Source organism: Streptomyces sp. CNZ301, assembly GCF_004217425.1.
On record NZ_SHLG01000001.1, the window covers coordinates 971,284 to 1,084,711 of the forward strand.

The following is a 113,428-nucleotide window of genomic DNA, read 5'->3' on the forward strand; positions in this document are numbered from 1 at the left end:
CTCCTCGATCTCCTTGTAGGCCCTCTCCACCTGTTCGGGATCGGTGATGTCGCACCTGACCGCGAGGCAGCCGAGGTCCGTGAGCTCCTTCGGGGGCTCGCCCGTACGGTAGGTGACGGCGACGTCGTCCCCCGCGTCGGCGAAGGCGCGCGCGATGGCGAGGCCGATGCCGCGGTTGCCTCCCGTGACCAGTACCGAGCGGCTCAAGGTGGGACCACCCTTTCTGCGATCTCCGCGCTGCCGCGTGCGTGACGAGGAAGGCGGCCGGTGTCTGTCACTGTGAAAGCTATATGCGCGCGGCCCGATTCAGGGAATGGGGCAGCGACAGGGGGGCGAGCGGCCTCCTGTGGGATCTCCACAGATACCCGCGGTCATCCGGGAGGCTCGCGGGGCCCCGGCTCGGGAAGGGGCGCGGGCCCGGACGGCGGCCGCCGGGAGCCCGCCTGGCACGAATAGACTCTGCGGCGACCCTGATCCGCTTCTATCCCCAGGACAGAACGTGACACGCCTCGGCGACTCCGTACAGCGCGCCAGCCGGCTGCTGGCCCAGGACCTCTCCTCCGACACCACGGTCGAGCAGCTGCTCGCCGAGACGGGGTCGCGCCGCTATCTGGATCTGAGCGATCTCCCGGCGAAGGAGCAGGCCGCGCTGATCGGTGCACGCGCCGTCGAGGTGCTTCCGTCGGTGGAGAAGCTCGCCGAGGCGATCGAGACGAAGCGGGCGCAGGGCAAGGGCCTGCACGTGAAACTCGGCATCGACCCGACCGCCGCCGATGTGCACCTGGGCCACGCGGTACAGATGATCGTGCTCAGCCGGTTCCAGCGGATGGGACACGACGTCACGCTGATCATCGGTGACTTCACCGCGAAGATCGGCGATCCGTCGGGCCGTACGGCGGAGCGTCCGGCGCTGACCGACGAGGACATCGCGAAGAACCTCTCGGGCTACCAGGACCAGGTCAGGCCGTTCTTCGACTTCGAGAACGTCAGCTTCCGCAACAACAGCAACTGGCTGGGCGGGATCGGGTTCGCGCAGCTCATCGCCCTGCTCGCCCAGGTGCCCGCCTCGGCGCTGCTCCAGCGCGAGGACTTCCGCAACCGCCTTGCTCAGGGCTCCGGGCTGACCATGTCGGAACTGATCTACCCCGTGGCGATGGCCCTGGACTCCGTCGAGCTGGACTGCGACATCGAACTGGGCGGCGTGGACCAGCTGTTGAACATGCAGATGGGCCGGCGCCTGATGGAACTGCACGGGCAGAGTCCCCAGATGATCGCGGCCATGCCGCTCATCGAGGGCACGGACGGCTCGGGCGCGAAGATGTCGAAGTCCAAGGACAACTACGTCAGCCTGACCGCCGACGCGGACGATGTGTACGGCAAGATCATGTCGATCCCGGACCGGCTGATGGTGCCGTACCTGCGTGCCTGGACGGAGTGGACGGACGCCGAGATCGACCAGGTGGCCGCCCGTACCGAGGACAGGACGCTGCACCCGATGGACCTGAAGAAGGTGCTGGCGGGCGACGTCGTCATGGCGCTGTACGGACCGGAGGCGGCGAAGGCCGCCCGGGCGCACTTCACGGCGCAGTTCTCGAAGAAGTCCTTCGGGGACGTGGAGACACTGCCGAGCGTTGACGCCGCCGAGCACGGCGGCGAAGGCATCGCGGCGATCCTCACCCGGGTACTGGAGTTCACCCCGAGCGCCTCGGCCGCGCGGCGCATGGCCAAGCAGAAGGGGCTGCGGCTCGTCGTCGAGGCGGAGACGGGCGGCGGTCAGCACGCGATCGTGCTGCTCGAGACGGACGCCCTTCGGCCGCTGGCCGAGGTGGTGCCCGAGAAGCTGGCCGAGGCGGGCCTGAGCGGGACGGTCTACCTCAAGGCGGGCCGGAGGATCGCGCAGATCGAAGGTCTCTGAGGAGGCCTCCGAGGAGCGGGCGGGGCCTCCGGGGCCCGCCCGCCCTGCAGCCCCTCCGGCCCCGCGCAGCCCGCCCGTCCCGCACGCTGTCCGCCCGCAACCCGTGCGGGCACCGGGGCCGGGTGCGGGCACCGGGGCCGGGTGCGGGCAGGCCACGCGGGTCTGCGCCTCACATGCGTGCCCGCTGCCCCCTGCCTCTGATCCGCTGCCACAGCGGCGAGCCGAGCGCCACCACCAGCACGGCGCAGCCGAGTTGGAGGCCGTGCCGGATCCAGTCGAAGCCGCTGGTCACGCCCACACCCGCCCACGTGGCGATCGCGTTGCCGAGGACGGCTCCCAGCATCCCGAAGAGCACGGTCAGCCAGAGGGGCATGCGCTGCCGGCCCGGGATGATCGCCCGTGCGAGCACGCCCAGCACCAGCCCGACGATGATCGCCCACAACCAGTTCATCGCACCTCCGTAGAGCGCCTGAGCCTGCCCCCGGCTCGTGCCCGCGCCGGGCCGGACGGTGCCGGGCCTTGCCGGACCGTGCGCCGTCAGCTTGGCGCCGCACGCACTACGCCGCACTGCGGAGTGGTCCGTACGGGCTGTGCCGGAGTACGACCGGTCCACACGGCCGGTCCGCCCGGTCTCGAAGCCGTCCGAGCTCAGGCGTACCGTGAGGGAGACTGTGTGCCCGGCGGCAGGCCGGGCGACCGGCACGGGTGAGGTGGTGAGAGTGATGCGGAAGCAGCGCGGAGCCGAGGTCTTCCAGATCACCGGAGCCCGTCAGTCGCTCGCCGACGATGTGCGGGGCAGACAGCGGCGCTACGTGATCTCGATGCTGATCAGGACGGCGTCGGTGCTGCTGACCGTCGTCCTGTGGAACGTTCAGCGGCCGTTGGCCGTTGTGACACTGGTGATTGGTGCGTTGCTGCCGTACGTGGCGGTGGTGATCGCCAACGCAGGCCGGGAGAACCCTTCTTCGATGCCGTCGGCCTACGTGCACACCCACACGCGGCCCGCTCTCACGGCCTCCGACGCCGTACCGGAATCCCGCGGCGAACCGGCCGAGGGGCCCTCCGGCGACCGCAGTTGAACCGGCGGCCGGCCATCCTTGCGTAAAAGCTCAAGAAAAGCTCAGATCAATCATGCTGTTCCGCTGCACCTCGCAGGGGTCCCCGTGCCATACTTCAGAAGCGCTCCGCATCCCCCGTCGGAGCGACAGACCGACGCCGGGCGGCTCCCCCCGTGGCTGCCCGGCGTCGCTTGTCTTCCTGCCCAGGGTGTTGGATAGAGGCCGTGTCCTCAAAGCCTTCCTCACCCTTCCCGTTCCAGCCGTCCGGCCCGTCCCACGACGGTGAGGCCCCCGAGAGCCCGATCTGCTCGGCAAAGGGCTGCCGCGCTCCCGCCGTGTGGGTGCTGGCCTGGAACAACCCCAAGCTGCACACCCCGGAGCGCCGCAAGACATGGCTGGCGTGCGACGAACACCGCGAACACCTCTCGTCCTTCCTGGGAATGAGAGGGTTCCTCAAGGACGTCGTCCGCCTCACCGAGTGGGAGGGGGGCGGCAGCTCCGGGCGCTCAGCCGCCGATGGCTGACATGGGGCGGTCGGGCTGCACGAATGACGGGTCGTCGATGCCGGCGCCCGCCTTCTTGCCCCACATCGCCTGCCGCCAGCGCGACGCGACCTCGCTGTCGTCCGCGCCCGAGCGCAGCGCACCGCGCAGATCGGACTCCTCCGTCGCGAACAGGCAGGTGCGCACCTGGCCGTCGGCCGTCAGGCGCGTGCGGTCGCAGGCGCGGCAGAAAGGCCGGGTCACCGAGGCGATGACGCCGACGCGGTGCGGGCCGCCGTCGACGATCCAGCGCTCCGCGGGAGCGGATCCGCGCTCTTCCTCGTCTTCGGGGGTGAGGGTGAAGCGGCTGCTCAGCGACTCCAGGATGTCGCCGGCAGTGATCATGCCGTCCCGCTGCCAGCCGTGCTGGGCGTCGAGCGGCATCTGCTCGATGAAGCGGAGTTCGTAGCCGTGTTCCACGGCCCAGGCGAGCAAGTCGGGCGCCTCGCCGTCGTTGAGCCCCGGCATCAGAACGGAGTTGACCTTCACCGGAGTCAGGCCCGCCTCGTGCGCCGCGGCCAGACCGCGCAGCACGTCCGCGTGCCGCTTGCGGCGGGTCATCCTCTGGAAGACCTCCGGATCGAGCGTGTCCAGCGAGACGTTGACCCGGTCCAGGCCGGCGTCACGCAGCGCGCCCGCCGTACGTTCGAGGCCGATCCCGTTCGTGGTGAGGGAGAGCTTCGGGCGGCGCGTCAGCGCGGCGCAGCGCTCGACGATGCCGGTCAGGCCGGGCCGCAGCAGCGGCTCGCCGCCGGTGAACCGGACCTCCTCGACGCCGAGTTCGTCCACGGCGATGCGCACGAGGCGGACGATCTCGTCGTCCGTGAGCAACTCCGGCTTGGCCAGCCACTGCAGACCTTCCTCGGGCATGCAGTAGGTGCAGCGCAGATTGCAGCGGTCGGTGAGCGAAACGCGCAAGTCGGTGGCGACCCGGCCGTATGTGTCGAGCAGCATTGCTGGCAGCCCTCCCACGGTTGTGCCGATTCTTCGCAGCGTACGGGACGCCACCGACATTCAACAGATCGTTGAAGTCGGTGGCGTCCCGTACGGGTTGCGCTCAGTGCGCGCCGTGACCCGTAAGGGAACGCACCTCCAGTTCCGCGTGCTTCTCCACCGCGCTGTCCTCCTTGGAGGTGATCGAGCCGAGCCAGCCCATCAGGAAGCCCAGCGGAATCGAGATCAACCCCGGGTTGGACAGCGGGAAGACAGCGATGTCCGCACTCGGGAACATCGAGGTCGGCGTGCTGGTGACGACGGGCGAGAAGAGCACCAGCACCACGGACGAGATCAGTCCACCGTAGATCGACCACAGCGCACCCCTGGTGGTGAAGCGCTTCCAGAACAGGCTGTAGAGGATCGTCGGCAGGTTGGCCGACGCGGCGACCGCGAAGGCGAGCGCGACGAGTCCGGCGACGTTCAGCCCGCCGGCGAAGATGCCGAGGACGATCGCGACGGCACCGATGATCACCGAGGAGATGCGCGCGGCGCTGACCTCCTCCTTGTCGGTCGCCTTGCCCTTGCGGATCACGTTCGCGTACAGGTCGTGCGCGAACGACGAGGACGAGGCGAGCGTGAGCCCCGCGACCACGGCCAGGATCGTGGCGAAGGCGACCGCCGAGATCATCGCGAGAAGGATCGCCCCTCCGGTCGAGTCCGCGCCGCCGCCGATCTCCTGGGCCAGAAGCGGGGCCGCGGTGTTGCCCGCCGGGTCGGAGCCGGTGATCGTCTTCTGGGAGAGCAGGGCCGCCGCGCCGAAGCCAAGCGCGATGGTCATCAGGTAGAAGACGCCGATGATCCCGATCGCCCAGTTCACTGACTTGCGGGCCGCGTTGGCCGTCGGAACGGTGTAGAAGCGGATCAGGATGTGCGGCAGGCCCGCGGTGCCCAGAACGAGCGCGAGGCCGAGCGAGATGAAGTCGATCTTCGACGTGGCGCTGACGCCGTACTTCAGGCCGGGCTCCAGGAACGCCGCTCCCTTGCCGCTGTTCTCGGCGGCGGCACCGAGCAGGCTGGAGAGGTTGTAGTTGAACTTGTGGAAGACCAGCACGGTGATGATGAGCGTGCCGCCGATGAGCAGGACGGCCTTGATCATCTGCACCCAGGTGGTGCCCTTCATGCCGCCGATCGTCACGTACAGCACCATGACGACGCCCACGAGGACCACGATCAGGTTCTTCCCCGCCTCACCCGTGATGCCCAGCAGCAGGGCGACGAGCGCGCCCGCACCGACCATCTGCGCCAGCAGGTAGAAGATCGAGACGATGATCGTGGAAATGCCCGCCGCGGTACGGACGGGGCGCTGCCGCATCCGGAAGGCGAGGACGTCACCCATCGTGTAGCGGCCGGAGTTGCGCAGCGGCTCCGCGACGAGTACCAGCGCCACCAGCCATGCCACGAGGAAGCCGATGGAGTAGAGGAAGCCGTCGTACCCCGACAGCGCGATGGCGCCGGCGATGCCGAGGAACGAGGCGGCCGACATGTAGTCGCCGGAGATCGCCAGCCCGTTCTGGAAACCGGTGAACTCACGGCCGCCCGCGTAGAAGTCCGTGGCGTCCTTCGTCCTGCGGCCGGCCCACACAGTGATGCCGAGCGTGAGCAGGACAAAGACCGTGAAGAGTGTGACGATCAGAGTGCGGTGCTGGCTGGCGCCTTCGGCCGCGAGCTGCAGCTGTCCCGGGGACGAGGCCAGCGAATGGGTGAGGCTCATGCTTCACCGTCCAGACGGTTCTTGATGGCCGCGCCCTTCGGGTCGAGCTTGGCCGCGGCGTGACGGGAGTACCACCAGGCGATGAGAAAGGTGGTCAGGAACTGGGCGAGCCCCAGGACGAAGGCGACGTTGATCGTGCCGACGACCTTGGTAGCCATGAACCCGCCGGCGTAGTTCGACAGCAGCACGTACAGCAGGTACCAGGCGATGAAGCCGACGGTGAGGGGGAACGCGAATGACCGGAAAGTGCTGCGCAGCTCTCCGAACTCCGCGCTCTGCTGCACCTGCGCGTAGTCCGTGCCATCCGGTGGCGCGGACCTCTCGTTCTCTTGTGCTGAGTCCACGGGAACTCCAGTCGATGTGAGTAACGGGTGAGAAGAATGAGCAGGTCGGGGTGTGGACACCGGGAGTGCGGTGCGGCGCATCGTAGATCTTCACAAGGGGCTGGCAACAGGGGGAGGTCGTTGAGACGCGGAAGAGTTATCGAAGACAAACCCGGGTCATCTTCGGGATTCCATTGCTGGGCAGTACCGATCGGCGCTAAGTTCCCATCTCTGTGGTCAACTTCGGACAACATGGAGATCCCATGGATTCGCAACATTCCAGGCGGTGGCGAAGACTCGCCATGCCGCTGGGACTGGTTCTGACTGCCTCCATCGGTCTGGCCGGTGCAGCCGTGGCCAGCGGTCAGGACACGCCCGCATCCTCGACGGACGGCGAGAAGCTGAGCTACGTCGTCAACACCGAGGCGGACGCCGGCACGGTGAAGCGTGTCAAGAAGGAGATAGCCAAGGCGGACGGCAAGGTCGTCACCGCTTACGGGAAGATCGGCGTGATCGTCGCGCACTCGTCGAACGCCGGGTTCGCGGAGACGATGCGCTCGGTGAAGGGCGTGGAGACGGCAGGCGCGACCCGCACCGCACCTCTCCGTAGCGCCGCAACCACGGATGTGGGGAAGCCGAAGTACCTCGAGGTGCCGAAGTCGGCGAAGGGGGCCGAGGCCAAGGCCAAGGCCCTGGCCGACGGCACGGAGCCCCTTGAGTCCCTCCAGTGGGACAAGCGGGCCATCAGGGCCGACGAGGCCAGCAAGATCAACCAGGGCAGCAGGGACGTCACCGTCGGTGTGATCGACACCGGTGTGGACGACACTCACCCCGACCTCGCGGCCAACTTCTCGGCCAAGCAGTCCGCGAGCTGCGTGGGCGGCAAGGCCGACACGAAGAAGGGCGCCTGGCGTCCCTTCGACCCGTCGGGCGACTACCACGGCACGCACGTGGCGGGCATCGTCGCCGCTCCGCGCAACGGAGTCGGCGTGGCCGGCGCCGCGCCGGGCGTGCAGGTCGCCTCGCTGAAGGTCTCCGAGCCGGAGACCTCGCTGTTCTACAGCGAAGCGGTGGTCTGCGCGATGGTCTTCGCGGCCGACCACGGCATCGAGGTCACCAACAACAGCTACTACGTGGACCCGTGGCTCTACAACTGCTCCGACGACCCGGACCAGAAGGCGATCGCCGACGCCGTGGGCAGGGCCGTGAAGTACGCGACGGGCAAGGGCGTCGCGCACGTCTCGTCCGCGGGCAACTCCTCGCACGACCTGGCCGCGACCGAGATCAAGGACGACACCAGCCCCAACGACACCGAGCCTGTCGAGCGGACCGTCAACCCGGCGGACTGCCCCGACATCCCGACCATGCTGCCCGGGGTGATCTCGATCTCGTCCACCGGCGCCGAGGACGGGAAGTCGTACTTCTCCAACTACGGCCTCAACCAGATCGATCTCTCGGCTCCCGGCGGCGACCGGCGCTACCAGACTCCTGAGGAGCCGGCGAAGGACGGCGGCGTGCTCTCGACGATGCCCGACGGCGACTACGCCTACCTGCAAGGCACTTCGATGGCCGGTCCGCAGGTCGCCGGTGTCGCGGCGCTCATCAAGAGCAAGCACCCCGACGCCAGCGCGAAGGACGTCGCCTGGATGCTGAAGGCGCAGGCGAGGAGCGTGGCCTGCCCCGATTCCTACGACCCCGACGGCAAGGGCACGTACGAGGCCGAGTGCACCGGTCTCAAGGGCAACAACAGCTTCTACGGCCACGGCATCGTGGACGCGCTCGCGGCCGTCAAGAAGTAGGAACCACCCCCGGCGGACTCGACGCCGGTGCCCGCGCCGCCTCCTGACCCGCCAGGTCAGGAGGTGACGCGCGGCGCCGGTGAATCCGCCGGCGAGAGGCCGGGCTGCTCGGGCGGCCCGGCCTCTCGCGTGCCGTCCGCCTCGCCCTTGCCGTCCTCGCCGTTCCCGCCGTTCCCGCCGTCCGCTTGCGGGGCCCAGCCGGGCCCGCGGAAGACCCTTCCGGCACGCTCGCCCCACGTGCTCGCCGCACGCAGGTCGCGTCCGATGGAGACGTACTCGTGCGTGGCCACGCGCAGCGGGTTGTAGGTCGAGATGTTCTTGGTGAGCCCGAAGACGCACCGCTCGGTCTCCGGCGTGAAGGAGCCGAACAGCCGGTCCCACACGATCAGGATTCCGCCGAAGTTCCGGTCCAGGTAGCCGCCTTGGGAGGCGTGGTGGACACGGTGGTGCGAGGGCGTGTTGAAGACGAACTCGACCGGACGGGGCAGCTTGCCGATCCGCTCCGTGTGGATCCAGAACTGGTAGACGAGGTTCACCGAGGAGCAGAAGGCGAGCGCGGCGGGGTGCACGCCCAGCGCGATCATCGGCACGTAGAAGGGCCAGACGGTCCACGTGGTCCATGGCTGGCGCAGCGCGGTGCTCAGGTTGAACTTCCTGCTGGAGTGGTGCACCACGTGGCAGGCCCACAGGATGCGGATGACGTGGTGCCCGCGGTGGGACCAGTAGTAGAAGAAGTCCTGCGCGAGCAGCATCAGCGGCAGCGTCCACCACTCCACGGGTACGCGCAGCGGCGTCAGTTCGTAGATGCCCACGTAGAGGGCCACGATGGGGATCTTCCACAGGGCGTCGAAGGCGAGACTGCCCAGCCCCATGCCGATGCTCGTGGCGGCGTCCTTTGCCTCGTATCCGGCGGCGTCGTCGTCCGGATGAAGGCGATAGCTCACGATTTCGATCACCGTGAGCAGAATGAAGGCAGGTATCGACCAGAGTACGACGTCAGGCAGCTGAGACGGCATGTCAGCAAGGTAGACCCGGAGGGCGCCCCCCGCCAGGGGTTGTTACCGACAAGTATAAAATGAGTGGCCGTCACCCGGACCGCGAACGGGCACCTCTCGGCTCTCCTCTCCGGGCTCTCCCCTCCCGCAGCGCTCCCCCGCACGTCTGCGGGCGCGCTCCCGGCGGAAGGCGGCCGCGTGCCTCAACCCCCCGCACGGGCCGGGTCGTTGACACACCGTCGGGCCGCTCCCGCCGGTCCGGTTCGGCACGGGGCACACGGCAGGCCCCGCGGGAACTGTCAGTGCCGCCCCGTATTCTCTGTGACCATGCTCGAAGACCAGACGGCATCCCCGGGCGAGCCCGCGGACGGGACGGCGGCAGCCGGCCGGGTCCCCGCCCAGTCACCAGCCGTCGGCTCCGCAGCAGGGGCCGCCGCCTGGCCCGACGGATATCCGCAGGGCTACGCGGTGGTGGACGTCGAGACCACCGGCCTCGCCCGTGACGACCGCATCGTCTCCGCCGCCGTCTACCGGCTGGATGCGCGCGGCGAGGTCGAGGACCACTGGTACTCGACCGTCAACCCGCAGCGCGATCCGGGCCCCACCTGGATCCACGGCCTGACCACCGAAGTCCTCGCCGACGCACCGCTGTTCACGGAGATCGCCGACGACCTGGCCACCCGCCTCGACGGCCGCGTGCTGGTCGCGCACAACGCGGTCTTCGACTGGTCGATGATCGCGCGGGAGTACGCGCGTGCGCAGCGCACGCCGCCCGTCCGCCAGCGGCTGTGCACGATCGCCCTCGCCAAGCAGCTCTCGCTTCCGCTGCCCAACCACAAGCTGGAGTCGCTCGCGGCGCACTACGGCGTCTCCCAGCAGCGCGCACACCACGCCCTCGACGACGCGCGCGTGCTGGCCGAGGCGTTCCGGCCGAGCCTCCATCTCGCCGTCCAGCAGGAGGTGCGGCTGCCGCTGCACGCCTGCCGGCCCCTCTCGGAGTGGCCGGAAGGGCAAAGCACCGACGGCGGCGGCTTCTTCGGCGGCCAGCGAGGCCGGGGGTCACGTCCGTACGGGCACGGCTGGCGCCGCTCACGAAAGCGGCCCGCCTGCCCGTACCCGAATCCGGGCCGGTACGAGCCGGGCGGGAGGCTCGTGCAGGGGATGCGGATCGCCATCTCGGGCGACACCTCGGTCGACCGTGAGCTGCTCGAGGACAGGGCGACCGAGGCCGGGCTGCACATCTCCTCCCACGTCTCGCGGCTCACCAGCCTGCTGGTCACCAACGATCCCGATTCCCTGACCTCGAAGATCGTCAAGGCGCAGGCGTACGGCACTCCCGTCGTCGACGAGGCCGCCTTCGGCCATCTCCTGCGGGACGTGGCCCCAGCACCGGGTCCGTGAGCTCCGGGGAGTACCGTCGTCAGGCGTGTACCGCTTCCTGTTGTCCAGGCAGTGGGTGATCCTCACCCTCCTCGGCCTCGCCCTCATCCCCGCGATGATCAAGCTGGGCTTCTGGCAGCTGCACAGGCACGAGTCGAGGGTGGCGCACAACGAGCTGATCTCCTCCAGCCTCCGGGCCGAGCCCGTGTCCTTCGACCGGCTCAGCAGCCCCGCGCACGGCCCCGCGGAGGACGAGCAGTTCCGCACGGCGAAGGCGACGGGGCGCTACGACGCCCGCCACGAGGTCGTGGTGCGGCAGCGTACGGGCGCGGACGGGAAGTCCATCGGGTACTTCGTCGTCACACCGCTGGTCCGCGACGACGGCAGCGCCGTCCTGGTCAACCGCGGCTGGATCGAGGCGGGCGGCGACCTCACCCGCTTCCCTGACGTGCCGGCACCGCCACTCGGCAAGGTCACGGTCACCGGCCGCGTCATGGCGGACGAGACGAGCGAGGCCAGCGGCATCAAGGACAAGCGGGGACTGCCGCCCCGTCAGGTGATGCTGATCAACAGCGACCGGCTGGCCGGAACGCTCGGCAGGCCCGTGCTGCGTGGTTACCTCCAGCTGACGTCGACGTCCCCGAAGCCGGCGGCCGGCCAGCCGCAGCGCATTCCTGAGCCCGACCACAGCAGCATCGGCGCGCACATGGCCTACGCCGTCCAGTGGTGGCTCTTCGCCGCGGGCGTTCCGGTCGGCTGGGTGATCCTGGTACGGCGCGAACGCAGGGACCGTGCGGCGGCGCCCGGCACCGCCCCGTCCGAAGGGTCGGAGGCGGCGGAGGCCGGGGGCGCCCGGGTATCCGGCACTCCGCGCGACGGCTCGGGCCGCGACGGCGAAGGCGACGGCTCGGGCGACGCCCCGAACCACGCCTCGAACGACGACGAAAGCGGCGCTGAAGGCGACGGTGAGCAGGAGAAGACGCCGCCCTCCACCGCCCCGGCCGGAATCCCATCTTCCGCCGACTGACCCTGCCTGCACGCGCCGGTGAACGGTGGCGCACACTGTGAGCCATGGATCTCGGGCTGAAGGACCGCGTCTACGTCATCACAGGTGCCACCCGCGGACTCGGGTTCGCGACAGCGGAAGCGCTCGTCGCCGACGGAGCCAAGGTGGTCGTCTCCGGCCGCAGCGATGAGGCCGCCACCGAGGCCGCCGCGCAACTCGGCGCGGGATCGGCCGTCGGGATCGGTGCCGACAACGCCGACCCGGACACCGCCGGGCGCCTCATCGAGACGGCGAAGCGCAGTTTCGGGCGCTTCGACGGCGTACTGATCAGCGTCGGCGGTCCGCCCGCGGGCGTCCCGGCGGACTCGCTCTCCGACGAGCAGTGGCGGTCGGCGTTCGAGACGGTCTTCCTCGGGGCGGTACGCCTGGCACGCACGGCGGCCGGCGAGCTGGGCGAGGGCGGCGTCATCGCCTTCGTTCTCTCCGGATCCGTGCACGAGCCGATTCCGGCGCTCACCCTCTCCAACGGGCTGCGCCCCGGGCTGGCCGGCTTCGCCAAGACGCTGGCGAACGAGGCGGGACCGCTGGGGATCCGGGTGCTCGGTCTGCTTCCGGGCCGGATCGCCACCGAGCGGCTCCACTACCTCGACTCGCTGAGCGGCGACGGCGACGCCGCACGCGAGCGCAACGAGGCAGCGATCCCGCTGCGCCGCTACGGGACGCCGGAGGAGTTCGGGCGTACGGCGGCCTTCGTGCTCTCACCGGCGGCCTCGTACCTCACGGGCGTCATGCTCCCGGTCGACGGCGGTGCCCGCCGGGGCTTCTGAGGCTCCCCCGCCCGCGAGGTCGTGGCTCCGGTCACGACCCGCGGCTGCGACTCGCGACCGCGACCCATGACGAGGTCCGTGCCCCCGGACTCCCACAGGGACGCGGCGGGGTCTCAGAGCACTTTCTCGGCGCGGTGTTTGACGGTGCGCAGCCGGACCTCCGCCGGCAGGCCGTCCAGCGACGCCGACGTACGCGCGTGTTCGAGCGCCTCTCCTGTGACGCGCTCCAGCACGGGCCCCGGCTCGGCGTGAGCCGCCAGCAGCAGCTCTACCGAGGCGCGCGGGGCGGTGCGCCGTCCGCTCAGCCGTACCGCCGCCTTGTCGACGCCCGGGAGCGCGGCGGCCTCCGCCTCCAGCACGCTGGACAGCGCCCTTCCGCGCAGCAACGCGGCCTCGCCCCCGCCGCTTTCGACCAGGACCTCGCCGAGCCTGCGCCTGCGCAGCTGCGCGAGCAGCCACCACAGCAGCAGGAGCACCAGCAGCGCCAGGCCCCCGAGGACCGCCGGCCACCACCAGCTCTCCCCGCGCCACTGGGTGCGGTCGGCGCTGGAGAGCAGCACGTCGTCGGGCCGTGCCCACGGCCATCCGGAGGGCAGGCTGAAATGCCAGTGGCGAGGCAGGTCGAACCCCCCGACGAGTACGGCGAGTCCGAGGGCGAGCAGCAGCAGTCCGGCCAGGCCCAGCAGCACCCGGTTGACGCTCCGCAGGACTCCGTCCATTCCGCTCACCGCTTCTTCGCGCGCTGTACGTGTACCGAAAGCCCCGGCTGACGTGCGAGGCCGAGCCGAGTGATGCCGTCCCCGAGGACGGAGTCGAGGTCGCCGCGCACCTCGTCCAGGTCCCTGAAGTGCGCCTGGGCACGCGCCCGTACCTTGCGCCGTCCCACCGCGACCCGCACCGACTGCACGCCGGAGACCTTCATGGCGCGGTCCCGCAGCACCAGCGCCGCGGCCGTCCGCTCCAACCCCCCACGCACACCGGCGACTTCACGGCGCATCGGAAGCAGACCGCGTCGGCCCGGTGTGACGGCGAGCGCGATCAGCCACACACCGAGCAACGTGACCACGCATGCGGACGCGAGGACCTTGGGGTCGTCGACAGGGGTGACCGCCATCTCGTGGGCGAGGGTGCGGCGCCAGCCCATCGCGGAACCGCCCGCCCGTACGGACACCACGTCGTAGAGCATCAGGCCCGCGGCGGCGAGCGCCAGCAGGGAGACGACGCCCGCGGGCAGCCGCCGCACCGACCAGAACCGTTTCGCGCGGCCCGGCTGCCCGGGGCCGCTGCCGGGGTCGTAGCCGGCCGCGGAGGTCGACTGTTCCAGGTCTCCCCCGCCCGCTCCCGGGCCCGCCTGCGGCTCCTTCTCCAGCGTCGGCAACCGCTGGGTGCGCTCGTCGCTCACCGGGCCCTCCCGGACCTCTCGCCGTCCAGCTGCTGGGAGTGCAGCCGTTCCACGCCCACGGCCACGTCCGGCACGTCCATGCCGGCCAATTCCTTTACCCGCGAAACGACTTGCCGGCGCACCGCAGCACACTGCGCGCCGATGTCGGAAGGGTAGCCCAGCTCCACGAGGACGCGGACCCTAGCGGTCCCGTCCCGCACCCTGGCGGAGGCGCGGGGCCAGTGACGGGGGCCCGGCGGGACCCAGGGAGCGGACGCGGCGCGCAGAGCCTCCCGTGCCGCCTGAACGGCGATCTTGGCCACGACACGCTCGACGACAGTGGTCGCGCCCCGTTCCGCTCCGTCCGGTACCTCGGTTTCAGCTGTCACCGTCCGGTTCCCGTCACCTGCGCCGGCTCTCGCCACGCAGGCGGAAGAACTCCTCCGCCCGCAGGTCACTCTCGAAGAAGCGGCCCACGACGAAGCCGAATCCGCCCAGCGCCGCCACCAGGAGGAAAGCACTGAACCCGCCGAAGAATCCGGCGAAGCCCAGGCCCATCCCTGCGATCAAGCCGATCACGGCCATGCTCATCGTGCGCCCCTTTGCTCAGTACGGATGTGCGCCGTAGCTACTGAAGCCGCGTACGGCCCTGCTCCTCTTCTTCGTCCGGTTCGTCGGGCAACTTGACGTCGTCCACGGCGATGTTGACCTCAACGACCTCCAGGCCCGTCATCCGCTCGACCGCCGAGATGACGTTCTCGCGCACGGAGCGGGAGAGATCAGCGATGGGGTAGCCGTACTCGACCACGAGCTCCAGGTCGAGCGCCGTCTGGATGTCACCGACCTCGGCGCTGACGCCCCGTGCGGCGGACCTGCTCGTCCCCGGTACGCGGTCCCGCATGGCCCCGAAGGTGCGGGCCATGCCGCCGCCCAGGGCGTGGACGCCGGGCACGTCACGCGCGGCCATGCCCGCGATCTTCTGGACGACATCGTCGGAGATGGTGGTGCGCCCCCGGTTGGCCGCCTCGACACGGGCGCCACGGGTCTCCCCCGCTCCGTCGCGTGAGGCCGTGCGCGATCCCTGTCCGGAAGCCTCGAACCGGTTGCCGGTCTTGGTGTCGGCCATGACCTTCACCCCTTTCCGTGAAGGAGAGCAATCCTGAATTGCGTCTCTTGTGCCACATTAGGTGCGCTTCGACAGATTCGCCTCGTACGTCCGCACTTGGCAGGTCGAGGGCCGTTCCGGCAGGTCCCCTCGGACGGGCCGACCGGTCACGCAGTGGGTCCGGAAAAAGACGGAGGGCAGCTGAGATGGAATCCGAAGGGCTCTCCCGGGCGGTACGGCGCCGGCTCGGGCTCGGGCGGCTGCTGCCCCTGGGGGACGCGCAGGACGGAGCGTGGCTGGCGGAGAGCGCAGCGGTGACGTCGCTCCGGGCGGCGGCCTCGTCGGCGCTGCCGCATGTACGGATCGGTGACCTGCGGATCTCCTCCGCCGGACCGGGGACGGCCGGCGTACCGGCGGTCCCCCCGCCTCCGACCGCGCTGCCTCCCGGTCCGCTGCGCGTCGACGCCGCCTTCGCGTCGACACCGCACGTGCCGCTGACGACGACGGCGGAGCTGCTGCGGGCGACGCTGCTGACGGCCGCGGACCGGACGCTGGGGCTGCGCGTGCGCACCGTGGATCTGCGGGTCACGGACCTGCTGGAGAGCCCGAACGGGCACGACGGCCGGTCCTCCGACGACGGCTACCGGGCCGGGGTGAGCGGCGCCGCCGGGCTCACGGCCGGTCCGGCCGGGCACCGGGCGCCGACCCCCGAGACGCATCCGCCCGCCCCCGCGGACGACCCGAACGGCGCCGCCACCGCGCAGGCGGTCATCTCCGTGCCGGGAGTGACACGCCTCGACCCGGTTCTGGGTCCGGCGTTCGGCGGCCGCGCCGCCGGCGCGGTGAGCGTCACGGACACGACCGACGCCGGCGGGCGCCCCACGGGGAGGCATCTGCAGATCCAGATCGCGGTCGCCGAGGCCTCACGCGCCCTCGACGTGGCACGGGACGTGCGGCACGCCGCCGGCAAGGCGGCCGCCTGGGACGCCGAGGAGCCGTCCCTTCCGGTGACAGTGGCCGTGCTGATCGGCGCCATCGACCCGGAGCGGCACCGATGACCCCACGGCCCGGTGCCCACTGGCGCACCGCAGCCCGGAGGTCACCGGCCGGGCCGGCCGCGGGAGTTCACTCGCCGAGGCCCGCGAGGTCGCGGAGCCGGCGCGTCTGAGCCGCACGCTCGGCGGCGCACTGCTCCTCGTAGGTGCGCCGGCCGGCGCCCTGCAGCAGGGCCTTGGTCTCGACGACGGCGTCCCGCGGCCCTCCCAGCAGGGCGGCCGACAGATCGGCGACGGCACTGTCGAGTTCCGGAGCGGGCACGACGAGATTGGCCAGCCCGGTGCGCTCCGCCTCGGCCGCGTGCACGAAGCGGCCCGTCACGCAGATCTCCAGCGCGCGCGAGTACCCGAGGACGCCGACGAGCGGGTGCGTGCCCGTCAGGTCGGGGACCAGTCCGAGGCTGGTCTCCTTCATGGCGAACTGGACGTCGTCGGCGCACACCCGGATGTCCGCGGCCAGCGCGAGCTGGAAACCCGCCCCGATGGCATGACCCTGCACGGCGGCGACGCTGATCAAGTCGGGACGGCGCCACCAGGCGAACGCCTCCTGGAAGGTCGCGATGGTCTCGTCGACCTTGTCGTCGGAAGCGCCCGCGAGTTCCAGGAACGACAGCTCGCCGTCGATTCCTTCGGGGGTGAACGCCTGCTTGTCCAGGCCCGCGGAGAATGACTTGCCCTCGGCACGCAGCACCACGACGCGGACGTCGCCGGGCAGGGTCCGTCCGGCCTCCGTCAGGGCCCGCCACAGGGCGGGCGACTGTGCGTTGCGTTTGGCCGGGTTGGAGAGCGTGACCGTGGCCACGGCGCCGTCCACGGCGAGACGCACGCCGTCCTTGTCCAGCAGGGTCATCGACATCCTCCGGTGGTTACTCATTGGTCAAGTAACCGAAGAGTAACCACCGGGAGAGATGCCCGGAAGCCCTGTCAGGCCGAGGCGGACTTCTTGCCTCGTGTCGCTCCGCCACGACCCCGCAGGGCCACGCCGGACTCACTGAGCATTCGATGCACGAAGCCGTAGGAACGGCCCGTCTCTTCGGCCAGCGCCCGGATGCTCGCGCCGCCGTCGTACTTCTTCTTGAGGTCTGCCGCGAGCTTTTCGCGCGCGGTGCCGGTCACCCGGCTGCCCTTCTTCAGAGTCTCGGCCACCCGTGCCTCCTCATGGGAAGTGCGCTTTGTGACTCTCATGATCACCCCTCCCCCTGCTTCTGGCCACCCATTCGGCAAGGTCCGTGGAACCGCCGTGAGCGCCGGACTACCGCCCGTTTCCGGTGGAACTCTCAATTCCGGTGGCCGGATCTGGGCGGTCCCCGGCAGGACTCCGGCGAACCTCCTGGTCAGCGAGGGAGATCTTCGTCACGGAGCGGAGTCCGGAAACGGCTGCCACAGGTGCGCGAACCCGCCCGGCGGCCACGCCGGGATACGAGCCGCCCTCACTCATATGAAGGATCAAGCGTCGGCCGAATGATCCAGCGGAGATTGATCAAGACGGCCGGACGTCAGGCCAGGGCGACAAGATCGGCGTACTCGTCGTTCCACAGGTCCTCGACGCCGTCCGGGAGCATGATGATCCGCTCCGGCTCCAGCGCCTCGACGGCCCCCTCGTCGTGGGTGACCAGGACGACGGCACCCGTGAAGGTGTGCAGCGCGCCGAGGATCTCCTCGCGGCTGGCCGGGTCGAGGTTGTTGGTCGGCTCGTCCAGAAGCAGCACGTTGGCGGACGAGACGACGAGCGTCGCCAGCGCGAGACGTGTCTTCTCTCCGCCGGAGAGCACCGCGGCCGGCTTGTCCACGTCGTCGCCGGAGAAGAGGAACGAGCCCAGCGTCTTGCGGATCTCGACGAGGTCCATGTCCGGGGCGGCGGAGCGCATGTTCTCCAGGACCGTCCGCGCGGGGTCGAGCGTCTCGTGCTCCTGCGCGTAGTAGCCCAGCTTCAGACCGTGCCCGGGCACGACCTTGCCCGTGTCCGGGTCCTCGATCCCTGCGAGGAGACGCAGCAGCGTCGTCTTGCCCGCGCCGTTGAGGCCGAGGATGACGACGCGTGAGCCCTTGTCCACCGCGAGGTCGACGCCGGTGAAGATCTCCAGCGAGCCGTAGGACTTGGAGAGGTCCTCCGCCATCAGCGGTGTCCTGCCGCAGGGCGCCGGATCGGGGAAGCGCAGCTTGGCGACCTTGTCGGACTGCCGCTCCTCCTCCAGGCCGGACAGCAGCTTCTCGGCACGGCGGGCCATGTTCTTGGCGGCGACGGCCTTGGTGGCCTTGGCGCGCATCTTGTCGGCCTGGGAGTTGAGCGCAGCGGCCTTCTTCTCGGCGTTGGCGCGCTCGCGCTTGCGGCGCTTCTCGTCGTCCTCGCGCTGGACGACGTACTGCTTCCAGCTCATGTTGTAGATGTCGATCGCCGCGCGGTTGGCGTCCAGGTAGAAGACCTTGTTGACGACGGTCTCGATGAGCGCGAGGTCGTGGGAGATGACCACCAGGCCGCCGCGGTAGGTCTTGAGGAAGTCCCGCAGCCACACGACGGAGTCGGCGTCGAGGTGGTTGGTCGGCTCGTCGAGGAGGAGGGTGTCGGCGTCCGAGAAGAGGATGCGGGCCAGCTCGACGCGTCGGCGCTGACCGCCGGAGAGGGTGTGCAGAGGCTGGCCCATCACGCGGTCGGGCAGGCCGAGGCTGGCGGCGATGGTCGCGGCCTCGGCCTCCGCGGCGTATCCGCCCTTGGTGAGGAACTCGGTCTCCAGCCGCTCGTACTTCTTCAGGGCACGCTCGCGGGTGGCTCCCTGGCCGTGTGCGATGCGGTCCTCGTTCTCCCGCATCTTGCGCATCACCACGTCGAGGCCGCGGGCGGAGAGGATGCGGTCGCGGGCGACGACGTCGAGGTCGCCCGTGCGCGGGTCCTGCGGCAGATAGCCCACCTCGCCGCCGCGGCTGATGGTGCCCGCGGCGGGGGAACCCTCGCCCGCGAGGCACTTGGTGAGCGTCGTCTTGCCGGCGCCGTTGCGGCCGACGAGGCCGATGCGGTCGCCCTTGGCGATGCGGAAGGTCGCGGACTCGATCAGGATGCGGGCGCCGGCGCGCAGCTCGAGGCCGGTGGCGGTGATCACGGACTACTCCAGGCAGGGTCAGGCGTACGTACGGACGAGGACTGGGGCGTACGTACGGCGCTAATGCATCGGGTGAGTAGCCATGCCGCCAGTCTAGCGGCGCACCGCAACTGCTTTCCCCCGCAGATCCCCGGGCGCGACCCCCAGTGGGCTTCGCCGCGCCGTTGTCAGTGACGGGTGCCACACTTCGGCTCAGCCGGAGGTGTTCCGGCCTCCGCGGGCCAGGAGAAGGGCGAATGCCATGTCCGACGCACCCACGCTGTACCCCACGCTGCTCTACAAGGATGCCAAGGCCGCCGTCGCGCAGTTGGAGAAGGCGTTCGGCTTCAGACGCCTGGCGATGTACGAGGCGGACGACGGCACCGTGATGCACGCCGAACTGGCCTACGGCAACGGCGCCGTGATGCTCGGCAGCAAGGGCAGGGAGGGCGTCTTCTCCGAGGCGATGCGCGGAGCGGGCACAGTGGGGATCTACGTGGTGGTCCAGGACGTGGACGCACACTGCGCGCGGGCGCGCGAGGCGGGCGCGGAGATCCTCATGGAGCCCACCGACCAGGACTACGGCGCGCGGGACTACATGGCGCGGGACATCGAGGGCAACGTGTGGAGCTTCGGCACGTACACGCCCGCGCTGGGCAGTTGAACGGCTGACGGGCCGGCGGCGGCACGGCCCCGTGTCGTCAGCCGTCAGACGCCACCGCCGGTGTGCACCTGGAAGGCCGCGCGGCGCACCGCCTTGGCGAGGGCCGGGTCGGGGTGCGCCGCCGCGAGGGCGACCAGCACCTGCACGGTGCGCGGGTGCCCGACCGCACGTACCTCCTCCAGCAGCTTCGGCACGGTGCCCTGGACCGCCGTCTCCAAGTGGTCGACGAGCAGCCGCTGTTCGCCGTGGTCGGTGACTGCTGCGGCCGTGTCGACCCACAGCCACGTCGCCTCCTGACGGCTGAGCACGCCGGGGGCGCCTCCGGCGAGGTCCTCGGGATCGGCCCCGTCCAGCTCGGCGAGCCAGAGCAGTGCGTAGGGGCGCAGGGTCGGTTCCTGCGCCCCTTCCCGTACGGCCTCCTCCGCGGGGGCGCCGATGACGCGCAGGGCCTCGAAGGCCAGCCCGCGGATGAGGGCGTCGTCGCCCCGGGCCGCCGCGAGGAGTTCGGTGACCGCGGCGCCGTTGGAGCGGGCTGCGATCCAGGCGCGGTACTCGTCGCGAGCCGGGCCGGGCGTGAGCCGCGCGCAGCCGCGCAGCATGTCCTGGGCGGACTGCTCGATGTTCCCCGCGGGGCTCTGGGCGGCGACACAGATCTGCTCGAGCTTGGTCCACACGGCCCAGTTGCCGAGCGGGGTGAGCACCGCCGAGCCCTGCCGGACGCCCGTCTCCCCTTCGCTGCCCTGCGGTTGGGAGGACGCCCGGGCATCGGTGCAGCGGGTCAGCGCTCCCACTGCCGCGAACCCGTCGAGCGCCCAGTCGAGCAGGGCGGGCAGGAGCACCTGCTCCGAGTGGTCCGCGGCGGCGCCGCTGCCGCCCTCCTGGGAGGCCGGCTCGTCGAGGGCGTCACGCTCGGCACGCAGCTCGGCCACGCGCTGGGCCAGCAGGTCGTGCAGTGCGGGGAAGGCGACGGGCCCGGCCGTCAGATGCATGACGGACAGCAACTGGGGTGCGGCCTCCACGACTTCGGCGACGAGCGCGGGGTCCGCGGGAGTCGGTGCCGGATAGGCCAGGGACCAGGCGTCGAAGAGCGCCATCCAGCCGCGCAGCACCGCGCTGTCGTCACGCTCCCAGGCGCGCAGCCGCCAACCGGGGCGGGCGGTGCCGCCGTGGAGCTCGATGAGCCCTGCCAGGCGTGCCCGGTCCCAGTGGGTGCGTACGTCCTCGACGGGCATCCGCAGTGCGGCGGCGGCCCGTTCGCGCTCCGGGCCGCTGCCGGGGAGAGCCTCGTTCCGCTCGGCCCACCGGGCGAGGACGACGGCGTCCGCGAGTGCGGCCCTGGCCTGCCGGGCCAGCTGCTCGCGCGGCGGCAGCCCTTCGGGCGGCGGCGGGGACGGGCGCCGGCGGCGGGCCGTCACGGTGCGCCGGGCGGCGGCGATCGGCCGCGTGGGGACGAGGCGGAGCGGGTTGTCTCGCGGGGTACGGGACGGCGTCACAGGAGCAGTCTTCATGGTCCCCGGCACAAATCCCAAACGGGGCCCCGGAATGGCCGAATCCGCTTGCTGGGGCGGGGCGGATTTCCGCGCAGCGATGCCCATTTGACGGGTGAAAGCGGACGCCTTCGCCTCGCCGGTCGCGGCGGTCCGCGGCCAGCGTTCCCACGCCTCACCGGCGTTGCCTCGCCGGCGTCGCCTCACCCGGGTGCCGCCCGGCCGGGGCCGACTTCCCGGGCTCCGCCGCCGCGTGTTTCGCGTGCCGTCGCGGCCGCGGCCTGTGCCGGACTACATCAACGGCGTCAGGAACTGCCGCAGCCGCTTCTCGTACTCCTCGGGGTCGGCGTTCCACATCGCCGCGTGCGGGGCGGTGGGCACCGTCTGCAGGCGGACCAACTCGCTGCGGCTGTCGGCGAGTTCCTTCGAGCGCTGCCAGGAGGCGACGGTGTCGTCAGGTCCGTGCAGCAGCAGGGCCGGGACGTCCAGTGCGGCCGGATCCACGATCTGCCGCATCCTCTCCGGCTCGACGTGCGCACGCCCCTGAGCGGCGCGTTGTGCGAGCGGCAGCAGCGCGCGCGGGGTGTGCCGGGAGACCGCCAGCGCCCGCACGGCCGCCCACCAGTCCAGTACGGGCGAATCGAGCACGAGGCCCGCGATCCTGCCGACGGCTTCGGGGGCCACGCCGCCGTCCGGCGCGGGGCCGCTCTCGTCCCCTTCTTCGGCGGACGGTCCGGAACGGCGCCGGCTCAGCTCACCGGCCGTGCGCAGCGCCATGGAGGCACCTGCGGACCAGCCGTGCAGAACGACGCGGGCAGCGCCGTTGCGCACCGCATAGGCGACCGCAGCCTCGGCATCACGCCATTCGGTGCCGCCGAGATGACGTACGCCGTCGGGCGGGGGCGGGGCTCCGGCGTCGCCCCGGTAGGAAAGGCCCAGCACGGGGATCCTGAGCCCGGCGTAGAAGGGAAGCAGCGGCAGCGCCTGGGCGGGGGTCGCGCCGAGTCCGTGCAGGGCGACGACCCAGGTGTCGCGCTCGCCGGGCATGAACCAGGCGGGCAGCGGGCCGAGTTCACCGGGCACCTCGACCGAGGTGCGGGAGACGGCACCGTCCATGATCTCCGTGCCGTCCGCCCCCACGGCGGACTCGTCCGTGTACAGCTGCGGGGTGAACCACACCTTGGTGCCGGGCCTGAGTTCGCCGCGGCCCACCCACTGCAGGCGGCGCACCACCGTGTCGGCGGGCGCCTTCGAGGGCTCGCCGTCCAGTACGGGGCCGACGACGGCGTGGCAGTTCCGGCCGACCAGCCCGTACACGCCCGGGAGCTGAGCGGTCAGGGAACGGGTGAGGGAGACGTGGCCGTCGCCGACGTCGTGGACCGTCAGCGGAGGTCCGCCGAATCCCGCGGGAAGCTGCAGGCCCGCCGCCGCTCTTCCGGTGCGCGCGGGCCGCAGGGCCGCGTCGGCGGCGTACCGTCCGGCGGCCAGTGCCGCGGCAGCGGCGGCCGTCACTGAGGTGGCGGCGAGGGCCGCGTTGCGCAGACGCATTGAGCCAGTGTCGTTCACGGAGCGGCCGCGGGGCCAGTACCGCCGTACCGTGCGGGCCAACTCCCGGCCGTGACCCGCGCGTCCGCGCCCCGGCCGGATGCTGCGGCGCGCCGTTCACCGCCCGGTGGGCCGCTGCCCGTGTCCCCTGAACTTCTCTTCCACACGGGCGAGTTCGCCGTCGGGGATCAGGGAGGGCGTGCGCCCGGGCAGCGAGGACGCCGCCAGCCAGACCCGGCACATCCACTCCAGCTGCGCGGTGCGGTCGTACGCCTGGGCGAGGTTCTCGCCGTACGCCACGGTGCCGTGGTTCTGCAGCAGACAGGCGCGACGGCCGTCGAGGGCGGCGCGTACGTGCGCGGCGAGTTCGTCGCTGCCGAACATGGCGTAGGGCGCGACGCGTACGGGGCCTCCCAGTTCGGCCGTGATGTAGTGAACGGCGGGGACTTCGCGCACAAGCGTGGAGACGGCGGTGGCGTGCACCGCGTGCGTGTGCACCACCGCACGCGCTTCGGTGTGCCGGTAGACGGCAAGATGCATGGGGAGTTCGCTGGTCGGCGACAGGTTCCCGGCTGCGCGCCGCCCTTCGAGGTCCACGGCGCACAACTCGGCGTCACCGAGGCGATCACAGGCGAGACCGCTCGGGGTCACCAGTACCGTCTCCCCCACCCGCACGGAGAGATTGCCGGAGGTGCCCACGACGAGCCCCTCGGCCGCCGCACGTCGAGCGGTGTCCACCAGTTCCCGCCAGGCGCCGAGCAGTTCAGCCGACTCCACGGCCTGTTCCTCCTCTGCTGCCGTTCTCCGCCGGCCCCGCCGCGGAGCCGCCAGGGGGCGGTGGCGGAGGGCCGAGGTACCGGTGGGACGGGTGTGTGACGCCGCTCACAACAGACCCCGTGGGGTGACACCCGGAAGCCCGCCGCAGTTCATCTTCCGTTCACCCTTGCTTCCTACGTTCATCTGGACATCAACCATCGAGCTGATTGTGCCTGGGTGAATGGAACACATCACGCTTCTCATCGGGATCGTGATCGTCACGGCCCTGGTGTTCGACTTCACGAACGGGTTCCACGACACGGCCAACGCCATGGCCACCACCATCTCCACCGGGGCACTCAAGCCCAAGACAGCGGTGGCGATGTCAGCGGTCCTCAACCTCGTAGGGGCGTTCCTGTCCGTCGAGGTCGCCAAGACCATCTCATCGGGAATCATCGATGAAGGCTCCGGCATCCGGCCCGAAGTGATCTTCGCGGGGCTGGTCGGAGCGATCATCTGGAATCTGCTGACCTGGCTCGCCGGGCTTCCCTCAAGTTCCTCCCACGCGCTGATGGGCGGCCTCCTCGGTGCCACCGTGGCCTCCGCCGGCATCGGCGCCGTCAACGGCGGCACCGTGGTGATGAAGGTGCTCATCCCTGCCATCGCCGCTCCGCTCGTCGCCGGCCTCGCCGCTCTCTTCGCCACGCGGCTGACCTACCGGGCGGCACGCAACGCCGACGAGCAGCACACCGCCAAGGGCTACCGCGCGGGGCAGATCACCTCCGCCGGGCTGGTCTCCCTGGCGCACGGCACCAACGACGCGCAGAAGACCATGGGTGTCATCACCCTCGCCCTGATCACCGGCGGAGTGATCGCCCCGCAGTCGGACCCGCCGACCTGGGTGATCGTCTCGGCCGGCCTGGCCATCGCCCTCGGTACCTACCTGGGCGGCTGGCGGATCATCCGCACCATGGGCAACGGCATCACCGACATCAAGCCTCCGCAGGGATTCGCCGCGCAGACCTCCGCCGCGGTCACGATCCTCGCCTCCTCCCACATCGGCTTCTCCCTCTCCACGACGCACGTGTGCTCCGGCGCCATCATGGGCTCGGGAGTCGGCCGCAAGGGCGGCGTCGTGCGCTGGTCGACGGCGGCCCGCATGGTGGCGGGCTGGGGGCTGACCCTGCCGGCCGCCGCACTCGTCGCCGCCGGGGCGGCGGTACTGGCACAGCAGGGCGACTGGGGCGTCACGACGGTGGCGGTCCTCGCGCTCGCCATCAGCGGCGGCATCTGGCTGCTCTCGCGCCGTCAGCCCGTCGACCACACGAACGTCAACGACGTGTCCCTGCCGGGGACTTCCGGACCCAAGCCGGCCGGTGCCGTCACGGCCGCGCTGGATGCCGTCGCGCCGCCGCCCGCGGCCGCCACGGTCCACGCCACGGCCGACAGCAACGGGGACCCGGCGAGGACCCCCGAGGGCGCCGGCACGGCGAGTCCGGCTCCGCAAGCCGAGACGGAGTCCAGGAAAGCGGCCTCCACGCTCGGCTAGACCGGCCGCCGGTGTGTTCCGCGGACTCGGCAACGCACCGGCGCCGGACCCGGCGAGCCATCACGACGACAAGCAGTCACAACCGGAACCAGACAACCGGACCAGACGCCCGGACCGCGGATCGAACGGTCCGGCACGGAGAGCAGACAGGGAAACGCTATGGACATCGACTGGGCAGCGCTCGGCGAGGTATTCGGCGTGAGCCTCGTGGCCACGGTCGGCCTGGTGGGCGTGTTCACACTCGGCATCGTGGGTGCGTCCGCCGGCAAGGCGGGTGGCTCGCAGGGCGGTGACACGTCCGTACTCGGGCGCACCGGAGCGTACGCGTGCTTCGCACTGTGCGCGGCGGCCGTCGCGTACGGCATCTACATCATCACCGCCGCGTCCTGAACCACTCGGCGCCGGAAGGTCGTTGACAGCAGCCGCCGGCACCGGAACGGCACCGGAAGGGGTACGGAGCACCGCTCCGTACCCCTTCTCCGCTTCTCCGTACAGCTGCTTCCCCATGCCACGGCGCGGGTCCCGTGTGCCTGCTCACACTCTCCCGTCGCAGGTCAAGGGCGAGTTGACGCCCCTCCTGGTACGTGGTGGACTGCCGAGTGCCCAACGGCGGCAGGAGAGGAAGCCGGTGCGAATCCGGCGCGGTCCCGCCACTGTCACCGGGGAGTGCACCCCCAACCGACGGCCACGGCCCCTTCGTTCGAGGGCTGGAAGGCCGGGGGACGCAGCGATCCGGGAGCCAGGAGACTCTCGTCGCCGGCACGTCGAACCAGGGCGAGGACCCTGAGTGAGGACTCCGTCATGCGTGGCTTGCCAGCCTCTCCCGCGTCCATGCGCCCGTTCGTCTCCGTGCCCGCGTTCGTCTCCGCGTCCGGCTCCTCGACGGCTGCCGCTGCCGCGCACGTCCCCGCCCGGCTCCGCGGCGGCGTGAACGTCCGCGTCCGGCGCGGGCCGGCTCAACGCCGCGGCCGCACCGGGTCCGGCATGCTCCTCCGAGGCACGACGACGGCACGCTGACGGTGCGGGCTCATCGCGCCCACATCTGCAGCGCGGCCCTCGGTCAGCTGGGCGACGCGCTGCTGGGCGACCCCCGTCGCGGGCACCCGGTCGCCGCCTTCGGCCGGGCCGCCGCCGCTGCCGAGCGCGCCCTGTGGCGGGACCACAGAGGGGCCGGCGCCCTGCACACCGCGCTGAGCGTCGCCGGCGCCGTCTCCGCCGTCGCCGCGCTCTCGCGCACCGCACGCATCCTCGGCGGCACGGGTGGCTCAACCCTCGTCGACGCCGCGGTGACCTGGACCGTGCTGGGCGGTACCGGGCTGCGCCGGGAGGCCCTCGCCGTCGCCGATGCCCTGGAGAAGGGTGATGTGGCGGGCGCGAGGCGGCTGTTGCCGCATCTGTGCGGCCGCGACCCGCAGGCGCTGGACCGGGACGCCATCGCGCGGGCCGTCGTGGAGTCGGTGGCGGAGAACACCTCGGACGCCGTCGTGGGCGCCCTGGTGTGGGGGGCGGTCGCCGGGGCCCCCGGCATGGCCGCCTTCCGCGCGGTCAACACGCTCGACGCGATGTTCGGTCACCGGTCGCCGCGTCACCTGCGCTTCGGCTGGGCGGCAGCCCGCATGGACGACGCCGCCGGATGGCCGGGCGCACGGCTGACGGCCGCTCTGGCCGCGCTCGCCGGCCCGTCGCCGCGTGGGGCGCTGCGTGCCTGGCGCGCCGACGCGCACAGGCATCCCAGCCCCAACGCGGGCCCTGTCGAAGCCGCGTTCGCGGGCGCGCTGGGCGTACGTCTGGGCGGCACCCTCACCTACGGGGGACGCATCGAGCACCGGCCGGTTCTCAACTCCCCCGGCCGCGCCGTGCGTTCGGATGACATCGCGGCAGCGGTCCGTCTCTCGCGGCGGGTCGGCGCGCTGGCGCTGCTGGTGACCTCGGTGGCCGGTGCGCTCGGCAGGAAGTGCCGGGCGGACGGGAAACGCCGGGCCGAGAGGCGGACTCGATGACGGCGGCCGGTGAGTACGGCGGACACGTGCCGGGCGGGACGGCCGGCGGACACGTGCGAGGCCGGGACACGCGCGGGAGCGGCGGCGGACTGCTCGTCGCGGGCACGACCTCAGACGCGGGCAAGAGCGTGGTGACGGCGGGCATCTGCCGCTGGCTGGCGCGCAAGGGCCTGAAGGTCGCACCGTTCAAGGCGCAGAACATGTCGCTCAATTCGTACGTGACGCTGGACGGCGCCGAGATCGGCCGTGCGCAGGCCATGCAGGCTGCCGCCGCCCGCACCGAGCCGACGGCTCTGATGAATCCCGTGCTGCTCAAGCCCGGGAGCGACAGCAGCAGCCAGGTCGTGCTGCTCGGCAGGGCTGTCGGCGAGATGAGCGCGGGCGGCTACCACTCCGGCAGGCAGGAGCGGCTGCTGGACACGGTCACGGACTGCCTAGCCGAGCTGCGGCGCACGCACGACGCGGTGATCTGCGAGGGCGCCGGCAGCCCCGCCGAGATCAACCTTCGCCGCACCGACATCGTCAACATGGGCCTGGCCAGGGCCGCCGGCCTGCCCGTCGTGGTCGTCGGGGACATAGACCGCGGCGGCGTCTTCGCCTCCTTCTTCGGCACGACGGCGCTGCTGGCGGGCCAGGACCAGGAACTGCTCGCGGGCTACGTCGTCAACAAGTTCCGCGGCGACGTGAGGCTGCTGGAGCCCGGCCTGGAGATGCTCCACGGGCTGACTGGGCGGCCCGTACTGGGCGTGCTGCCCTTCCGGCACGGGCTGGGCATCGACGAGGAGGACGGGCTGAGGGTGTCCCTCCGCGGCACCGTCCGCGAGTCCGCGCCGGCCCCGGCGCACGGCAGCGACGTGCTGCGTATCGCGGTCGTGCCGGTGCCGTTGATGTCGAACTTCACCGATGTCGACGCACTTGCCGCCGAACCCGGCGTCGTCGTGCGGTTCACGGACCGCCCCGAGGAACTCACCGACGCCGACCTGGTCGTACTCCCGGGCACCCGCGGCACGGTGCGGGCGCTGACGTGGCTGCGCGAGCGCGGACTCGCGGACGCGGTGCGCAGCCGCGCGGCCGAAGGCCTGCCCGTCCTCGGCATCTGCGGCGGCTTCCAGATGCTGGGCGAGCTGATCGAGGACGAGATCGAGTCGCGGGCCGGCACCGTGGAGGGGCTGGGCCTGCTGCCGGTGCGCGTGCGCTTCGCGCGCGAGAAAACGCTCGCCCGTCCCTCCGGCCGGGCCCTGGGCGAGTACGCCGAGGGCTACGAGATCCACCACGGCGTCGCCGAAGTGCTCGGCGGCGACGCCGTGTTCACCGGCGTGGACGGCGGAAACCAGGACGGCTGCCGGTCCGGAGCCGTGTGGGGCACCCACTGGCACGGGTCGCTGGAGAGCGACGGCTTCCGGCGGGCCTTCCTGCGCCGGGTGGCCTCCGACGCGGGACGTTCCGGGTTCGTACCGGCGCCGGACACGGACTTCGCGGCGCTGCGCGAGGAGCAACTGGACAACCTGGGCGACCTCATCGAGGAACACGCCGACACGGACGCGCTGCTGCGGCTGATCGAGGACGGGCCGCCGCCGGGCCTGCCCTTCGTCGTACCGGGCGCGCCCGAAGCGGCGCCACGCGCGGGAGGGACCGCATGAGAGCTGACCCGAACGGCCGCCCGAACAGCCCGGGGAGCGCCGCGCGGCGGCCCGGAGAACGGCGAACGGCCGCCGTGCGCACGGCGGTTGCCGGCGGCCGAGCCGCACACGGCCGGCCCCGCGGCACGCACCTTCACGCTCCCGCACACGGTTCCCCGCACCGCGGGCACCGCACGCACGAAGACCGGCCCCGAGGAGAGAAGAGGGCATGAGCATCCCCTACCCGTTCACCGCGCTCGTCGGAATGCGGGACATGCAGCTCGGACTGCTGCTGAACTCGGTGAACCCCGCCATCGGCGGCGTCCTCATACGCGGCGAGAAGGGCACGGCGAAGAGCACCGCCGTCCGGGCCCTGGCCTCGCTGCTGCCGCAGCAGCGAGTCGTTCCCGGATGCCGCTTCTCCTGCGACCCGGCGGCGCCGGATCCCGGATGTCCCGACGGGCCGCACGAGTTCGGAGACGAGGTGGGGGTACCTCCCGCGCCGCACGGCGCAGGGGTGGGGGTACCTCCCGCGCCGCACGGCGCAGGGGTGGGGGTACCTCCCGCGCCGCACGGCGCAGGGGTGGGGGTACCTCCCGCGCCGCACGGCGCAGGGGGAGAGATGCGTGCGGCGAACCTCGTCGAGCTGCCCGTCGGCGCGTCCGAGGACCGTCTTGTGGGGGCGCTCGACATCGAACGGGCCCTCTCGGAGGGTGTGAAGGCGTTCGAGCCTGGTCTGCTGGCGGACGCACACCGCGGCGTGCTCTACGTCGACGAGGTCAATCTGCTGCACGACCACCTTGTCGACCTGCTGCTGGACGCGGCGGCCATGGGCTCCTCGTACGTGGAACGCGAGGGCGTGTCCGTACGTCACGCGTCGCGGTTCCTGCTCGTCGGCACGATGAATCCCGAAGAGGGCGAACTGCGCCCGCAGTTGCTGGACCGGTTCGGGCTGACGGTGGAGGTGACGGCCTCCCGGGAGACGGACGAACGCGTGGACGTCGTGCGCCGCCGTCTCGCCTACGACGCCGATCCCGCGGCGTTCGCGGCGGAGTGGGCGGCGGAGGAGGACGCGCTGCGCGAACGCATCGCCGCGGCACGCGAGTTGCTCCCCCAGGTGCGGCTCGGCGACGGGGTGCTGCGGCAGATCGCGGCGACGTGCGCAGCGTTCGAGGTGGACGGCATGCGTGCGGACCTGGTGATGGCCCGCACCGCCACGGCGCTGGCCGCCTGGTCGGGCCGCACCGATGTGCGGGAGGAGGACGTACGGCAGGCGGCCCTGCTGGCGCTTCCGCACCGGCGCAGGCGCAACCCGTTCGACGCGCCGGGGCTGGACGAGGACATGCTGGACGAGACCCTTCAGCAGCACTCCGGTCCCGACGACGGCGACGACCCCGACCCCGGCCCTGACAACCCGGACGGGCCCGACGGGCCCGACGGCGGAGGCACCCCGCCCCCGCAGCAGCCCGACGGGAGCCCGGACGAGGAGACGTCCCCGCCCGGTGAGCAGCCGCAGCCGCAGAACGAGCGGCAGGAAGCACCGCAGGAACAGCCGTCGCCGCCGGCCGCCTCCGCCGAGGACGGCCCGAACACGCAGGACGACGAGGACGACCCGGGCCCAGCCCCGGGCGCCTCCGGCGGCGCGGCGCCGCAGCAGCCCGCCGCGCCCTTCCGCGCCCGTACCCTCTACGTCCCCGGCCTGGGCGAGGGCGCGGCCGGCAACCGCTCCCGGGCCCGTACCGCGCACGGCCGCACCACGGGCGCCCGGAAGCCGCGGGGCACGCTGGGGCGGCTGCATCTCGCGGCCACCGTGCAGGCCGCGGCACCGCACCAGCGCGCACGCGGACGTGACGGCCGGGGGCTGCTGCTGCGCCGGGACGATCTGCGCGAGGCCGTGCGGGAGGGCCGCGAGGGCAACCTCGTCCTCTTCCTCGTGGACGCCTCCGGTTCGATGGCCGCACGGCAGCGGATGGGCGCCGTCAAGGGTGCCGTGCTGTCACTGCTGCTGGACGCCTACCAACGGCGGGACAAGGTCGGCATGGTCACCTTCCGCCGGGCCGGTGCGGAGGTCGCCCTGCCGCCGACCTCGTCCGTCGAAGCGGCCGCCGCGCGGCTGGAGTCGCTGCCGACCGGAGGCCGCACGCCCCTGGCGGAGGGGCTGCTGAAGGCCCGCGAGGTGCTGCGCGTGGAGCGCCTGCGCGATCCGTCCCGCCGTCCGCTCGTGGTCGCCGTCACCGACGGGCGGGCCACCGGCGGTGCCGAGCCCGTGGAGCGCGCGCGGCGCGCGGCGCGCCTGCTGGCGGCCGACGGCACGGCGTCGGTGGTCCTCGACTGCGAAGCCGGGCCGGTGCGGCTCGGGCTCGCCGGCGCGCTCGCCGCCGATCTGGGGGGCAGCGCCGTGACGTTGGAGGAGCTGCGCGCGGACGCGGTCACGGACCTCGTACGGCACGCGACGGACCCGCGCGCCGGCGCCACGGCGCCCGCCGCCGCATCCGCCGCTTCGGATTCCCCGCACACACAGCCACAGACTCGGAGGGCCGCATAGTGCCGAAGGGACAGCCCAGCTCCGTACCCGACGACGGACTCACCACACGCCAGCGCCGCAACCGGCCGCTCCTGGCCGTGCACACCGGTCCGGGGAAGGGCAAGTCGACGGCCGCGTTCGGTCTGGCCCTGCGCGCGTGGAACCAGGGGTGGCCGATCGGGGTGTTCCAGTTCGTGAAGTCGGCCAAGTGGAAGGTCGGCGAGGAGCGTGCCCTGCGGGTGCTCGGTGCGAGCGGTGAGGGGGGCACGGTCGACTGGCACAAGATGGGCGAGGGCTGGTCCTGGATCCAGCGCGACGGCGAGATGAGCAACGAGGAGGCGGCGCGCGAGGGTTGGGAGCAGGTCAAGCGCGACCTGGCCGCCGAGACCTACCGCCTGTACGTGCTCGACGAGTTCGCCTACCCGCTGCACTGGGGCTGGATCGACACGGACGAGGTGGTGTCGGTGCTGGGCGAGCGTCCGGGCGCGCAGCACGTGGTGATCACGGGCCGCAACGCGTCCGCGAAACTGATCGACGCGGCCGATCTGGTCACGGAGATGTCCAAGGTGAAGCACCCCATGGACGCCGGCCAGAAGGGCCAGCGGGGCATCGAGTGGTGAGCGCATGAGCGAGCGCTGCGTGAACCCTCCGCGTCTCGTCGTCGCGGCGCCGTCCTCCGGGAGCGGCAAGACGACGGTGGCGACGGGGATGATGGCCGCCTTCACGGAGGCGGGTCTGACCGTCTCCGCGCACAAGGCCGGGCCGGATTACATCGATCCGGGGTACCACGCCCTGGCCACCGGCCGCCCGGGGCGCAATCTCGACGCGTACCTGTGCGGCCCCGAGCGGATCGCACCTCTCTTCGCGCACGCGGCCGCCGGGACCCAACTGGCCGTCGTGGAAGGTGTGATGGGCCTGTTCGACGGTGCCGCTGGCGGGGGTGACCTGGCCTCGACCGCGCAGGTGGCGAAGCTGCTCAAGGCGCCGGTGGTGCTCGTGGTGGACGCCTCGTCGCAGTCTCGTTCCGTCGCCGCGCTGGTGCATGGATTCGCGTCGTGGGACCCGGAGTTGCGGGTGGCGGGCGTCGTGCTGAACAAGGTGGCCTCCGGCCTGCACGAGGCTCTGCTGCGGGACGCGCTGGAGGGCTCCGGTGTGCCGGTGCTGGGCGCGCTTCGCCGGGACGCCGGCGCGGACACGCCGTCCAGGCATCTCGGGCTGGTGCCGGCCGCCGAACGGCAGGCCGAGGCGGTGGAGTCCGTGGCCGCGCTGGCCGCCCGTGTGCGTGAGGGCTGCGACATGGAGGCGCTGCTCGCGCTGGCGCGCAGCGCTCCCCCGCTGCCCGTCACACCGTGGGAGGCGGCGGCCGAAGTGGGCGGCGGCACTCCTTCGGTGCCCCGCGGCGAGCGGCCCCTTGTGGCCGTCGCCGGAGGCGCCGCCTTCACCTTCTCCTACGCGGAGCATGCCGAACTGCTCCAGGCCGCCGGCGCGGAGACCGTCGTCTTCGATCCGCTGCGCGACGAGAGCCTGCCCGAGGGCACGCGCGGGCTCGTCGTCGGGGGAGGCTTCCCCGAGGTGTACGGGCCGCAGTTGTCGGCGAACAAGCCACTGCGCCTGGCGGTGCGCGAATTCGTGGCCGCCGGGGGCCCCGTGGCGGCCGAGTGCGCGGGAATGCTGTACCTGGCCGCCGAATTGGACGGGGAAGAGATGTGCGGGGTGTTGGACGGCGCGGCCCGCATGACCGGGCGGCTCACGCTCGGCTACCGAGAGGCCGTCGCCATCGACGACAGCGTTCTGGCGCCGGCCGGACTGCGGGTGCGAGGGCACGAGTTCCACCGCACCACGCTCGAACCCCACGCCGGTTCCACACCCGCATGGGGTCTGGTGCGCCCGGAGCGGCGCAAGGAGGGCTTCGTGGGCGGTCCCTCCGGCAACGTCCACGCGTCGTATCTGCATGTGCACTGGGCCGCCGCGCCCGTGATGGCCCGCCGGTTCGTGGAGAAGTGCGTACCGTGCCGGGGCTGACCGGCACGGGAACCGGCCCGGGCGAGGGCACGGACGACGGCGTGCCGCGTGAGCCGTCGCTCGTGGTCGGAGTGGGTGCCGGGCGGGGCGTGGGCAGCGGCGAAGTGATCGGCCTGATCCGGCGGGTGCTCGACGGTGCGGGGCTTTCCCTGTCCTGCGTAACGGAGTTGGCGACCGCCGAGGCGAAAGCGGGTGAACCGGGGCTGCTCGCGGCCGCGGACCGGCTGCGACTGCCGCTGCGCGCCTACCCCGCCGACGTCCTCGCCGCCGTCGAGGTGCCGACTCCCTCCGACGCGCCGCGGGCCGCCGTCGGCACGCCCTCCGTCGCGGAGGCCGCCGCCCTCGCCGCCGCCGGTGAGGGCGGCCTGCTGATCGTGCCCAAGGCCAAGTCCGCGCCCCTGAACGGTTCTCCGGCCAGGGCTACCGTAGCCGTGGCACGCCGCGGCCGGGCGTGCAGCCCTGCGGCCGGCGGCGAGGTCTCCGCGAAGCGCGCTTCGGCGAGGGCCGCCGCTCCCACGTCCTCGTCCCGCACGGGGAGTTCACCGAACGCCGGTGACGAGAGCGGCACGCCGGGCACTACCGTCCCCACCAGGGACACCCAGCACAGCAAGGAGAACCCGTGACGCACCCTCCCGCCCTCCTCCTCGTCGGTCACGGCGTCCATGCCGGCGAAGACGCCGAGGACCTGCGGTCGTTCGCCGGCGACCTCGCCGAGCGCAACCCGGACATAGCCGTGGCCGTCGGCTTCGGCGAACTGTCCCCGCCGGCGGCCGACTCCGTCGCCGGGCTCGTCGAGCGTGGCGTGAGCAGCTTCGCGGCGGTGCCCCTGATGCTCACCCCCGACCGCCGCGCGAAGGACGACATCCTCGCAGCGCTGGCCCGCGAGGAGGAACGGCACCCCGGCATCTCCTGCACCTACGGGCGGCCACCGGGCCCGCACCCGGCACTCCTGCCGGTGCTGGAGCGCCGCATCGAGGAGGCACTGGACGGGGGCACCGGAACCGGCGGCCGCGCGGCCCGCTCCCCCGGCGACCGCGCCGGCACGACGGTGCTGCTCGTCGGGCGCGGCTCGACCGAGCCCGACGCCAACGCCGAGGTGCACAAGGCCGCGCGGCTGCTGTGGGAGGGACGCGGATACGCGGGCGTGGAGGTCGCGTTCGTCTCTCTCGCCGCGCCTGACGTGGCGTCGGGCCTGGACCGGTGCCGCAAGCTGGGCGCGAAGAGGGTCGTGCTGCTCCCGTACTTCATCTTCGAGGAGGGCCTCCCGGAGCGCGCCCGCATGCAGGCGCAGGGCTGGTCCGCCGCGAACCCCGACGTGGACGTCGTGTACGCCGGCGTCATCGGCGCGACCGGCGAACTGGCGGACGTCGTTCTGGAGCGCTACCGGGAGGCGGCCGGGGGCGGGTCGCGGGCGTGCTGCGAGGCCTCCGTCCACCCCGTCACGCCGCCCGGTTCCGGGGAGGGAAGCGGGCAGCCGGCCGGGCAGCCGTCCTTCCCTCCGCACGAGGACGGCCTCCGGGCCGGGCAAGGACCGTCGCAGGACCACGGCCACGGCAAGTCGAACGGTGCCGAGCACGATGCCGATGGCGATGCGCACTCCCACTGAGAGCGGGACGGCAAGGGAGGCGGCGCTCCTCCGGCACCACGGCGACGCCGAAGTACGAGACGGCGGGCGGGAGTTGACCGACCTCGCCGTCAACGTCCGCACGGGCACTCCCCCGCGCTGGCTCAAGGACCGCATCGCAGCCTCGCTCGACTCGCTGGCCGCCTACCCCGACGGCCGTGCCGCCCGCCGGGCCGTGGCGGCCCGGCACGGTCTCGCGGACGAACAGGTGCTGCTCACCGCCGGGGCGGCCGAGGCGTTCGTACTGCTGGCCCGCGCCCTCACCGCGCGTCAACCGGTCGTGATACACCCGCAGTTCACCGAGCCGGAGGCAGCCCTGCGGGACGCCGGGCACGACGTGGAACGCGTGCTGCTGAACGCCGGCGACGCGTTCCGGCTCGATGCCGCGGCCGTGCCCGCGAGCGCGGACCTCGTCGTCGTCGGCAATCCGACCAACCCGACGTCCGTGCTGCATCCTGCGGAGACTCTCCTGCGACTGGCGCGGGAGGGGCGGACGCTGGTCGTCGACGAGGCGTTCATCGACGCGGTGCCCGGCGAACGGGAGTCCCTGGCGCCGCTGCTGGCCCCCCGCCCGGGGCGCACGCCGCTTCCCGGCCGCGTCGTGGTGCTCCGCAGCCTCACCAAGACCTGGGGCCTGGCGGGTCTGCGCATCGGGTACGTCCTCTCCGATCCCGCGACGGTCGACCGGCTGGCGCGGCACCAGCCGCTGTGGCCGGTGTCGGCTCCGGCCCTGACCGCGGCGGAGGCGTGCTGCGAACCGCACGCGCTTGCGGAGGCCGAGGAGGCGGCGCGGCAGGTCGCCCGTGACCGCGGCCATCTGCTCGCGCGGCTCGGCGAGTTCGCGCCCGCGGGCCTGGACGTGCAGGGCTCGCCGGAGGCCCCTTTCGTCCTGGTGCGGCATCCGCGTGCCGCGGCACTCCGCGAGGACCTGCGGTCGCTGGGTCTCGCGGTGCGGCGCGGCGACACCTTCCCCGGGCTGGGGACGCAGTGGCTCCGCATCGCCGTGCGGGACGAGGAGTGCACGGACCGGCTGGCAGCGGCGCTCCGCGAACTGCTGGGCGGCGACGCGCAGGCACCCGGCACGCCCGTACCCGGCGGGGGCGGCTGAGGAACACGCAGCGGCCAGGAGCACCCCGAAGTCCCGCGCGAACGGCAGGGGCGAAGCCCGGCCGACAACCCGGGTGATCCGGGGCAGTCCGCCATGAAAGGGCGCCCGGTGGCGTCCCCGGCGGGAACGTCCGGGTGTGAAACCGCGCCGGTTCAGGCGTGCCGGTTCAGGCGGCGTCGCTCTGCGACGCTCCGTCCCGTGGCACGACGACCGCCCGTGCGACACCCAGCCGCACGACGTCCTGGGGGCGCAGCATGAGCTCGTCCGCGGTCGCGGCCGCCTCCTGCTCCGCGCGCTTGAGGATCGCGGCCGCGAGTTCGGGCGCGATCACGGAGAAATAGCTGTCGGGCGTGACCCAGAGCCTGCCCGGCGCGGCGAGCGCCAGCGCGCCGCCCGAGCCGCCCTCCCCGATCAGCAGGGAGGTCACGGGCACCGCTGCCTCCGCGACGGCGGCGAAGACCTCGGCGATCGCCGGTCCGGCGCCGGCGCGCTCGGCCTCGGCGTCGTTGGCGGCCCCGGGGGTGTCGATGAGGGTCAGGACGGGGATTCCCAGCCGGTCGGCGGTACGGATGAGCCGGGCCGCGGTGCGGAAACCGGCGGGGCGGGTGGCGGTGCCCGTCTGTGCCGCGTAGGCGATCGTCCGGCCGCCGCGGCGCCCGAAGCCGCACACCATTCCCGCGTCGACGCCGCCGCACCGGTCTCCGCGCACCTCCTCGTGCCAGTCGAAGTAGTCGTCCAAGTAGGCGGCGGCGCGCGGCCGTTGAGCGGTACGAGCACGCGCCACCGCCTCCTGCCCGCTCAGGGGGACGGCCGGGGCGTCCCCGCGGCCGGAGCCTGCGGGAAGGGCTCCGGCGGGCAGGGTCTGAGGGGGCTGCGGGGTCTCCGCGGTCTCCGGGCTCTGAAGTGCCTCCGCGGTCCCGGGGCTCTTCGGGCCCGGTGAGGTCGCCGCGTGCGTCGGCGGCAGCGAGGACGGGGGGCGGGGCGGCAGCGCCTGCGGCGGCGGCGCCGGGCCACCGGAGCGGCCGGTCAGCAGGGTGAGCCAGCGCTCCAGCGAAGCCGCGAGCCGCGTCTCCTCCACGATCTGGTCGATGTGTCCCGCGGCGTGCTGGCCCTCCGCCGTGTAGGCGGCCGGGTCGGCGTCCCCGGGCCGCACCCGGGAGCCGGCGAAGGCGACCTGTGCCCCCGGCAGGGCAAGCACCACGTCCGCGCCGGCGCCGAGCGTCGCCCAGCCGCCGCCGGTGGCGGGGTCGCGGAGCACGGCGAGCTGCGGCACCCCGGCGCGGCGCGCGAGGACCGACTCCCGTGCCACACGCTGGAGTTGGCTGAGGGCGACCATGCCCTCCTGCATGCGGCTGCCACCGGTGGCGATCAGCGACACCAGCGGCAGACGGTGCTCCCGGGCATGCTCGTAGGCGGCGGCGATGCGGTCGCCGGTGCGCGCGCCGAGCGAGCCTCCGAGGTACCCGAAATCGAAGGAGATCAGCACCGCTTCCACCCCGGCGGCGCTGTCCTCGCCAACGCTGTCCCCGCCGTCGCCGTCGCCGTTGTCGCCGTCGTCGCCGCCTCCCGTTCCGCCGCCGATCCGGGCGGTACCGCACACCACCGAATCGCTCTCGCCTGTGCGTTCACGCGCCCGCTCGCGTGCGGCACCGTAACCGTGCCAGTCGAGCGGCCCGTCCGGCTCCTCGCGGCCGCCCGGCCCGGCCGCGCCGGGCGCGGATGACTCGAACTCGGAGAAGCCGAACGCGACGGCCCGGATCGCGGCGCGCGCCGAGGAGCCGAGTCGGCCGCCGGGTTCCGCGCCGGTGTCGCGGCCGGGTTCACGGCCGTCGCGGGGCGTGTCACTCATGGAGCGCCCGCTTCATCAGCTTGCCCATGTCGTTGCGCGGCAGCGCCTCGCGGAAGCGCACGACACGCGGCCGCTTGTGCGGAGAGAGCTGCTCGGCCACATGGTCGGCCAGCTCCTGCTCTCCGGGGCGCCGGGCTCCGGGCACGATCCACGCGACGATGCGTTCGCCGAGGTCGTCGTCGCTCTCGCCCGTCACGGCGGCCTCCATCACATCGGGGTGCTCCAGCAGCGCGTTCTCGATCTCGCCCGCCCCGATCTTGTAGCCGCCGCTCTTGATGATGTCGGTGGCCTTGCGGCCGACGATCCGTACGTACCCGTCGGGGTCGCGCGTCGCCATGTCGCCCGTACGGAACCATCCGCCGTCGAAGGCCTCGGCCGTGGCGTCGGGCCGGTTGAGGTATTCGGTGAAGAGGTTGCGTCCGCGGACCTGGATCTCGCCCACCGTCTCCCCGTCCATGGCCTCGACGGTCCGGCCGTCCTCGTCGACCAGCCGCAGCTCCACCCCGTCCAGCGGGACGCCCACCGTGCCCGCACGGGGCTCCCCGTCGGCCCGCACGCTGGTGTTCATCAGCGTCTCCGTCATGCCGTACCGCTCGACGATGCGACGGCCGGTCGCGGCGGCGATCCGCTCGTGGTCGTGCACCGGCAGCGCGGCCGACCCTGACACCAGCAGCCGGGCACCGGCCAGCGCCTTGGCCAACTGCGCGTCGCCGCCCACCTCTTCGGCGATGCGGTGGTACATGGTCGGCACGCCGAAGAGCATCGTGGCGCCGCTTTCCAGGGCCTGCCGCACGCCGTCGGTGGAGAAGCGCCCGAGGTGGTGGACGGTGGCGGCGCGGCGCAGCGGGCCGAGGATGCCCAGGATGAGCCCGTGCACGTGGAAGAGCGGAAGGCCGTGCACGAGAACGTCCTCCTCCGTCCACTGCCACGCGTCCCGGAGCGCGTCGAGGGTGGCGGTGAGGGCGCGGCGGGGCAGCACGGCGCCCTTGGGCGGCCCGGTTGTGCCGGAGGTGTAGACGATCACCGCCGGTGACTCCTCGCCGGGTTCGGCGGGGAGCGCGGCGGTGGCGGGCCGGGGCCCGGTACGGACGGCGGTGTCGACGGTGGTGCGCGGCAGCGCGCCCAGCGCGGCGGGAAGCTCCGCACCGCCCTCGGCCAGTACCAGGCCCGGTTCGCTGTCGCCGAGGATGTGGGCCAGTTCGCGTTCGCCGATCTTCGGATTGAGCGGGACGACGGGTGCTCCGGCGAGGAGCGCGGCGACCACCGCGACGCTCGTCTCCATGGTGGGGGTGGCCCAGACGGCGACCCTGCGCCCGGGAGTGAGCTCCGCGGCGAGCGCCCCCGCCACGCCCGCGAGTCCGGAGTAGGTGAGGGTCTGCTCGCCGAACCGCAGAGCGGTCTTGTCGGACGGGCGGGTCAGCGCCGGGAAGAGGGTGGACACGGGGGCTCCTCACAGGGTCCTGCTCGCGGTGCGGTCTCTGGGCTGTGCGGCCGTAGCGGCCGCTGCGGCTGTGGGCGCGGACCGGGTGCCGCCGCCTCCTCACGGTCCCGGTGCCCGGGTACGGGTCACCCGAACCCGGGCACGACCATGGTCAGCCAGATCAGTGCCGGCACGGCGGCGGTCACCACGCCGCCGTAGATCATCAGCTGCCGGAAGAAGCGGTCCCTGTCGGTCTCTTCGGCGCTCGCCAGTACCAGCGCTCCGTTGGTGGAGAACGGGCTGACGTCGACGACGGTGGCGGACACCGACAGCGCGGCGACCATGCCGACGACTCCGATCTCGCCCTTCTCCAGGAACGGCACGACCAGCGGGATGAGTGCGCCGATGATGCCGGTGGACGATGCGAAGGCCGAGACGAACCCGCCGATGTAGCAGAACAGCAGCGCGGCGACCAGCGGGAGCGAGATGGCGGCGACGCCTTCGCCGGCCCATTCGATCGTGCCCATCTCGTCCAGGACGTTGACGTAGGTGAGCATGCCGCACACGAGGAGGACGGTCGGCCAGGCGATGCCGTTGATCGCCTTCTTGCTGTCGGCGGGCCAGATGACGGCGAGCACGACGGCCAGCGCGATGGCGGTCAGGCCCGCGTCGAGGTCGAAGCCGAGCACGGCGACCACGAGCAGGACGAGGCCGGTGAGCGTGGCCGCCCGTGCGGGGGTGAGGCGTTCGGCACCGTCGGGCACGCCGCCGGCTCCGCCGGAGCGGTCCGGGCCGGTGCTCTCGCGGGTCTGCGTCACCACTGCGGTGCCTGCGCCGCCGGCCGGTGCCCCTGCGGCGGCAGGGGCACCGGAGCCTCCGGAGGCGCCGCGCGTGCCGGGTGCGCCGCCGGTGCCTTGTGCGCCGCCGGTGCCCGGGCCGCCGCCCTCGTCCGCGGCGTCCTCCGCCCTGGTTCCACGCAGGCCCATGCCGCCGCAGGCGATGAAGATGACGGCGGCGATGACGAGGTTGACGACGAGGCTGGCGGCGAAGAGGGCGAGTTCGTTGCCGGGCAGGCCCTCCCTGGCGACGATGCTGTTGACCGTCGATCCGTAGATGCTGATGGGCGAGAAGCCGCCCGCCTGGGCTCCGTGCACGACGAGCGCGCCCATGAGCAGCGGGTGGATGCGGTACTTCGCCGCGAAGCCCATCGCGATGGGCGCGATGATGGCGACCGCCGCGGGGCTGACCGCGCCGATGGCGGTCAGCACGCCCGTGACCGCGAACATCACCCACGGGATGAGGACGATGCGGCCGCGCACCGCCTTGATCCCGGCGTGCACGAGCCAGTCGGTCGTGCCGTTGGCGCGGGCGATGGCGAAGAAGTAGGTGACGCCGACGAGGACGACGAAGAGGTCGCCGGGGAACCCGGCGAACACCTTCTCCGCGTCGAAGCCCGCTGCCAGCGTGCCGACGCCGAAGGCTGCCGCGAAGGCGAGGGCTCCCATGTTGACGGAGCGGGTCGTGGCGACGACGAAGATCACCGCCAGCACCAGGATCGATATGAGTTCGGCGGACATGAGGGCTCCCGTCCTTGGGCGCCGGAGGGCGGACAGCGGATCTGAGACGGCCAAAGTGGCGCAATGGCCAAGTGGCTGAACCAAAATCCCCGCCGATCTGCCGGGTGTCAATGCCTCGGGCAAAAATTGGCCCAGCCACTTGGCCACCGGGCCGTCAGGCCACTCAACTGCGGTGTTACGCTCCAGGCCAGGAAACTCAGGGGGCAGAGGGGGCCGCATGACCGACGACGCGCTGCGACCGATGACCCGTCCACGCCTGTACGAGCAGGTTCTGGACCGGTTGCGTGCCTACGCCGTCGATCACGAACTCAGCACCGGCGACCGCCTTCCGCCCGAGCGCGAACTCGCCCAGCGGCTGGGAGTGAGCCGCTCCTCCGTCAAGCAGGCCGTGGTCGTCCTCGAGGTGCAGGGGCTCGTCGAGACCCGTCACGGCGGCGGCACTTATCTGGTGCGCGACACACTCGATGCGGAGCCCGTCGAGCGGCTCGTGGAGCGCCGGAGGCGCCTGCCCGACGTGCTCGAGGCACGCGAGGCGCTGGAGACGAAGCTCGCCGAACTGGCGGCGGAGCGCCGCACCGACGAGGACGTCGAGGCGATGCGCACCGCTCTGCGTGCCATGGAGTCCGACATCTCGGCAGGGGGCCACGGCGTGGACGGCGACCGCCGCTTCCACGCGGCCGTCACCGCCGCCGGACACAGCACTCTGCTCGCGGAGTTCATGGGCTCGATCTCCGAGCCGGTCGCCGAGAGCCGCAACGAGTCGCTTCGCCAGCCCGGGCGCCCCACCCGCTCCCTTGAGCAGCACGCGCGCATCCTCGCCGCCATCGAGCGAGGCGACCCGAAGGGCGCGGCGGCGGCGATGCGCCGTCACGTGCGTACGGTGGCCAAGGTCCGCCTGCTGGAGTGGAATCCGGACGAGGACGGAAAGGGCGAGCCCGACCGCTGACGTCCGTCCGGGAAGCACCCGTCCCACCCCGCCCAACTCGACGCGCTGCCCGGCAGCTCGGACGTCGCCGTCGAACGTCCCCCGGAGCACTTCGCGCGCTCCCGGCCCCTCAGCCCAGCAGCGCCGGCCGCACCCGCTCCACCCAGCGTGTCTCCCGTTCGTAGGCGTGCGCCAGTCGCAGCAGCCCGAAGTCGCCGCGGTGCCTGCCGATGAGCTGGACGCCCATCGGCAGGCCGCCCTCGCCGAACCCGGCGGGCAGGGCGACCGCCGGCACCCCGGCCAGCGTCCACGGCACCACGGTCTCCATCCACCGGTGATAGGTGTCCATCTCCCGTCCGCCGACCCGTTCGGGCCAGCGGGCTTCCTTGTCGAACGGGAACACCTGCGCGGCCGGGGCGAGGACGTAGTCGTACTCCGCGAGGAACTCCGTCAGCGCCGCGAACCAGCGGTCCCGCGACTGCGCGGCGGCGGCGACGTCCAGCGCACTGAGCTCCAGCCCGCGCTCGATCTCCCAGACGGCCTCCGGCTTCATGCGTCCGCGCGTGTCCGGGTCCGAGTACAGGCCGTGGCGCTCCAGGTTCGCCAGCCCGCGCCAGGTCAGGAAAGTCCGCCAGATCTCCTCGGGCCCGAAGTCCGGCCGTGCCTCTGTGACTTCGCACCCCAGAGCCTCGAAGGCGGCGAAGGACGAACGGCACACCTCCAGCACACCGGGCTCCGTCGCCAGCCGGCCTCCCCAGTCGCCGACCCAGGCGACGCGCACGCCGCGGAAGTCGCCGCCCTCGAGGCTCTCCCGGAACCGTCCGCCCTCTTCGGCACCGCCCAGGGGTGCACCGCCGTCGGGCCCCGCCATGACGGACAGCAGCCACGCCAGATCCGTGACGGTGCGGGCCATGGGTCCAGCGGTGCCCAGCTGCGCGGAGAAGCCGGGCGTGGGCACCAGGCCCCAACTCGGGCGCATGCCCAGGACGTTGTTGAAGGCCGCGGGATTGCGCAGCGACCCCATGTAGTCGCTTCCGTCCGCCACCGGCAGCATCCGCAGCGCGAGCGCCGAGGCCGCGCCTCCGCTGCTCCCGCCGGCCGTCCGGGAGGGATCGTAGGCGTTCCCGGTGGCCCCCCAGACACTGTTGTACGTGTGCGAACCCAGCCCGAACTCGGGGGTGTTCGTCTTGCCGATCACCACCGCGCCCGCGTCCTTGAGCCGCTTGACGACCAGCGCGTCCTGCTGCGCCACGCGGTCCTCGTGCACCGGTGAACCCTCGGTCCAGGGCAGTCCGCCGGCCTCGGTCAGATCCTTCACGGCGTGCGGGAAGCCGTGCATCCAGCCCAAGTACCGGCCGCGTCGCAGCTGTTCGTCGCGTTCACGCGCCTGCCGCAGGGAGATCTCCGGGTCCTGCATGCCGACGATGGAGTTGACGTGCGGATTGACCGTGCTTATGTGCTCCAGGTACGCCTCCATGACCTCGACGCACGAGACCCGGCGCTCCGCTATGGCCCGGGACAGCTCGGTCGCGTCCCACGAAACGATCTCCCGCACAGTGCCTCCCGCTCCCCTCATCGCCGTTCCCTCCCGAGCCGACCGGTGCGCGCCGGGGCGGTCCCCGGCCGGCTCCGCGGCGCGGCACCATCTAACGGACGACCCCGCCCCGCAGCACCACGTGCCGCGGATCGTTCAGCACCCGTACGTCCGCACGCGGGTCCTCGGCGAAGACCAGGAGGTCCGCCGGCGCGCCCTCCTCCAGCCCCGGCCGCCCGAGCCAGCGACGCGCACCCCAGGTCGCCGCGGACAGCGCGTCGGCGGGCGGTATCCCGGCCGTGACCAGCTCCGCGACCTCCGCGGGAACGAGCCCGTGCGCCAGGGAACCGCCGGCGTCCGTGCCTGCGTAGACGGGGACGCCCGCGTCGAAGGCGGCGCGCACGGTCTCGTAGCGGCTCTCGTGAAGCCGGATCATGTGCTCCGACCAGCGCGGGTATTTGGTGCCGCCCTCCGCGAGCCGCGGGAACGTGGCGGTGTTGACGAGCGTGGGGACGATCGCGACCCCGCGCTCGGCGAAGAGGGGAACCGTCTCCTCGGTGAGTCCGGTCGCGTGCTCGATGCAGTCGATGCCCGCCTCGACCAGGTCACGGAGCGAATTCTCGGCGAAGCAGTGCGCGGTGACGCGTGCTCCCTCCTCGTGCGCCGCGGCGATGGCCTCCTCCAGCGCCCAGCGGGGCCAGCAGGGAGCGAGGTCGCCCTCGCCTCGGTCGATCCAGTCGCCCACGAGCTTCACCCAGCCGTCGCCGCGCCGGGCCTCGAGACGGACGTACGCCGCCAGGTCGCCGGGCTCGATCTCGTGGGCGTAGTTGCGGATGTAGCGCTTCGTACGGGCGATGTGCCGGCCGGCGCGGATGATGCGCGGCAGGTCCTCGCGGTCGTCGATCCACCGGGTGTCGGAGGGCGAGCCCGCGTCGCGGAGCAGCAGCGCACCGGCTTCCCGTTCGGTCAGCGCCTGCTTCTCGCTGGTGGCCTCGTCCACCGGGCCCTGCTGGTCGAGACCGACGTGGCAGTGCGCGTCGACGAGTCCGGGGAGGACCCAGCCCTCGGTGCTGAGGGTGTCCCGGCCGGTACCCGGGGGGCGCTCGTAGGTGACGCGTCCGTCCACCACCCACAGTTCGTCCCGTATGTCCTCGGGCCCTGCCAGCACGCGCCCCTTGATGTGGAGATTGCCGCGGTCGCTCATGCCCGCACCCTATGAGGACTCACGGGACTCCCTGCACCCGCCCGGCACGGGCAGTACGGTGGCACGCATGCACACGGTGATGATTGCTCGCGCGTCCGGAAGGGCCCGGAAGGAAAAGATGCGGCATCGGAGCCGTTGCGGGAGAATGCATTTTCGCAACTATTATCAGCGTAGCCGCCCGTATTCTTCTTCCCGATTTCCACTTCTTTAAACGCTGCGTTTTTTCACAGGTCACCGTGGCGAAATTCGGGCCCGCTTCGAGGTCGTTACCGCAATGTGACGGACTCCACAAGTGGCCCGGCCGGCACGGAAAAATGCGGAAATACCGGGACGGAACAAGGGCCCGGGCACACGTGTGCGCCTGCGCGCGATAACACACCATGCCCCGTCACGTAACCCCACCCCGCCGTGCGTTTTCGGATTCTGCTGGGTAAATTTAATACCCATGACCGCCGCACAAGCAGACCGTGCACGTGCCCGCAGTGATTTCCGGGAAATGCCGGAGGGGCTGACACTCGACGCTCCGCAACTCGAGGACGGAGCGGCGCTCTGGCGCATCGCTCGCGACTCGCGGACGCTCGACCTCAACTCCTCCTACAGCTACCTCCTGTGGTGTCGCGACTTCGCCGCCACCTCCGTGGTCGCACGTGACGAGGGCGGTGAGCCGGTCGGATTCATCACCGGCTACGTACGCCCCTCACACCCGCGCACGCTGGTCGTCTGGCAGGTGGCCGTCGACGAGTCGGCGCGCGGCCGCGGACTGGCGGCGGCGATGCTCGACGGGCTGGCCCTGCGCACGGCCCGGGAACTGGGGACCGACGGGATCGAGACCACCGTCACCCCGGACAACACTCCCTCCAACCGCCTCTTCACCTCCTTCGCGGAGCGCCACGGCGCGGCGACGGAGAAGGAGGTGCTCTTCGATGCCGGAGTGTTCCCGGAGAGCGGCCACGAGCCCGAGGTCCTCTACCGGATCGGCCCGTTGGCGTCCTTGAAGGACCCGGACCCGCTGACCGTGCACTGAGACTGCCGCGTTCCGCCGGCGCTTCGCGCCCCACAACTGAGAACCGCCCGCGATCCCTGCAGTCCCGCGATCCGACCCGCATCCGACCACTTCGACCGCACGCAACTCACTCCCAGGAGCACGCCGTGACCATCACGCAGCCCGACCTCAGTGTCTTCGAGACCGTCGAGTCGGAAGTACGCAGCTACTGCCGTGGCTGGCCCACGATCTTCGACCGGGCCCAGGGCTCACACATGTACGACGAGGACGGCCATACGTATCTGGACTTCTTCGCCGGAGCCGGAACGCTCAACTACGGCCACAACAACCCCGTGCTCAAACGCGCCCTGCTGGACTACCTGGAGCGTGACGGGGTCGTCCACGGCCTCGACATGAGCACCAGCGCCAAGCGTGCCTTCCTGGAGACCTTCCAGGAGAAGATCCTTCAGCCCCGCGGCTTGAACCACAAGGTGATGTTCCCCGGCCCGACGGGCACCAACGCCGTCGAGGCCGCGCTGAAGCTGGCCCGCAAGGTCAAGGAGCGCGAGTCCATCGTCTCCTTCACCAACGCCTTCCACGGCATGTCGCTGGGCTCGCTCGCCGTCACCGGCAACGCCTTCAAGCGCGCCGGTGCGGGCATCCCGCTCGTGCACGGCACGCCGATGCCCTTCGACGACTATCTGGGCGGCAGCACCGAGGACTTCGTCTGGTTCGAGCGGCTGCTGGAAGACCAGGGCTCCGGCCTCAACAAGCCGGCGGCCGTGATCGTCGAGACCGTGCAGGGCGAGGGCGGCATCAACGTCGCGCGCGCCGAGTGGCTGCGTGACCTCTCCGACCTGTGCGAGCGGCACGACATGCTGCTCATCGTCGACGACATCCAGATGGGCTGCGGCCGCACCGGCGCCTTCTTCTCCTTCGAGGAGGCGGGGATCAAGCCGGACATCATCACGCTGTCCAAGTCCATCGGCGGTTACGGGATGCCGCTGGCTCTCACCCTCTTCAAGCCCGAGCTGGACATCTGGGAGCCGGGCGAGCACAACGGCACCTTCCGCGGCAACAACCCCGCGTTCGTCACGGCCACGGCCGCGTTCGAGACGTACTGGACCGATGACCAGACGGAGAAGCAGACTCTCTCCCGAGGTGAGCAGGTCGAGACGGTTTTGCGGGCGATTTCGGAGGAACACAGCGAAGACGTCGCCGACTTCCGTGGGCGCGGGCTGGTATGGGGACTGGAGTTCCACGACAAGGACCGTGCGAACGCCGTCGCCAAGCGGTGCTTCGAGCTCGGGCTCCTCATCGAGACCTCGGGCCCGCAGAGCGAGGTCGTGAAGCTGCTTCCGGCTCTCACGATCACTGCCGAGGAGCTCGACGAGGGCCTTCGTGTGCTGGCCAGGGCGGTGCGCGAGACCGCGTAACTGCTTCGCTCACGGCCCGCCCCGGTTGCGTCCGGGGCGGGCCGACCCCGTAATGAATAGAGAAAGGTACGCCACAACATGATTGTTCGTTCGTTCAAGGACATCGAGGACACCGACCGTCACATCAAGTCCGCATCCGGCACCTGGGAAAGCAAGCGGATCGTGCTGGCGAAGGAGCGTGTGGGCTTCTCCCTGCACGAGACCGTGCTGTACGCGGGTACCGAGACTTCGATGTGGTACGCAAACCACGTCGAAGCCGTACTGTGCGTAGAGGGCGAGTCCGAACTCACCAACGATGAGACCGGTGAGAAGCATCTGATCACCCCCGGCACCATGTATCTGCTCGACGGGCACGAGAAGCACACAATGCGTCCCATTACCGACTTCCGGTGCATCTGTGTCTTCAATCCGCCCGTGACGGGCCGGGAGGATCACGACGAGAACGGCGTCTACCCGCTTCTCACCGAGCCTGACGACTGAGCCGCAGAGCTCGGCCGGTACAGGCCAGTACGGCGGCTTCTGCCGTCCGCGCTAAGGCCGCTCGCCCACCGAACAGGGCCGTACGAGAGGAGAGGAAGGCAACACCATGACCACCGCACCCGAGCGCACCGCCGACCTGTACCCGACTCGCGGAGCCACCGAGGTGGCCACCCCAAGGATGGACCCCGTCGTGTGGTCCGAACCGGGTACGCCGGGGCCCATCGAGGCCGCGGTTCTGGCGGAATACGAGCGGGACGGGTTCCTTGCGATCGACCAGCTCATCACTCCCGATGAGGTCGACATGTACAGCAGGGAACTGGAACGGCTCACCACGGATGCGGAGATCCGTGCCGACGAGCGCTCGATCATCGAGCCGAAGTCGGATGAGATCCGGACCGTGTTCGAGGTGCACAAGATCAGCGAGGTCTTCGCCGACCTGGTGCGGGACCCGCGGGTCGTGGGCCGGGCGCGACAGATCCTGGGCTCGGACGTCTACGTCCACCAGTCCCGGATCAACGTCAAGCCGGGCTTCGGTGCCACTGGTTTCTACTGGCACTCCGACTTCGAGACCTGGCACGCGGAAGACGGTCTTCCGGCGATGCGGACCGTGTCGGTCTCGATCGCACTGACCCGGAACTACGACACCAACGGCGGCCTGATGATCATGCCGGGGTCACACAAGACCTTCCTCGGCTGCGCGGGCGAGACGCCGAAGGACAACTACAAGCAGTCGCTGCAGATGCAGAACGCGGGCACACCGTCCGACGAGGCCCTGGCCAAGTTCGCCGACGCGCACGGCATCAAGCTCTTCACGGGCGAAGCCGGTTCGGCCACCTGGTTCGACTGCAACTGCATGCACGGAAGCGGTGACAACATCACTCCGTACCCGCGGAGCAACGTGTTCATCGTCTTCAACAGCGTGGAGAACGAGGCCGTGGAGCCGTTCGCGGCACCGGTCCGCCGTCCCGAGTTCATCGGAGCGCGCGACTTCACGCCCGTGAGGTGACGCGGCAACTGCCGCGCTGAGCCCGGTGGATGAGGGGGGAGGCCGCATGACGGCCTCCCCCCTTTTCCGGCCGGGCGCCTTCCGGTGCGATCCCCCTGCACCACCGTCCGGGAGCCCGACCGAGGGAGAGAGCCGAGCGCATGGCCGGCACCACCGCCGCCTACCAGGCAGACGAGGGCGGTCCGCTCGACGTCGACCGCGCCTTCTACGACAGGGTCGCCGCCGGGTCCCGTGAACCCGTCGAGCGCTTCACCGTCCCCATACGCTCCGGGCGCGCGTGGGAAGTTCCGGCGGGGCACCTGTGCCGCCTGGTCACGGTCGACGGCCCGCAGGTCGCGGACCTCAACGTGTGGAACCGCCACGATCCGCGCGAGCGGCTTTGGGCCTCCCGCACACGGCAGTTGCAGCGCGCGCACGTGAGCGTGTACGACCGGCTGTGGTCCACCCTGCCGTTCCTGCGTCCGCTGCTGACCGTCACCGCGGACACGCTGGCCTCCTACGGGCGCGACGCCGAGGGCGGCAGGGTGCACGACCTGCTGGGCACGCGCTGCGATCCGTACGTCAACCGCATGCTGAGCGGCGAGGACTTCGACTTCCACTGCCACTCGAACCTGGTGCGGGCCGTACTCCCCTACGGGCTCACCGAGTTCGACGTGCACGACGTGCTGAACGTCTTCCAGTGCACCGGACTCAACGACGACGACCAGTACTTCATGAAGGACTGCCCGGCCCGCCCGGGCGACCACTTCGAGTTCTTCGCAGAGATCGACCTGCTGTGCGCGCTGTCGACGTGTCCGGGCGGCGATCTGTCCGTGCCCATGTGGGGGCCCGGCTCCGACGTGGACCCCGTGGAGTTCTGCCATCCGGTCGGCGTGGAGGTCCACCGCGCCGACCCCGCCCTGCTGACCGGCTGGACGCCGCCGGAGCCGGCCGCGTACCGCGGCATGCACGGCATGACCCTCCCGGGATGGCGCCCCTGAGCGCCCGTGCCGTGGCCGCTGACGCCCCGAGTCCGGGCGCCGGGCTCCTCCTGTGCGCCGCGCAGTTGAAGGACGTCCGGGCGGACTCGGGGGCGTGCGGCTCCCGTTGGGGGTGGCGCCTGTCTCCCCGTGCCGTTCAGCTCTCCCTGCGGCCGTCCACCCTGCGGGGCAGGCCCAGAGGGTTCGCGTCACGCAGCTCGGGCGGCAGCAGCGCCTCCGGCGCGTCCTGGTAGGCGACGGGGCGCAGCCAGCGTTCGATGGCCGTGGCCCCGACGGACGTCGACGTGGACGTCGTGGCCGGGTACGGGCCGCCGTGGTGCTGCGCGGGAGCGACGGCCACGCCCGTGGGCCAGCCGTTGACGAGGACGCGGCCCGCCAGCGGCGTCAGCGTGGCGAGCAGCCGCGCGCCCCGACCGCCGTCGCCCGCAGCCTCGGCTGCACTGAGGTGCAGCGTGGCGGTGAGGTTGCCGGGCAGCCTGGAGAGCACCGAGGCGACCTCGTCGTCGTCCCGGTAACGCGCGACGACGGTGACGGGGCCGAAGCACTCCTCCAGGAGCACCTCGTACTGCTGCTGTCCGAGCTTCTCCGCCGGGACGGTGAGGAACCCGGCGCCGACCGACTGCTCGTCGTCACCCGCGCCGGCGAGCACGGGGGCCTCCACGCCGTCCAGTTCCGTGCGGGCCTTGACCCCGTCGAGGAACGCCTCCCGCATCCTGCCGTCCAGCAGCGGACCCTGCGCGGCCTTGCTCACCGCGCCCCGCAGCGCCTCCAGCATGCGGTCGCCGGCCTCGCCCTCGGGTGCGAGCACGAAGCCGGGCTTGGTGCAGAACTGGCCGGTGCCCATCGTCATCGACCCGGCGAGCCCCTCACCGATCTCCTCCGGGCGCTCGTCGGCGGCGGCGCCGGTGATGACGACAGGGTTGAGGGAGCCCAGTTCGCCGTGGAAGGGAATGGGGGTGGGACGGGAGGAGGCGGCGTCGAAGAGGGCGCGCCCGCCCCGTACGGAACCGGTGAAGCCGACCGCCGAGACCAGCGGGTGCTTGACGAGTTCGACACCGGCCTCGAAGCCGTGCACGACGCTCAGCACGTCCTCGGGCAGTCCCACCTCTGCGGCGGCGCGGCGCAGCGCAGCGCCGGTCAGCTCGGACGTCGCCGGGTGGTCCGGGTGCGCCTTGACGACGACGGGGCAGCCCGCCGCGAGGGCGCTCGCGGTGTCGCCTCCGGGCACGGAGAAGGCCAGCGGGAAGTTGGACGCCGCATAGACCGCCACGACACCCAGCGGAATCTTGTAGCGGCGCAGGTCGGGACAGGGGGGCGTCGCGTCGGCGTCCTTGTGGTTGATGGTGACGCCGAGGTACGCGCCGTCCTCGATCTCGTCGGCAAAGGCACGCAACTGCGCCTGGGTGCGGGCCAGTTCGCCGGTCAGCCGGGGGCGTCCCAGCGCGGTCTCGGCGTCCGCGGTGGCGATGATCTCCTCGCTCGCCGCGTCGAGCTGCCCGGCGGCCTCGCGGAGCAGCGCCGCACGCACGGTGCGGTCGGCGAACGGCTCCCTGGCGGCGTGCGCGGCCCTGACGGCCGCGTCCACCTCACCGGCCGTGGCCTCCGTGCCGACCTGTTCGCGCTGCTTTCCGGTCCGGGGGTCGACGCTCCACACTGGTGCTGCTGCCACGGCGGTCTCCTCCTGCCACGTGCCTGTCTCCGCAGAGACGTCGTTCGATATGCTGAACATCATCTCTGTCAGTGAACCTGCCGGGGAGCCTATGAGCGCCGCAACAAAGGGGTCAAGGACGATGTCAGCTGGCGAGACGGGTGCATCGCAGGTCAAGTCCGCCGTGCGCACTGTGGAGCTGCTCGAGTACTTCGCGGGGCGGCCCGGGATGCACTCCCTCGCCGATGTCCAGGAAGCCGTCGGGTACCCCAAGTCCAGCCTCTACATGCTGCTTCGCACCCTCGTCGACCTCGGCTGGGTGGAGACGGACTCCACCGGCACACGCTACGGCATCGGCGTTCGCGCCCTGCTGGTCGGCACCTCCTACATCGACGGCGACGAGGCGGTGGCGGCTGCCCGTCCGACCCTCGACCGGCTCTCCGACGACACCACGGAGACCATCCACATGGCGCGGCTCGACGGCACGAACGTCGTCTACCTCGCCACCCGCCAGTCCCAGCACTATCTGCGTCCGTTCACCCGGGTCGGGCGGCGGCTGCCGGCGCACTCGACGTCCCTGGGCAAGGCGCTGCTCGCGACGTACGACGACGAGCAGGTGCGCAAGATGCTGCCGGAGACGCTTCCCTCGCTCACCGACAACACCCTCACCGACCGCGAGGCGCTGATCGAGGAACTCGCCCTGGTCCGGGAGCAGGGCTATGCCGTCGACCGGGAGGAGAACACGCTGGGCCTGCGCTGCTTCGGCGTCGCCATCCCCTACCGGACACCCGCGCGGGACGCCATCAGCTGCTCGGTCCCGGTGGCCAGGCTCACGCCCGCGCACGAGCAGATGATCAAGGACGCGCTGTTCGACGCCCGCGACCGGCTCACCCTGGCGACGCGGCGTCTTTGAACCCGCCGCCGCGCCGGCCGCCGTTCGGGCCGCGGTACCGGGGAGCCGCGCCGCATGCAGGACGTAACGTGGGCGTATGGCTGAGCTGTTGCACATCACGGAGCGTTCCTCGTGGGAGGCCGCACGCGCCGCCGGCACGTACGAGATGTCCACGCGTGGCCGCACCCTGGAGGAGGTCGGCTTCATCCACTGCTCGCTGAGGCATCAACTGCCGCAGGTGGCCGAGATGTTGTACAGCGACATCGACCCGTCGGCCCTGGTGGTGCTCGTCATCGACAGCGAGCGACTCACGGCGCCGGTACGCTTCGAGCCGCCCGAGCCGGCAGCCCCGAACGCGGGCGGGGAGGACGGCGAGGGCGCCCGGGGCGGCGGCACGGCAGAAGAATTCCCGCACATCTACGGGCCGTTGCCCGTCCCGGCGGTCGTCGCCGAGGAGCCGTGGCACGGGAACTCCCCCACGGCGTAGGGACGTTGGGCGTGTCCGCGGGGCGATGAGCCCGTACGGCCGCGGCGCACCGGCGCCCCTCCACGCCGTGCGGCGGCGCGGCCGTACGGGCTACGGCCGGCCCCGTGGGGGGCCGGCCCTTCTCAGGAGGCCGCGGCCCCCGCCGCCCCGGCGGCCCCCTTCTGGACGGGCTGCACCGCGCACCGGTCGGAGAACCCCTGGCCGACGAGTCCGAGTGCGGCGTTCATGCGGGAGCGGTGGTTCTCGACGGCCACGATCGCCGCCAGCTCGACGAAGGCCTTCTCCCCCAGCCTGCCGATCAGCTCCTCGGTCATGGCGTCGGTCACCGCCGGCTCGGTCTCCGTCATCGCCTCGGCGAACTCCATGACGAGCAGCTCCAGTTCGCCGAACCGCTCCCGGTGCTCACGCCAGGCCGGGACGTACCGGATCTTCTCCATCGGCAGGCCCAGGTCGTCCGCCAGCCAGTACCCGAAGTCCATGCACCAGGTGCAGCCGATGCGGGAGGCCGAGACCATCTCGGCGAGATGCTTGAGACCGGGGTCAAGGTCACGCCACTTCGCCACGCGGGACTCGTACAGGGCGACGGCGCCGAGCACCCTCGGGTTGTGCCCTGCGGCCCTCAGCGGGTCCATGATCGCTCCGTACTTGCGGCGCGAGTACCACTCGGCGATGCGCAGCATGGGGCCGCGCGGCGGATCGAGCGAGATGCGTGCCATGTGCGGTGCTCCTTCGTCCCTGGGTTCGCTGTGTCGGTGTCGGACCGCGGACTCCGGCCCGGCCGACACCACTACGACGGGACAGGGCGCGCGGATGTGACACGCGCCGGTGGGTCACCCGGGCGGACCCGCCTCGCCGAGTGCGCGCAGCGCTTCCTTCACGGCTGCGAGGTCGGCGTCCGGGGCGAGGCCGGCATGGTAGAGCCGCAGCTCGTGTGCACCCAGTTCACGGGCGTGCGCCGCGTCGGCGGCAAGGCTGTGCGGGGAGCCGCCCATGCCGGAGACCACGGTGAAGTTCGCGGCGACGGTGAACCCGGCGGTCCGCCCGGAGCCACGGCCGGTGCCCGTGGCCGCGGCGGCGCCGCCGGTGGTGGCGCCTGCCGTGGCCACGGCGGCGAACGGGCCGATGGCGCCGGTGCGTTCGGCGGCGCCGCCTGAGCAGGGAACGACCACTCCGTCCGTCTCCGCCGCCGCGTCGGCGGGAGCCGTGCCCGCGTTCGCGCCGAGGCGGTGCGGGGCGGGATCGGCGTGCAGCATCACCCTGAAGTCCCCGTCCGTACGCGTTCGTGCCGCCGCCTCCCGCACCGCCGCGACGGCCTCACGGCGCAGCCGCCGCGCGGCCGCGTCGCGCCACGAGGCGCACGCCGCCGCCGTCTCCGGCCCCAGCAGTTCACTCACACGGGCCCACTCCCCCTCCCGGTCCTGCTCCGCTCCTGCGGGCTGCGCCTCGGCTCCGGCGCCTCTCCAGGCGGGTTCCAACGCGCCGCGCACACGGAAGCGCAACTCGTCCGGATCGGCACCGAGCGCGGCGTACCCGTCACGGCACACCTCGCAGAAGCACAGCGACATCAGGTACTGGCCCGCGCCGCTCAGCCGTACTCCCCCGGTCTTGTCGTGCGCGTGCAGGTGCGCCAGCCCGTACCAGCCGCACGACTCCAGTTCCGTACCCTCGGTGCGGGGCCGCACCGCGGCCTCGGCGGCCAAGTCGACGAGGTATTCGCGCACTTCGGGGCGCGCGATGCAGGGCGCCCAGGGGTAGCGGTCGCCGTAGGCGTTGCGGACGGTGATCCGCCGGTGCTCCTCGCCGAGACGCGAGTTGTGGGCCATCACGACCCACGAGTGCACCTCCAGACCTGCCTCGCTCAGGGCACGCGCGGCCTCCCCGTAGGGGCCGCCGGGATCACCGCCGTCCACCCAGTCCTGCTCGTACGGGCGCAGCCGGCGGCCGCTCCAGCGGTCCGGGCCGGGCGGGTAGAGCACCGCGGAGTGCCGCGCCGTGACGACGCGGTGGCGTGGATGGCGCGGCGTGAGGGCGCGCACGGAGTGGTAGGCGGAGGCGAGGGTGACCTGGCGGATGCCGAGGGCGGCGAGGCGCCGCGGCGCGTCGGGGTCGCCCACGACGTCCCAGGGGTAGACGAAGGCACCGGCACGCATCAGCGGCGCCCGCCGCCGCGGGGAGACGCGGCTCCGCCGCCGGAACCGCCGCCGGAGCCGCCGGGAGAGCTGCCCGGGGGCCCCTCTCCGGAGACCAACGCGAGCCCGTGCTCGATCAGTCGGGCCAGCTCCTCCACATGGGCCGCGGCGGGTTCCGACAGCGGCGGCCGCACCTGGCCCACGTCCAGGCCGCGCAGCCTCACTCCTGCTTTCACCAGCGAGACGGCATAGCCGCGTCCGCAGTCGCGCAGTTCGACGAGGGGGCGGAAGAAGCCGTCGAGCAGACAGCCCACGCGGGCGTCGTCACCGGTGGTGAGGGCCCGGTGGAAGTCGAGGGCGATTTCGGGGGCGAAGCAGAAGACCGCGGACGAGTAGAGGGTCACGCCCAGGCTCCGGTAGGCGAGGCCGGTCTGCTCGGCGGTGGGCAGTCCGTTGAAGTAGCGGAACCGGCCCGCGACTTCGGCCGGGACCTCGCTGCGGACCGTGCTGATGATCCGCTGCATCAGATCGAGGTCGCCGTGGCCGTCCTTGAGCCCGGCGATGCCGGGTGTACGCGCGAGTCGCGCGACAGTGGACGGGGCGAAGACCGCGTTGTCGCGCTGGTAGACGATGACGTCCAGAGCGGTGGCGGACGCCAGCGCGGTGTAGTGCCTCAGCAGGCCCTCCTGCGAGGGAACGACGAGATAGGGCGGCATCGCCAGCAGACCGTCCGCCCCGGCCTCCTCCGCGAGCGACGCGAACTGGCAGGCGAGCGCCGTGCCGTAGCCCGCGCCGGCGACGACCGGCACCTCGCCGCGCGCCTCCTCGACGGCGACGGCCACGCAGTCGCGGAACTCCTGCGGGGTCAGCGCGTGGAACTCACCGGTGCCGCAGCAGGCGAAGACGGCTCCGGCACCGGCGTCCAGGCCGCCGCGCACGTGCGTGCGGAACGCGTCGAGGTCGAGCGCGCCGTCCTTCCCGTACGCGGTGACGGGAAAGAACAGCAGCCCGTCGAGCCGCGCGGACAGCGAGCGTGCCTCGCGGGCGGAAGCCCCCGGGGAGGAGGACGGCGAGGACGAGGACGGTGTGGTCATTGCGCGCTCCTGCTCAGGGCGGCACGGAAGCGAGCCGGGGCAGCGCGTCGCACCACTTCGACAACCGTGCACGTTTCTGATCTGTGTCTACATTTCTGAACTAAACGGTAGGCCAGGCCGCGCAGCACGGTCAAGCACGGCGATCACAGCCCACAATGCCGAGTGTCAACGGGGAAAGACCGACGACGCACACCTCCCCCGACCCGTTCGCCCGATCCTTGACGACCCAGCCACCGCATCCATAGCTTGTCTCCATATATGAACCACGTCTATGGACGGATATCCTGCCGATGCCCGCCCCTCGCACCGTCCTCCTCACCGGCGCCGCAGGCGGCCTCGGCACCCTGATGCGCGGCCTCCTTCCCCGGTACGGATACCGGCTGCGCCTGTTCGACCTGCGTCCCGTGGACGGCGAGCCCGACGCCGTCACCGCGGACCTCACCGACGCGGCCGCACTGCGCGAGGCCGTGCGCGGCGTCGACGCGATCATCCACCTCGCGGGCATCTCGCTGGAGGCTTCGTTCGAGAAGATCCTGCACTCCAACATCGAAGGCACGTACCGGCTCTACGAGGCCGCTCGCGAAGAGGGCGTCCCCCGCGTGGTGTTCGCCTCCTCCAACCACGCCGTCGGCTTCACGCCGCGCCCGGCCGACGGCGGTCCGCTGATTCCGGTGGACACTCCGCACCGGCCCGACACCTACTACGGCCTCTCCAAGTCCTTCGGGGAGGACCTCGCGCAGCTCTACTGGGACCTGCACGCCGTCGAGACCGTCTCCGTGCGCATCGGTTCCTGCTTCCCCGAACCGACCTCCGTGCGGATGCTCTCGCTGTGGCTGAGCCCGGCCGACGGGGCCCGTCTCTTCCACGCCGCCCTGACGGCAACGGACGTCGGCCACACAGTGGTCTACGGCTCCTCCGCCAACACCCGCCTGTGGTGGGACCTTTCGGGCGCCCGCGCGCTCGGGTACGAGCCGCAGGACGACTCCGAGCCGTACGCCGCCGAACTCATCGCAAAGCAGGGGCAACCGGACCCGGAGAGCCCCGAACACGCCCGTCTCGGGGGGCACTTCTGCACGCAGCCGCCCATCTGGCCGCACTGAGGCCGACGTCGGAGGGCATGATGGACCCGAACCGATCACGCAGGACCGCTCACGGGGAGGGCCCACATGAACTTCGCCGCAGACACCGATCCGGAATCCGCACTCTCGGGCCTCGTGGACTCGGGGCTGCTCAGCTGGCTGATCCTCGGCCTGATCGCCGGCACCATCGCCAAGGTCATCCTCCCCGGACGCGATCCGGGCGGTCTGCTCGGCACCATACTCATCGGCATCGCCGGAGCGTTCATCGGCGGCTGGCTCTCCTCCACGTTCCTCGACCGCTCCGTGGACCACGACTTCGTGGATCCGGCGCTGTGGCTCTCGGCCATCGCCGGATCGCTCGTACTCCTCATCGGGTACCGGATCTTCTTCGGCCACTCCCGGGAACGCCGGCGCTGAGGACCACGGGCCGGGCCGTGGAGCCCGCCATCCCGGGTCCGCCGCCGGATCATGTGCGCGTTCCTCAGCCGCCCCACCCCTTCCCCGTACGCTCCTCGAACCCATCGGTCCTGGGCGGCAGTACGGGTATGTAGCCGGAGTCGAGCAGCCGGGGGAGGAAGTCGCGCAGGGCGGTGACGGTCTGCGAGCGGTCTCCGCCGCCGTCGTGGGAGAGCAGGATGGAGCCCGGCTGTACGGACTTCAGGACGGTCGAGGTGATCTTCCGCGCGCCGGGCTCCTCCCAGTCGCACGTGTCGACGGACCAGCCCAGCGGGCTCATGCCGAGCGAGGCCGATATCCCGAGGGCCCGCCTGTCCCAGTCGCCGAACGGCGCGCGTGCCAGAACGGGCGCCGTACCCACCGCCTCGTCGATGACGTCGCAGGTGCGGGCGAGTTGACGGCGTATCTCGGCGGTGCGCATCCGCGTCAGCTGCGGGTGGCTCCAGGAGTGGTTGGCTATCAGGTGGCCGCCGTCGGCCATGGCGTTCAGCAGCCAGGTGTGGGCCGCCGCTTCTCTGCCTATGACGCAGAACGTGGCCTGCACGCCCCAGCGTCGCAGCGCGTCCAGCACCTGTGGCGTGTACTCGGGATCGGGTCCGTCGTCGAAGGTGAGGGCTATCTCGCGCTCTTCGGAGCCCAGCGTGTAGGCGACGGAGGTGCTTCCCCGCACCTGGGAGTGGATCTGTCCGGCCTCGGGCCGCAACCGGTAGGAATGCGGCTGCGTCACGGCCTGCCGGTGCCGGAGCGTGTGCCGGGCACCCTTCGCGTCGGCGCCGGCGCCGGATGCCCCGGGGGAACCGGAGCCTGTGACTGCGGCATGCGCGCGGTTCGCGACGCAGGCCCCGGCTATGAGCATCCCGCCGAGGAAGACGCGTCTGGTGCGCGCGCTCGTGAGTGATTCGGAAGTCATGCGGGACGTACTGCCACGCCGGAGCGTGGTCACACATACCCGGACAGTGACACCACCCGTATGCCCCACACAGCTTCCGCCTGCGGCGCAAGCCCGTCTGCTAATGAGGCGGCGCCGGGCATCCCTCCCGGTCCAGAGCCGCACGGGCCATCGAGCGGGCGCGGGCGACGGGGTCCGGCATGACCTGCAGCCCGTTCAGCACCGTCGCACCCTCGTGCAGCAGGACGAGTTCCTCGGCGAGCCGGTCCGGCTCACGAGCCCCCGCCTCCGCCGCCAGCTCCCGCAGGAACGTACGCAGCCAGCGCTTCTGCCCGCTGATCACCTTCCGGCCGGGGTGCTGCGGATCAGGCAGTTCGGCGGCCGCGTTGACGAAGCCGCAGCCGCGAGGGTTCTCCCGCCGCATCCACTCCTCCAGGGCGTCGAAGGTGGCGAGGACGCGCTCGGGCGCGCTCGCCCCGGCTCTCGCGGCGACCCGCCCGGCGAGCCACTCCCGCCATCGCTCGTCGCGCGCCCGCAGGTACGCCCCGACAAGGGCCTCCTTGGAGCCGAAACGGTCGTAGAGCGTCTTCTTGGTGACACCGGCCTCCTTGGCGATCAGATCGACGCCGACAGCCGTGATGCCGCGTGAGTAGAACAGCCGTGCCGCCGCCTGAAGGATCTTCCGGGCGCCGGGCGTGAGGCCGGCACCGGCCGTCGCCTCCGTCATCGCTTCGCCTCCGCCACTTGCGATAAACCGATCGGTTTAGTTCACTCTATACCCGACGAGGTAGACAGATCTGTTTACCTCGTCGGCCGCCGACGGGCGCGGTTCACTGAGCGAGCAGGGAGCGAACGATGCCGACGACCATGCGCACCCACCTCGTGGCGACAGGGCTCGTCGTGATGTGGAGTTCGGGGTTCATCGGTGCCGAACTCGGCACGCGCGAGGCATCGGCGGACACCCTCCTGATGTGGCGTTTCGTCGTCGCCGCCACGCTGCTCGCGGCCGCCGCGCCCGTGCTGCGGCGCAGGCGGACGGCGACGGAGGCAGCGGCAGGGCACAAGCGCCGCGGCCGCCTTCCGGACATACCGGGCGGGGGCGCCCGGCTGCCGCTGCGCGCACTGGGCGAGCAGTCGGTGATCGGCCTGCTCTCCCAGGGCGTCTACCTCGGCGCGACCGTCTGGGCGGTGGGACTGGGCGTCCCCGCCGGAACGTCCGCGCTCATAGCGGCACTTCAGCCGCTCGCCGCCGGCGCCCTCGCGGGCCGGCTGCTCGGGGAGAGGGTCACCGGCCGCCAGTGGGCGGGGCTCGTCCTCGGCCTGGCGGGGGTCGCCGCCGTCGTGCGGGACGACCTCGGCTCGGCGTCCGCCGCGCCGGCCCCCGCCTACCTCCTCCCGTTCGCCGGGATGGCGGGCCTTCTGGCCGCCAGCTTCCTGGAAGGCCGGGCCCGCCACCAGGTCGGCGCCGCCGAAGCCCTTCCGGTGCACTGCGCGGTGAGCGCGGCTCTCTTCACGGGGCTCGCCGCCTGTGCCGGCGACGGGCACCTGGTTCCGCCGCTCACCACGGCGTTCTGGCTGGCCGTGGCCTGGGTGGTGGCGTTCTCCACGTTCGGCGGTTACGGCTTCTACTGGCTGAGCCTGCGGGACAGCGGCGTCACCCGCACGAGTGCGCTGATCTACCTGACGCCTCCCACGACGGTCGTGTGGGCGTACGTGATGTTCGGCGACGCCCCGGGCGGTATCGCGGTCGCCGGAATGGCGGTGGCGCTGGCCGGGGTGTTGGTCGCGCTGCGTTCCCCCGCCCCGCGAAGGCACGGCCGCTCGCCCGGCCCGCTGAGCCCGCCGTGTTCCCGACCGGCCGCGCGCGCGGAACGGGAGGCACCGGAACGTCCGGCAAAGGAACCGCAAAGCACGGCCGCTCGTTACGACCGGCATGACGGCAATGACTCCCGGCTCGAACCTCCCGCTCAGCACGGCCCAGGTGGCGATTGAGGTGACCGCACCCTCCCGCCTGGACGTATCGGCGCTGCTCCTCGGCGAGAACGGAAAGGTCCGCTCCGACGAAGACTTCGTCTTCTACAACCAGCCGGCCGCTCCCGGCGTGACCCACAGCGGCGGCGCCGCCGACACCATCACCGTCGACACCGACAAGGTGCCGGCCGATGTGCACAAGGTCGTGGTCACCGCGAGCCCCGACGCCCCCGGAACGTCCTTCGCGGGCGTGGAGCCGACCGCCACCGTCCGCGACGCCTCCACGCGGGACGTGGTCGCCACGTTCACCCCGCCCTCGCTCGGCAGCGAGACGGCGCTCGTCGTGGTCGAGGTCTACCGGCGCGGCAACGCCTGGAAGGTGCGCGCGGTCGGCCAGGGCTACGCCAACGGACTGGGCGGTATCGCAACGGACTTCGGCGTCAACGTCGAGGAGCCCGCCGCCCCCGCTGCCACACCCGCGCCGGCTCCCACGCCCCAGGCGCCTCCGCCCGCGGCGGCCCCCCAGGCGGTCCCGGCGCCGCCACCCACTCCGGCGGCGCCCGCCGCCCCGGCGGCCGGTGCGGGCAAGATCAACCTGGACAAGGGCAAGGTGAGCCTCCAGAAGAACCAGACCGTCTCGCTCACCAAGGGCGGCCGTCCCATGCTCAGCAGCGTCCGCATGGGCCTGGGCTGGGAGCCCGTCTTCCGTGCGGGCGGCCGCGCGAAGGACATCGACCTCGACGCCTCCGTCATCGCCTACGACGCCAACCGCAAGAAGGTCGACGCCTGTTACTTCGGCAAGCTCGCCATCCTCAACGGGGTCGTGCAGCACTCCGGCGACAACCTCACCGGAGAGGGCAGCGGCGACGACGAAGCGATCACCGTCCACCTCGGCGACCTCCCGCCGCAGGTGACCGGCCTCGTCTTCACGGTCAACTCCTTCTCGGGCCAGAAGTTCACCGACGTGGCCAAGGCGTACTGCCGTCTCCTCGACGCCGCCTCCGGCCAGGAGCTGGTCCGCTTCGACCTCAGCAACGCCGAGCCGCGCACCGGGGTTCTGATGTGCAAGCTCGTGCGGCAGTTCTCGGGCGAGTGGGACATGACGGCGCTCGGCGAGTACGTCGACTCCCGCACGGTCCGCGGAATGGTCAAGCCGGGTGGCGCCGCGCTCTGACCATTAGCACAGCCGATCCGGGGTACCGCGAGGACAGGGACGCACGAGTGCGCACACGTCCCGCGGGACTCCGGTCGGCCGTGCCCCGCGCCCCCTCCGTTCGCGCTCGTGCACAGGCACCGAAGCAGCCGAAGGAGGCGCTCACATGGCCATCGCCACGGTGAATCCGGCCACGGGCGAGACCCTGAAGACGTTCGAACCGCTCGACGCGGGCGAAATCGAGGAGCGGGTCTCCAGGGCGGACCGCGCCTTCCGCGAACACCGCCTCACACCCTTCGCGGAGAGGGCCGCGCTGATGCACCGGGCGGCAGACCTGCTGAAGGCGGACCAGGACGCCGTCGCCCGCACGATGACGACCGAGATGGGCAAGCCGCTCGCCGCGGCCCGGGCCGAGGCGGCCAAGTGCGTCAAGGCGATGCGCTGGTACGCGCAGAACGCCGAGGCGCAGCTCGCCGACGAGCATCCGGCCCCCGCGGACGTGGAGGACTCGGGTGCGTCCCGAGCTTTCGTGCGCTACCGGCCGCTGGGCACGATCCTGGCGGTCATGCCCTGGAACTTCCCGCTCTGGCAGGTCGTGCGTTTCGCTGCGCCCGCCCTCATGGCCGGCAACACCGGGCTGCTCAAGCACGCGTCGAACGTGCCGCAGACCGCCCTGTACATCGAGGAGCTCTTCCGCCGCGCCGGCTTCACCGAGGGCGCCTTCCAGACCCTCCTCGTGGGTTCGGACGCGGTCGCGGGGCTGCTCCGCGACGAGCGGATCGTGGCCGCCACCCTCACGGGCAGCGAGCCCGCGGGGCGTTCCGTCGCCTCGATCGCGGGCGACGAGATCAAGAAGACGGTGCTGGAGCTCGGCGGCAGCGACCCCTATGTGGTGCTGCCCTCGGCGGATCTGGAGAAGGCCGTACGCACCGCCGTCACGGCCCGCGTGCAGAACGCCGGGCAGTCGTGCATCGCCGCCAAGCGCTTCATCGTGCACACGGACGTCTACGACACCTTCACGGCACGGTTCGTCGAGCGCATGTCGGCGCTGAAGGTCGGCGACCCCATGGCCGAGGACACCGACGTCGGTCCGCTCTCCAGCGCACAGGGGCGCTCCGATCTGGAGGAGCTCGTCGACGACGCCACGAACCGGGGTGCCACCGCACTGTGCGGCGGCGGACGTCCGCTGCACCTGCCCGAGGGCTGGTTCTACGAGCCGACCGTGCTCACCGGTATCACCGAGGAGATGAGGATCCATCGCGAGGAGACCTTCGGCCCGGTCGCGACCGTGTACCGCGTGGACGGTCTGGACGAGGCGGTCGAGCTTGCCAACGACACGTCGTTCGGGCTCAGTTCCAACGCCTGGACGCGGGACGCCGCCGAGCAGGAGCGGCTCACACGCGATCTGCAGGCAGGCGGCGTGTTCTTCAACGGCATGACGGCCTCGCACCCGGGCCTGCCCTTCGGAGGCGTGAAGCGCTCCGGCTACGGGCGGGAGCTCGCCGGGCACGGCATCCGCGAGTTCTGCAACGCGACCACGGTCTGGTTCGGTCCGGAGGAGTGACACGGGAAGAACGACAACGGTGACGACCCGGTCTGCGAGAGGCGGACCGGGGAGGCAGCACGCCGGGTCCGGAGGGGGCCGGGCGAGCCGGCCGCACGCCGCCTCCGCGGCGGACGGGGCCGCTCGCCCGGCCTCCGCCGTACGGGCCCGGCAGGGCAACGAGGCAAGGGATCCGGCGGGGCCCGGTCCGGGCCGGTCAGCACACCCCGTCGCGAGGTGCGGGATTGCTCAGCTTGAACAACGGCCGCAGCTTGAGCCCCGCGAAGGTGCCGAGCAGCGCCGCGGCGCCCCAGAGCCAGCCGTGCAGGCTGCCGGAAGCGATCCCCGCCAGGTACGCGCCGATGTTGCAGCCGCCGGCGATCCTCGCCCCGACCCCCATCAGCACACCGCCGACGGCCCGGCGCCAGGGGATGCCGCGGTGCAGCGACCATGTGCCGCCCGCCGCCGCGGCGATCGCCGCTCCGACCATGATGCCGATGTCGGTGAGGCTCGTCTTGTCGGCAAGCACCGGACCGGTCAGCTGCGGCGCGTTGTTCGGCTGCTGCCAGTACGCCCAGGTCTCCGGTGACGCGCCCAGCACGCCGGCAATCTTCGACCCCCACAGCGCGAAGGCGCTGGTCACACCCCAGGCACCCCCGGACACCAGCAGCACCGCCGCGCCCAGCACGGCAAGCACCAAGGCCCCGGCCGCCAGCGGCCAGGAACCGCGCACCGCACGGGCGAGGGCGCCGCGGGCAGAGGGCGGAGGGCCGACGGGCGGCGGGTTGCGGCGCGCCTGGACCCGCCGGGAGACGAGGACGACCAGCGCGAGCAGGGCGAGCGTGACGGCCAGCGAGCCGGGCCAGCCGAGCCCGTCGGAGAAGAGAACCGGATCGAGGGCGGGCAGGTCCCGCCAAAGCCCGAACTGCCAGGCCGCGAGCGTCGAACCGGCGACGAACCCGCCAAGGGTGAGCACGATGGTGCTCTGCCCGGAGCCGACGGCGAAGAGCGTGCCGGAGGCGCAGGCGCCGCCGATCTGCATGCCGACGGCGAAAAGGAAGGCTCCCGCCAGCAGACCGATGCCGAGGGGGGCCGTGCTGGGCACGGGCGTCGTGCCGAACAGGCCCGTGCCGGTGCCTATGACGAGGGCGAACAGGGTCGCCGTCGTGCCCAGGAGCAGGGCATGGGCGCGCATGCCGGTTCCGTTGCCGACGGCCACCAACTGCCGCCAGGCAGAGGTGAATCCGAAGCGGGAGTGGAACAGCGCCACGCCGAGGGCGGTGCCGAGCAGCAGCAGGATTCCGGGCTTGGCACCGTGCACTGCCCACACGTAGGCGGTGAGCGCGGCGCCGAGCGTGGCGGCCATGGTCAGCGGGAGACGCCGTACCGGGGGCACGGTGGCCGCCTCGGGCGCGGGCACGTGCGTCGGCGCGGACGGAATCCAGGCCGCCGTGCGGGAGGGGCGGCCGGTGCGGGGCGGCGCCCCGGAGGGGGGAGCGGTTGTCACGTGACGACCTCACAGGACGGGACGGACGGGCAGAAGCGGAGGGGCCGGCCGGATGCGACCCGGCCCGGTGCGGGCGGCAGGGGGATCCGGCCAGTCGGGGTTCTCCGGGGTACAGGTGCGCGCGGGGCGCGAGCCCGGCGCGGGAGCGGAGCGCGGCTGCCGCGACGGACGCGGATCCGTCACGGATCCGGATCCGTCAGCTGGGACAGAGCGCGTCGTCGACGCTCCACGCCGTCGCTGCGAAGAGCGCGAGGGCCAAGTGGCGCGCGGTTCCGGACATGCCGGGCAGGCTAATCGAGCTGTCCCGGATGACGGAAATGCGTCTCGTCATGCGGAATACCGAGTGAGGCGCCGGGCTCCGGGCTCAATGGCGAAGCAGGCACGGCCTCCTGGGGACGCCCGCCCAGGGCGCCTGCCGCGCCGTCGGTAGAGTCGGCGCCGTCTCCCGTCGCCCGTACCCAGCCCGCCCCCACCGGAGGTCGAGCCCGCATGGCCGTACGCACCGAGAAGCGGGGGCCGGTCACGACCGTCGTCCTCTCCCGTCCGGAAGCACGCAATGCCGTCGACGGTGACACGGCCGCCCGACTCGCCGACGCCTTCCGCGAGTTCGAGGCCGATGCGGACGCGCTGGTCGCGGTCCTGTGGGGAGAGGGCGGCACCTTCTGCGCCGGGGCGGACCTGAAGGCCATCGGCACCGACCGTGCCAACCGCGTCGAGCCGGAGGGCGACGGCCCGATGGGCCCGACCCGGCTGCGGCTGTCGAAGCCGGTGATCGCGGCGGTCAGCGGCCACGCGGTGGCCGGGGGCCTGGAGCTGGCCCTGTGGTGCGATCTGCGGGTGGCCGAGGAGGACGCCGTCTTCGGCGTCTTCTGCCGGCGCTGGGGTGTCCCGCTGATCGACGGCGGCACCGTGCGCCTGCCCCGTCTCATCGGCACGAGCCGGGCCCTCGACCTGATCCTCACCGGCCGTCCCGTCCCGGCGGCCGAGGCGTACGAGATGGGGCTCGCCAACCGCCTCGTCCCGCACGGGAAGTCGCGTACCGCGGCCGAGGAGCTCGCCGCGGAACTGGCCCGCTTCCCGCAGACCTGCCTGCGCGGCGACCTCGCCTCCGTGCACGAGCAGCAAGGCCTGCCCGAGGACGAGGCGATGGCCCGCGAACTCCGTTACGGACGGGCCGCGTTGGCGGAAGCCGCCGAGGGGGCGGCCCGCTTCGCGGCGGGCGCCGGCCGCCACGGCGACTTCGGGTCGATCTGACGCTCCTGCACCCGGCAGCGCACGCCCCAAGCGGCCGGGACGCGGCGGCCAGGCGCACGGCACCGCGTCTCGCGATCAACTCCCCCGTCAGCGGTGCGGAGTTGCCTCTCAGGCGCATCCCGGGCACTCTGTGCGGCACAGGGGGTTAACAAGGATGGACATACAGTTCACGCTGCCCGACGCTCCGGATGATTCCCGCCACCTCGGGCAGTTGCGCGACTGGCTGCGCCGTGACCGCGACCTGCGGACCACTTCCGAGGTGTCCGTGCTCCCCGCCCCGCCCGACCCGGAGGCGATGAGCACGGGGGTGGAGGTGTTGCAGCTGATTCTCGATTCGAGCTTGCAGCTGGCGTCCCTCGCAGTCGCGATCGTCTCGTGGCGCAAGGCGAACGGGACCCGCCCGGCGATGACCATCACCCGCGGCGACGTGGAGGTCCGGCTCGGCAGTGCCGACCTTGACGACGTCGGCACCGTGCTGGAGGCGCTGGAGCGCCTGCGCGATGCGGACGAGGCCTCGGAGACCCGCGACGACGAGGGCGACGGGGACGGGAACCGGTGAACTCGCTGCCCGAGCCTGGGCATTCCGCAGCGGTGATCATCGGTGTGGACGGTTACACGGAGCTTTCGCCGCTGCCCGCCGTCGCCAACAACCGCGACCGGCTCAAGGCCACGCTGACCGATCCCGAGATCTTCGGCCTGCCCGCGGAGCGGTGCCTGGTGGTGCCCGATCCGGCGTATCCGAGGGCCCTGATGGCTCCTGTGGTCGAGGCGGCACGGCAAGCCCGCGATACCCTGATCGTCTACTACGCCGGACACGGATTCACGGACGAGAAGGGCGACTTCTTCCTCACACTCCCCGACAGCAGCGACGGTGATCCGTTCACCGCTGTCCCGTACGACTGGCTGCGCGGGGCGATCCTCAAACACAGCAGCGCCCAGCGGAGAATCGTGATCCTGGACTGCTGCTACAGCGGGTTGGCGCTGGAGGCGATGTCCGATCCCGCCACCGAGCTGCCGGCGGCCGCCAGCATCAACGGCACCTATCTGCTGACCGCCGTGGCGGAGACCGCCAAGGCGCTCTCTCCGAAGGGGGAGGAGTACACGGCCTTCACCGGTGAGCTCAACCGCGTCCTGAGCGAAGGAGTCACGGACGGCGGGGAGTTCCTGACTCTCGACACGATCTACGGCCAGGTACGGCATTCGCTGCGCGCCAAGGGCAGGCCGGAGCCGCAGGAACAGGACCGGGGTCAGATCGGCAGGCTGCCCTTCGTACGGAACCGGGCGAAAGAGCCCTCTGCGCTGCCTCCGCCGCCGCCACGGCCCAGGCGTGGGTGTTTCGTGGCGGCCGCGGCGGGTGTCGTGCTGGCGGCAGTCGCCGTCCCCGTCACCTGGAAGTTGACGGGAGACGATCAGCGCTCCGGCAGGTGCTCGCAGCACGCGTCCCTGCTCGGCCACTCCGACCAGCTGGACAAGGCCCGCTACAAGGGACGGAGCCTCGCCGGGCTCTCCTCGCTCGCGATGGACGGCCCGTCGCGGCTGCTGGCTCTCTCGGACACCGCCACTCCCTCGCTCTACGGGCTTTCCCTGAGCTCCCAGGACAAGGCGGAGGTAAAGATCGACGGCAGGAAGGACCTTCGGCGCAAGGACGGCACGGAGTACACGGGCGAGGACTTCGACGGCGAGGCCATGGCTCTCGAGAAGGGCGGGCGCACAGTGCTGGTGGCCTCGGAGTCCGGCCCCAGCGTCAGCCGCTTCGACGTCAGGACCGGCAAGCTGCTGACCGGATTCCCGGTACCGGAGCGGTTCGGCATCGCCCCGCGGGGAGACGGGCAGCACAGCGAGAGCTTCGAAGCGATGGCCCTGAGCCCCGACGGCCGATTCCTCTACGTGGGTCTCGAATCCCCGCTCAGCGGCGACGGCAGTCGGCAGGGCCGGTCACCGGTGCGCATCCTGCGCTACAAGGGCACACCGGGCGGGGATTACGTCCCCGACCGGCAGTTCGCCTACGAGACGGGTTCCGGGCTGCGCCTCGCCGACCTGGTGGCGACCGGCGAGGACGGCGACCTGCTCGCTCTGGAGCGCGGCTACGCCGAGGGGCAGGGGAACGCCGTGCGGATGCACCGGATCTCGCTGCGCGACCTGCCCGACGTGTCCCGGGAGACCTCTCTGGCGAAGGCCCCCTCGGACGTCTTCGCCGCCAAGAGGCCGCTGTTCGACCTCGCCGAATGCCCCGCGTCCGGAGCCGATGCGCCGCAGAAGCAGTCCAACCCGCTGCTGGACAACGTGGAGGGCGCGGCGCTCGGGCCCGTGCTGACGAAGGGGGAACACAAGGGACGGCGGGTGTTGTATCTCGTCTCCGACGACAACGCGAGCCCGAAGCAGGTGACGAGGTTCTACGCGCTCGCCGTCACCGCGCCCTGACCCCCCACCGACGCACCACCGTCCGGCCGCGCGGGGGCCCGGCCGGACGGCCCCGACCGCTCAGCCCAGCCGGCTCCGCGCCTTGAAGGCCGCCTTGCGCGCCTCCTTGGCCGCCTGCCTGTCGGGGTGGACGCGGCCCATGGCCTCCAGGACGTCGGCGGTCGCCGGGTGGTCGACCTTCCAGGCCTTGTCGAAGAAGCCGGCGTGCTGGTCGACCAATCCCTGGACCAGACCCTGGAGTTCGGCTGCCTCGCCGGCCGTCGCCAGCTGCGCGGCGATGGTGTCGACGGTCAGCCAGAAGACCATCTCCTCGTCCGGCTGCGGAACGTCCTGCGCGCCGTGCTCGACGAGCCACACCCGCGCCAGACCGCCCAGCTGCCGGTCCTCAAGCACGTCGCGCAGGGCCGGTTCGGCCTCGGCGCCGATGAGGGAGAGCGCCTGCTGGCACGAGAGGCGGCGGGTCGGAGCGTTCTCGTCCGTGCCGCGGGAGGCCGTGAGCAGTTCACGAGCGGACTCCAGGGGCGTGCGGGCGGCGAGCCAGGACTCGATCTCGGCCTGCGCGTTCTCCTCGGTGTAGGGGGGCAGTGCGTCCAGCAGCGTCTCCGCGTCCGCGCCGGCGAGGTCCCCGACGGCGGGCGCCTCGACGCCGGCCTCCCGCATGCGCGCGCGGACGCCGTGGATGCCCAGCGGAGTCAGCCGCACCATGCCGTAGCGGGAGACGTCCTCGTCGTCGAGGTTCTCCGGCAGCTCGGCATCCTCGTCGCTCTCCTCGGTCAACGCCTCGTCGACGGGCTGGTATTCGACGAGGCCGACGGGCGCGAGCATCCGGAACTGCTCGTCGAGCTTCATCATCGCCGCCGAGACCTCTTCGAGCACGGCGTCCGTCGGTTCCTCCATGTCGTCCGGGACGATCAGCGACGCGGCGAGCATCGGCAGCGGCACCATCGCTCCGGCGGAGACCGCCTGGTCGGTGGCGGTCAGGACATAGAGGTTGCCCAGCGCGGCGTCGAGGAAGTCGGCTTCCTTCTCCGGGTTCCAGTCGAGGGAGTCGAGGTCGATGGCATCGGGATCGATCTGCCCGTCCTCGCCGGTGACCTCCTCGAGGCCGCCGACGAGGTCCTCGAAGCTCGGCGTCGCGGCGTCGGCGAGTACGGTCTCCAGGCCGTCCTGCCAGATCTCCAGCACTTCTTCCGGGCTGCCCTCTCCCCGCAGGCGGGACAGTTCGTCGCCGGGGCGTGCGGTGCCGACGGGCTCCTCGGTGAGGGCGCCGCCCGTACCGCCGGCGTCCTGCGAGGTCTCCTCGCCGTCCTCCTCGACCTCCAAAAGACCTGTGTCGACGGCGAGTTGCCACGCCTGAGCCGTGTGCATCTCCCCGTCCTCGTCGCCGGAGAGACCGAGGTGTGCGACGGCCTCCTTCAACTGGCCCGCGAGCAGCTCCCCTCCGGCGCCGACGGGCACCCCGGCCCTGCCCGCGCCCGCCTGTTCCCCGGCCCAGGCCGCGAGGCGTGCGGCCCATGAGAAGAGCGGTGCCGCCATTGCGTCCCGCGCGAGTTCGGCCTCGGAGGACAGCCGCACGGGCGGCAGGGCGGGACGGTCGCCCCCGGTCGTTTCACCGGACATCAGCGCGTTCATCTCCTACGGGTGCTGCATGGTGCGGAAAGATGCGGCCCCCAGCGTAGACGGGATGTGTCCCGGGCTGCCCGAATCGCGCGCCGGTCACCCCCGGCGTCTCCACGGTCCGCGCGGGGACCCTGTGTCTCACCGGGCGGCGGGCGGCGAGCAGTTGTGTGGCGCCGTGCTCAATGGCCCGGATCCGCTTGACAAGTGTGATGAGCACGACAGACTTTTACGCGCGTAGAGATTACCGGTCCGTAATGCACGCCCGGAACTGGACAGTTCGCCGTCCGCCACCCCCCTCCGGAGGCCCCGTTGTCGTCCCGTCTCACAAGAACCTCCGCCCTCACCGCCGCCGCGGTCTGCGGTTCCGCGCTGCTCGTCGTCACCGCCGTCACGGCGTCCGGCAGCACGGCCGAGCAGCCACGGCTCCACGACATCCAGGGCAACACCCGGATCTCGCCCTACGCGGGCAAGCAGGTCTCGGACGTGCCGGGAGTCGTCACGGCGGTGCGCGGCTTCGGCAAGGCACGCGGATTCTGGATGCAGGACCCGAAGCCGGACGACGATCCCGCCACCAGCGAGGGCATCTTCGTCTTCACGGGCGAGAAGACACCCGATGTGAAGACCGGGGACTCCATACGGATATCGGGCGAGGTCGGCGAGTACTACCCGGGCGGTGAGGATGCGGGCGGCCAGTCCGTCACACAGCTGACGGACGCGACGTGGGAAGCGGCCTCCAAGGCGAAGAAGAAGCTGCCCAAGGCGCTCGCGCTGACCGCGGACCGCGTCCCGGACGCGTACGTCCCCGAAGGCAAGGGCGACGGCGGGAACATCGAGTCCCTGCCGCTTCAGCCCCGCAAGTACGCCCTGGACCTGTACGAGTCCCTCGAAGGCATGCGCGCCGGCATCAAGAACGCCCCGGTGACCGGCCCCACCAACCAGTTCGGCGAACTGTGGGTCACGGCCGACCCCGACGAGCACCCGACCAAGCGCGGCGGCACCCTCTACGGCGGCTACGACCAGCAGAACGGCGCCCGCATGAAGGTCAGTTCGCTGCTGCCGCGCGAGGAACACCCCTTCCCCGACGCCAACGTGGGCGACGCCCTCAGCGGCACCACCGCGGGGCCCGTCGACTACGACAACTTCGGCGGCTACGGCATCCGCGCCACGACCATGGGCGAGTTGAAGGACAACGAGCTCCAGCGGGAGAAGACCCGCAAGGGAAGCAAGGACGAACTGTCCGTCGCCACCTACAACGTGGAGAACCTCTCCCCCGAGAGCGAGCCCGCGAAGTTCGACCGCCTCGCGGAGGCGCTGGTCGACAACCTCGCCTCCCCCGACATCGTCGCCCTGGAAGAGGTGCAGGACAACTCGGGCCCGAAGGACGACGGCACCGTCGCCGCCGACAAGACCCTCGAGAAGCTGACCACCGCCATCGAGAAGGCCGGCGGCCCCGCCTACGAGTCCCGCGGGATAGACCCCGAGAACAACGCCGACGGCGGTCAGCCCGGCGGCAACATACGCGTCGCGTTCCTCTTCGACCCCGACCGCGTCGACTTCGCCGACCGCGAGGGCGGCGACGCGACCACGCCGGTGAAGGTGACCGACGACGGCGGCTCCCCCAAGCTGTCGGCGAACCCCGGCCGCATCTCCCCGGAGGAGGAGGCGTGGAAGGAGAGCCGCAAGCCCCTGGCCGGTGAGTTCACCTTCAAGGGCCGCCAAGTCTTCGTCGTCGCCAACCACTTCGGCTCCAAGGGCGGCGACCAGCCGATGGAGGGACGCAACCAGCCCCCAGTCCGCGGGTCGGAGAAGCAGCGCATCGCGCAGGCGAAACTCGTCAACTCCTTCGCCGAGGAGGTCGAGTCGGTCGACAGGAACGCCGCGGTCATCGCCGCCGGCGACTTCAACGACTTCCCCTTCTCCCCCGCCCTGGACGCCTTGCGCGAGGGCGGCGTCTTCACCAGCCCCATGGACGAACTGCCCGCCGGCGAGCGCTACGGCTACGTCTTCAACGGAAACTCGCAGGTCCTCGACCACGTGGTGACGAGCCCGGGCACGGGCCGCGTCAAGTACGACATCGTGCACATCAACGCAGAGTTCCACGACCAGGCCAGCGACCACGACCCGTCGGTGATCCGCATCAAGCGGTGAGCCGGACCTGCAAGCCGGTCCACGCGGCTCCGTGCCGCGTGGACCGGCTTGCGGCGTTCCGGCGTGACGCTCCTGCGAGCCGTACCGCTGTGCCGTGCGGCTGCACCGCCCGGCGCGGTGGGGAGGGAGCGGCACGATGACAGTCGAGCTGACCATCGGCTTCGGGACCCGGTCGATCTGACGACCACGCTCCTCGGGATGACGCTGCCTACTGAGGCCTTCCCCCGCGAGTCCACGGCCCCAGCCGGGGGTCCTGGTCCGGGGCCGAAGCCTTCGGGGCGCTGAGGCCGGGTGCGGATGCGGGCCCGGGTGCGGATGCGGGTCCGGTGGCCGGCGAGCGCAGCGCGCGATGGTCGGCGCTCCCGTGCCCGTGTTCGTGCTCGCCCCCGCCCTCCGCGATCCCGTCGGGCCGCTCGTCCACACCCATGAGGTCCCGCACGAGGAGCGCCGCCCCCGCGACCGCACCCGGCATCAGCACGACCGCCACCAGCGGCACCAGGAACGCCAGGACCAGCGGTACGCCGAAGCCGAGCGCCAGGCTCCGGCGGGTACGCAGGATGCGCAGCCGCTCACGTACGGGGATGCCCCGCCGCTGCATGGCCACGGAGACCAACTCGAGGGTAAGGAAGAACCCGGAGACGGCGAGCCCGATCGCCGGGACGACGGTCTGGCCGACGACGGGCAGGAAGCCCAGGAAGAAGAGCGGCACCGTGAAGACCAGCATGCGCCACAGCACGTAAAGGCTGTCGCACACCGAGATCCACATCTCCCGCCACAGAGGGCTGTCCGGCGCGGCGGGAGCGCCGCCCTCCGAGTCCTCCACCTGCTCCGAGAGCTTCTCGTAGAAGGGGTCGCCGAGGACGAGCGTGACGGCCGTGAAGGTGAGCACCGAGATCAGCAGCCCACCGAGCCACAGCAGCACCGCGAAGAGGACTCGCAGGGAGTCCCGCCACAGCTCGCTCCAGTCGTCCGCGAAGGGCGTGGCCCAGGCGGCGACGTCGCCGGCGAAGAACGCCAGCGCGGTGAGCGCGGCACCGTAGAGCACCAGCGTCACCAGCGCGGGCAGCAGACCGAAGCCGAACCACCGGCCGTGGCCGAACACCCAACGCTGCCCACGCGCCAAGTACCGCATCCCCGCGGCGAGATCTCCCATGGCGGTAACCCTATGGCCTACGGCCTGCGAACCGGCATGCGGGCGGGCGCGGACCGGGAGGAGCACGGGGGCGAGCCCCGTCATCGCGCCCTGCCGTGGCGTGCCGAGGGGCAAGAGTTCAACGTTCCGTCGTGCGCGGGGTCCTGACGAGCGGAGCACTCTGCGCTGGAATACGGCGCATGACGACACACGAGCACCTCCATCATCACGACCGCACGCCCAGCCGGCGGTCGCTGCTCGCCGGTGCGAGCGGCCTCCTCATCCTCGCCTCTGCCCAGGGCACCGCGAGTGCGGCCGCCACCCGGACCGCCAGATCGTCCGACTTACCGGTCAAGCGCACCGGAGCCGCCCGGGGCTCCCGTCTCACCCAGGGCACCACGCTGGTCCACGCCGACCTGCACAACCACACCGCCATGTCCGACGGCGACGGCGACCCCGAACTCGCCTTCGCCTCGATGCGTGACGCGGGTCTGGACGTGGCCGCCCTCACCGACCACGCCACGCTGCTGTCGATCGAGGGCCTCAGCTCCGAGGAGTGGGACCGGACGGGCCGGCTCGCCGACGCCGCCGACGACCCCGGCGCCTACACCGCCATCCGAGGCTTCGAGTGGTCCCACCCGCTTCAGGGCCACGCGAACGTCTGGTTCACCGACGACTGGGTCGACCTCGGCGGCGCCTCCGGTCCGGGCTCGCTCTACAGCTGGCTGAAGGACCGCAACGCCGTCGCCAGCTTCAACCACCCGGGGCGCGAGGCCGGCATGTTCGACAATTTCAGCTTCTCCGCAGAGGCGTTGGAGAAGATGGTCGGACTGGAGATGTTCAACCGCGGCGACGACTACCTCTTCGACGGCTGGGCCGGCACCGGCCGCTCCCCCCTCGTCGCCTGCCTCAACGCCGGCTGGCGCACCGGCCTGACGGGCGTCACCGACGAGCACGGCACCGACTGGGGCTTCCCCGAGGGCAAGGGCCGCAGCGGGCTGTGGGTCACCGAGAACACCCGGGCGGGCGTCTTCGAGGCGATGCGGGCCCGCCGGTTCTTCGCAACGCGCGTGTCGGGCCTGCGACTTGACGCGGTGGCCAACGGCGTCCGGATGGGCGGCACCCTCGGCCTGGCCTCGGGTGACGTCCAGTTCACCGTGGACCTCGACCGTGGCCCCGAGTGGGAGGGCAAGCCCCTCAACGTCCAGGTTCTGCGCCCGGGTTCACACGCGCCGGCTGTCGTGGACGTCATCGAGACGCAGTCCAACCGGCTGACGACGTTCACCGTGCCCCTCAACGCGGCCGACGGCGACTGGATCGTCCTGCGCATCTCCGACCCGAGCCGGGCCAACCCCTCCCCGGGCCCCGCGGACCATCCGTGCAACGACTGGGGCGTCGCATACTCCAGCCCGTGGTGGCTCCGGGCCTGACCGCAGCGCGTGGTCGGCCCTGAGGGGCCGGCCACCCTGCGGGGGCGCGGAGCCGGTCAGGCGCCGGCTCCGGAACCGAAGTCCACCTCGGCGTAGTCCGCCACCTTGCGGTAACCGATGCGCTGGTAAAGGCCGTTGCTGGTGGGGTTGGCCAGGTCGGTGAAGAGCAGCACGTCCCGCACGCCCGCCGCCAGAGCACTCCGCGACACCGTGGCGGTCACCGCGGAGGCATAGCCGCGGCCGCGCAGTCGACGGGGCGTGAAGACCGGGCCGATCCGCGCCATGCCTGCGGCGGTCCGGCTCAGCCCCGCCAACGACACCGGCTGCCCACCGTCCTCCCAGAGCATCAGCCCGCCGTAGGACAGGCGCTCCTCCACCGCGCGGCCGGGGTCGTCCTGATGGGGCCGGGCCAGCTCGCGGCCGAACTCTGCCCACCAGTCGACGAGCAGCGCCCGGTCGGCCTCCTGCGCGGTACGCCCGGAACCGTTCGGTGGAACGGCGGGTGACAGCAACCGGTCCAGACGGTAGAGACGTTCACGGCGCCGCATACTCCAGCCGCCTCCGGTGACGTCGGCCCACGTGCCGGCGAAGCACAGCGCTGCCGCCTCGGGCCCGAAGACCCCGGCCGGCCAGGACCTGTCCCGGAGGTACGCCTCTGCAAGCGGACGGTGGGCGGCATCGGGCAGCCGGGTCAGGATGAGCCCGCGGGGCGGGGTGCGCAGGAACGCGCCGGAAACGCCGCTGTCCCTCCCGGCCCACCACCCGAACTCCGCCGGGAGGTCACCCAGGGCACCGGGTCCTTGATGGCGCAGGCGCTCCACGAGAGTCAGCAGAAGCGTGTGCTCGGCGGGGCGGGAGCGCAGGAAGGCTCCGGCGGCTTCCTCGAAGGCCCCCATGTCCCGCGTCGTCGTCCAGACCATGCCCCATTCTCACCGGCTCCCCCACGTCCGATCAGCCGGATTCCGGCACGTCGCCCGCGCCTCGTGGCCGGACCGTGACGCGCCGCCCCGGCCCGAGGGCGCTGCGGGAGATGCGGGAGCTGGGCAGCCCATGGAGGGGTGCATCGCCGGCGCCTGCGGAACCGCCGGACGGCCCCGCCTGAGGACACCCTCACCGTGCGGTCGGAAGTCACCGCCGAGCCGAACGCGAACCCTTCCCTGAGTCACCGCCGGTCTCCGGCGCCGTATCACCGGTCGGCGGCCCGCCCGCCCGGCGCGCACCTGGGCCACCGCGACTGGCCGTCCCCGGGGAGACCGGCCACATTGGGAGGGTGCGGGAGCAGACCAGGGACCGGGCGCTGCAGAGCGGGAGAGAGCGGCAGGCGGACAGGTGGGGCGGGCGGATCACGCGCGAGGGCCGCTTCACCGCCCAGGCGCGCGTGCGCCGCGTGATCCTCCCGCTGCCCGTCATGATGGTTCTCGTCGCCGTGGGTCTGGACCTGGTCACGGCTCCCACGCTGACCGGCTCCGCCCTCTTCTGTGCGGCGCCCCTCGTTGCCGCTCCCTTCTTCTCGACCATCGGCACCGCCTTGATCGGCTTGTTCTCGGTCGGGTCCGTCGCCCTCATGCGTGTAATCGATGAGATGTCCACCGGAATGATGGATATCGCCGAAACCTCTTCGACGGCCGTCGTGTCACTCGGGGCGGTCGTCATCAACCGCCTCCTGCGACACAGCCGCGCCACTGCCTTCTCCGCTCGGACCATCGCCGAGGCCGCCCAGTTCGCGGTGCTGCCGGTGCCGCCCTCCCGCCTCTGCGGTTTCCAGGTGGCGGCGCGCTACCGGGCCGCGCAGATCGACGCACGCATCGGCGGTGACCTGTACGCGGTGCAGGAGACCCCGTACGGCCTCCGGCTGATCGTCGGGGACGTGCGCGGCGCGGGCATGGACGCGGTCGAGGCGGTGGTGGTCGTGATCGGGGCCTTCCGGGAGGCCGCGGAGCAGGAGTCGTCCCTCTCGGCGGTCGCCGCACGCCTGGAGCACGCCCTGCACCGCGAGGGCCGGCGGCAGAACACCCGCCACTACGACGAGGCCTTCACCACGGCCGCGCTCGCCGAGATCCCCGCCGGCCAGCCCGAGACGCTGCGCATCGTCAACCGCGGTCACCCGGCGCCGCTGCTGCTGTCGGCCGACGGCAGCACACGCTTCCTCGAACCGAGCGAGGCCGCCCTGCCTCTCGGCATGTCCGGGCTGGTCCCGGGCAAGGGAGCGGACCGTACCGACGAGGTCCCCTTCCCTCAGGACACGCAGCTCCTCCTCTATACGGACGGCCTGTCCGAGGCGCGGGACCGCAACGGCAGGTTCTTCGAACCGGACAAGGCGCTCGCGGGGCGCGCCTTCGCCGATCCGGAGACGCTCCTCGACGCTGTGCTCGTGGACGTACAGGCGCATTCGGGCGGCGCGTCGGCCGACGACATGGCACTTATGGCCGTCCAGCGGAGCCCCCGGGTGCGCCCGCACACTTCACGGCGGTGACGGTGGGTGCGGTGCGCCCGCGCCCCGGACCGGGAACCGCGCTGTGCGGCCGAAGACGGGCCGGGGACGCGAGCGCCGACCGCGACGGACGACGACGGCGGCCGGCAGCGGGCCCGCTGCCGGCCGCCGAGATGCCCGAAGGCGCGCGGAGGTGCCCGAAGACGCGCGGATGTCGGCTCAGTTGTGGCTGTGCAGCGCCTCGTTCAGCCCGCCCCAGGAGCCGCTGCGCTGGATGACCTCGACCTTTCCGGTCGTGGAGTTGCGGCGGAAGAGCAGGTTGTTGGCACCGGAGAGCTCCAGCGCCTTGACGATCGTCCCGTCGGGCAGGGATACCCGCGTACCGGCCGTGACGTACAGCCCGGCCTCGACGATGCAGTCGTCGCCGAGGGAGATGCCGATGCCGGCCTCGGCGCCCAGCAGGCAGCGCTCGCCGATGGAGATCGTCTGCTTGCCGCCGCCCGAGAGCGTGCCCATGATCGAGGCGCCGCCGCCGATGTCGGAGCCGTCGCCGACGACGACTCCGGCGCTGATGCGGCCCTCCACCATGGACGTTCCCAGGGTGCCGGCGTTGAAGTTGATGAACCCCTCGTGCATCACCGTCGTGCCTTCGGCCAGGTGCGCCCCCAGGCGGGCACGGTCGGCGTCGGCGAGGCGGACGCCCTTCGGCACGACGTAGTCCGTCATGCGCGGGAACTTGTCGACGCTGGTGACGCTCAGGTGCTTGCCCGAGGCGCGCGCCGCCAGCCGCACCTGCTCCAGCCTGTCGACGGCGACGGGGCCGAGGTTCGTCCAGGCGACGTTGGCGAGCAGCCCGAACTGGCCTTCCAGGTTCAGCCCGTGCGGGCGCACGAGGCGGTGGCTGAGCAGATGCAGCCGCAGGTACACGTCGTGGGTGTCGGCCGGCTTGTCGTCGAGCGAACCGATCACCGTGCGCACGGCCACGATCTCGACGCCGCGCACCGGGTCGGCACCCAGCGCCTTCGGCGCCGCCTCGCCCAGGGCCTCGGCGGCGCGCTCCGGGCTGAGGCGTTCGCTCCCGGCGGGCCCGGCGGGTTCGTCGACGAGTTCGGGGGCGGGGAACCAGGTGTCGAGGACGGTCTCTTCGCCGTCGCTCCCACGGGAGATCGTGGCGAGCCCGACGCCGACGGCGCCGGTCGTACGGGTTGTGGTGGCTGCTTGCGTCATGCCGGGCACGTTATCGGCCCGCCCGTCGGCGGGGCCAACCGGTCTCAGCCCACGGAAGACGCATCGGCCGGCGTCTCAGGTCTCGCCGGTGACGCGCGCGAGCGTCGACCGCACCGCCCGGCGGTCGAACGGCCTGTCGGTCAGGAGCAGTTGCAGCAGCAGGCCGTCGATGAGGGCGACCAGGACCCGGGCCGTGGCGACGTCCGCCGTGTGCCTGCCGATGACCTCGACCATCTCGTCCAGCCAGGCCGCGGCCACGGGCTGGAGAGCAGGACGCCGCAACGCCGCGAGGTAGAGCTCGTACTCCAGGCGGATACGCCCGCGGCCTCCGTGCGCGTACTCCTCCATGAGCTCCGTGAGCACATCGGCGAGGGGCCTGCGCTTCTGTGACTCCTGCGGCCCCTGCGCCGCGCTGTGCTGCGCCACGGGCGGCGCTTGCGCGGCCAGAACCTCCTCCCAGTCCTTCATGGCGCCGCGAGGTCCGCCGCAGACCTGCTCGAGGGAGGCGACCAGCAGGTCGTCGAGGCCGGCGAAGTGGTACGTGGTCGATCCGAGCGGCACACCGGCCTCGGCGGCGACTGTGCGGTGGCTGAGGGCCCCGATGCCCTTGAGCTCGACGATCCGGATGGCGGCGTCGATGATGCGCTCGCGGCGCTCCGGGTCGTACCGCCGTGCCATCAGTGGATACCCCCGAGGTTGAGCACGACCACGCCGGCGATGACGAGCCCGATGCCGATGATCTTCGCGGCGGTGACGGACTCGCCGACGAAGACGATGCCGATCGCGGCGATGGCAGCGGTGCCGGCGCCGGCCCAGATGGCATAGGCGGTGCCGACGGCCATCGACTTCAGCGTCTGCGCGAGGAGCGCGAAGGCCACGAGGTAGCCGATGCCGGTGATCAGCGAGGGCCACAGCTTGCTGAAGCCGTCGCTGTACTTCATGGCGGTGGTGCCCAGCACCTCGGCGAGGATCGCACCGGCAAGCGTCACGTAGACCATGTGTACGAGCGTACACAACCATGTGTACGCTCGTACACGACATTCTGCGCATCGGGGCGTTCAGTCACGGAATTCCACCAGGGCCTGCGCGGCCGCAGCACGCAGAACTCCCGTCCTCCGGGTCTTCCGGCACCACCAGGACTCCCCGCCGCCCTGGCCGGTGTCGACGCGGTGGGCGCCGAGCCCGGCGAAGCGCTCGGCCTCCGCCGCCTGGTCGTCGGAGGCCAGGTCGAAGTGCGGCCGGTTCCTGACGGCCTCCCCTCCGTAGCCGGCATGAAGCAAATCCCGTCGGGGCGGACGGCGCCGGGCCGATGACGGCCTCGCGCGCCTTCTCGGAGAGCACACCCCGGCCGAGCGCTGCGCACCGGCAGGGGCACCGCCCAGGCGAAGCGCCGGGGACCACACGCCGCAGGTCGTGGGCGTCGACGATGATGTGATGCAGAGAAACGGCCATGGCCCCGGGTGGGGCCATGGCCGTCGTGTTACGCCGATCCGCCTGCAAACATGGCGGAAGCCGCGTCAGCGGAGCCGCTCAGACGTTGAAGCCCAGCGCCCGCAGCTGATCGCGTCCGTCGTCGGTGATCTTGTCCGGGCCCCACGGGGGCATCCAGACCCAGTTGATCTTCAGCTCGTTCACGATGCCTTCGGTCGCGGACTTCGCCTGGTCCTCGATGACGTCCGTGAGCGGGCAGGCCGCCGAGGTGAGCGTCATGTCGATCGTGGCCACGTTCGACTCGTCGACGTGGACCCCGTAGATCAGGCCCAGATTGACGACGTCGATGCCCAGCTCCGGGTCGACCACGTCGAGCAGAGCCTCACGGACCTCTTCCTCGCTCGCGGGCTTCGCGGTGGTCTCGGTCATGCGGTCCTCTCCTTTACCGAGTCCTCGCCCAGCGCCTGGGCGGTGGCGTCCTTCCATGCCATCCAGCTCAGCAGAGCACACTTCACACGCGCCGGGTACTTCGAGACCCCGGCGAAGGCGACGGCGTCCTCCAGCACGTCCTCCATGGCGTCGTCCGGCTCGAGCTGTCCTCTGGACTGCATCAGCTCCAGAAAGGTCTCCTGGATGGTGCGTGCCTCACCGAGCTCCTTGCCGACCAGCAGCTCGTTGAGCACCGAGGCGCTGGCCTGGCTGATGGAGCAGCCCTGGCCCTCGTAGCTGACGTCGCGGATCGTCTCACCGTCGTAACGCACACGCAGGGTGATCTCGTCACCGCACGTGGGGTTGACGTGGTGCACCTCCGCATCGCCCTCCCGCAGGCCCTTGCCGTGCGGGTTCTTGTAGTGGTCCAGGATCACTTCCTGGTACATGGAGTCCAGCTTCACGAGTCAGTCCGTCCGTCCAGTCCTCTGCGGCCGCGCTAGGCGAAGAAGTTCCGTACGTGTTCCACGCCCTCGGCCAGGGCATCCACCTCGGCCGGCATGGAGTACAGATAGAACGACGCCCGCGTGGTCGCAGGAATTCCGTACCGCAGACAGACGGGCCGTGCGCAGTGGTGGCCGACACGGACGGCGATGCCCAGCTCGTCCAGGACCTGGCCCACGTCGTGCGGGTGGATGTCCCCGAGCGTGAAGGAGATCGCCGCGCCCCTGTCCTCGGCCGTCGTGGGACCGATGAAGCGCAGACCGGGGATCTGGCTCAGCCTCTCCACGGCGTACGCGGTCAGCGCGTGCTCGTGCTCCTGGATGCGCTCCATGCCGATGGACGACAGGTAGTCGACCGCCGCGCCGAGACCGACCGCCTGCGCGATCGGAGGCGTCCCCGCCTCGAACTTGTGCGGGGCGGGCGCGTAGGTCGACGCGTGCATCGTGACGGTCTCGATCATCTCGCCGCCGCCGAGGAAGGGCGGCAGGTCGTCCAGCAGCTCCTGCCGTCCCCACAGCACGCCGATGCCCGTCGGTCCGCACATCTTGTGCCCGGTGAAGGCGACGAAGTCGGCCTGGAGCGCCTGCACGTCCAGCACCATGTGCGGCGCCGCCTGCGAGGCGTCGACGACGACGAGCGCGCCGACCTCCTGGGCGCGGCGGACGATCGTCTCGACCGGGTTGATCGTGCCCATGATGTTGGAGACGAGCGTGAACGAGACGACCTTGGTCTTCTCGGTGATGACCTCTTCGACGGCCGACAGGTCGAGGCGGCCGTCGTCGGTGAGGCCGAACCACTTCAGCTTCGCGCCCGTGCGCTGCGAAAGCAGCTGCCAGGGAACGATGTTGGAGTGGTGCTCCATCTCCGTGATGACGATCTCGGTGTCGTGCTCCACCCGGTAGGGCTCGTCCGCCCAACCCAGCATGTTGGCAACGAGGTTGAGCGACTCGGAGGCGTTCTTGGTGAAGACCACCTCGTCACGGCTGGGCGCGTTGATGAACGCCGCGACCTTGTCGCGCGCGCCTTCGTACAGCGCCGTGGCCTCCTCGGCGAGGACGTGGACACCGCGGTGCACGTTGGCGTTGTGCCGCTCGTTGTAGTCGCTCATCGCGTCGAGCACCTGGCGCGGCTTCTGCGAGGTCGCCGCGTTGTCCAGGTACACGAGCTTCTGCCCGCCGTGGACCGTACGGTCCAGGATCGGGAAGTCCTTGCGGATCGCCTCGGTGTCGAGCAGACCCGGAAGCGTCACGTCGCTCACGAAGCGGCGCCCCCCTTCACGTATGCCTCGTAGCCCTCTTCCTCGAGCTTGTCGGCCAGTTCGGGACCGCCGGACTCGGCGATCCTGCCCTTGGCGAAGACGTGCACGTGGTCGGGCTTGATGTAACGCAGGATGCGCGTGTAGTGGGTGATCAGCATGGTGCCGACCTCGCCGTTCTCACGGACGCGGTTGACTCCCTCGGAGACCACCCGCAGCGCGTCCACGTCGAGGCCGGAGTCGGTCTCGTCGAGGATCGCGATCTTCGGCTTGAGGAGCTCCAGCTGGAGGATCTCGTGCCGCTTCTTCTCACCGCCGGAGAAGCCCTCGTTGACGTTCCGCTCGGCGAAGGACGGGTCGATCTGAAGGCGCTCCATGGCCTCCTTGACCTCCTTCACCCACAGCCGCAGCTTGGGCGCCTCGCCGCGCAGCGCCGTCGCCGACGTGCGCAGGAAGTTGGAGACGGAGACACCGGGCACCTCGACCGGGTACTGCATGGCGAGGAAGACGCCGGCACGGGCGCGCTCGTCCGGAGCCATCTCCAGGACGTCCTCGCCGTCCAGGGTCACCGAGCCGCCGGTGACGGTGTACTTGGGGTGGCCCGCCAGCGAGTAGGCGAGCGTGGACTTGCCGGAACCGTTCGGCCCCATGATCGCGTGCGTCTCGCCCTGCTTCACGGTCAGGTCGACGCCGCGCAGGATCTCGTTCGGGCCGTTCTCGGCTTCGACGGAGACGTGCAGGTCGTTGATCTCAAGCGTTGCCATGGGGACTTCAGGACTCCTGTGTGACGGAGACGAGCACGGCCGCGTCGGGGCCGTCGCCTTCGATTCTTACGGGGTATACGGGGATGGGCCGGGTCGCGGGCAGGCCGGAGGGCTTGCCCGTTCGCAGGTCGAAACTGGAGCCGTGCAGCCAGCACTCGATCTGGCAGTCCTCGACCTCGCCCTCGGACAGCGAGACGTTCGCGTGCGAGCAGATGTCATTGACCGCGAACACCTCTCCCTCCGTACGGACGAGGGCGACCGGCACGCCTTCGAGCTCCACCCGCTTGGGGGTGTCGTCCTCCAGCTCGCCGAGCAACGCGACCCTCACGAAGCCTTCGCCACCGCTCATACGGACGCCTCCAGCTCCGCCTCGATCTTCTCGATGAGGCGCTTCTCCACGTCCGGCAGTCCGATCTGCTGGACGAGTTCGGCGAAGAAGCCCCGCACGACCAACCGCCGCGCCTCATGCTCCGGAATGCCCCGGGCCTGGAGGTAGAACAGCTGCTCGTCGTCGAAGCGGCCGGTCGCCGAGGCGTGGCCCGCCCCCACGATCTCACCGGTCTCGATCTCGAGGTTGGGAACCGAGTCGACCCGCGCGCCGTCCGTCAGGACGAGGTTGCGGTTCAGCTCGTAGGTGTCGGTGCCGGTGGCGGCGGCGCGGATCAGCACGTCGCCGATCCAGACGGCGTGCGCCTCCTCGCCCTGCAGAGCGCCCTTGTAGACCACGTTGCTGCGGCAGTTGGGCCTGTCGTGGTCGACGAAGAGGCGGTGCTCCTGGTGCTGGCCGTTGTCGGTGAAGAACAGGCCGTAGTACTCGGCCTCGCCGCCGGGGCCCGCGTAGTTCACGCGGGGGTGGAGCCGCACGACGTCACCGCCGAAGGTGACGACGACCGACTTGAAGGTGGCGTCCCTGCCGACCAGAGCGTTGTGCTGGGAGCAGTGGACGGCCGAGTCGTCCCAGTCCTGCACGGAGACGACGGTCAGCTTGGCGCCGTCGCCGACGACGAACTCGACGTTGGCCGCCCGTACCGCGTCGCCGGTGTGGTCGATGACGATGACCGCCTCGGCGAACTCCTTCACCTCGAAGACGGTGTGTCCGTAGCTGACGCCGCCCTCACCGTGCAGGGAGACCCGCACCGGTTCCTTCAGCACGGCCTCCTTGGGCACGGTCACGACCGAGGCCTTCTCGAAGGAGGTGAACGCCTGCGCGGCGACGCGGTCGACCGGCGTACCCGCCCGGCCGATCCGAGAGTCGTCGCGTCCGACGGTCTCGATCGTCACGCCTTCAGGCGCGTCGACCTCGACCTTGAGGGAGCCCGACGCCTCGGCCGTGCCGTCGTGCAGCCCCTTGAGCCGCTCGAGCGGTGTGAAGCGCCACTCCTCCTCCCTGCCGTGCGGCACGGGGAAGTCCGCCACGTCGAAGGAGGGCGGTGCGCTCATCCGGGTGGCGACGGTGGACTCAGCTGCCACCGCGACGCCGCCCTCGGCGGTGGAACCCGCTGGAATCTTCTGAGCCTCAGCCATAGCTGTCGTCGTGCTCTCTTTCTGCCTTCGGTCTCCTCGCCCGGCCCCGGACGTGCGCGGTGCCGGATGCCTCTCCGGCTCCGCCACGTCCGGTGACGTGCGAAACGGTTGCGCGCTCGCAGCCCGAGCGCGGGGCTGGAAGGACGGTGCCCGCCGGCGGGCGGCTAGCCGACCGCGCCCTCCATCTGCAGCTCGATGAGCCTGTTGAGCTCCAGCGCGTACTCCATCGGGAGCTCCTTCGCGATGGGCTCGACGAAGCCGCGGACGATCATCGCCATCGCCTCGTCCTCGGACAGGCCCCGGCTCATCAGGTAGAAGAGCTGGTCGTCGCTGACCTTGGAGACCGTGGCCTCGTGGCCCATCGTCACGTCGTCCTCGCGGACGTCGACGTAGGGGTAGGTGTCCGAGCGGGAGATCGTGTCCACCAGCAGCGCGTCGCACAGCACGTTGGACTTCGAGCCCTCGGCGCCCTCGGCGACCTCGATCAGACCGCGGTAGGACGTACGGCCACCGCTGCGGGCCACCGACTTGGAGACGATGTTGGAGGACGTGCGCGGCGCCATGTGCACCATCTTCGCGCCGGCGTCCTGGTGCTGCCCCTCACCGGCGAAGGCGACCGAGAGCGTCTCGCCCTTGGCGTGCTCGCCCATCAGGTAGACGGCCGGGTACTTCATCGTCACCTTCGAGCCGAGGTTGCCGTCGACCCACTCCATGGTCGCGCCCTCGTAGGCCACCGCACGCTTGGTGACCAGGTTGTAGACGTTGTTCGACCAGTTCTGGATCGTCGTGTAGCGGCAGCGGCCGCCCTTCTTGACGATGATCTCGACGACGGCGGAGTGCAGCGAGTCCGAGTTGTAGATCGGAGCCGTGCAGCCCTCGACGTAGTGCACGTAGGCGTTCTCGTCGACGATGATCAGCGTCCGCTCGAACTGGCCCATGTTCTCGGTGTTGATGCGGAAGTAGGCCTGGAGCGGGATGTCGACGTGCACGCCCGGCGGCACGTAGATGAACGAACCGCCCGACCACACCGCGGTGTTGAGCGCGGCGAACTTGTTGTCGCCGGGCGGGATGACGGTGCCGAAGTGCTCCTGGAAGATCTCCGGGTGCTCGCGCAGCGCCGTGTCGGTGTCCAGGAAGAGGACGCCCTGCTCCTCCAGGTCCTCACGGATCTGGTGGTAGACGACCTCCGACTCGTACTGCGCCGCGACACCGGCGACCAGGCGCTGCTTCTCCGCCTCCGGGATGCCGAGCTTGTCGTAGGTGTTCTTGATGTCCTCGGGCAGGTCGTCCCAGGTCTGGGCCTGCTTCTCCGTGGACCTGACGAAGTACTTGATGTTGTCGAAGTCGATGCCCGAGAGGTCCGAACCCCAGTTGGGCATGGGCTTCTTCTCGAAGAGCCGGTGACCCTTCAGGCGGAGCTTGAGCATCCACTCCGGCTCGTTCTTCTTCCCCGAGATGTCGCGGACGACCTCGTCGGAGAGACCGCGCTTGGCCGCGGCACCGGCCGTGTCGGAGTCGGCCCAGCCGTACTCGTACTTGCCCAGCCCCTCGAGCTCGGGGTGAGCAGTCTCCGTAGGAGAGGTCATGCGGGGTTCCTCCCGGCGGTGTTCGCAGGTGCTGTGGTGGCGTTGCTCGCCCTGGTCTTGCTGTTGTCGGTCTTGCTTGCGTGCTTGCTCGTCTTGCTCGTCCTGCTCGGGTTCTCACCGGCGGGCCTGCCGGCGGTCGTGCTGCTGGTCCGTGTGACGGTCCGGGGCTGCGACGGGGATCCGCCTCGGTGCCCCTGCGCGGAGGATGCGGCGTGGCTGTTCGGGACGAAGGTGGTGCACACCCCGTCCCCGTGGGCGATCGTCGCCAGCCGCTGGACGTGCGTGCCGAGCAGGCGGGAGAAGACCTCCGTCTCCGCCTCGCACAGCTGCGGGAACTGCTCGGCGGTGTGCGCCACCGGGCAGTGGTGCTGGCAGAGCTGCTCGCCCGCGGCCGTGCCTCCGGCGGAGGCGGGCGCACTGCGCGCAGTGGCAGCGTACCCGTCCTTGGTCAGTGCATCGGCCAGCGCCCGCGTGCGTTCCTGGGGCGGAACCCGCTCCAACTCGCGCCTGTACTGCTCGGCCTGCGCGGCCGCGCGGGCGCGGGCGAAGTCCGCCACGGCGGCGTCGCCGCGCTCGCCGCCGCCGGCGCTCTGCGCTATCCAGCGCAGGGCATCGGCGGCCAGATTGTCGTAGTCCTGTTCGAAGGCGTCCCGGCCGCAGTCGGTGAGCGCGAAGACCTTGGCGGGCCGGCCCCTGCCCCGCGAGCCATAGACCCGCTTCTCGCGCGGCTCGACGACCCCTTCACCGAGGAGGGAGTCGAGATGCCGGCGGACGGCCGCCTGGGTGAGCTCCAGGCGCAGTGCCAGCTCGGCGGCGGTGGACGGCCCGTGGTCGAGGATCGATCGGGCCACCTTGTTGCGCGTACCCTGCTGCTCGTCGTGGCCTCCGGAGGCCGTGGAGTGCCCGGCCGGACCGGGCACGGACGGACCGTCGGCGGCCGCTCCGGCCGCCGATCGCGTCTCGTGTCCCTCAGCCGTCTTTTTCACAACGCTATTGTTGCGTAATTCTTCGCGGCGCGGCAAGCCGCCTCCTGACCTGGCTCAATGTCCTGCGTCACGTAAGGGGAGCCTTACCTCCCACATACGGCCGCCGTCCCGCCCCCGCGCCCCCGGGGTCGGTCACACATCTCAACCCCCGGCCACGGAAGGCACTTGGGAATCCCTAGACTCGCCCGTATGGGAAGCGGTGGGGCCCTCGAAGTCGCGGGTCTGGTGAAGCGGTACGGCAGGAAGACGGCAGTCGACGGTCTCGGCCTGTCCGTCCCGTATGGCACGGTCACATCGCTCCTCGGGCCCAACGGCGCGGGGAAGACCACCACTGTCGAGACCTGTGAGGGCTACCTCAGACCGGATGCCGGCACCGTGCGGGTCCTCGGGCTCGACCCCGTCGCCCAGGCGTCCCGGCTGCGTCCCCGCATCGGCGTCATGCTGCAGAGCGGCGGTGTGTACTCGGGTGCGCGCGCCGAGGAGATGCTGGCCCACATGGCCCGGCTGCACGCGAACCCCCTGGACACGGACGCCCTCGTCGACACCCTGGGCCTCGGCGGCTGCGGCCGCACCCCTTACCGGCGCCTCTCGGGCGGGCAGCAGCAGCGCCTCTCCCTCGCCATGGCCGTCGTGGGACGGCCCGAACTGGTCTTCCTCGACGAGCCGACCGCCGGACTCGACCCTCAGGCACGCCGCGCCACGTGGGACCTGGTGCGGTCGCTGCGCACCGACGGCGTCACCGTCGTCCTCACGACACACCACATGGACGAGGCCGAGGAGCTCGCCGACGACGTCGTCATCATCGACGGCGGCCGCATCGTCGCCCAGGGATCGCCGGACGAACTGTGCCGCGGCGGCGCCGAGAACTCCCTGCGCTTCACGGGACGCCCCGGCCTCGACCTGACCTCCCTGCTCAAGGCACTCCCCGACAACACCGCCGCCGCCGAACTCGTCCCGGGCGGCTATCGCGTCACCGGCACCGTCGACCCGCAGCTGCTGGCCACGGTCACCTCCTGGTGCGCGCAGCACGGCGTCATGCCCGACCGCATCTCGGTCGAGCGCCGCACTCTTGAGGACGTCTTCCTCGAACTCACCGGCAAGGAGCTTCGTTCGTGAGCGCCGGCACCTTCACCCCCGCGCCCGGAGCGGCACCCGTGGTGCGCATGATCGGCGCCCAGGCCGTGCTCGAGACCCGGATGCTGCTGCGCAACGGCGAACAGCTGCTGCTCACCGTCGTCATCCCGGCGCTGCTGCTCGTGCTCTTCAGCTCCGTCGACGTCGTCGAACTGGGCGGGGGTTCGCGCGTCGGCTTCCTCGCCCCCGGCATTCTGGCGCTGGCCGTGCTCTCGACCGCCTTCACCGGCCAGGCCATCGCCACCGGGTTCGAGCGCCGCTACGGAGTGCTCAAACGGCTCGGCGTCTCGCCGCTGCCGCGGTGGGGGCTGATGGCCGCGAAGACCTGCTCGGTGCTGGTCGTCGAGGCGCTGCAGGTGCTGCTGCTGACCGTGATCGCTCTCTCGCTGGGCTGGTCGCCCCGCGGGAGCCTGCTCGCGGTCGCGCTGCTGCTGGTCCTGGGAACGGCCGCGTTCTCCGGTCTCGGGCTGCTGCTCGCGGGGACCGTGCGGGCGGAGGCCACCCTCGCCGCGGCGAATCTGGTCTTCATCCTGCTGCTGGTGGGGGGCGGCGTCATCGTGCCCCTCGACCGGTTCCCGGAGGCGGCGCAGGGCGTGCTCGGCCTGCTGCCCATCTCCGCGCTCTCCGGCGGTCTGCGCGACGTGCTCCAGCACGGTGCCGGCGTGCCCTGGGAGAACCTGGGCGTGCTGGCCGTATGGGCCGTGGCGGGTACGGGTGCCGCGGCACGCTTCTTCAAGTGGGAGTGACCCCGCCCGAGGCGTCGCCCTTCCCGCGGAACCGCTGAAGCCTTCACCCCTGAGCCTGCCTCCGGGGCCCCTCGTGAACGCGCGCACAAGCTCGCCCGTACGATGTCTGCCGTGCATCTCGTGCCGAATCTGCTCGAACTCGTACGCAACCCGATCGCGTACGTCGCCAAGCGCTGGACGCCCGCACCGGCCACCGTCCGGCGGGCCGCGCTCTCCGCGCTCGTGATGAGCGTCCTCATCATCGTGACCGGCGGCGCCGTGCGGCTGACCGGCTCCGGACTGGGCTGCGACACCTGGCCCAAGTGCACCGGCGACAGCCTGTACGCCACGTCCGAGATGGGCGTGCACGGGGCGATCGAGTTCGGCAACCGCTTGCTGACGTACGTGCTGAGCGCCGCCGTCGGCTGGGCGATCGTCGCGGCGCGCTCCGCGAAGCCGCGCCGCCGCCGCCTCAGCCGGCTGGCCTGGTCGCAGTTCTGGATCGTGATGGGCAACGCGGTCATCGGCGGCGTCACCGTGCTGACCGGCCTCAACCCGTACACGGTCGCGGGCCACTTCCTGCTCGCCACCGGGCTGCTCACCGTCGCCACCCTGACCTGGCTGCGCGCCGGCGAAGGCGACACCCCACCGCGCCCGCTGGCGGGCACGACGGTCACAAGGCTGGTGCGGGCGCTTCTCGTGGCGGCCGGTCTGCTGGTGGCGGCGGGCACCGTCGTCACGGGCGCGGGGCCGCACGCGGGCGACAGCAGCAAGGTTCCTCGCATGCCCGTCGATCCGGAGACGGCGGCCCAGGCGCACGCCGCCCTGGCGTGGATCGTGGTCGCGCTGACGCTGGCGGTGTGGCTCGTGCTGCGTGGCTCCGAGGCCCCGGCGGGCCCGCGGCGGCGCACCCGTGAGCTTCTGGTCGTCCTGCTCGGGCAGGGAGTCATCGGTTACGTGCAGTACTTCACCGACCTGCCCGAGGTACTGGTCGGGCTGCATCTGCTGGGTTCGGCACTGGTGTGGATCGCGGTGCTGCGGCTGCTGCTGTCGCTGCGCGAGCGCGGACTGCCCCCAGGCGTCCCGCATGCGGCCGACGGCACCGAGCAGCAGCCCGGCGACGACCCCGCTCGCACCGGTGAGGCCCGGATTCCCGGCCCGGCCGCGGCGGCCGAAGCCGCGGCGGACGAAGTGCGGGACCGGCCCGCCTCCGCCGTCACCCCGCGCCCTTAGGGCCTGTCCGGCAGGCGTGCACCACCGATCTCGGAGCCGCCCCCGCCTCTGCCGCCCCGCGTCGATGGGGCGATGACGTACGTCACGGCCGCCGCCCGATGCTCGCCGGAAATCTCCTGTCAACCGAATCGCGCCACTCGGCAACTCTGTAGCGAACCGCCGGGCGGCTAGCTCGCGGCATCCGTGCAAGAGGTAGGGGACACCGGTGGCAGACAGCGGGTACGGACTCACGCCGAGCCGGACGTCGACCGACGACTCCGGCCGGGTGCGCGTGGCTGGCCGTGGCGGGCGAGTTCCGCCGCTGCCACGGCCTGCTTGCTGCCCTGACGCAGCACACCACGCCCGGGTACGCCGCCGAGCCGCACAAAATGGGTGCGGGCGCCCGGTATTCCGTTCCGGTCGCCGGCCTCTCCCCCGGCCTAGAAGACTGCTGAAGATCTTGGGGTTCTGGCCTCGTCGTTTGAGCGGTGGGGCCAGACTCGTTGGTGTGGTTCAAGGGGAGTGGGTCGGGGAGACGGTCGGTCCGGATGTGTGGGAGACCTGCCGGGAGTTGATCCCGGCTGGGAGTGTGTTCGCTTTCCTGGCCGAGCACCGTGGACGGTTGTTCCCGGCAGGAATGTTCGCGGACATGTACCCCTCGGCAAACGGGCGGCCGAGCATGCCGCCGCAGATCCTGGCCGCGGCCGTCACGCTGCAGGCTCTTCATGGCCTGTCGGACTTCGAGACGGTTCAGGAACTGCGCTGTGACCTGCGGTGGAAGGCTGCCTGCGGACTCGGCCTGCACGACACGGCCTTCGACCCGTCGTTGCTGTCCTACTTTCGCCGCAGGCTGGCCCGCTCGGCCCGGCCGAACCGGGTATTCGAGACCGTCCGCGAGGTCATCAAGACCACCGGCGTGCTCAAGGGCAAGCACCGTCGGGCACTGGACTCCACGGTGCTGGATGATGCGGTGGCCACCCAGGACACCGTTACCCAGATCGTCGCCGCGATCCGGACGGTGATCCGTGAGGTCCCCGGCGCCCCGGCAGTCGCCGACCAGCAGTGTCGGGCTCACGACTACAGCGATCCCGGCAAGCCCCGTATCGCCTGGAACGACCAGGCGGCACGAGCTGAGCTGGTGGACGCCCTGGTCGGTGACGCACTGCGGCTGCTGGGTCATCTGCCCGAGCAGGAACTCGGTGAAAAGGCCGCGAATGCGGTCGGCATCCTGGCCTTGGTCGCCGGCCAGGACGTCGAACCCGCCGATGACAGCGACGGGCGTGACGGGCGCTGGCGCATCACCCAGGGCACCGCTTACGACCGGATGATCTCCACCGTCGACCCGGAGTCCCGCCACGCGCACAAGACCCGCCACCAGCAGCAGGACGGCTTCAAGGCCCATCTGGCCATCGAGCCCGAGACCGGCTTATTCACCGCAGTCGCCCTCCGGCCCGCGACCGGCAGCGAACACCACGAAGCTGCTGTCGGCCTCGACCTGCTCGCCCAGGAAAACGATCCGGTGGACGCCTTCGGCGACACTGCCTACTCCACCGGTTCCGCCTGTCAAAGTCTCCAACAATCGGGGCACCGGCTGTTCTTCAAGCCCGCGCCACTGCGGCCTGCTGTCCCGGGCGGTTTCACCCTCGACGACTTCGCCATCGACACCCTCGCGGGCACGGTGACCTGCCCCCAGGGACACACCGTCCCCCTCACCGATCCCAGCGGACGGCACCGTCAGCGCAAGGCCACCTTCGCCAAGGAGTGCACCGGATGTCCTCTGCGTCAGCGATGCACCAAAGCCAAGACCGGACGCATCCTGACCATCCGGCCGCACCACGATCTACTCGTTCAAGCCCGCCACCAGGCCGCCGCTGACACGGACTGGCAAGCCGACTACCGACGCTGGAGACCACCCGTCGAACGCGCCGTCGCCTGGCTCGTCCACCACGGCAACCGCAAACTCCGCTACCGCGGCACCATCAAGAACGACACCTGGATCCACACCCGAGCCGCCGCCCTCAATCTCCGCCGACTCATCAACCTCGGACTCCATCACAACGGCACCACCTGGCAGATCCAGGCCACCACCTGACGGTGGCAACCCGGATCAACCAAGATCTTCAGCAGTCTTCTAGGTCCTGTCCTTCGGATCTTCGTGGATCAGCCCGCGGCGTCAGATGCATGGGGCCTCCCCCGCGAAAGCGAGGGGACGCATCGCAAGGCGGAGGATCGTCCTCGTACTGGGCGTTCTCGGATGACTCCGACAACGCAGAGAGGCGCCGTAGCTGTCGTCGCGGGCCCGCGGAGATCCGAACGACAGGGCCTAGGAGAGCCACGCCACACCGTCCCCGCTGTCTGCCTGTCAGGGGCACATCTCGTGCAGGGCAGCGGCTCCATCTCCCAGAATTCAAAGGGCGTCTCGTATGAATGCACTTCCACTGCTGTTGATCGGCCTTGCGATGTTCGCGGGCGGATATCTCCTCTACTCGAAATTCCTGGGCAACCGGGTCTACAAGCTTGACGCGTCCTACAAGACGCCCGCGCATGAGCTGCAGGACGGAGTGGACTACGTCCCGACCAACAAGTTCGTGCTGTGGGGTCACCACTTCACCTCGGTCGCAGGCGCGGCGCCGATCGTCGGCCCCGCTATCGCAGTGATCTGGGGCTGGCTGCCCGCGTTCCTGTGGGTCACCCTCGGAACGGTCTTCTTCGCGGGCATGCACGACCTGGGCGCCCTGTGGGCCTCGGCGCGCAACAAGGGCCGCTCGGTGGGCGCGCTCTCCGGCCGCTACATCGGCCGCCGGGGCGCGAACCTCTTCCTTGTCGTGATCTTCCTGCTGCTCCTGATGGTGGTCGCGGCCTTCGCGGTGGTCATCAAGGACCTGCTGATCTCCAATCCCTCGGCGGTGATCCCCGCCTGGGGAGCGGTCGCGGTGGCGCTGCTGGTCGGCCAGGCGGTCTACCGCTACAAGATGAGCCTCGGCCTGGTCACCGTGATCGGCGTCGCTGCGCTCTACGGCCTGATCCTCCTCGGTGACTTCGTCCCGGTGGAGCTGCCCGACCCGATCCTGGGCATGTCCCCCGCGACCTTCTGGATCGTCGCCCTCTTCGTCTACGCCGGCATAGCCTCCCTGTTGCCCGTGTGGGTGCTGCTCCAGCCGCGTGACTACATCAACGGCGTCCAGCTCTTCGTCGGGCTCGGCATCCTGTTCGTCGGGGTGCTGCTGAGCGCACCGACGATCGTCGCCCCGGCCGTCAACGACGCCGTGCCCGCGGGCACCCCGGACCTCGTGCCGCTTCTCTTCGTCACCATCGCGTGCGGCGCGATCTCCGGGTTCCACGGGATGGTCTCCTCGGGCACCAGCTCGAAGCAGCTGGACAAGGAGACCGACGCCCGCTTCGTCGGTTACTTCGGCGCGGTCGGCGAGGGCATGCTCGCGCTGGGCGCGATCATCGCCGCCGTCGCCGGCTACCGAACCCTGGCCGACTGGAAGGCCGTCTACGGCGCCTTCGGCGAGGCCGGCGTCGCGCCGTTCGTCGATGGCGGCGGCGCGATCGTCAACAGCGGCCTGGGCCTGCCGGCCTCGCTGAGCTCGACGGTCCTGGCCACCATGGCGATCCTGTTCGCCGCTACCACCATGGACACCGGCCTGCGCCTGCTGCGCTTCGTCGTCCAGGAGGCCGGCGAGGCCGCAAAGGTGAAGATCAACAATGGCCTCGGCACCCTCATTGCGCTCGCCGCCGGTCTGGGACTCACCTTCAGCCAGGGCGCAGAAGGCGCCGGCGGCCTCCGTATCTGGCCGCTGTTCGGCACCAGCAACCAGCTTCTGGCCTCCCTGACCCTGGCCGTCGTCGCGGTCGTGCTGATACGAAAGCGGCGCAACCCGGCGCCTGCGCTGGTGCCGCTCGCAGTCGTGTTCGCGATGGCGTTCTGGGCCGCGCTCGTGCAGCTCGGCGACCTCTATGACGCCCGGGACTGGCTGCTGCTGACCATCGACGTCGTCATCATCGTCGCCGCCCTGTGGGTCGCCTTCGAGGCGGTCGTCGCGATGCGGCGGGCGTCCCAGGAGCCGCAGGAGGCCCTTGACGCCGATGTGATGGAGAAGGCCGAGCTGAAGGGATGAAATCCCGCTGGGCCTCGCTCCGGGCCGGGCTGGAGGAGTTCTACGCCGGTCCCTACCGGCGTACCTTCGCCCGCGCCCGGCGCGAGGAGGACGACCTGTTCCGGATGGTCGTCCTCGCGGAGGCATTGGGCGTGCCCGACCCGGCGGCGTACTACACCGCCGAGCTGATGCCCGCCCTCTACGAGGACTTCCACGCATGGCACCGCCGAATGGGCATGGACCGCTCACCACTGGAGCATGTCGGATGCTGCTAGACGTCATCACCTCGCGCAGGGTCGTATTCGTCGGCGGCAAGGGCGGGGTCGGCAAGACGTCCATCGCCGCGGCGCTGGCCCTCGGCCGTGCCGGGGCAGGCGCCCGCGTGCTGCTCGTTTCCACCGATCCCGCCCACAACCTCGGCCACCTCTGGGACCGCCCAGTGGGGGACGAGCCCATGCGTCTCGCCGGTCCCGGGGTCCTCGCCCCCGGGGCGAGGGCCGTACGAGCGGGGGCAGCGGGTTACGTCGACGGGCTGGAGATCGACCCGGAACGCACGGTCGAGCAGCACCTGTCCGCGGTGGCCGCGACAATGCGGCGGCTGCTCCCCGAGCGGATGCACGCACCGGCCGCCCGGCACCTGGAGCTGGCTCGGCAGGCACCCGGCACCCACGAGTCGGCGGTGCTGGAGCGGATCGCCGAGGCGGTGGAGCTCGCGGAGGGAGCGTACGACCTGGTCGTCTTCGACACCGCCCCGTCCGGCCACACGCTGCGGCTGCTTGCGCTGCCCGAGCAGCTCACCTCCTGGACCGAGACCCTGCTCGCCAACCGTGACCGGTCCGAGCGGTTCGGCGCCGCGGTGCGCGGTCTCGGCGGCAGCGAGGAGACCGACCGCGACGCCGAGCTGCGCCGGATCCTGCTGCGTCGGCGCAACCGCTTCTCCCGGCTGCGCGAGGTGGTGACCGACCCGGCGCAGACCGGGTTCGTGGTGGTGCTGACCGCCGAACTGCTCCCGATCGCCGAGACCATGGAGATGTACGAGAAGCTCACCGGTCTCGGCGTCGACGTGGCGGCGCTCGTCGCCAACCGCCGTTCCCCGGCGGACGCCGGTGAGCTGCTCGCCCGGCGCCGGGGGCAGGAGGACGAGCACCTCGTCCGGCTGCGGCAGCGGGTCCCGGACGTACCGCTGCTCGACGTGCCGCTGCTGCCGGGAGACCTGGTGGGCAGTGAGGCGCTTGCCACGCTGGCCGACCGGCTCGGACCCTCCTCTTCCTGAATTACCGGAAGATTCCGGACTGCCTGCTTGTCCCCACCGTGCTTCTCCCGCGTCTCCGGCTCGGCCTCACCCGGCCGTTCTCGCGTGGCCGTCCACGGAGTACCCGTCCGAGAAGATGACGTCCGGGTCGGACGGGGCCTGGTTGAGGACCCAGAGGCCGATCAGCGTGGTGAGGGTGAAGACGACCGCGATCAGTACCGCGAGTACGAGGCGGCGACGCCGTTCGCGGCGCAGCCAGTCGCTCCGGGCCGTGCGGTACGCGTCGGGGTCGGCGCGCACCCCGCAGGCCAGCGTGCCCAGCGCTTCGCGCAGCGCCTGCTCCGTGCGGTCCTCCTCCGTCAGCTCCGCCGCCTCCGACTGCTCCTGCTCTGTCAGCTCTGCCGGTTCCGGCCGTTCAGTCCGGTCCGGTGAGATCTCGTTCATCGCCGGGCCTCCATCGTCCTGGTCAGGGCGGCGATGCCGCGTGCGGTGTGAGTCTTGACCGATCCGCGGGAGATCCCCATCGCGGCCGCTATTTCGCTCTCCTTCAGGCCGAGCCAGTGTCGCAGGACCAGCGCCTCGCGCTGCCGGGCGGGCAGTTGCTGCAAGGCGTCGATCAGTACGCGCTGGTCGTCATGGAGGAGCGCGGTGCTCTCGGCCGAGGCGACTGTCCCGCCCGGCGGATTCTCCTCGTGCTTACGCACGACCTGGAGGTGGCGGATACGCATTCGGATCAGATTGCACACGGTGGAGCGCAGATACGCCTCAGCCGCCTCCGCGTCCCGCAGGCGCCGCCACTTCCGGTAGATCTGGTAGTACGCCTCGGCCACCACGTTCTCCGGGTCGTCCGCGCCGAGCAGGACGGCCAAGCGCAGCATCGAGGCATAGTGCAGCTCGAAGAGCCGGGCCAGGGCGGCCTCCCGTTCGATATCGGCCGGATCGTTCGCCGAGGGGGAGAGCACCTCGCCGTCGGCCGGCGGCGGGGTCGGCGTGTCATCGGTGGTGGCTCGTGGGATGCGTGACTCGGGGACGAGTGCCGGGTCGGCCTCCGCCACGGTCCCGGGTGGGTGCTGTCTGCGTCTCACGGGTTGTTCGCTCCCGTCTCGGGACGCCGCCTGCCGGTGAGGCGGGAGGGCAGGTCGGTGAGGTCGCCACCCCGTGGGACCCCGAACCGATCGAGGACCACGGTGCCGGCCACCGCGACGACCAGGTTGAGCAGCAGGGCCGCCAGACCGGCGTAGATCTCCAGCGGCGCCTCGGCGCTCCCGAAGGACACGACCGACGAGAACCCCTTGCGCACCACCAGGAACGTGCCGACCGCCATGCCCGCCGCCCATCCGGCCAGCAGTGCCCGGGGATGCAGCCAGCGCGTGAAAAGGCCGACGGCCACGGCCGGGAAGGTCTGAAGCACCCATACGCCGCCGAGCAGTTGGAGGTTGATGGCGTCCTGGTCGCGCAGTCCGAAAACGAACGCGACAGCCCCCGCCTTCGCGGTCAGCGAGACGGCCTTGGCTGTGCGCACCTGACGTTTGGGCGTGGCGGTCGGATGGACGTACTCGACGTACACGTTGCGTACGAAGGAGGTCGCGGCCGCGATCGACATCACGGCCGCCGGAACCAGAGCGCCCACAGTGATCGCCCCGAACACCAGCCCGGCCAGCGCCCCCGGCATCAGTCTGTCGACCAGCATCGGTACGGCAGCCTCGGCGCCACCCTGGGGCGCCCGTACGCCCATGGCGAGTGCGGCTATGCCCAGGAAGCCGAAGAGGGCTAGCAGTCCGGTCCAGGCGGGCAGTGCCACGGAGACCTTGCGAAGAGTGCGCGGGCCGTCGGCGGCGAACCCGGCAGTGAGCACATGCGGATACATCAGCAGTGCCAGAGCCGAACCCAGTGCGAGCGTGGCGTAGGCGGGCTGGTGCTCGGGCGACAGGAACAGGGCGGAATCCGCCACGCCGGTGCCCCCGAGCCGTCGCGCCGCACCATCGAAGACGGCGCGGGGTCCGCCGAGGCGCGCGAGGACCAGCCAGCACACGGCGGTGAGCGAGACGAAGACGGCCACCGCCTTGAACGCGGAGATGACCGTCGGCGCACGCAGCCCGTGCCGGTACGTCGCCATCGCGAGCCCCGCGAAGAGCGCCACCATCACCAGATCCCCGCCGACGCCCCGGGCATGGACGCCCCCGGCGGTGAGAACCGCGCGGATGCCGAGCAGTTGAAGCGCCAGGTACGGCATCGTCGCGAGGATCCCGGTCAGAGCCACAGCCAGGGCGAGCGGCGGCGAAGCGTACCTCCCGCGCACGAAGTCGGCGACGGTGACGTAGCCGTGGCGGCGGGCGACCGCCCACAGGCGGGCCAGCAGGACGAAGGCGAGAGGGCAGACGAACACCGTGTACGGCACCGCGAAGAAGGCGGGAGCCCCGTTTCCGTACGCCAGTCCCGGTACGGCGGTGAAGGTGTAGGCGGTGAAGATCGTGCCGCCGAGCAGCATCCATGTCCACACGGGGCCGAGGCTTCTGTCAGCCAGCGCCCAGCCTTCCAAGGACGGCAGCCGGTCGGTGGGACGCAGGCGGCGGGCGGTGACGGCGAGCAGCGACGCCCCGCCAGTCACGGCGAGGAACGTCGCGGTCATGGCGATGTCCGCCATGGGTCACCGTCCTTGGTGTGCCTGTCTATTGCCGATGAGTTGCGCAACGGGCCCGTCAGGAGGACAGGAAGCCGGAGGAGGTTTCCTGGGACTTCGCTGGCAACCATTTCCAGACGGCAGGCAACTCTTGCACGAACGGACCTCGAACGGGAGAGGAGCGCAGGTCATGGCACACAAGGGTCACACCGGCTGCAGCGCATCGCGTCGCCGTGCTGCTCCTCGCACCCGCCCCAGGGCTGCTGTGGGTCCCATGTACGCCGGTGCGTCCCCGCGGTTGCGGGGACGCCGTTCCTCTACTGGTACCAGCTCGCCGGAGTGCCGGGGTATGGCCTCAAAACGGCCTCCGCTGCGATGGCACGCGATTCGTCCCGGCGACTCCGTGTCTCGGCGAACACATCAAGATCACCAGCCCCAGCCCCAGCCCCCATCGTCCCCCGTCTTCCGCAGCCCCCAGCAGCGGACGAGCCATGCGGCAGCAGGCACAAAAGTGTCCTGACCAGCGCAAACCCGCCAGGCAGGCCCCCCGGGAAAGGTGTCAGCGCAATGACCGGCCCGGCGGGGCCGCCGCGAATCGCGGGCCGTGTGGCGTGGGTCTCGCACCCGTTGACGCTGTGGTCGCACCGGCTACCCGCCGGTAGCATCAGGGCATGGCAGACAGCAGCAAGCGGGCGGCCAGGCTCGCCAAGGAGATCACCGCGTTCGCGCAGCGGCACGGCGGCAGCGCGGAAGGACAGATCGCCTACGTGGGACAGTCCGGTGCCCGTATCGCCCTCGTCGGCGCCGACGGCAGCTGGGGCGACCTGATGGCGCCCTCGGTCGAGACGGCCCGGCAGGCCACGGAGCAGGCGGGCATCACCGTGCACGAGTCCTTCGCCGGCGAGATGGCCGAGAAGATGAAGACGGGGCCCTACGAGTGGAACCGCATGGCGGGCATCCAGCTCGAAGGCGGCACCCCCGCCCGCTCCTGACGCGGCGCACTCACCCGAGACGTTCCGCCGGGGAACGGTGAGGGCCCGGACCACCGTCACTGGTCCGGGCCCTCACGCATGCCCAAGGGTGCCGGACTGCCCGACCTCCGGGCACACGTGCCCGCGAAAGTCCGCCCCACCGCGGGAAAGTCGGCCCGGGCCTCAGCGCAGGAAGGGATCGACCGCGACGGCCACGAAGAGCAGCGAGACGTAAGTGATCGACCAGTGGAAGAGGCGCATCTCCTTCAGCTTCGCGCCCGTCGCCCCGGACTTGGCCCTCGCCAGCAGCGCGTGCGCCTCCCAGAGCCACCAGCCGCCGGAGGCCAGAGCGACCCCGGTGTAGAACCAGCCGACGTAGCCCAGTGGCCACAGCAGCAGCGAGACCGCGACCATCACCCAGCTGTAGAGCACGATCTGGCGCGCGACCGCGGAGTTCGTCGCGACGACCGGGAGCATCGGCACACCGACGCGCGCGTAGTCCTCGCGCACCTTCATCGACAGCGGCCAGTAGTGCGGCGGCGTCCAGAAGAACATGACGAGGAAGAGGATGACGGCGGCCCAGCTGACCTCGTTCGTCACCGAGGACCAGCCGATCAGGACGGGCATGCAGCCGGCGATGCCGCCCCAGACGATGTTCTGCGAGGTGCGCCGCTTGAGCACCATCGTGTAGACGAGGACGTAGAAGAGCAGCGCCCCCAGGGAGAGCGCAGCCGAGAGCCAGTTGACGAGCAGCCCGAACCACAGCGTGGAGACGACCGCCAGGCTCAGGCCGAAGATCAGGCCGGCACGCGGGGTGAGGGCACCTGTCACCAGAGGACGCTTCTCGGTGCGGTGCATCAGCGCGTCGATGTCCCGGTCGACGTACATGTTCAGCGCGTTGGCGCCGCCGGCGGAGAGGTAGCCGCCGATGCAGGTGGTCAGCACGAGCAGGAGGTCGGGCACACCCTGCGCGGCGAGGAACATCACCGGGATCGTGGTGATGAGAAGCAGTTCGATGATGCGGGGCTTGGTCAGCGCGACATACGCCTTGAGCCGGGCGGAGAACGACCGGTCCACGGTGCTGGTCTCGAGCACCCCCGCAGGACGGGATCCGACGGCCGTCACGAACACCCCTGATCACTACATGAGATGCGAGCGGGAACGGTGCACGTTCCGTAAGGCTCGCGCGTACCACGCCACTTTAGACGGCGCCGCCGTGCGCCTTGCGCGGGGGGTCTCGCGGCGCCCCGCCGCACCCCGCGCAAGGCGCCCGCGCACGGCCCGCCCCGCCCGCGGGGGGAGGTTCGCCGCCATGTCCGCCACCGGGTCCCCACCGGATTCGGCACCGTACGCAAGGAATCAAGGCGGACCTTCTCTTGTTCCGGCAAGTGCCGGTGTGCCGTTGGTGAGCACCCGGAAGGGATGCGCCTAGCACAGGGGTACGCTCGACACCGCCGGTGAGCGCAACGGCACCGGACACCGACTTGTGGAGAGGAGCCCTGACTCAGGGTGAGCACGAAGCCGATCACCGCAGACCTCGAATGGACCGAACTGGACCAGCGGGCTGTCGACACCGTCCGGGTTCTGGCCATGGATTCAGTGCAGAAGGTCGGCAACGGCCACCCCGGCACGGCCATGGCACTCGCACCGGCCGCATACATGGTCTTCCAGAAGCTGATGCGTCACGACCCGTCCGACCCCGACTGGTCGGGCCGTGACCGGTTCGTACTCTCCGTCGGCCACTCCAGCCTGACGCTCTACATCCAGCTCTACCTCGCCGGTTACGGCCTCGAACTGGACGACCTGAAGAGCTTCCGCACCTGGGAGAGCAAGACGCCGGGCCACCCGGAGCACGGCCACACGGTCGGCGTCGAGACGACGACCGGCCCGCTGGGCCAGGGCGTCGCCAACGCCGTGGGCATGGCGATGGCGGCCCGCTACGAGCGAGGCCTCTACGACCCGGACGCACCCGAAGGCGAGTCGCCCTTCGACCACACCATCTGGACGTTCGCCAGTGACGGCGACCTTCAGGAAGGCGTCTCGGCCGAGGCCTCGTCCCTCGCGGGACACCAGAAGCTGGGCAACCTCGTCGTGATGTGGGACGACAACCACATCTCCATCGAGGGCGACACGGAGACGGCCTTCTCCGAGGACGTCGTCAAGCGGTACGAGGCCTACGGCTGGCACGTGCAGCGCGTCGACCAGCTGCCCAACGGCGACCTCGACCCCGAGGCCCTGTACAAGGCGTTCAAGGCGGCGAAGGCCGAGACCTCGCGTCCGTCCTTCATCGCCGTGCGCTCCATCATCGCCTGGCCCGCGCCCGACGCGCAGAACACCGGTGCGGCTCACGGTGCGGCGCTCGGCGAGGAAGAGGTGGCCAAGACCAAGAAGGTCCTCGGCTTCGACCCCGAGCAGCACTTCGAGGTCGGCACGGACGTGCTGGAACACACGCGCGGCGCCTGGGACCGCGGCCGCGAGGCGCGCGTCGCCTGGGAGAAGCAGTTCGCCGGGTGGCGGTCGGCGAACCCCGAGCGTGCTGCCGAATTCGACCGCATCCGCGCGGGCGAGCTGCCCGACGGCTGGGAGAAGGCGCTGCCGTCCTTCGAGGCGGGCAAGGACGTGGCCACGCGTAAGGCGTCGGGCGCGGTGCTCAAGGCTCTCGGCCCGAAGATCCCGGAGCTGTGGGGCGGTTCGGCCGACCTTGCGGGCTCCAACAACACTTCGTTCGAGGAGAGTTCGTTCCTGCCGGAGGGCAACCCGCTGCCGGGCGCCGACCGTTACGGCCGCACGGTGCACTTCGGCATCCGCGAGCACTCGATGGGCGCGACCATGAACGGCATCGCGCTGCACGGCAACACCCGCGTGTACGGCGGGACCTTCCTGACCTTCTCCGACTACATGCGTCCCGCGGTGCGCCTTGCCGCACTGATGAAGGCGCCCGTGACGTACGTGTGGACGCACGACTCGATCGGCCTGGGCGAGGACGGCCCGACACACCAGCCCGTCGAGCAGCTGCCCGCGCTCCGCGCCATCCCGGGCCTGAACATCGTCCGCCCGGCCGACGCGAACGAGACGGCGACCGCCTGGGCCGAGGTGCTGCGCCGGCACGCGGACAAGCCCGCGCCGCACGGCCTGGCCCTGACCCGGCAGAACGTGCCCACCTACGAACCCAACCCTGCTGCCGCCAAGGGCGGTTACGTGATGTTCGAGGCGGACGGCGGCGAGCCGCAGGTGATCCTCATCGCCACCGGCTCCGAGGTGCAGCTGGCCGTCGAGGCGCGCGATGTCCTCCAGGCGGAGGGTGTGCGTACGCGAGTGGTGTCCATGCCGTCCGTGGAGTGGTTCGAGGAGCAGGACCAGGCGTACAAGGACACCGTGCTGCTGCCGACCGTGCGGGCGCGGGTGGCGGTCGAGGCAGCCGTCGGTCTGACCTGGCACCGGTACGTCGGTGACGCGGGACGGATCGTCTCTCTGGAGCACTACGGCGCCTCCGCCGACTACAAGACGCTCTACCGGGAGTTCGGCCTCACTTCCGAGGCGGTCGTCACGGCCGCACGGGAGTCGCTCGAGGCCGCGTCCCGCTGACGCCCCGCCCCGACACGTACAGAAAGCTACGACAAGCAGGAGATGCAATTCCCATGACAGACGCTCTCAAGCGCCTCTCCGACGAAGGCGTCGCGATCTGGCTGGATGACCTGTCCCGTCACCGGATCACGTCGGGCAACCTGGGCGAACTCATCGACGAGCAGCACGTGGTGGGCGTCACCACGAACCCGACGATCTTCCAGAAGGCCATCTCTTCCGACGACAAGTACGACCAGCAGGTCTCCGACCTGGCCTCCCGCGGCGTCACCGTGGAGGAGGCACTGCGCATGATCACCACGGCCGACGTGCGGGACGCCGCGGACGTGCTGCGTCCCGTCTTCGACGCCACCGGCGGCAAGGACGGGCGCGTCTCCATCGAGGTCGATCCGCGCCTGGCCCACAAGACCAAGCCGACCGTCGCCGAGGCGCGGCAGCTGGCCTGGCTGGTGGACCGCCCCAACACCTTCATCAAGATCCCGGCGACGAAGGCCGGCCTGCCCGCCATCACCGAGACCCTGGGCAGGGGCATCAGCGTCAACGTCACGCTGATCTTCTCGCTGGAGCGGTACCGCGAGGTCATGGACGCCTTCCAGGCGGGCCTGGAGAAGGCCAAGGCCCTGGGCATGGACCTCTCGACGATCCACTCCGTCGCGTCCTTCTTCGTCTCCCGCGTGGACACGGAGATCGACAAGCGGCTGGACGAGATCGGCACCGAGGAGGCCAAGGAGCTGAAGGGCAAGGCCGCGGTCGCCAACGCCCGTCTCGCCTACCAGGCGTACGAGCAGGTCTTCGGCGCGGCCGACGGTTCCTCCGAGCCGCCCTCGCGCTGGAAGGCCCTGGAGCGCGCGGGCGCCAACAGCCAGCGTCCGCTGTGGGCTTCGACCGGTGTGAAGGACCCGTCGCTCCCCGACACGCTGTACGTCACGGAACTCGTCGCGCCGAACACGGTCAACACGATGCCTGAGGCGACGCTGAAGGCCACCGACGAACACGGCGAGATCACGGGCGACACCGTGCGCGGAAGCTACGCGGACGCCCAGGCGGTCCTCGACGCCGTCGCCTCCCTCGGCATCTCCTACGACGATGTCGTGCAGGTGCTGGAGGACGAGGGCGTGGAGAAGTTCGAGGCGTCCTGGAACGAACTGCTGTCTTCCACCGAGGCGGAACTCAAGCGCCTCACGCCGAAGGAGGCGTAAGGAAGTTGACCGACGCAGCCAATCCGCTGCGTGACGCACTGGACCGGCGGCTCCCGCGCATCGCGGGGCCGTCCGGGCTGGTCATTTTCGGCGTCACGGGTGATTTGTCACGCAAAAAGCTGATGCCTGCCGTCTACGACCTGGCGAACCGCGGCCTGCTCCCGCCGGGCTTCTCGCTGGTCGGCTTCGCCCGCCGCGACTGGGAGCACGAGGACTTCGCGCAGGTCGTGCACGAGGCCGTCAAGGAGCACGCGCGCACACCCTTCCGCGAGGAGGTCTGGGAGCAGCTGTCCCAGGGGATGCGTTTCGTGCCGGGCGTCTTCGACGACGACGAGGCGTTCCGCACCCTCAAGTCGACGATCGAGGAACTGGACAAGTCCCGTGGCACGGGAGGCAACTTCGCCTTCTACCTGTCGGTGCCGCCGAAGTTCTTCCCCACCGTCGTCTCGCAGCTGAAGAAGCACGGCCTCTCCGAGGGCGGAGACGGCTCGTGGCGGCGCGCCGTCATCGAGAAGCCCTTCGGGCGCGATCTGCCCAGCGCCCAGGAGCTGAACGCGATCGTGCACGACGTCTTCCACCCCGACCAGGTCTTCCGCATCGACCACTACCTGGGCAAGGAGACCGTCCAGAACATCCTGGCGCTGCGCTTCGCCAACACGATGTTCGAGCCGTTGTGGAACCGCAGCTACGTCGACCACGTGCAGATCACGATGGCCGAGGACATCGGCATCGGCGGCCGCGCCGGTTACTACGACGGCATCGGTTCGGCCCGCGACGTGATCCAGAACCATCTGCTTCAGCTGCTGGCTCTCACGGCCATGGAGGAGCCCGCCTCCTTCGGCGCCAAGGCACTGCTCACCGAGAAGCTCAAGGTGCTCAACGCGGTGCGCCTGCCGAACGATCTGGGCAAGCACACGGTGCGCGGCCAGTACACGTCCGGCTGGCAGGGCGGACTGAAGGTACGCGGCTACCTGGAGGAAGAGGGCATCGACCCCAAGTCGAAGACCGACACCTTCGCGGCCATGCGCCTGGAGATCGACAACCGCCGCTGGGCCGGAGTGCCGTTCTACCTGCGCACGGGCAAGCGCCTGGGCCGGCGCGTCACCGAGATCGCGGTCGTCTTCCAGCGCGCGCCGCACTCCCCCTTCGACGCGACCGACACCCAGGAACTCGGCCAGAACGCCCTGGTGATCCGCGTACAGCCGGACGAGGGCGTCACCATCCGCTTCGGTTCGAAGGTCCCCGGCACGCAGATGGAGATCCGCGACGTGACGATGGACTTCGCCTACGGCGAGTCCTTCACCGAGTCCAGCCCCGAGGCGTACGAGCGCCTGCTGCTCGATGTCCTGCTGGGCGACGCGAATCTCTTCCCGAGGCACCAGGAGGTCGAGCGGTCCTGGGAGATCCTCGACCCCGTCGAGCACTACTGGGACAAGCACGGCAGGCCCGAGCAGTACCAGGCCGGCACCTGGGGCCCGGAGGGAGCCGACAAGATGCTCGCACGCGACGGACGGAGCTGGCGCCGGCCATGAACATCGACCTCACGGACACCAATTCGAGCCAGATCAACGCCACTCTCGTCCAGGCGAGGCGTTCGATCGGCTCCCCCGCCGTGGGCATGGTCCTCACTCTGGTGATCGTCACCGACGAGGGCAACCACTACGACGCGCTGAAGGCCGCGAGCGAGGCGTCGAAGGAACACCCCTCCCGCATCCTGGTGGTCATCCGCCGCCCCGGGCGCTCGCCCCGCGACCGTGCGATGGCCAGGCTCGACGCCGAGGTGCGGGTGGGCAGCGACTCCGGTACGGGCGAGACCGTACTGCTGCGCCTGCACGGCGAGTTGGCCTCGCACGCCTACAGCGTCGTGCTGCCGCTGCTGCTGCCGGACGCGCCCGTCGTGGTCTGGTGGCCGGACGACACACCCGAGCACCCGTCCGAGGACAAGCTCGGCACGCTCGCGCAGCGGCGCATCACCGACGCCGCCGCCGCGGAGGACCCGCTCGCCGAGCTGAAGCTGCGCGGCGAGACGTACGCCCCCGGCGACACCGACCTGTCGTGGACGCGGCTGACGCCCTGGCGCAGCATGCTCGCGGCGGGCCTGGACCAGCAGGCGCTGAAGGTGCGTTCCGCCGTGGTCGAGAGCGAGGCGCACAACCCGTCGGCGGAGCTGCTCGGGATGTGGCTGGCCGAACGTCTGCGCGTGCCCGTCGAACGGAAAGTCACCGAGGGCCCCGGCATCACGGCGGTCCGGATGGAGACCGCCGACGGCGCGATCTGCCTGAGCCGCGCGGACGGCTCGCTCGCCGAACTGGCCGTGCCGGGCCAGCCGGACCGGCATGTGGCACTGCACCGTCGCGGCATGTCCGAGCTGATCGCGGAGGAGCTGCGCCGTCTGGACCCGGACGAGGCGTACGCGTCGGCCGTGCAGGCCGGCGCGAAGGAGCCCGGCAAGAACCCCGGCACGCGGACGGACGGAAGCGGGAGCGGCGGTGGCCGCCGCGGGCAGACGCAGACCCAGGGGCGTCCGCAGGCGGAGGAGGATTCGGCCAAGCAGCCCGCCGCTGCGAAGAAGGCCGCCAGGTCCGCCGCGAAAAGGACGGCGAAGAAATGAGCCCCGCCGCCCGCGTCCACGTGCACCGCGACAAGGACGAGATGGCCCGGGCAGCCGCCGAACGGCTCCTCGCCCGGGTGGCCGAAGCACAGTCGGCACGCGGAAGCGCCTCGGTGGTGCTGACGGGCGGCCGCAACGGCAACGGACTGCTCGCGGCGCTGCCCTCCGCACCCGGCCGTGAGTCCGTCGACTTCTCCCGGCTGGATGTGTGGTGGGGCGACGAGCGGTTCCTCCCCGAGGGCCACCCGGAACGCAACGTCACTCAGGCACGGGAGGCCCTGCTGGACTCCGTGCCGCTCGACCCGGCCCGCGTCCACCCGATGGCCGCGTCCGACGGAGCGTACGGCAGCGACGTGGAAGCCGCGGCTGCTGCGTACGAGTCCGAACTGGCCGCGGCCGCACGCCCCGAGGGAGCCGAGATTGGAGCCGGTGTTCCTTCTTTCGACGTGCTGCTTCTGGGTGTCGGTCCCGACACCCATGTGGCCTCGCTCTTCCCGGGGCACCAGGGTGTCCGCGAGACGGAGCGCATGGTCGTCGGCGTGCACGACTCACCGAAGCCGCCGCCCGTGCGCATCTCGCTGACGCTGCCCGCGATCCGGGCGGCACGTGAGGTGTGGCTGCTGGCCGCGGGCGAGGACAAGGCGGACGCGGTGGCTCGTGCTCTGGCGAAGGCGGACGAGGACGAGTCGCAGGCACCGGCCGCGGGTGCGCGCGGACGCGACGGAACGCTCTGGCTGCTCGACGAGGCGGCCGCCGCGGAACTGCCGGGGGATCTCCTGCCGCGGTCGTGACGTCCGTGACGCGGAGCGGCCGGACGGGCCGGACCGCCCGCAGCGAGCCGGCGCAGGCCCCGCCCGGCCTGCGGTCCTCAACACGAGGGTGCCCTGCGACCGGAGTTCCGGTCGCAGGGCACCGTCGTGTTGTGCGTGTGGCGGCTCAGGCCTGGCCGTCGGCGGACTCGTCGGCGGGCCCGGGCCAGTACGCCGGGAACGCCGCGGCGGGCTGCCGGCCGGTGTCCAGGGAGGACTCGGCCGGATCGGCCGACGCCGGGTAAGCAGCTCCGTTCGGCTGATGGACGACGGGCTCCGTGACGGTCGCCGGCTCGGCTGCCGGCTCCGTGCCCGTTCCGGCGAACGGGTGCTCCGCCCCCATGTCGGGGAAGAGGTCGCGGAACGCCACCGCGCCGCCGAACTCGTCGATCATCCGCTGCGAGTTCTCCTTCGCGAACAGGATTCCCTCCGTCCGCACCGACAGGGCGGACCCGTCGGCCCGGCTCATGAGGTCGCGGACCAGCGGACGGATCTGCTCGGACAGCCGCATGCACGCACCGGTGGGGCTGACCACCTCACCGAGGATGACCCACCAGGCCCCGGCGGCGGCGCCGGTGTTGGCGATGAAGTCGGGGATCACCGTGATCCCGCGCTCCAGCAGAAGCTGCTCGGCCTCGGGGGTGGTGGGCACGTTCGCCGCCTCCACCACGAACTTGCCGCGGATGCGGTCGCAGTTGTCCGCCGTGATGGTGTGGCCGACGGCGGCCGGCACCAGCACGTCCACGTCGAGACCCAGCCACTCGTCGCCCGGGCGTTCCACGTCGTCCTCGCGCAGCACGGAGCGGTCGATGACGCCGCCCGTCGTCCGCGCTGCCAGCAGAAGCTCCACATCGAGGCCCCGCGACTCGTTGAGGATCATGCCCTGGGCGTCCGTGACACCCACGATCTTCACGCCGGCGTGCTCGAGGTAGAGCGCCGTGGAGCCACCCATCGCCCCGAAGCCCTGCACGACCGCACGGGCCGTCGTGGCGGGGATGTCCCGGTGCTCCAGCGCCGCCAGCGCGGCCTCGGCCACGCCGTAGCCGCCGATCAGCTCCGACAGCTTCAGGCCCTCGGTCTCCGCCGTGAAAGCCTGGTGGATGCGCTCACGCACCTCGGCCTCGTCAGCTGCGCGGACCACCGCCGCATGGAACGAGGTCTCACCGATCCCGACACGGGCGAAGGCCCGGTTGAGCTGCTCCTGCCCCGTGCCGAGGTCGCCCGCGGTCACCCAGAAGCGCTCGAGCAGCGGCCGGATGCCTTCAAGGAACCGCTCCCGCACTTCCTCGGCCCGTGGGTCCGAAGGGTCGAAGTCGATTCCGCCCTTGGCGCCGCCCACGTGAATTCCGAAGGCGCCCATCTTCAGGGTCATTTCCCGTGCGAGTTCAGCGACCTCGTTCATCGTGCAGCCGGGCCGCATGCGCAGACCGCCGGTGGCGATGCCCGTGACCAGCTGGTCGATCACGACGAAGCCGCGAGCGGAGGTCTTGGAGTCGCGCCATGTGACCTGCAGATAGGGTTCATGCTCAAGAACCTGCAGCGGCGTCTCGACAGCTGTGTGTGTCACTTGGCACTCACCCTTTCCAGTCACTGATAGGAAACTACTCACACGTACGGGCCATTACGGACCGGAATCCGGTTATCAGGGCAGGGGCTACCGCCCCGGGAACTGAAGAGAAATGATTCCGCTGATTCGAGCCGCTGCGCGCGCTCGCATGCAATCGACGACCGTACGGGCAGGAAGAATTACGCCGCAGGTCACACTTGTGGCGGGCCCTCGGACGGCGCAATAAAGTTAATCGGGGATTACGCAGAGAACGTATCCGGTTGCGTTGTGCGTAGCGCCTACTGTGAGGTCACGCTTCGCCCCTTGTCAAGCGGTCTCTTGGGGGCCGGATTTCCGCTGTCTGTCCGTCAATTCGAACAGAAAAGAAAAGGCAGCTCAGCGCGGTCGCCCGGCCGGGCGGAACCACGCAGTCCGGGGTCCCGCCGCGGCCTCCGACGGCTCCTGACGCGCCGCGACCAAGACCTTGTGCTCGTAGAGCGCGATGAGCTGCCCCAGGACGGACGGCAACAGCTCCTCGGCGCGGATCGTCGTCGGGCGGTCTCCGGGAAACGGGCAGTGCGGCACCTGCTCCTCCGGAACACCCTCCGCCCGCACCTCCAACTCGGTCTGCCCGAAGGCGAGAGCCTGCCCCTGCGCAAACAGGTTGGCCACAAGTTGACTCGCCGACCCTCACCCTGTCCGCCTGCATGAGGCTCAGGAAACGCGAGAGGGAATAGGTCAGGAACCGGCGAGACCCGTCACGAGTCGTGTCCGCTCCTCCAACACCGCCCGCGCTCCGGTGACATCGGAGAACCGGACCGCCAGCGTCTCCTCGGCGAGACCGGGCGGAAGCGCCTCGGCGAATTTCAGCCCCTTCACTGCCTGCGCGTCGACATCGGGCAGGCACAACCGGCTGGACGCCTCGGCGACGGCTTGCTTCCAGACCCCGGGTTCGATGTCCTCCCGCAACCGGATCCAGCAGTCGTTGATGCGCTGTCCCGGCACGGTGACCGCTCTGAGCGATGCGGCGAGCGTGGCGTTCGCCCCGTGCCCGGCCCAGGTCCACCATCGTGTGCGACCATCGCTCCCGCGTGTGATGAGGGTTCCGTCCGGGTGTACGGCGTCCATGAAGTGCTCCCTTGCCTGGCCGAGACAGATCGCAGCGCGCCTCGTAAGCCCCACGGCCGGCTCGGTGCCGAGCAGTACCTCACGTACCGCCCGGGTGAATTCGAACGATGTCGCTTGCACGAACCCGAAGCTGCTCCACTTTGCCCTGCCACCGCCGTCGGTCGGTTCCACGTAGCAGCGTTTGCGGGTCCAGTCGATGTAGGTGACAGTCCAACTGCGCCCCGCGAGCAGCAACTTCCTGGGGCCCTCGATCTCTTCCGTGAGGAGGTCCGGGTCGGTCCTGCCGATCTCCGTACGTCCGTTCAGCACCGTGAACTGCGGCGGAGAGGTGAAGACGGCGGTCAGTCCCATGAAGTGCCAGTGTCCGAAGCGGCGTTCGGCCTCCGGGCCGACGAAGAGCATGCTGCCGTCGCGGTCCAGATAGCCCTCGTCCACCAGGTGGCGCACGATCGCCTCCGCGGGCTGTCCGAAGGGCCCCAACCCCTTCCACCACTCGTGCCACAGCCGGTCGCCGACCTGATGTTCCTGCAGACAGAGCGCGATGATCTGCTGCGCGACGATGTGCCTGGGGTCAGGTGGTGCGGCGACCGGCTCCACCCAGCCGCGCGACCACAGCAGCAGCAGACCCGCCGCATAAAGCAGGCCGCCCTCGGACAGAGCGAGGAAGAGACAGTTGCGCCTGGTGTCCGCGCGACGTCCGGTGCGACCGCGTCGTTGAAGGAAGGACGCGACGGTGCTCGGGGCATCGATCTGGATGACGCGGTCCAAATCACCTACGTCGATGCCGAGTTCCAGGGTGCTCGTGGAGACGATGACACAGTCCCGGGCCTCGGCGAAGGCCTGCTCCGCACGGCGTCGTTCGTCCACCGACAGCGACGCGTGAGACAGGAAGGTGGTCACGCCTCTCAGCCGGAGCTTCTCACCGAGTTCTTCCACCAGCTTGCGCGATTCGCAGAAGACGAGCCGCTTCTCTCCCTGGTGAAGCGAAGCGATGACCGTGGCGGCGTTGTCCACTGAGCCGACATAGTCAAGCTGGACGTCGCCCTCCGGCGTTGCCGGTTGAGCATCGTTGCGCGCCTCGGGACCCACGCCGCCGACGCCGAGGTGCGGGGCAACGACACTCGCGGCACGACGGCCTGCTCCTGATCCCTGAAGCCAGTGGAGAAGTTCTGCCGGATTGCCCACCGTGGCGGACAGGCCCACCCGTTGCAGCGGCCTCCCCACGATCTTCTGCAACCGTTCGAGGACGGCCAGCAGATGCCAGCCGCGATCATCACCAGCGAAGGCATGGACCTCGTCCACCACGATGCTGCGCAGGCCAGAGAAGAATGCTCTGTGGTCGACCTTCGCACTGACGAGCATCGCTTCGAGCGATTCCGGGGTAGTGAGCAGGACATCGGGACGGTTCGCCAGGACCTTCTTGCGCTTGCCCGCGGTGACGTCACCGTGCCACAGGGCGGCCGTGCGGCCCGTTCTGCGTCCGGGAGATGTCGTCCGGAGTAGTGCCGCTGGGCGGCGGCGGGACGGGGTCTGTCACCTGCGCCAGCCGTGCGGCGTCCTGCACCAGGGCGACGGCCCTGTCGCGGATGGACGCCAGCACGGGGCTGAGCGGGCGCCTGAACTCGCTGTCGTCGGCGGCCTCGGCGATCTCGTTCAGCAGCTGCTCGGCCCGCTCGCCGACCCCGTCCGGGCGTCCGGCGAAGCCCCGCACGCTGTCGAGGAGTTTCCAGTCGGCGTCGTCCAGTGCTCGCAGCACCTCCGGGGCGGAGGTGATGGCGGTGCCGAGTTCGTCGTCCGGTGTGCTGTAGGAGACGGCCGCCAACTCGCGGACGAACGCGCTGATCCCGCCGCCGAAGGTCCGGCCACAGGGCGGCGAAGCATGTCCGGGCGGAAACTGCTTGATCGCGCCCGTTCGTTGTCGGGTACATTGCCGGTGGCCGTCGTCGTGCTCCATGGGGGACTGCTCATTGACGGCCAGGGGGAGGAAGCATGGGCCAACCTGTCGACCCCAGGGTCGTGTACACGACGACCGCGGAGCCCTTGCCAGGGCCTTCACCGGGCCCCACTCCGAGCGCCCCGCCCGAACCGGGCGGAAACCGTCCCGGCCCCGAGCCATCGCCCTCGCCCAACCCGAGCCCTACAGCGCCGGCGCCCTGGGGTTCGGATCCGGACGTCGGTGTCACTTCGTCGTTCCTGCGTAGGCGGGCCGACGACTGCGAGACGGCGTCGGAGATCATCCGTAAGACGCGGGGAGTGGCCGAAGACGCGCGCACGGACCTCGCCCGCGCCGCTGAGGGCTGGAGGTTCGTCGACAGCCTGGACGAACTCGAAAAACGCTGGGAGGCGTTGAACAAGGTCGTCGTGCGGCGACTTGACCAGGCAGCGGAGAACTTCCGTCTCAGCGCGGACGCGTACGACGCGAACGAAACAAGCATCGCGTCGGAGTTCCTCTGACGATTACCGACCAGACCGGCACGGGGGTGGGCAGGACATGCCTGATTTCGCCGCACTGCTACAGCTTGACGTGGCAGGACTGGAGAAGTTCGCCGACGAGTGGGCGACGGTCCACCGCAAGCTCAAGGAGTCCCGGACGGGGTTCCATGACGACGTGGTGAAACCTCTCCACGAGGACAATTGGCGCGGCAAGAGCGGCCGAGCCGCCCAGGACTACTGCGACCGCATCCAGCTGGACATCGACGCACTGGACAAGGAGGTCAGAGCTCTTCGGAAGTTCTTGGACACGGAGGCCGACGGCTCCACCGGCCGAGGCGGCGTGAAAGGCCTCGCGGGACTCAAGCTGCGCGCAGAGAAACTGCAGCGGGAGGCCCTGGAGGAGGGGATGATCATCACCGACTCGGGGAAGGTCCAGTGGTCAGTGATGTACGACCCTGACAGTCCCAGCGCTCCGAGCATCGTCGATGAGCGCAGGCAGACCGCTGACGCGCTGGAGAAGCGCGTGCGGAAGCTGCTCGATGATGCTGCTGAGGACGATGACTGGCTGGCGAAGAGCCTCAAAGTGATCTTCGGTACGGTCGGCAATTTCGAGTCCGAGAACCGCAAGTTCGACATCGTCGACCCCACCGCCAAGGACCGCCAGGTCCACAATCAGCTCAACAACGTCGCCGCCTACTTCGCCGGCGTCAAGGGCTGGCCGACGGCCGCTGGTCTGGTCGAGCACTATCTGGACGGCAGCGGCAAACCGGTCGAGGTCGAGCCGCAGCAGATGATGGAACAGATCCCGGCCTTCCAGAAGGACGTCGACAGCACGCTGGAAGACGACGTCCGCAAGCGCGGAGACGGGCCGTTCACCACGGAATGGTCGTCCACCGCTCCCAACCCGGCGGACGGTGACAGCAGCATGGAGTGGTACTACGCGCTCAACCACTTCCAGTACCGTCTCGTCGGGGAAAAGGAGGGCAGCGAGATCAACTACCACGTCGAGGTCCAGAAGCGATACGACTGGGGCATCCCGAGCGAGCACCGTGCCACGGTCTCCGGCGGTGGCCCCGGGCCGTTCGGCATGGACCTGGAGCAGGCCGACATCGCACATCTGCACAGCTCCGGAATGGCCCGGGACTTCGACGTATCCGGCTCGTCCGACCAAATGACGGCTCGATCATGAAAGGCCGGCACACGGCCTCCGGAAGGCCGGAGAATCAGCCGGAGCCTGCGGCCGGACAAGGTGTGCAGGACGAGGACAGCGCAGGAGAGCGCGACCTCGCCGAAGACGAGGCGCCTCGCGGCAGCCTTCCGAAGAAGATCGCCCTGTACGCGGGACTGACCCTCTGCGTCGCCTTCATCATCTGGGTGGCCTGGGGCTTTCTCCAGTTCGACCACGCCATCGAGAACCCTCGCGAAGGTGGCTTCTCCGGCTGGCAGTGCGAGCCCGGGCGCGACTGCGGCTCCTGACCGAGTCCAGCAGACGCGCCTTGTGAGACGGGGACTCGCTGGCCGGATCCGCTTGGTGGCGCGCTCCCGTGCAACTCCTTAACGAACAGCGAGTCCAGAACCACCCACTCGGTGCCGCGGTCGACGACCTCCACGGTGCGACCGTCCAGCGTCGGCGTCTGCTTCGAGTCCTCCATGGG

106 protein-coding genes, 2 pseudogenes and 1 riboswitch (1 of these 109 cut by a window edge) are annotated in these 113,428 nt (G+C 71.0%); of the genes and pseudogenes, 55 read left to right on the forward strand and 53 right to left on the reverse strand.

Annotation, left to right across the window (positions count from 1 at the left end):
• Positions 1-207 carry the 5' portion of a 3-oxoacyl-[acyl-carrier-protein] reductase gene (gene fabG / locus EV375_RS04400; protein WP_130298276.1) on the reverse strand. Its footprint begins 513 nt before the window's first position, so 207 of the gene's 720 nt are visible here — the first part of the coding sequence; it begins with the start codon at positions 205-207; the stop codon falls past the left edge of the window.
• A gap of 292 nt (positions 208-499) precedes the next feature.
• Between fabG and tyrS the strand changes: the two genes are divergently transcribed.
• Positions 500-1,915 (forward strand): tyrosine--tRNA ligase, encoded by a 1,416-nt coding sequence (tyrS, locus tag EV375_RS04405; RefSeq protein WP_130298277.1) that lies wholly within the window; start codon positions 500-502, stop codon positions 1,913-1,915.
• 169 nt (positions 1,916-2,084) lie between these two features.
• Here the strand turns inward: tyrS and EV375_RS04410 are convergent, their stop codons facing one another.
• Positions 2,085-2,366, reverse strand: a complete 282-nt coding sequence (locus EV375_RS04410) for a GlsB/YeaQ/YmgE family stress response membrane protein (protein WP_130298278.1) — start codon at positions 2,364-2,366, stop codon at positions 2,085-2,087.
• Positions 2,367-2,637: 271 nt separating this feature from the next.
• Here EV375_RS04410 and EV375_RS04415 point away from each other — a divergent pair, with 271 nt between their 5' ends.
• Positions 2,638-2,994, forward strand: a complete 357-nt coding sequence (locus EV375_RS04415) for a DUF3099 domain-containing protein (protein ID WP_130298279.1) — start codon at positions 2,638-2,640, stop codon at positions 2,992-2,994.
• A gap of 281 nt (positions 2,995-3,275) precedes the next feature.
• Positions 3,276-3,497 (forward strand): hypothetical protein, encoded by a 222-nt coding sequence (locus EV375_RS04420; protein ID WP_130301598.1) that lies wholly within the window; start codon positions 3,276-3,278, stop codon positions 3,495-3,497.
• Here the strand turns inward: EV375_RS04420 and moaA are convergent.
• The 3 genes from moaA to EV375_RS04435 all read right to left on the reverse strand — a co-directional run bounded on the left by moaA (position 3,480) and on the right by EV375_RS04435 (position 6,566).
• Positions 3,480-4,469 (reverse strand): GTP 3',8-cyclase MoaA, encoded by a 990-nt coding sequence (moaA, locus tag EV375_RS04425; RefSeq protein WP_130298280.1) that lies wholly within the window; start codon positions 4,467-4,469, stop codon positions 3,480-3,482. The genes EV375_RS04420 and moaA overlap by 18 nt on opposite strands.
• Before the next feature lie 103 nt (positions 4,470-4,572).
• Positions 4,573-6,222, reverse strand: coding sequence for a sodium/solute symporter (locus tag EV375_RS04430; RefSeq protein WP_130298281.1), 1,650 nt, complete (start codon positions 6,220-6,222; stop codon positions 4,573-4,575).
• The gene (locus tag EV375_RS04435) at positions 6,219-6,566 is read right to left on the reverse strand and encodes a DUF485 domain-containing protein (RefSeq protein ID WP_486588276.1); all 348 of its coding nucleotides are present in this window, start codon (positions 6,564-6,566) and stop codon (positions 6,219-6,221) included. The genes EV375_RS04430 and EV375_RS04435 overlap by 4 nt, the downstream gene beginning before the upstream one ends.
• Before the next feature lie 242 nt (positions 6,567-6,808).
• On the opposite strand from EV375_RS04435, the gene EV375_RS04440 reads away from it, so the two are divergent.
• On the forward strand, positions 6,809-8,344 hold the full coding sequence (locus EV375_RS04440; protein ID WP_486588277.1) for a S8 family peptidase: 1,536 nt from the start codon (positions 6,809-6,811) through the stop codon (positions 8,342-8,344).
• Positions 8,345-8,400: 56 nt separating this feature from the next.
• On the opposite strand, the gene EV375_RS04445 is transcribed toward EV375_RS04440, so the two are convergent.
• Positions 8,401-9,360: a sterol desaturase family protein gene (locus EV375_RS04445; RefSeq protein WP_130298283.1), complete on the reverse strand. Its 960-nt coding sequence runs from the start codon at positions 9,358-9,360 to the stop codon at positions 8,401-8,403.
• 306 nt (positions 9,361-9,666) lie between these two features.
• On the opposite strand from EV375_RS04445, the gene EV375_RS04450 reads away from it, so the two are divergent.
• From EV375_RS04450 to EV375_RS04460, 3 genes are read left to right on the forward strand one after another with little or no spacing between them, the layout of a single operon-like run.
• Complete coding sequence (locus EV375_RS04450) at positions 9,667-10,740, forward strand: DEDDh family exonuclease (RefSeq protein WP_130298284.1); 1,074 nt, start codon at positions 9,667-9,669, stop codon at positions 10,738-10,740.
• A 25-nt stretch (positions 10,741-10,765) separates the two neighbouring features.
• The gene (locus EV375_RS04455; protein WP_130298285.1) at positions 10,766-11,746 is read left to right on the forward strand and encodes an SURF1 family cytochrome oxidase biogenesis protein; all 981 of its coding nucleotides are present in this window, start codon (positions 10,766-10,768) and stop codon (positions 11,744-11,746) included.
• A 44-nt stretch (positions 11,747-11,790) separates the two neighbouring features.
• The gene (locus EV375_RS04460) at positions 11,791-12,552 is read left to right on the forward strand and encodes an SDR family oxidoreductase (protein WP_130298286.1); all 762 of its coding nucleotides are present in this window, start codon (positions 11,791-11,793) and stop codon (positions 12,550-12,552) included.
• Between the two features lie 113 nt (positions 12,553-12,665).
• Here EV375_RS04460 and amaP read toward each other — a convergent pair whose 3' ends face one another.
• The 5 genes from amaP to EV375_RS04485 are packed head-to-tail and all read right to left on the reverse strand — an operon-like array spanning position 12,666 to position 15,059.
• Positions 12,666-13,271, reverse strand: a complete 606-nt coding sequence (gene amaP, locus EV375_RS04465; RefSeq protein WP_130298287.1) for an alkaline shock response membrane anchor protein AmaP — start codon at positions 13,269-13,271, stop codon at positions 12,666-12,668.
• A gap of 5 nt (positions 13,272-13,276) precedes the next feature.
• The gene (locus EV375_RS04470; protein WP_130298288.1) at positions 13,277-13,954 is read right to left on the reverse strand and encodes a DUF6286 domain-containing protein; all 678 of its coding nucleotides are present in this window, start codon (positions 13,952-13,954) and stop codon (positions 13,277-13,279) included.
• Positions 13,951-14,322, reverse strand: a complete 372-nt coding sequence (locus EV375_RS04475; protein WP_130298289.1) for an Asp23/Gls24 family envelope stress response protein — start codon at positions 14,320-14,322, stop codon at positions 13,951-13,953. Before EV375_RS04475 ends, EV375_RS04470 begins: the two co-directional genes overlap by 4 nt.
• Before the next feature lie 13 nt (positions 14,323-14,335).
• Positions 14,336-14,524 carry a hypothetical protein gene (locus EV375_RS04480; protein ID WP_055485341.1) on the reverse strand — a complete coding sequence of 63 codons (189 nt, stop codon included), beginning with the start codon at positions 14,522-14,524 and terminating at the stop codon, positions 14,336-14,338.
• Between the two features lie 37 nt (positions 14,525-14,561).
• Entirely contained in the window at positions 14,562-15,059 is a 498-nt protein-coding gene (locus EV375_RS04485) for an Asp23/Gls24 family envelope stress response protein (protein WP_055485595.1), read from the reverse strand.
• Positions 15,060-15,244: 185 nt separating this feature from the next.
• On the opposite strand from EV375_RS04485, the gene EV375_RS04490 reads away from it, so the two are divergent.
• Positions 15,245-16,096 carry a nucleopolyhedrovirus P10 family protein gene (locus tag EV375_RS04490; protein WP_130298290.1) on the forward strand — a complete coding sequence of 284 codons (852 nt, stop codon included), beginning with the start codon at positions 15,245-15,247 and terminating at the stop codon, positions 16,094-16,096.
• A 67-nt stretch (positions 16,097-16,163) separates the two neighbouring features.
• On the opposite strand, the gene EV375_RS04495 is transcribed toward EV375_RS04490, so the two are convergent.
• The 3 genes from EV375_RS04495 to EV375_RS04505 form a co-directional block, all read right to left on the reverse strand.
• Entirely contained in the window at positions 16,164-16,943 is a 780-nt protein-coding gene (locus EV375_RS04495; protein ID WP_130301600.1) for an enoyl-CoA hydratase/isomerase family protein, read from the reverse strand.
• Positions 16,944-17,017: 74 nt separating this feature from the next.
• A complete protein-coding gene (locus tag EV375_RS04500; RefSeq protein ID WP_028435537.1) occupies positions 17,018-17,239 on the reverse strand; it encodes a helix-turn-helix domain-containing protein in 222 nt (73 codons plus the stop codon).
• 350 nt (positions 17,240-17,589) lie between these two features.
• Positions 17,590-19,188: an ABC-F family ATP-binding cassette domain-containing protein gene (locus EV375_RS04505; RefSeq protein WP_130298291.1), complete on the reverse strand. Its 1,599-nt coding sequence runs from the start codon at positions 19,186-19,188 to the stop codon at positions 17,590-17,592.
• 241 nt (positions 19,189-19,429) lie between these two features.
• Between EV375_RS04505 and EV375_RS04510 the strand changes: the two genes are divergently transcribed.
• Positions 19,430-19,831 (forward strand): VOC family protein, encoded by a 402-nt coding sequence (locus EV375_RS04510; protein WP_130298292.1) that lies wholly within the window; start codon positions 19,430-19,432, stop codon positions 19,829-19,831.
• A 44-nt stretch (positions 19,832-19,875) separates the two neighbouring features.
• On the opposite strand, the gene EV375_RS04515 is transcribed toward EV375_RS04510, so the two are convergent.
• The 3 genes from EV375_RS04515 to EV375_RS04525 form a co-directional block, all read right to left on the reverse strand.
• Positions 19,876-21,324, reverse strand: a complete 1,449-nt coding sequence (locus EV375_RS04515; protein ID WP_486588278.1) for a hypothetical protein — start codon at positions 21,322-21,324, stop codon at positions 19,876-19,878.
• 285 nt (positions 21,325-21,609) lie between these two features.
• A complete protein-coding gene (locus EV375_RS04520; protein ID WP_130298294.1) occupies positions 21,610-22,866 on the reverse strand; it encodes an alpha/beta hydrolase in 1,257 nt (418 codons plus the stop codon).
• A gap of 114 nt (positions 22,867-22,980) precedes the next feature.
• A complete protein-coding gene (locus EV375_RS04525) occupies positions 22,981-23,640 on the reverse strand; it encodes a class II aldolase/adducin family protein (protein WP_486588279.1) in 660 nt (219 codons plus the stop codon).
• A gap of 220 nt (positions 23,641-23,860) precedes the next feature.
• Between EV375_RS04525 and EV375_RS04530 the strand changes: the two genes are divergently transcribed.
• The 11 genes from EV375_RS04530 (at position 23,861) to cobC (ending at position 36,065) form a co-directional block, all read left to right on the forward strand.
• Complete coding sequence (locus EV375_RS04530; protein WP_130298295.1) at positions 23,861-25,168, forward strand: inorganic phosphate transporter; 1,308 nt, start codon at positions 23,861-23,863, stop codon at positions 25,166-25,168.
• Between the two features lie 159 nt (positions 25,169-25,327).
• Complete coding sequence (locus tag EV375_RS04535) at positions 25,328-25,558, forward strand: hypothetical protein (RefSeq protein WP_130298296.1); 231 nt, start codon at positions 25,328-25,330, stop codon at positions 25,556-25,558.
• Between the two features lie 229 nt (positions 25,559-25,787).
• A riboswitch (cobalamin riboswitch) is annotated at positions 25,788-25,917 on the forward strand.
• 52 nt (positions 25,918-25,969) lie between these two features.
• The gene (locus EV375_RS04540; protein WP_130298297.1) at positions 25,970-26,185 is read left to right on the forward strand and encodes a hypothetical protein; all 216 of its coding nucleotides are present in this window, start codon (positions 25,970-25,972) and stop codon (positions 26,183-26,185) included.
• Positions 26,186-26,187: 2 nt separating this feature from the next.
• Positions 26,188-27,168: a cobalamin biosynthesis protein gene (locus tag EV375_RS04545; RefSeq protein ID WP_130298298.1), complete on the forward strand. Its 981-nt coding sequence runs from the start codon at positions 26,188-26,190 to the stop codon at positions 27,166-27,168.
• Positions 27,165-28,808 carry a cobyric acid synthase gene (locus EV375_RS04550; RefSeq protein ID WP_130298299.1) on the forward strand — a complete coding sequence of 548 codons (1,644 nt, stop codon included), beginning with the start codon at positions 27,165-27,167 and terminating at the stop codon, positions 28,806-28,808. Before EV375_RS04545 ends, EV375_RS04550 begins: the two co-directional genes overlap by 4 nt.
• A gap of 208 nt (positions 28,809-29,016) precedes the next feature.
• Positions 29,017-31,332 carry a putative cobaltochelatase gene (locus EV375_RS04555; RefSeq protein ID WP_130298300.1) on the forward strand — a complete coding sequence of 772 codons (2,316 nt, stop codon included), beginning with the start codon at positions 29,017-29,019 and terminating at the stop codon, positions 31,330-31,332.
• Positions 31,332-31,931, forward strand: coding sequence for a cob(I)yrinic acid a,c-diamide adenosyltransferase (gene cobO / locus EV375_RS04560; protein WP_130298301.1), 600 nt, complete (start codon positions 31,332-31,334; stop codon positions 31,929-31,931). Before EV375_RS04555 ends, cobO begins: the two co-directional genes overlap by 1 nt.
• Before the next feature lie 4 nt (positions 31,932-31,935).
• The gene (locus tag EV375_RS04565) at positions 31,936-33,333 is read left to right on the forward strand and encodes a cobyrinic acid a,c-diamide synthase CobB (protein WP_207227980.1); all 1,398 of its coding nucleotides are present in this window, start codon (positions 31,936-31,938) and stop codon (positions 33,331-33,333) included.
• Entirely contained in the window at positions 33,321-33,956 is a 636-nt protein-coding gene (locus EV375_RS04570) for a cobalamin biosynthesis protein (RefSeq protein WP_486588280.1), read from the forward strand. Before EV375_RS04565 ends, EV375_RS04570 begins: the two co-directional genes overlap by 13 nt.
• Positions 33,953-34,939, forward strand: a complete 987-nt coding sequence (locus EV375_RS04575; protein WP_130298302.1) for a sirohydrochlorin chelatase — start codon at positions 33,953-33,955, stop codon at positions 34,937-34,939. The genes EV375_RS04570 and EV375_RS04575 overlap by 4 nt, the downstream gene beginning before the upstream one ends.
• A complete protein-coding gene (gene cobC / locus EV375_RS04580; RefSeq protein ID WP_486588281.1) occupies positions 34,923-36,065 on the forward strand; it encodes an Rv2231c family histidinol phosphate aminotransferase CobC in 1,143 nt (380 codons plus the stop codon). Before EV375_RS04575 ends, cobC begins: the two co-directional genes overlap by 17 nt.
• Before the next feature lie 166 nt (positions 36,066-36,231).
• On the opposite strand, the gene EV375_RS04585 is transcribed toward cobC, so the two are convergent.
• The 3 genes from EV375_RS04585 to EV375_RS04595 form a co-directional block, all read right to left on the reverse strand.
• Positions 36,232-37,914, reverse strand: a complete 1,683-nt coding sequence (locus tag EV375_RS04585) for a carboxyl transferase domain-containing protein (RefSeq protein WP_130298304.1) — start codon at positions 37,912-37,914, stop codon at positions 36,232-36,234.
• Complete coding sequence (locus EV375_RS04590; RefSeq protein WP_130298305.1) at positions 37,907-39,355, reverse strand: acyl-CoA synthetase; 1,449 nt, start codon at positions 39,353-39,355, stop codon at positions 37,907-37,909. Before EV375_RS04590 ends, EV375_RS04585 begins: the two co-directional genes overlap by 8 nt.
• A 125-nt stretch (positions 39,356-39,480) precedes the next feature.
• Complete coding sequence (locus EV375_RS04595; protein ID WP_130298306.1) at positions 39,481-40,911, reverse strand: SLC13 family permease; 1,431 nt, start codon at positions 40,909-40,911, stop codon at positions 39,481-39,483.
• A 217-nt stretch (positions 40,912-41,128) separates the two neighbouring features.
• Here EV375_RS04595 and EV375_RS04600 point away from each other — a divergent pair, with 217 nt between their 5' ends.
• The gene (locus EV375_RS04600) at positions 41,129-41,857 is read left to right on the forward strand and encodes a FadR/GntR family transcriptional regulator (RefSeq protein WP_130298307.1); all 729 of its coding nucleotides are present in this window, start codon (positions 41,129-41,131) and stop codon (positions 41,855-41,857) included.
• A gap of 109 nt (positions 41,858-41,966) precedes the next feature.
• Here EV375_RS04600 and EV375_RS04605 read toward each other — a convergent pair whose 3' ends face one another.
• Both EV375_RS04605 and EV375_RS04610 read right to left on the reverse strand, forming a co-directional pair.
• A complete protein-coding gene (locus tag EV375_RS04605) occupies positions 41,967-43,412 on the reverse strand; it encodes an amidase (RefSeq protein ID WP_130298308.1) in 1,446 nt (481 codons plus the stop codon).
• A 70-nt stretch (positions 43,413-43,482) separates the two neighbouring features.
• Positions 43,483-44,574 (reverse strand): amidohydrolase family protein, encoded by a 1,092-nt coding sequence (locus EV375_RS04610; protein ID WP_130298309.1) that lies wholly within the window; start codon positions 44,572-44,574, stop codon positions 43,483-43,485.
• 445 nt (positions 44,575-45,019) lie between these two features.
• Here EV375_RS04610 and ectA point away from each other — a divergent pair, with 445 nt between their 5' ends.
• The 5 genes from ectA (at position 45,020) to EV375_RS04635 (ending at position 49,458) form a co-directional block, all read left to right on the forward strand.
• Positions 45,020-45,598: a diaminobutyrate acetyltransferase gene (gene ectA, locus EV375_RS04615; protein ID WP_486588282.1), complete on the forward strand. Its 579-nt coding sequence runs from the start codon at positions 45,020-45,022 to the stop codon at positions 45,596-45,598.
• 125 nt (positions 45,599-45,723) lie between these two features.
• Entirely contained in the window at positions 45,724-46,992 is a 1,269-nt protein-coding gene (gene ectB, locus EV375_RS04620) for a diaminobutyrate--2-oxoglutarate transaminase (protein ID WP_130298310.1), read from the forward strand.
• Positions 46,993-47,070: 78 nt separating this feature from the next.
• The gene (locus EV375_RS04625) at positions 47,071-47,472 is read left to right on the forward strand and encodes an ectoine synthase (RefSeq protein WP_055485358.1); all 402 of its coding nucleotides are present in this window, start codon (positions 47,071-47,073) and stop codon (positions 47,470-47,472) included.
• Between the two features lie 106 nt (positions 47,473-47,578).
• The gene (thpD, locus tag EV375_RS04630; protein WP_130298311.1) at positions 47,579-48,478 is read left to right on the forward strand and encodes an ectoine hydroxylase; all 900 of its coding nucleotides are present in this window, start codon (positions 47,579-47,581) and stop codon (positions 48,476-48,478) included.
• A 140-nt stretch (positions 48,479-48,618) separates the two neighbouring features.
• Positions 48,619-49,458 (forward strand): DUF1989 domain-containing protein, encoded by an 840-nt coding sequence (locus tag EV375_RS04635; RefSeq protein ID WP_130298312.1) that lies wholly within the window; start codon positions 48,619-48,621, stop codon positions 49,456-49,458.
• 136 nt (positions 49,459-49,594) lie between these two features.
• Here the strand turns inward: EV375_RS04635 and EV375_RS04640 are convergent, their stop codons facing one another.
• Positions 49,595-51,112 carry an aldehyde dehydrogenase (NADP(+)) gene (locus EV375_RS04640; protein ID WP_130301605.1) on the reverse strand — a complete coding sequence of 506 codons (1,518 nt, stop codon included), beginning with the start codon at positions 51,110-51,112 and terminating at the stop codon, positions 49,595-49,597.
• A gap of 136 nt (positions 51,113-51,248) precedes the next feature.
• On the opposite strand from EV375_RS04640, the gene EV375_RS04645 reads away from it, so the two are divergent.
• Together EV375_RS04645 and EV375_RS04650 are read left to right on the forward strand one after the other, a co-directional pair.
• Complete coding sequence (locus tag EV375_RS04645; RefSeq protein ID WP_130298313.1) at positions 51,249-52,019, forward strand: IclR family transcriptional regulator; 771 nt, start codon at positions 51,249-51,251, stop codon at positions 52,017-52,019.
• 76 nt (positions 52,020-52,095) lie between these two features.
• Positions 52,096-52,485 (forward strand): DUF952 domain-containing protein, encoded by a 390-nt coding sequence (locus EV375_RS04650; protein WP_130298314.1) that lies wholly within the window; start codon positions 52,096-52,098, stop codon positions 52,483-52,485.
• A 122-nt stretch (positions 52,486-52,607) separates the two neighbouring features.
• Here EV375_RS04650 and EV375_RS04655 read toward each other — a convergent pair whose 3' ends face one another.
• From EV375_RS04655 to EV375_RS04665, 3 genes are all read right to left on the reverse strand, one after another.
• Complete coding sequence (locus tag EV375_RS04655; RefSeq protein WP_130298315.1) at positions 52,608-53,201, reverse strand: carboxymuconolactone decarboxylase family protein; 594 nt, start codon at positions 53,199-53,201, stop codon at positions 52,608-52,610.
• Positions 53,202-53,315: 114 nt separating this feature from the next.
• Entirely contained in the window at positions 53,316-54,635 is a 1,320-nt protein-coding gene (locus EV375_RS04660; RefSeq protein ID WP_130298316.1) for a hypothetical protein, read from the reverse strand.
• Entirely contained in the window at positions 54,635-55,708 is a 1,074-nt protein-coding gene (locus EV375_RS04665) for a 5-dehydro-4-deoxyglucarate dehydratase (protein WP_130298317.1), read from the reverse strand. The genes EV375_RS04660 and EV375_RS04665 overlap by 1 nt, the downstream gene beginning before the upstream one ends.
• A 290-nt stretch (positions 55,709-55,998) precedes the next feature.
• Between EV375_RS04665 and EV375_RS04670 the strand changes: the two genes are divergently transcribed.
• Complete coding sequence (locus EV375_RS04670; RefSeq protein ID WP_130298318.1) at positions 55,999-56,808, forward strand: NAD-dependent epimerase/dehydratase family protein; 810 nt, start codon at positions 55,999-56,001, stop codon at positions 56,806-56,808.
• Positions 56,809-56,874: 66 nt separating this feature from the next.
• Complete coding sequence (locus EV375_RS04675) at positions 56,875-57,204, forward strand: GlsB/YeaQ/YmgE family stress response membrane protein (RefSeq protein WP_055485366.1); 330 nt, start codon at positions 56,875-56,877, stop codon at positions 57,202-57,204.
• Between the two features lie 64 nt (positions 57,205-57,268).
• Here the strand turns inward: EV375_RS04675 and EV375_RS04680 are convergent, their stop codons facing one another.
• Together EV375_RS04680 and EV375_RS04685 are read right to left on the reverse strand one after the other, a co-directional pair.
• Entirely contained in the window at positions 57,269-58,153 is an 885-nt protein-coding gene (locus EV375_RS04680) for a polysaccharide deacetylase family protein (RefSeq protein ID WP_130298319.1), read from the reverse strand.
• Between the two features lie 100 nt (positions 58,154-58,253).
• A complete protein-coding gene (locus EV375_RS04685) occupies positions 58,254-58,859 on the reverse strand; it encodes a TetR/AcrR family transcriptional regulator (protein ID WP_130298320.1) in 606 nt (201 codons plus the stop codon).
• Between the two features lie 128 nt (positions 58,860-58,987).
• On the opposite strand from EV375_RS04685, the gene EV375_RS04690 reads away from it, so the two are divergent.
• The 3 genes from EV375_RS04690 (at position 58,988) to EV375_RS04700 (ending at position 62,820) form a co-directional block, all read left to right on the forward strand.
• Positions 58,988-60,124, forward strand: coding sequence for an EamA family transporter (locus EV375_RS04690; protein ID WP_130298321.1), 1,137 nt, complete (start codon positions 58,988-58,990; stop codon positions 60,122-60,124).
• Complete coding sequence (locus EV375_RS04695) at positions 60,075-61,277, forward strand: TerD family protein (protein ID WP_130301606.1); 1,203 nt, start codon at positions 60,075-60,077, stop codon at positions 61,275-61,277. Before EV375_RS04690 ends, EV375_RS04695 begins: the two co-directional genes overlap by 50 nt.
• A 145-nt stretch (positions 61,278-61,422) precedes the next feature.
• Complete coding sequence (locus EV375_RS04700) at positions 61,423-62,820, forward strand: NADP-dependent succinic semialdehyde dehydrogenase (protein WP_130298322.1); 1,398 nt, start codon at positions 61,423-61,425, stop codon at positions 62,818-62,820.
• A gap of 196 nt (positions 62,821-63,016) precedes the next feature.
• Here EV375_RS04700 and EV375_RS04705 read toward each other — a convergent pair whose 3' ends face one another.
• Complete coding sequence (locus tag EV375_RS04705; protein ID WP_130298323.1) at positions 63,017-64,306, reverse strand: YeeE/YedE family protein; 1,290 nt, start codon at positions 64,304-64,306, stop codon at positions 63,017-63,019.
• A 196-nt stretch (positions 64,307-64,502) separates the two neighbouring features.
• Complete coding sequence (locus EV375_RS29545) at positions 64,503-64,637, reverse strand: hypothetical protein (RefSeq protein WP_486588283.1); 135 nt, start codon at positions 64,635-64,637, stop codon at positions 64,503-64,505.
• Between the two features lie 158 nt (positions 64,638-64,795).
• Between EV375_RS29545 and EV375_RS04710 the strand changes: the two genes are divergently transcribed.
• The 3 genes from EV375_RS04710 to EV375_RS04720 all read left to right on the forward strand — a co-directional run bounded on the left by EV375_RS04710 (position 64,796) and on the right by EV375_RS04720 (position 67,981).
• A complete protein-coding gene (locus tag EV375_RS04710; protein WP_130298324.1) occupies positions 64,796-65,560 on the forward strand; it encodes a crotonase/enoyl-CoA hydratase family protein in 765 nt (254 codons plus the stop codon).
• Positions 65,561-65,714: 154 nt separating this feature from the next.
• Positions 65,715-66,119: an effector-associated constant component EACC1 gene (locus EV375_RS04715; protein WP_130298325.1), complete on the forward strand. Its 405-nt coding sequence runs from the start codon at positions 65,715-65,717 to the stop codon at positions 66,117-66,119.
• On the forward strand, positions 66,116-67,981 hold the full coding sequence (locus tag EV375_RS04720) for a caspase, EACC1-associated type (RefSeq protein WP_130298326.1): 1,866 nt from the start codon (positions 66,116-66,118) through the stop codon (positions 67,979-67,981). Before EV375_RS04715 ends, EV375_RS04720 begins: the two co-directional genes overlap by 4 nt.
• 60 nt (positions 67,982-68,041) lie before the next feature.
• Here EV375_RS04720 and EV375_RS04725 read toward each other — a convergent pair whose 3' ends face one another.
• Positions 68,042-69,601, reverse strand: coding sequence for a hypothetical protein (locus EV375_RS04725; protein WP_130298327.1), 1,560 nt, complete (start codon positions 69,599-69,601; stop codon positions 68,042-68,044).
• 309 nt (positions 69,602-69,910) lie between these two features.
• On the opposite strand from EV375_RS04725, the gene EV375_RS04730 reads away from it, so the two are divergent.
• The gene (locus EV375_RS04730; RefSeq protein ID WP_130298328.1) at positions 69,911-71,749 is read left to right on the forward strand and encodes an endonuclease/exonuclease/phosphatase family protein; all 1,839 of its coding nucleotides are present in this window, start codon (positions 69,911-69,913) and stop codon (positions 71,747-71,749) included.
• 208 nt (positions 71,750-71,957) lie between these two features.
• Here the strand turns inward: EV375_RS04730 and EV375_RS04735 are convergent, their stop codons facing one another.
• Entirely contained in the window at positions 71,958-72,902 is a 945-nt protein-coding gene (locus EV375_RS04735) for an EI24 domain-containing protein (RefSeq protein WP_130298329.1), read from the reverse strand.
• 179 nt (positions 72,903-73,081) lie between these two features.
• On the opposite strand from EV375_RS04735, the gene EV375_RS04740 reads away from it, so the two are divergent.
• Positions 73,082-74,311 (forward strand): CehA/McbA family metallohydrolase, encoded by a 1,230-nt coding sequence (locus tag EV375_RS04740; RefSeq protein ID WP_130298330.1) that lies wholly within the window; start codon positions 73,082-73,084, stop codon positions 74,309-74,311.
• A gap of 56 nt (positions 74,312-74,367) precedes the next feature.
• On the opposite strand, the gene EV375_RS04745 is transcribed toward EV375_RS04740, so the two are convergent.
• Positions 74,368-75,231: a GNAT family N-acetyltransferase gene (locus tag EV375_RS04745; RefSeq protein WP_130298331.1), complete on the reverse strand. Its 864-nt coding sequence runs from the start codon at positions 75,229-75,231 to the stop codon at positions 74,368-74,370.
• Positions 75,232-75,581: 350 nt separating this feature from the next.
• Here EV375_RS04745 and EV375_RS04750 point away from each other — a divergent pair, with 350 nt between their 5' ends.
• Positions 75,582-76,784, forward strand: coding sequence for a PP2C family protein-serine/threonine phosphatase (locus EV375_RS04750; RefSeq protein ID WP_486588284.1), 1,203 nt, complete (start codon positions 75,582-75,584; stop codon positions 76,782-76,784).
• A 177-nt stretch (positions 76,785-76,961) separates the two neighbouring features.
• On the opposite strand, the gene dapD is transcribed toward EV375_RS04750, so the two are convergent.
• From dapD to EV375_RS04810, 12 genes are all read right to left on the reverse strand, one after another.
• Positions 76,962-77,969, reverse strand: coding sequence for a 2,3,4,5-tetrahydropyridine-2,6-dicarboxylate N-succinyltransferase (dapD, locus tag EV375_RS04755; RefSeq protein ID WP_130298332.1), 1,008 nt, complete (start codon positions 77,967-77,969; stop codon positions 76,962-76,964).
• A gap of 75 nt (positions 77,970-78,044) precedes the next feature.
• A complete protein-coding gene (locus tag EV375_RS04760) occupies positions 78,045-78,647 on the reverse strand; it encodes a TetR family transcriptional regulator (protein ID WP_207227981.1) in 603 nt (200 codons plus the stop codon).
• Positions 78,647-78,967, reverse strand: coding sequence for a DMT family transporter (locus tag EV375_RS04765; protein WP_130298333.1), 321 nt, complete (start codon positions 78,965-78,967; stop codon positions 78,647-78,649). The genes EV375_RS04760 and EV375_RS04765 overlap by 1 nt, the downstream gene beginning before the upstream one ends.
• Positions 78,968-79,027: 60 nt before the next feature.
• Positions 79,028-79,372 carry a VOC family protein gene (locus EV375_RS04770; RefSeq protein ID WP_165434678.1) on the reverse strand — a complete coding sequence of 115 codons (345 nt, stop codon included), beginning with the start codon at positions 79,370-79,372 and terminating at the stop codon, positions 79,028-79,030.
• Positions 79,373-79,499: 127 nt separating this feature from the next.
• Positions 79,500-79,829 (reverse strand): metal-sulfur cluster assembly factor, encoded by a 330-nt coding sequence (locus EV375_RS04775; protein ID WP_055485380.1) that lies wholly within the window; start codon positions 79,827-79,829, stop codon positions 79,500-79,502.
• Positions 79,826-80,293 (reverse strand): Fe-S cluster assembly sulfur transfer protein SufU, encoded by a 468-nt coding sequence (gene sufU / locus EV375_RS04780; protein WP_130298334.1) that lies wholly within the window; start codon positions 80,291-80,293, stop codon positions 79,826-79,828. Before sufU ends, EV375_RS04775 begins: the two co-directional genes overlap by 4 nt.
• A gap of 35 nt (positions 80,294-80,328) precedes the next feature.
• The gene (locus EV375_RS04785) at positions 80,329-81,582 is read right to left on the reverse strand and encodes a cysteine desulfurase (protein ID WP_130301609.1); all 1,254 of its coding nucleotides are present in this window, start codon (positions 81,580-81,582) and stop codon (positions 80,329-80,331) included.
• Positions 81,583-81,587: 5 nt separating this feature from the next.
• On the reverse strand, positions 81,588-82,352 hold the full coding sequence (gene sufC / locus EV375_RS04790; RefSeq protein ID WP_130298335.1) for a Fe-S cluster assembly ATPase SufC: 765 nt from the start codon (positions 82,350-82,352) through the stop codon (positions 81,588-81,590).
• Between the two features lie 7 nt (positions 82,353-82,359).
• Complete coding sequence (locus tag EV375_RS04795; RefSeq protein WP_130298336.1) at positions 82,360-82,701, reverse strand: non-heme iron oxygenase ferredoxin subunit; 342 nt, start codon at positions 82,699-82,701, stop codon at positions 82,360-82,362.
• Positions 82,698-83,876: a Fe-S cluster assembly protein SufD gene (gene sufD, locus EV375_RS04800; RefSeq protein ID WP_130298337.1), complete on the reverse strand. Its 1,179-nt coding sequence runs from the start codon at positions 83,874-83,876 to the stop codon at positions 82,698-82,700. Before sufD ends, EV375_RS04795 begins: the two co-directional genes overlap by 4 nt.
• Before the next feature lie 164 nt (positions 83,877-84,040).
• Positions 84,041-85,462: a Fe-S cluster assembly protein SufB gene (gene sufB / locus EV375_RS04805; RefSeq protein WP_130298338.1), complete on the reverse strand. Its 1,422-nt coding sequence runs from the start codon at positions 85,460-85,462 to the stop codon at positions 84,041-84,043.
• The gene (locus EV375_RS04810) at positions 85,459-86,382 is read right to left on the reverse strand and encodes an ArsR family transcriptional regulator (RefSeq protein ID WP_130301610.1); all 924 of its coding nucleotides are present in this window, start codon (positions 86,380-86,382) and stop codon (positions 85,459-85,461) included. Before EV375_RS04810 ends, sufB begins: the two co-directional genes overlap by 4 nt.
• 255 nt (positions 86,383-86,637) lie before the next feature.
• Here EV375_RS04810 and EV375_RS04815 point away from each other — a divergent pair, with 255 nt between their 5' ends.
• The 7 genes from EV375_RS04815 (at position 86,638) to EV375_RS04845 (ending at position 94,895) form a co-directional block, all read left to right on the forward strand.
• Positions 86,638-87,564, forward strand: coding sequence for an ABC transporter ATP-binding protein (locus tag EV375_RS04815; protein ID WP_130298339.1), 927 nt, complete (start codon positions 86,638-86,640; stop codon positions 87,562-87,564).
• A complete protein-coding gene (locus EV375_RS04820) occupies positions 87,561-88,328 on the forward strand; it encodes an ABC transporter permease (RefSeq protein ID WP_130298340.1) in 768 nt (255 codons plus the stop codon). The genes EV375_RS04815 and EV375_RS04820 overlap by 4 nt, the downstream gene beginning before the upstream one ends.
• Positions 88,329-88,430: 102 nt before the next feature.
• A complete protein-coding gene (locus EV375_RS04825; protein ID WP_130298341.1) occupies positions 88,431-89,540 on the forward strand; it encodes a COX15/CtaA family protein in 1,110 nt (369 codons plus the stop codon).
• A gap of 529 nt (positions 89,541-90,069) precedes the next feature.
• On the forward strand, positions 90,070-91,611 hold the full coding sequence (locus EV375_RS04830) for an IS1182 family transposase (RefSeq protein WP_130301611.1): 1,542 nt from the start codon (positions 90,070-90,072) through the stop codon (positions 91,609-91,611).
• Positions 91,612-91,942: 331 nt separating this feature from the next.
• A complete protein-coding gene (locus EV375_RS04835; protein WP_130298342.1) occupies positions 91,943-93,643 on the forward strand; it encodes a carbon starvation CstA family protein in 1,701 nt (566 codons plus the stop codon).
• Positions 93,640-93,897 (forward strand): cory-CC-star protein, encoded by a 258-nt coding sequence (locus EV375_RS04840; RefSeq protein ID WP_130298343.1) that lies wholly within the window; start codon positions 93,640-93,642, stop codon positions 93,895-93,897. The genes EV375_RS04835 and EV375_RS04840 overlap by 4 nt, the downstream gene beginning before the upstream one ends.
• Positions 93,888-94,895, forward strand: a complete 1,008-nt coding sequence (locus EV375_RS04845; RefSeq protein WP_130298344.1) for an ArsA family ATPase — start codon at positions 93,888-93,890, stop codon at positions 94,893-94,895. Before EV375_RS04840 ends, EV375_RS04845 begins: the two co-directional genes overlap by 10 nt.
• Before the next feature lie 66 nt (positions 94,896-94,961).
• Here the strand turns inward: EV375_RS04845 and EV375_RS04850 are convergent, their stop codons facing one another.
• From EV375_RS04850 to EV375_RS04860, 3 genes are read right to left on the reverse strand one after another with little or no spacing between them, the layout of a single operon-like run.
• Positions 94,962-95,318, reverse strand: coding sequence for a hypothetical protein (locus EV375_RS04850; protein ID WP_486588285.1), 357 nt, complete (start codon positions 95,316-95,318; stop codon positions 94,962-94,964).
• Positions 95,315-95,959: a SigE family RNA polymerase sigma factor gene (locus tag EV375_RS04855; protein WP_486588286.1), complete on the reverse strand. Its 645-nt coding sequence runs from the start codon at positions 95,957-95,959 to the stop codon at positions 95,315-95,317. The genes EV375_RS04850 and EV375_RS04855 overlap by 4 nt, the downstream gene beginning before the upstream one ends.
• Entirely contained in the window at positions 95,956-97,518 is a 1,563-nt protein-coding gene (locus tag EV375_RS04860) for an SLC5/6 family protein (RefSeq protein WP_130298345.1), read from the reverse strand. The genes EV375_RS04855 and EV375_RS04860 overlap by 4 nt, the downstream gene beginning before the upstream one ends.
• Positions 97,519-98,165: 647 nt before the next feature.
• Here EV375_RS04860 and EV375_RS04865 point away from each other — a divergent pair.
• A complete protein-coding gene (locus EV375_RS04865; protein WP_130298346.1) occupies positions 98,166-98,486 on the forward strand; it encodes a hypothetical protein in 321 nt (106 codons plus the stop codon).
• Positions 98,487-98,648: 162 nt separating this feature from the next.
• Here EV375_RS04865 and EV375_RS04870 read toward each other — a convergent pair whose 3' ends face one another.
• Positions 98,649-99,590, reverse strand: a complete 942-nt coding sequence (locus EV375_RS04870; RefSeq protein WP_130298347.1) for a heme o synthase — start codon at positions 99,588-99,590, stop codon at positions 98,649-98,651.
• Positions 99,591-99,974: 384 nt separating this feature from the next.
• On the opposite strand from EV375_RS04870, the gene tkt reads away from it, so the two are divergent.
• From tkt to pgl, 5 genes are read left to right on the forward strand one after another with little or no spacing between them, the layout of a single operon-like run.
• Positions 99,975-102,050: a transketolase gene (gene tkt / locus EV375_RS04875; protein ID WP_130298348.1), complete on the forward strand. Its 2,076-nt coding sequence runs from the start codon at positions 99,975-99,977 to the stop codon at positions 102,048-102,050.
• Between the two features lie 53 nt (positions 102,051-102,103).
• Positions 102,104-103,246 (forward strand): transaldolase, encoded by a 1,143-nt coding sequence (tal, locus tag EV375_RS04880; protein ID WP_130298349.1) that lies wholly within the window; start codon positions 102,104-102,106, stop codon positions 103,244-103,246.
• A gap of 5 nt (positions 103,247-103,251) precedes the next feature.
• A complete protein-coding gene (gene zwf / locus EV375_RS04885; RefSeq protein WP_130298350.1) occupies positions 103,252-104,778 on the forward strand; it encodes a glucose-6-phosphate dehydrogenase in 1,527 nt (508 codons plus the stop codon).
• Positions 104,775-105,857, forward strand: a complete 1,083-nt coding sequence (gene opcA / locus EV375_RS04890) for a glucose-6-phosphate dehydrogenase assembly protein OpcA (RefSeq protein WP_130298351.1) — start codon at positions 104,775-104,777, stop codon at positions 105,855-105,857. The genes zwf and opcA overlap by 4 nt, the downstream gene beginning before the upstream one ends.
• Entirely contained in the window at positions 105,854-106,648 is a 795-nt protein-coding gene (gene pgl / locus EV375_RS04895; protein ID WP_130298352.1) for a 6-phosphogluconolactonase, read from the forward strand. Before opcA ends, pgl begins: the two co-directional genes overlap by 4 nt.
• A 145-nt stretch (positions 106,649-106,793) precedes the next feature.
• Here pgl and EV375_RS04900 read toward each other — a convergent pair whose 3' ends face one another.
• The 4 genes and pseudogenes from EV375_RS04900 to EV375_RS04915 all read right to left on the reverse strand — a co-directional run bounded on the left by EV375_RS04900 (position 106,794) and on the right by EV375_RS04915 (position 111,456).
• Positions 106,794-108,233: a Glu/Leu/Phe/Val dehydrogenase dimerization domain-containing protein gene (locus EV375_RS04900; protein WP_165434679.1), complete on the reverse strand. Its 1,440-nt coding sequence runs from the start codon at positions 108,231-108,233 to the stop codon at positions 106,794-106,796.
• 453 nt (positions 108,234-108,686) lie between these two features.
• Positions 108,687-108,887: pseudogene (locus EV375_RS04905) on the reverse strand (glucose-6-phosphate isomerase); the annotation flags it as partial.
• A gap of 63 nt (positions 108,888-108,950) precedes the next feature.
• A pseudogene (locus EV375_RS04910) lies at positions 108,951-110,810 on the reverse strand (helicase-related protein); the annotation flags it as partial.
• Positions 110,782-111,456: a BREX-2 system ATPase PglY family protein gene (locus EV375_RS04915; protein ID WP_486588287.1), complete on the reverse strand. Its 675-nt coding sequence runs from the start codon at positions 111,454-111,456 to the stop codon at positions 110,782-110,784. The gene EV375_RS04915 and the pseudogene EV375_RS04910, both read right to left, overlap by 29 nt.
• Positions 111,457-111,593: 137 nt before the next feature.
• Here EV375_RS04915 and EV375_RS04920 point away from each other — a divergent pair, with 137 nt between their 5' ends.
• The 3 genes from EV375_RS04920 (at position 111,594) to EV375_RS04930 (ending at position 113,249) form a co-directional block, all read left to right on the forward strand.
• Entirely contained in the window at positions 111,594-111,794 is a 201-nt protein-coding gene (locus EV375_RS04920; protein ID WP_130298356.1) for a hypothetical protein, read from the forward strand.
• Positions 111,795-111,831: 37 nt separating this feature from the next.
• A complete protein-coding gene (locus tag EV375_RS04925; RefSeq protein WP_130298357.1) occupies positions 111,832-112,962 on the forward strand; it encodes a hypothetical protein in 1,131 nt (376 codons plus the stop codon).
• 62 nt (positions 112,963-113,024) lie between these two features.
• The gene (locus tag EV375_RS04930; protein ID WP_130298358.1) at positions 113,025-113,249 is read left to right on the forward strand and encodes a hypothetical protein; all 225 of its coding nucleotides are present in this window, start codon (positions 113,025-113,027) and stop codon (positions 113,247-113,249) included.
• Positions 113,250-113,428 lie beyond the last annotated feature (179 nt).

Coding starts and splice junctions, on each gene's coding strand:
- EV375_RS04915 (WP_486588287.1), bottom strand. CDS start 111,456: ATGGCTCGGGGCCGGGACGGTTTCCGCCCGGTTCGGGCGGGGCGCTCG.
- EV375_RS04410 (WP_130298278.1), bottom strand. CDS start 2,366: ATGAACTGGTTGTGGGCGATCATCGTCGGGCTGGTGCTGGGCGTGCTC.
- EV375_RS04660 (WP_130298316.1), bottom strand. CDS start 54,635: ATGCGTGCCGGTGCCTTCGTCTACCCCTGGGACGTCGTGGGCGACCCC.
- EV375_RS04460 (WP_130298286.1), top strand. CDS start 11,791: ATGGATCTCGGGCTGAAGGACCGCGTCTACGTCATCACAGGTGCCACC.
- EV375_RS04585 (WP_130298304.1), bottom strand. CDS start 37,914: ATGAGTGACACGCCCCGCGACGGCCGTGAACCCGGCCGCGACACCGGC.
- ectA (WP_486588282.1), top strand. CDS start 45,020: ATGACCGCCGCACAAGCAGACCGTGCACGTGCCCGCAGTGATTTCCGG.
- EV375_RS04670 (WP_130298318.1), top strand. CDS start 55,999: ATGCCCGCCCCTCGCACCGTCCTCCTCACCGGCGCCGCAGGCGGCCTC.
- EV375_RS04825 (WP_130298341.1), top strand. CDS start 88,431: ATGTCTGCCGTGCATCTCGTGCCGAATCTGCTCGAACTCGTACGCAAC.
- EV375_RS04760 (WP_207227981.1), bottom strand. CDS start 78,647: ATGGCACGGCGGTACGACCCGGAGCGCCGCGAGCGCATCATCGACGCC.
- EV375_RS04845 (WP_130298344.1), top strand. CDS start 93,888: ATGCTGCTAGACGTCATCACCTCGCGCAGGGTCGTATTCGTCGGCGGC.
- sufD (WP_130298337.1), bottom strand. CDS start 83,876: ATGGCTGAGGCTCAGAAGATTCCAGCGGGTTCCACCGCCGAGGGCGGC.
- sufB (WP_130298338.1), bottom strand. CDS start 85,462: ATGACCTCTCCTACGGAGACTGCTCACCCCGAGCTCGAGGGGCTGGGC.
- EV375_RS04605 (WP_130298308.1), bottom strand. CDS start 43,412: ATGAGGGGAGCGGGAGGCACTGTGCGGGAGATCGTTTCGTGGGACGCG.
- EV375_RS04850 (WP_486588285.1), bottom strand. CDS start 95,318: ATGAACGAGATCTCACCGGACCGGACTGAACGGCCGGAACCGGCAGAG.
- EV375_RS04445 (WP_130298283.1), bottom strand. CDS start 9,360: ATGCCGTCTCAGCTGCCTGACGTCGTACTCTGGTCGATACCTGCCTTC.
- EV375_RS04565 (WP_207227980.1), top strand. CDS start 31,936: ATGAGCGAGCGCTGCGTGAACCCTCCGCGTCTCGTCGTCGCGGCGCCG.
- EV375_RS04550 (WP_130298299.1), top strand. CDS start 27,165: ATGACGGCGGCCGGTGAGTACGGCGGACACGTGCCGGGCGGGACGGCC.
- cobC (WP_486588281.1), top strand. CDS start 34,923: ATGCGCACTCCCACTGAGAGCGGGACGGCAAGGGAGGCGGCGCTCCTC.
- EV375_RS04735 (WP_130298329.1), bottom strand. CDS start 72,902: ATGGGAGATCTCGCCGCGGGGATGCGGTACTTGGCGCGTGGGCAGCGT.
- EV375_RS04840 (WP_130298343.1), top strand. CDS start 93,640: ATGAAATCCCGCTGGGCCTCGCTCCGGGCCGGGCTGGAGGAGTTCTAC.
- tal (WP_130298349.1), top strand. CDS start 102,104: ATGACAGACGCTCTCAAGCGCCTCTCCGACGAAGGCGTCGCGATCTGG.
- EV375_RS04695 (WP_130301606.1), top strand. CDS start 60,075: ATGACTCCCGGCTCGAACCTCCCGCTCAGCACGGCCCAGGTGGCGATT.
- EV375_RS04490 (WP_130298290.1), top strand. CDS start 15,245: ATGGAATCCGAAGGGCTCTCCCGGGCGGTACGGCGCCGGCTCGGGCTC.
- EV375_RS04675 (WP_055485366.1), top strand. CDS start 56,875: ATGAACTTCGCCGCAGACACCGATCCGGAATCCGCACTCTCGGGCCTC.
- EV375_RS04415 (WP_130298279.1), top strand. CDS start 2,638: ATGCGGAAGCAGCGCGGAGCCGAGGTCTTCCAGATCACCGGAGCCCGT.
- EV375_RS04600 (WP_130298307.1), top strand. CDS start 41,129: ATGACCGACGACGCGCTGCGACCGATGACCCGTCCACGCCTGTACGAG.
- EV375_RS04700 (WP_130298322.1), top strand. CDS start 61,423: ATGGCCATCGCCACGGTGAATCCGGCCACGGGCGAGACCCTGAAGACG.
- EV375_RS04520 (WP_130298294.1), bottom strand. CDS start 22,866: ATGCGTCTGCGCAACGCGGCCCTCGCCGCCACCTCAGTGACGGCCGCC.
- EV375_RS04815 (WP_130298339.1), top strand. CDS start 86,638: ATGGGAAGCGGTGGGGCCCTCGAAGTCGCGGGTCTGGTGAAGCGGTAC.
- EV375_RS04860 (WP_130298345.1), bottom strand. CDS start 97,518: ATGGCGGACATCGCCATGACCGCGACGTTCCTCGCCGTGACTGGCGGG.
- EV375_RS04690 (WP_130298321.1), top strand. CDS start 58,988: ATGCCGACGACCATGCGCACCCACCTCGTGGCGACAGGGCTCGTCGTG.
- EV375_RS04635 (WP_130298312.1), top strand. CDS start 48,619: ATGGCCGGCACCACCGCCGCCTACCAGGCAGACGAGGGCGGTCCGCTC.
- moaA (WP_130298280.1), bottom strand. CDS start 4,469: ATGCTGCTCGACACATACGGCCGGGTCGCCACCGACTTGCGCGTTTCG.
- EV375_RS04865 (WP_130298346.1), top strand. CDS start 98,166: ATGGCAGACAGCAGCAAGCGGGCGGCCAGGCTCGCCAAGGAGATCACC.
- EV375_RS04715 (WP_130298325.1), top strand. CDS start 65,715: ATGGACATACAGTTCACGCTGCCCGACGCTCCGGATGATTCCCGCCAC.
- EV375_RS04925 (WP_130298357.1), top strand. CDS start 111,832: ATGCCTGATTTCGCCGCACTGCTACAGCTTGACGTGGCAGGACTGGAG.
- EV375_RS04665 (WP_130298317.1), bottom strand. CDS start 55,708: ATGACCACACCGTCCTCGTCCTCGCCGTCCTCCTCCCCGGGGGCTTCC.
- EV375_RS04485 (WP_055485595.1), bottom strand. CDS start 15,059: ATGGCCGACACCAAGACCGGCAACCGGTTCGAGGCTTCCGGACAGGGA.
- EV375_RS04745 (WP_130298331.1), bottom strand. CDS start 75,231: ATGGTCTGGACGACGACGCGGGACATGGGGGCCTTCGAGGAAGCCGCC.
- opcA (WP_130298351.1), top strand. CDS start 104,775: ATGAACATCGACCTCACGGACACCAATTCGAGCCAGATCAACGCCACT.
- EV375_RS04510 (WP_130298292.1), top strand. CDS start 19,430: ATGTCCGACGCACCCACGCTGTACCCCACGCTGCTCTACAAGGATGCC.
- EV375_RS04650 (WP_130298314.1), top strand. CDS start 52,096: ATGGCTGAGCTGTTGCACATCACGGAGCGTTCCTCGTGGGAGGCCGCA.
- EV375_RS04495 (WP_130301600.1), bottom strand. CDS start 16,943: ATGACCCTGCTGGACAAGGACGGCGTGCGTCTCGCCGTGGACGGCGCC.
- EV375_RS04645 (WP_130298313.1), top strand. CDS start 51,249: ATGTCAGCTGGCGAGACGGGTGCATCGCAGGTCAAGTCCGCCGTGCGC.
- EV375_RS04610 (WP_130298309.1), bottom strand. CDS start 44,574: ATGAGCGACCGCGGCAATCTCCACATCAAGGGGCGCGTGCTGGCAGGG.
- sufC (WP_130298335.1), bottom strand. CDS start 82,352: ATGGCAACGCTTGAGATCAACGACCTGCACGTCTCCGTCGAAGCCGAG.
- EV375_RS04835 (WP_130298342.1), top strand. CDS start 91,943: ATGAATGCACTTCCACTGCTGTTGATCGGCCTTGCGATGTTCGCGGGC.
- EV375_RS04555 (WP_130298300.1), top strand. CDS start 29,017: ATGAGCATCCCCTACCCGTTCACCGCGCTCGTCGGAATGCGGGACATG.
- amaP (WP_130298287.1), bottom strand. CDS start 13,271: ATGGACGGAGTCCTGCGGAGCGTCAACCGGGTGCTGCTGGGCCTGGCC.
- EV375_RS04765 (WP_130298333.1), bottom strand. CDS start 78,967: ATGGTCTACGTGACGCTTGCCGGTGCGATCCTCGCCGAGGTGCTGGGC.
- pgl (WP_130298352.1), top strand. CDS start 105,854: ATGAGCCCCGCCGCCCGCGTCCACGTGCACCGCGACAAGGACGAGATG.
- EV375_RS04795 (WP_130298336.1), bottom strand. CDS start 82,701: ATGAGCGGTGGCGAAGGCTTCGTGAGGGTCGCGTTGCTCGGCGAGCTG.
- thpD (WP_130298311.1), top strand. CDS start 47,579: ATGACCACCGCACCCGAGCGCACCGCCGACCTGTACCCGACTCGCGGA.
- EV375_RS04535 (WP_130298296.1), top strand. CDS start 25,328: ATGGACATCGACTGGGCAGCGCTCGGCGAGGTATTCGGCGTGAGCCTC.
- EV375_RS04480 (WP_055485341.1), bottom strand. CDS start 14,524: ATGAGCATGGCCGTGATCGGCTTGATCGCAGGGATGGGCCTGGGCTTC.
- EV375_RS04440 (WP_486588277.1), top strand. CDS start 6,809: ATGGATTCGCAACATTCCAGGCGGTGGCGAAGACTCGCCATGCCGCTG.
- EV375_RS04740 (WP_130298330.1), top strand. CDS start 73,082: ATGACGACACACGAGCACCTCCATCATCACGACCGCACGCCCAGCCGG.
- EV375_RS04685 (WP_130298320.1), bottom strand. CDS start 58,859: ATGACGGAGGCGACGGCCGGTGCCGGCCTCACGCCCGGCGCCCGGAAG.
- EV375_RS04680 (WP_130298319.1), bottom strand. CDS start 58,153: ATGACTTCCGAATCACTCACGAGCGCGCGCACCAGACGCGTCTTCCTC.
- EV375_RS04450 (WP_130298284.1), top strand. CDS start 9,667: ATGCTCGAAGACCAGACGGCATCCCCGGGCGAGCCCGCGGACGGGACG.
- dapD (WP_130298332.1), bottom strand. CDS start 77,969: ATGACGCAAGCAGCCACCACAACCCGTACGACCGGCGCCGTCGGCGTC.
- EV375_RS04530 (WP_130298295.1), top strand. CDS start 23,861: ATGGAACACATCACGCTTCTCATCGGGATCGTGATCGTCACGGCCCTG.
- EV375_RS29545 (WP_486588283.1), bottom strand. CDS start 64,637: ATGACGAGACGCATTTCCGTCATCCGGGACAGCTCGATTAGCCTGCCC.
- EV375_RS04595 (WP_130298306.1), bottom strand. CDS start 40,911: ATGTCCGCCGAACTCATATCGATCCTGGTGCTGGCGGTGATCTTCGTC.
- EV375_RS04625 (WP_055485358.1), top strand. CDS start 47,071: ATGATTGTTCGTTCGTTCAAGGACATCGAGGACACCGACCGTCACATC.
- EV375_RS04775 (WP_055485380.1), bottom strand. CDS start 79,829: ATGACCGAGACCACCGCGAAGCCCGCGAGCGAGGAAGAGGTCCGTGAG.
- EV375_RS04710 (WP_130298324.1), top strand. CDS start 64,796: ATGGCCGTACGCACCGAGAAGCGGGGGCCGGTCACGACCGTCGTCCTC.
- EV375_RS04655 (WP_130298315.1), bottom strand. CDS start 53,201: ATGGCACGCATCTCGCTCGATCCGCCGCGCGGCCCCATGCTGCGCATC.
- EV375_RS04725 (WP_130298327.1), bottom strand. CDS start 69,601: ATGTCCGGTGAAACGACCGGGGGCGACCGTCCCGCCCTGCCGCCCGTG.
- EV375_RS04430 (WP_130298281.1), bottom strand. CDS start 6,222: ATGAGCCTCACCCATTCGCTGGCCTCGTCCCCGGGACAGCTGCAGCTC.
- EV375_RS04540 (WP_130298297.1), top strand. CDS start 25,970: ATGCGTGGCTTGCCAGCCTCTCCCGCGTCCATGCGCCCGTTCGTCTCC.